This is a genomic window from Actinomadura sp. J1-007, from assembly GCF_009793335.1.
In the GTDB taxonomy this organism is placed as follows: Bacteria; Actinomycetota; Actinomycetes; order Streptosporangiales; family Streptosporangiaceae; genus Spirillospora; species Spirillospora yumaensis.
The window spans coordinates 1,080,276-1,195,618 of record NZ_WING01000001.1 but is presented as its reverse complement, the minus strand read 5'-3'; the positions used below and the strand labels follow the sequence as shown (position 1 = coordinate 1,195,618).

At 73.9% G+C, this 115,343-nt stretch carries 92 protein-coding genes, 4 pseudogenes and 1 riboswitch (2 of these 97 cut by a window edge); of the genes and pseudogenes, 52 read left to right on the top strand and 44 right to left on the bottom strand.

Going from position 1 to position 115,343, the window contains the following annotated elements; all coding sequences use genetic code 11:
* Positions 1-117, top strand: partial view of an ABC transporter permease gene (locus tag GEV43_RS05410; protein WP_160819733.1) — the 3' portion only. It extends 573 nt beyond the left edge of the window; only the last 117 of its 690 coding nucleotides appear in the window; its start codon lies off the left edge, out of view; its stop codon occupies positions 115-117.
* 66 nt (positions 118-183) lie between these two features.
* Positions 184-1,110: an ABC transporter substrate-binding protein gene (locus GEV43_RS05405; protein ID WP_175249981.1), complete on the top strand. Its 927-nt coding sequence runs from the start codon at positions 184-186 to the stop codon at positions 1,108-1,110.
* Between the two features lie 113 nt (positions 1,111-1,223).
* Here the strand turns inward: GEV43_RS05405 and GEV43_RS05400 are convergent, their stop codons facing one another.
* On the bottom strand, positions 1,224-2,027 hold the full coding sequence (locus GEV43_RS05400; RefSeq protein WP_309239464.1) for an IclR family transcriptional regulator: 804 nt from the start codon (positions 2,025-2,027) through the stop codon (positions 1,224-1,226).
* A 192-nt stretch (positions 2,028-2,219) separates the two neighbouring features.
* Here GEV43_RS05400 and hutH point away from each other — a divergent pair.
* The 5 genes and pseudogenes from hutH to hutI all read left to right on the top strand — a co-directional run bounded on the left by hutH (position 2,220) and on the right by hutI (position 9,280).
* Positions 2,220-3,763, top strand: a pseudogene (hutH, locus tag GEV43_RS05395) (histidine ammonia-lyase).
* A gap of 50 nt (positions 3,764-3,813) precedes the next feature.
* Positions 3,814-5,472: a urocanate hydratase gene (gene hutU / locus GEV43_RS05390; RefSeq protein WP_160819731.1), complete on the top strand. Its 1,659-nt coding sequence runs from the start codon at positions 3,814-3,816 to the stop codon at positions 5,470-5,472.
* Between the two features lie 29 nt (positions 5,473-5,501).
* Positions 5,502-6,686 (top strand): allantoate amidohydrolase, encoded by a 1,185-nt coding sequence (locus GEV43_RS05385; protein WP_175250337.1) that lies wholly within the window; start codon positions 5,502-5,504, stop codon positions 6,684-6,686.
* 10 nt (positions 6,687-6,696) lie between these two features.
* The gene (locus GEV43_RS05380; protein WP_160819729.1) at positions 6,697-8,046 is read left to right on the top strand and encodes a formimidoylglutamate deiminase; all 1,350 of its coding nucleotides are present in this window, start codon (positions 6,697-6,699) and stop codon (positions 8,044-8,046) included.
* A 91-nt stretch (positions 8,047-8,137) separates the two neighbouring features.
* Entirely contained in the window at positions 8,138-9,280 is a 1,143-nt protein-coding gene (gene hutI, locus GEV43_RS05375) for an imidazolonepropionase (protein ID WP_160819728.1), read from the top strand.
* A 2-nt stretch (positions 9,281-9,282) separates the two neighbouring features.
* Here hutI and GEV43_RS05370 read toward each other — a convergent pair whose 3' ends face one another.
* The 5 genes from GEV43_RS05370 to GEV43_RS05350 form a co-directional block, all read right to left on the bottom strand.
* On the bottom strand, positions 9,283-9,903 hold the full coding sequence (locus GEV43_RS05370) for a Uma2 family endonuclease (protein ID WP_160819727.1): 621 nt from the start codon (positions 9,901-9,903) through the stop codon (positions 9,283-9,285).
* A 24-nt stretch (positions 9,904-9,927) separates the two neighbouring features.
* Positions 9,928-10,428 carry a flavin reductase family protein gene (locus GEV43_RS05365; protein WP_241682793.1) on the bottom strand — a complete coding sequence of 167 codons (501 nt, stop codon included), beginning with the start codon at positions 10,426-10,428 and terminating at the stop codon, positions 9,928-9,930.
* Positions 10,425-12,128 (bottom strand): signal peptide peptidase SppA, encoded by a 1,704-nt coding sequence (gene sppA, locus GEV43_RS05360; RefSeq protein ID WP_160819726.1) that lies wholly within the window; start codon positions 12,126-12,128, stop codon positions 10,425-10,427. Before sppA ends, GEV43_RS05365 begins: the two co-directional genes overlap by 4 nt.
* Before the next feature lie 102 nt (positions 12,129-12,230).
* Positions 12,231-12,698, bottom strand: a complete 468-nt coding sequence (locus tag GEV43_RS05355; protein ID WP_241682792.1) for a PaaI family thioesterase — start codon at positions 12,696-12,698, stop codon at positions 12,231-12,233.
* Between the two features lie 87 nt (positions 12,699-12,785).
* The gene (locus GEV43_RS05350) at positions 12,786-14,297 is read right to left on the bottom strand and encodes a serine/threonine-protein kinase (protein ID WP_160819725.1); all 1,512 of its coding nucleotides are present in this window, start codon (positions 14,295-14,297) and stop codon (positions 12,786-12,788) included.
* An 89-nt stretch (positions 14,298-14,386) separates the two neighbouring features.
* Between GEV43_RS05350 and GEV43_RS05345 the strand changes: the two genes are divergently transcribed.
* A complete protein-coding gene (locus tag GEV43_RS05345; RefSeq protein ID WP_160819724.1) occupies positions 14,387-15,268 on the top strand; it encodes an NUDIX domain-containing protein in 882 nt (293 codons plus the stop codon).
* Here GEV43_RS05345 and GEV43_RS05340 read toward each other — a convergent pair.
* The 5 genes from GEV43_RS05340 to GEV43_RS05320 all read right to left on the bottom strand — a co-directional run bounded on the left by GEV43_RS05340 (position 15,240) and on the right by GEV43_RS05320 (position 21,326).
* Positions 15,240-15,608, bottom strand: a complete 369-nt coding sequence (locus GEV43_RS05340) for an ACT domain-containing protein (protein WP_160819723.1) — start codon at positions 15,606-15,608, stop codon at positions 15,240-15,242. The genes GEV43_RS05345 and GEV43_RS05340 overlap by 29 nt on opposite strands.
* A gap of 10 nt (positions 15,609-15,618) precedes the next feature.
* Positions 15,619-17,847 (bottom strand): 1,4-alpha-glucan branching protein GlgB, encoded by a 2,229-nt coding sequence (gene glgB / locus GEV43_RS05335; RefSeq protein WP_160819722.1) that lies wholly within the window; start codon positions 17,845-17,847, stop codon positions 15,619-15,621.
* Positions 17,848-18,015: 168 nt separating this feature from the next.
* Positions 18,016-19,314: a cytochrome P450 gene (locus GEV43_RS05330; RefSeq protein ID WP_160819721.1), complete on the bottom strand. Its 1,299-nt coding sequence runs from the start codon at positions 19,312-19,314 to the stop codon at positions 18,016-18,018.
* A 63-nt stretch (positions 19,315-19,377) separates the two neighbouring features.
* Positions 19,378-20,790 (bottom strand): xylan 1,4-beta-xylosidase, encoded by a 1,413-nt coding sequence (locus GEV43_RS05325; protein WP_241682791.1) that lies wholly within the window; start codon positions 20,788-20,790, stop codon positions 19,378-19,380.
* A 317-nt stretch (positions 20,791-21,107) separates the two neighbouring features.
* Entirely contained in the window at positions 21,108-21,326 is a 219-nt protein-coding gene (locus tag GEV43_RS05320; RefSeq protein ID WP_160819719.1) for a hypothetical protein, read from the bottom strand.
* A 161-nt stretch (positions 21,327-21,487) separates the two neighbouring features.
* Here GEV43_RS05320 and GEV43_RS05315 point away from each other — a divergent pair, with 161 nt between their 5' ends.
* Both GEV43_RS05315 and GEV43_RS05310 read left to right on the top strand, forming a co-directional pair.
* Positions 21,488-22,246, top strand: a complete 759-nt coding sequence (locus GEV43_RS05315) for a GntR family transcriptional regulator (protein ID WP_160819718.1) — start codon at positions 21,488-21,490, stop codon at positions 22,244-22,246.
* A gap of 59 nt (positions 22,247-22,305) precedes the next feature.
* Positions 22,306-23,046, top strand: coding sequence for a hypothetical protein (locus GEV43_RS05310; protein WP_160819717.1), 741 nt, complete (start codon positions 22,306-22,308; stop codon positions 23,044-23,046).
* 2 nt (positions 23,047-23,048) lie between these two features.
* Here GEV43_RS05310 and GEV43_RS05305 read toward each other — a convergent pair whose 3' ends face one another.
* From GEV43_RS05305 to GEV43_RS05255, 11 genes are all read right to left on the bottom strand, one after another.
* Positions 23,049-23,618, bottom strand: coding sequence for a Uma2 family endonuclease (locus tag GEV43_RS05305; protein WP_160819716.1), 570 nt, complete (start codon positions 23,616-23,618; stop codon positions 23,049-23,051).
* 80 nt (positions 23,619-23,698) lie between these two features.
* On the bottom strand, positions 23,699-24,013 hold the full coding sequence (locus GEV43_RS05300) for a hypothetical protein (RefSeq protein ID WP_160819715.1): 315 nt from the start codon (positions 24,011-24,013) through the stop codon (positions 23,699-23,701).
* The gene (locus tag GEV43_RS05295; RefSeq protein WP_160819714.1) at positions 24,010-26,205 is read right to left on the bottom strand and encodes a hypothetical protein; all 2,196 of its coding nucleotides are present in this window, start codon (positions 26,203-26,205) and stop codon (positions 24,010-24,012) included. Before GEV43_RS05295 ends, GEV43_RS05300 begins: the two co-directional genes overlap by 4 nt.
* Positions 26,206-26,207: 2 nt before the next feature.
* Positions 26,208-27,608 (bottom strand): lipopolysaccharide biosynthesis protein, encoded by a 1,401-nt coding sequence (locus GEV43_RS05290; RefSeq protein ID WP_160819713.1) that lies wholly within the window; start codon positions 27,606-27,608, stop codon positions 26,208-26,210.
* The gene (locus GEV43_RS05285; RefSeq protein ID WP_160819712.1) at positions 27,601-28,410 is read right to left on the bottom strand and encodes a polysaccharide deacetylase family protein; all 810 of its coding nucleotides are present in this window, start codon (positions 28,408-28,410) and stop codon (positions 27,601-27,603) included. Before GEV43_RS05285 ends, GEV43_RS05290 begins: the two co-directional genes overlap by 8 nt.
* Positions 28,410-29,462 (bottom strand): glycosyltransferase family 2 protein, encoded by a 1,053-nt coding sequence (locus tag GEV43_RS05280; protein ID WP_160819711.1) that lies wholly within the window; start codon positions 29,460-29,462, stop codon positions 28,410-28,412. Before GEV43_RS05280 ends, GEV43_RS05285 begins: the two co-directional genes overlap by 1 nt.
* On the bottom strand, positions 29,459-30,562 hold the full coding sequence (locus GEV43_RS54605) for a GNAT family N-acetyltransferase (protein ID WP_160819710.1): 1,104 nt from the start codon (positions 30,560-30,562) through the stop codon (positions 29,459-29,461). Before GEV43_RS54605 ends, GEV43_RS05280 begins: the two co-directional genes overlap by 4 nt.
* A gap of 15 nt (positions 30,563-30,577) precedes the next feature.
* Positions 30,578-31,456 (bottom strand): glycosyltransferase family 2 protein, encoded by an 879-nt coding sequence (locus GEV43_RS05270; RefSeq protein WP_241682790.1) that lies wholly within the window; start codon positions 31,454-31,456, stop codon positions 30,578-30,580.
* A 253-nt stretch (positions 31,457-31,709) separates the two neighbouring features.
* The gene (locus GEV43_RS05265; RefSeq protein ID WP_160819709.1) at positions 31,710-33,206 is read right to left on the bottom strand and encodes an aminoglycoside phosphotransferase; all 1,497 of its coding nucleotides are present in this window, start codon (positions 33,204-33,206) and stop codon (positions 31,710-31,712) included.
* A 7-nt stretch (positions 33,207-33,213) separates the two neighbouring features.
* Positions 33,214-34,977: a maltose alpha-D-glucosyltransferase gene (gene treS / locus GEV43_RS05260; RefSeq protein ID WP_375539082.1), complete on the bottom strand. Its 1,764-nt coding sequence runs from the start codon at positions 34,975-34,977 to the stop codon at positions 33,214-33,216.
* Between the two features lie 68 nt (positions 34,978-35,045).
* Complete coding sequence (locus GEV43_RS05255) at positions 35,046-37,160, bottom strand: alpha-1,4-glucan--maltose-1-phosphate maltosyltransferase (protein WP_160819708.1); 2,115 nt, start codon at positions 37,158-37,160, stop codon at positions 35,046-35,048.
* 224 nt (positions 37,161-37,384) lie between these two features.
* Between GEV43_RS05255 and GEV43_RS54600 the strand changes: the two genes are divergently transcribed.
* Together GEV43_RS54600 and glgP are read left to right on the top strand one after the other, a co-directional pair.
* Entirely contained in the window at positions 37,385-37,924 is a 540-nt protein-coding gene (locus tag GEV43_RS54600; protein WP_160819707.1) for a VanZ family protein, read from the top strand.
* Positions 37,925-37,980: 56 nt separating this feature from the next.
* Complete coding sequence (glgP, locus tag GEV43_RS05245; RefSeq protein WP_160819706.1) at positions 37,981-40,572, top strand: alpha-glucan family phosphorylase; 2,592 nt, start codon at positions 37,981-37,983, stop codon at positions 40,570-40,572.
* Positions 40,573-40,760: 188 nt separating this feature from the next.
* Here the strand turns inward: glgP and GEV43_RS05240 are convergent, their stop codons facing one another.
* Genes GEV43_RS05240 through GEV43_RS05225 form a run of 4 tightly spaced genes read right to left on the bottom strand, consistent with a single transcriptional unit; the run spans position 40,761 to position 43,425 of the window.
* A complete protein-coding gene (locus GEV43_RS05240) occupies positions 40,761-41,378 on the bottom strand; it encodes a hypothetical protein (RefSeq protein WP_160819705.1) in 618 nt (205 codons plus the stop codon).
* Between the two features lie 19 nt (positions 41,379-41,397).
* Complete coding sequence (locus GEV43_RS05235; RefSeq protein WP_160819704.1) at positions 41,398-41,637, bottom strand: helix-turn-helix transcriptional regulator; 240 nt, start codon at positions 41,635-41,637, stop codon at positions 41,398-41,400.
* Between the two features lie 25 nt (positions 41,638-41,662).
* Positions 41,663-42,517, bottom strand: a complete 855-nt coding sequence (locus GEV43_RS05230) for an ABC transporter permease (protein WP_160819703.1) — start codon at positions 42,515-42,517, stop codon at positions 41,663-41,665.
* Positions 42,514-43,425: an ABC transporter ATP-binding protein gene (locus GEV43_RS05225; RefSeq protein WP_160819702.1), complete on the bottom strand. Its 912-nt coding sequence runs from the start codon at positions 43,423-43,425 to the stop codon at positions 42,514-42,516. The genes GEV43_RS05230 and GEV43_RS05225 overlap by 4 nt, the downstream gene beginning before the upstream one ends.
* 117 nt (positions 43,426-43,542) lie before the next feature.
* Between GEV43_RS05225 and GEV43_RS05220 the strand changes: the two genes are divergently transcribed.
* The gene (locus GEV43_RS05220) at positions 43,543-44,463 is read left to right on the top strand and encodes a histidine kinase (protein ID WP_309239463.1); all 921 of its coding nucleotides are present in this window, start codon (positions 43,543-43,545) and stop codon (positions 44,461-44,463) included.
* 249 nt (positions 44,464-44,712) lie between these two features.
* Here the strand turns inward: GEV43_RS05220 and GEV43_RS05215 are convergent, their stop codons facing one another.
* A complete protein-coding gene (locus GEV43_RS05215; protein ID WP_160819701.1) occupies positions 44,713-44,928 on the bottom strand; it encodes a hypothetical protein in 216 nt (71 codons plus the stop codon).
* A gap of 155 nt (positions 44,929-45,083) precedes the next feature.
* Positions 45,084-45,773 carry a haloacid dehalogenase type II gene (locus GEV43_RS05210; protein ID WP_160819700.1) on the bottom strand — a complete coding sequence of 230 codons (690 nt, stop codon included), beginning with the start codon at positions 45,771-45,773 and terminating at the stop codon, positions 45,084-45,086.
* A gap of 113 nt (positions 45,774-45,886) precedes the next feature.
* Between GEV43_RS05210 and GEV43_RS05205 the strand changes: the two genes are divergently transcribed.
* Positions 45,887-46,462, top strand: a complete 576-nt coding sequence (locus GEV43_RS05205; protein ID WP_160819699.1) for a CGNR zinc finger domain-containing protein — start codon at positions 45,887-45,889, stop codon at positions 46,460-46,462.
* Positions 46,463-46,729: 267 nt separating this feature from the next.
* Positions 46,730-47,686: a M55 family metallopeptidase gene (locus GEV43_RS05200; protein WP_241682788.1), complete on the top strand. Its 957-nt coding sequence runs from the start codon at positions 46,730-46,732 to the stop codon at positions 47,684-47,686.
* Here the strand turns inward: GEV43_RS05200 and GEV43_RS05195 are convergent.
* Both GEV43_RS05195 and GEV43_RS49460 read right to left on the bottom strand, forming a co-directional pair.
* On the bottom strand, positions 47,605-48,534 hold the full coding sequence (locus GEV43_RS05195; protein ID WP_241682787.1) for an SWIM zinc finger family protein: 930 nt from the start codon (positions 48,532-48,534) through the stop codon (positions 47,605-47,607). The two genes, GEV43_RS05200 and GEV43_RS05195, sit on opposite strands and share 82 nt — an antisense overlap.
* Positions 48,534-52,013 carry a DEAD/DEAH box helicase gene (locus GEV43_RS49460; RefSeq protein WP_241682786.1) on the bottom strand — a complete coding sequence of 1,160 codons (3,480 nt, stop codon included), beginning with the start codon at positions 52,011-52,013 and terminating at the stop codon, positions 48,534-48,536. The genes GEV43_RS05195 and GEV43_RS49460 overlap by 1 nt, the downstream gene beginning before the upstream one ends.
* A gap of 278 nt (positions 52,014-52,291) precedes the next feature.
* Here GEV43_RS49460 and GEV43_RS05180 point away from each other — a divergent pair, with 278 nt between their 5' ends.
* A complete protein-coding gene (locus GEV43_RS05180; protein ID WP_160824318.1) occupies positions 52,292-53,074 on the top strand; it encodes an enoyl-CoA hydratase/isomerase family protein in 783 nt (260 codons plus the stop codon).
* A 6-nt stretch (positions 53,075-53,080) separates the two neighbouring features.
* On the opposite strand, the gene GEV43_RS05175 is transcribed toward GEV43_RS05180, so the two are convergent.
* Together GEV43_RS05175 and GEV43_RS05170 are read right to left on the bottom strand one after the other, a co-directional pair.
* Entirely contained in the window at positions 53,081-54,562 is a 1,482-nt protein-coding gene (locus GEV43_RS05175) for a serine/threonine-protein kinase (protein WP_160819698.1), read from the bottom strand.
* Between the two features lie 209 nt (positions 54,563-54,771).
* Positions 54,772-55,137, bottom strand: a complete 366-nt coding sequence (locus GEV43_RS05170; RefSeq protein ID WP_160819697.1) for a helix-turn-helix domain-containing protein — start codon at positions 55,135-55,137, stop codon at positions 54,772-54,774.
* 146 nt (positions 55,138-55,283) lie between these two features.
* On the opposite strand from GEV43_RS05170, the gene GEV43_RS05165 reads away from it, so the two are divergent.
* The 9 genes from GEV43_RS05165 (at position 55,284) to GEV43_RS05120 (ending at position 67,234) form a co-directional block, all read left to right on the top strand.
* Positions 55,284-55,991, top strand: a complete 708-nt coding sequence (locus GEV43_RS05165) for an NADPH-dependent F420 reductase (protein ID WP_160819696.1) — start codon at positions 55,284-55,286, stop codon at positions 55,989-55,991.
* A gap of 25 nt (positions 55,992-56,016) precedes the next feature.
* Positions 56,017-56,784, top strand: coding sequence for an SDR family oxidoreductase (locus GEV43_RS05160; protein WP_160819695.1), 768 nt, complete (start codon positions 56,017-56,019; stop codon positions 56,782-56,784).
* Between the two features lie 247 nt (positions 56,785-57,031).
* Positions 57,032-57,982, top strand: coding sequence for an acyl-ACP desaturase (locus tag GEV43_RS05155; RefSeq protein ID WP_160819694.1), 951 nt, complete (start codon positions 57,032-57,034; stop codon positions 57,980-57,982).
* A gap of 134 nt (positions 57,983-58,116) precedes the next feature.
* On the top strand, positions 58,117-58,908 hold the full coding sequence (locus tag GEV43_RS05150) for a serine/threonine-protein kinase (RefSeq protein WP_206681069.1): 792 nt from the start codon (positions 58,117-58,119) through the stop codon (positions 58,906-58,908).
* A 53-nt stretch (positions 58,909-58,961) separates the two neighbouring features.
* Positions 58,962-60,581 carry a serine/threonine-protein kinase gene (locus tag GEV43_RS53610; protein WP_160819692.1) on the top strand — a complete coding sequence of 540 codons (1,620 nt, stop codon included), beginning with the start codon at positions 58,962-58,964 and terminating at the stop codon, positions 60,579-60,581.
* Positions 60,582-61,049: 468 nt separating this feature from the next.
* Positions 61,050-63,371, top strand: coding sequence for a protein kinase (locus GEV43_RS05135; protein WP_160819690.1), 2,322 nt, complete (start codon positions 61,050-61,052; stop codon positions 63,369-63,371).
* A gap of 45 nt (positions 63,372-63,416) precedes the next feature.
* Entirely contained in the window at positions 63,417-64,937 is a 1,521-nt protein-coding gene (locus tag GEV43_RS05130; RefSeq protein WP_160819689.1) for a hypothetical protein, read from the top strand.
* A 543-nt stretch (positions 64,938-65,480) separates the two neighbouring features.
* Positions 65,481-66,260: an electron transfer flavoprotein subunit beta/FixA family protein gene (locus GEV43_RS05125; RefSeq protein WP_160819688.1), complete on the top strand. Its 780-nt coding sequence runs from the start codon at positions 65,481-65,483 to the stop codon at positions 66,258-66,260.
* A 23-nt stretch (positions 66,261-66,283) separates the two neighbouring features.
* The gene (locus GEV43_RS05120; protein WP_160819687.1) at positions 66,284-67,234 is read left to right on the top strand and encodes an electron transfer flavoprotein subunit alpha/FixB family protein; all 951 of its coding nucleotides are present in this window, start codon (positions 66,284-66,286) and stop codon (positions 67,232-67,234) included.
* 684 nt (positions 67,235-67,918) lie between these two features.
* Here GEV43_RS05120 and GEV43_RS05115 read toward each other — a convergent pair.
* Positions 67,919-69,169, bottom strand: a complete 1,251-nt coding sequence (locus GEV43_RS05115) for an MFS transporter (RefSeq protein ID WP_160819686.1) — start codon at positions 69,167-69,169, stop codon at positions 67,919-67,921.
* 343 nt (positions 69,170-69,512) lie between these two features.
* The gene (locus GEV43_RS05110; RefSeq protein ID WP_160819685.1) at positions 69,513-70,037 is read right to left on the bottom strand and encodes a TetR/AcrR family transcriptional regulator; all 525 of its coding nucleotides are present in this window, start codon (positions 70,035-70,037) and stop codon (positions 69,513-69,515) included.
* A gap of 242 nt (positions 70,038-70,279) precedes the next feature.
* On the opposite strand from GEV43_RS05110, the gene GEV43_RS05105 reads away from it, so the two are divergent.
* Positions 70,280-71,458, top strand: a complete 1,179-nt coding sequence (locus GEV43_RS05105) for a cysteine desulfurase family protein (protein WP_160824317.1) — start codon at positions 70,280-70,282, stop codon at positions 71,456-71,458.
* Between the two features lie 161 nt (positions 71,459-71,619).
* The gene (locus GEV43_RS05100) at positions 71,620-72,456 is read left to right on the top strand and encodes a DUF1206 domain-containing protein (protein WP_160819684.1); all 837 of its coding nucleotides are present in this window, start codon (positions 71,620-71,622) and stop codon (positions 72,454-72,456) included.
* An 18-nt stretch (positions 72,457-72,474) separates the two neighbouring features.
* Here GEV43_RS05100 and GEV43_RS05095 read toward each other — a convergent pair whose 3' ends face one another.
* The gene (locus tag GEV43_RS05095) at positions 72,475-73,614 is read right to left on the bottom strand and encodes a DUF695 domain-containing protein (protein ID WP_160819683.1); all 1,140 of its coding nucleotides are present in this window, start codon (positions 73,612-73,614) and stop codon (positions 72,475-72,477) included.
* A gap of 208 nt (positions 73,615-73,822) precedes the next feature.
* Between GEV43_RS05095 and mnmA the strand changes: the two genes are divergently transcribed.
* From mnmA to gatB, 8 genes are all read left to right on the top strand, one after another.
* Positions 73,823-74,902, top strand: a complete 1,080-nt coding sequence (gene mnmA / locus GEV43_RS05090; protein ID WP_175249980.1) for a tRNA 2-thiouridine(34) synthase MnmA — start codon at positions 73,823-73,825, stop codon at positions 74,900-74,902.
* Positions 74,903-75,032: 130 nt separating this feature from the next.
* On the top strand, positions 75,033-75,851 hold the full coding sequence (locus GEV43_RS05085) for an LLM class F420-dependent oxidoreductase (RefSeq protein WP_160819682.1): 819 nt from the start codon (positions 75,033-75,035) through the stop codon (positions 75,849-75,851).
* Between the two features lie 26 nt (positions 75,852-75,877).
* Entirely contained in the window at positions 75,878-76,882 is a 1,005-nt protein-coding gene (locus tag GEV43_RS05080) for a methionine synthase (protein WP_164717173.1), read from the top strand.
* A gap of 72 nt (positions 76,883-76,954) precedes the next feature.
* Complete coding sequence (gene ligA, locus GEV43_RS05075) at positions 76,955-79,123, top strand: NAD-dependent DNA ligase LigA (RefSeq protein WP_160819681.1); 2,169 nt, start codon at positions 76,955-76,957, stop codon at positions 79,121-79,123.
* Positions 79,124-79,373: 250 nt separating this feature from the next.
* Positions 79,374-81,479, top strand: a complete 2,106-nt coding sequence (locus GEV43_RS05070) for a bifunctional diguanylate cyclase/phosphodiesterase (protein WP_160819680.1) — start codon at positions 79,374-79,376, stop codon at positions 81,477-81,479.
* A gap of 94 nt (positions 81,480-81,573) precedes the next feature.
* A complete protein-coding gene (gene gatC, locus GEV43_RS05065) occupies positions 81,574-81,924 on the top strand; it encodes an Asp-tRNA(Asn)/Glu-tRNA(Gln) amidotransferase subunit GatC (protein ID WP_160819679.1) in 351 nt (116 codons plus the stop codon).
* A 33-nt stretch (positions 81,925-81,957) separates the two neighbouring features.
* Positions 81,958-83,460: an Asp-tRNA(Asn)/Glu-tRNA(Gln) amidotransferase subunit GatA gene (gene gatA, locus GEV43_RS05060; protein WP_160819678.1), complete on the top strand. Its 1,503-nt coding sequence runs from the start codon at positions 81,958-81,960 to the stop codon at positions 83,458-83,460.
* Between the two features lie 14 nt (positions 83,461-83,474).
* Entirely contained in the window at positions 83,475-84,959 is a 1,485-nt protein-coding gene (gene gatB / locus GEV43_RS05055; RefSeq protein ID WP_160824314.1) for an Asp-tRNA(Asn)/Glu-tRNA(Gln) amidotransferase subunit GatB, read from the top strand.
* A 152-nt stretch (positions 84,960-85,111) separates the two neighbouring features.
* On the opposite strand, the gene GEV43_RS05050 is transcribed toward gatB, so the two are convergent.
* Positions 85,112-86,077, bottom strand: a complete 966-nt coding sequence (locus GEV43_RS05050; RefSeq protein ID WP_309239462.1) for a PQQ-dependent sugar dehydrogenase — start codon at positions 86,075-86,077, stop codon at positions 85,112-85,114.
* Positions 86,078-86,659: 582 nt separating this feature from the next.
* Between GEV43_RS05050 and GEV43_RS05045 the strand changes: the two genes are divergently transcribed.
* The 4 genes and pseudogenes from GEV43_RS05045 (at position 86,660) to ilvC (ending at position 93,345) form a co-directional block, all read left to right on the top strand.
* Entirely contained in the window at positions 86,660-89,662 is a 3,003-nt protein-coding gene (locus GEV43_RS05045) for a bifunctional diguanylate cyclase/phosphodiesterase (protein WP_160819677.1), read from the top strand.
* Positions 89,663-89,973: 311 nt separating this feature from the next.
* Positions 89,974-91,718 (top strand): annotated as a pseudogene (locus GEV43_RS05040) (acetolactate synthase large subunit).
* A 5-nt stretch (positions 91,719-91,723) separates the two neighbouring features.
* Positions 91,724-92,248 carry an acetolactate synthase small subunit gene (gene ilvN, locus GEV43_RS05035; protein ID WP_160819676.1) on the top strand — a complete coding sequence of 175 codons (525 nt, stop codon included), beginning with the start codon at positions 91,724-91,726 and terminating at the stop codon, positions 92,246-92,248.
* Positions 92,249-92,361: 113 nt separating this feature from the next.
* Positions 92,362-93,345 (top strand): ketol-acid reductoisomerase, encoded by a 984-nt coding sequence (gene ilvC / locus GEV43_RS05030; RefSeq protein ID WP_160819675.1) that lies wholly within the window; start codon positions 92,362-92,364, stop codon positions 93,343-93,345.
* 76 nt (positions 93,346-93,421) lie between these two features.
* Here the strand turns inward: ilvC and GEV43_RS05025 are convergent, their stop codons facing one another.
* Positions 93,422-94,234, bottom strand: coding sequence for a hypothetical protein (locus tag GEV43_RS05025; protein WP_160819674.1), 813 nt, complete (start codon positions 94,232-94,234; stop codon positions 93,422-93,424).
* 136 nt (positions 94,235-94,370) lie between these two features.
* Between GEV43_RS05025 and GEV43_RS05020 the strand changes: the two genes are divergently transcribed.
* The 8 genes and pseudogenes from GEV43_RS05020 to GEV43_RS53605 all read left to right on the top strand — a co-directional run bounded on the left by GEV43_RS05020 (position 94,371) and on the right by GEV43_RS53605 (position 103,364).
* On the top strand, positions 94,371-94,994 hold the full coding sequence (locus GEV43_RS05020) for a PadR family transcriptional regulator (RefSeq protein WP_160819673.1): 624 nt from the start codon (positions 94,371-94,373) through the stop codon (positions 94,992-94,994).
* Positions 94,991-95,704, top strand: a complete 714-nt coding sequence (locus GEV43_RS05015; protein ID WP_160819672.1) for an ABC transporter ATP-binding protein — start codon at positions 94,991-94,993, stop codon at positions 95,702-95,704. The genes GEV43_RS05020 and GEV43_RS05015 overlap by 4 nt, the downstream gene beginning before the upstream one ends.
* Positions 95,705-98,302, top strand: a complete 2,598-nt coding sequence (locus GEV43_RS05010) for an FtsX-like permease family protein (protein WP_160819671.1) — start codon at positions 95,705-95,707, stop codon at positions 98,300-98,302.
* 196 nt (positions 98,303-98,498) lie between these two features.
* A pseudogene (locus GEV43_RS53190) lies at positions 98,499-99,230 on the top strand (DUF2079 domain-containing protein); the annotation flags it as partial.
* Positions 99,231-99,274: 44 nt separating this feature from the next.
* The gene (locus GEV43_RS53185) at positions 99,275-100,009 is read left to right on the top strand and encodes a DUF2079 domain-containing protein (protein ID WP_160819669.1); all 735 of its coding nucleotides are present in this window, start codon (positions 99,275-99,277) and stop codon (positions 100,007-100,009) included.
* A 400-nt stretch (positions 100,010-100,409) separates the two neighbouring features.
* Positions 100,410-101,048 carry a hypothetical protein gene (locus GEV43_RS04995; RefSeq protein ID WP_309239461.1) on the top strand — a complete coding sequence of 213 codons (639 nt, stop codon included), beginning with the start codon at positions 100,410-100,412 and terminating at the stop codon, positions 101,046-101,048.
* A gap of 251 nt (positions 101,049-101,299) precedes the next feature.
* A pseudogene (gene serA / locus GEV43_RS04990) lies at positions 101,300-102,885 on the top strand (phosphoglycerate dehydrogenase).
* Between the two features lie 356 nt (positions 102,886-103,241).
* Positions 103,242-103,364, top strand: a complete 123-nt coding sequence (locus GEV43_RS53605) for a hypothetical protein (RefSeq protein WP_302930651.1) — start codon at positions 103,242-103,244, stop codon at positions 103,362-103,364.
* A gap of 37 nt (positions 103,365-103,401) precedes the next feature.
* Here GEV43_RS53605 and GEV43_RS04985 read toward each other — a convergent pair whose 3' ends face one another.
* The 5 genes from GEV43_RS04985 to GEV43_RS04970 all read right to left on the bottom strand — a co-directional run bounded on the left by GEV43_RS04985 (position 103,402) and on the right by GEV43_RS04970 (position 107,522).
* Positions 103,402-104,343, bottom strand: coding sequence for an ROK family protein (locus GEV43_RS04985; protein ID WP_160819668.1), 942 nt, complete (start codon positions 104,341-104,343; stop codon positions 103,402-103,404).
* The gene (locus tag GEV43_RS47895; protein ID WP_206681068.1) at positions 104,340-104,570 is read right to left on the bottom strand and encodes a hypothetical protein; all 231 of its coding nucleotides are present in this window, start codon (positions 104,568-104,570) and stop codon (positions 104,340-104,342) included. Before GEV43_RS47895 ends, GEV43_RS04985 begins: the two co-directional genes overlap by 4 nt.
* On the bottom strand, positions 104,570-105,586 hold the full coding sequence (locus tag GEV43_RS04980; RefSeq protein WP_206681067.1) for a sugar ABC transporter permease: 1,017 nt from the start codon (positions 105,584-105,586) through the stop codon (positions 104,570-104,572). Before GEV43_RS04980 ends, GEV43_RS47895 begins: the two co-directional genes overlap by 1 nt.
* Positions 105,583-106,299: an ATP-binding cassette domain-containing protein gene (locus GEV43_RS04975; RefSeq protein ID WP_309239460.1), complete on the bottom strand. Its 717-nt coding sequence runs from the start codon at positions 106,297-106,299 to the stop codon at positions 105,583-105,585. Before GEV43_RS04975 ends, GEV43_RS04980 begins: the two co-directional genes overlap by 4 nt.
* 113 nt (positions 106,300-106,412) lie before the next feature.
* Entirely contained in the window at positions 106,413-107,522 is a 1,110-nt protein-coding gene (locus tag GEV43_RS04970; protein WP_160819666.1) for a sugar ABC transporter substrate-binding protein, read from the bottom strand.
* A gap of 142 nt (positions 107,523-107,664) precedes the next feature.
* Here GEV43_RS04970 and GEV43_RS04965 point away from each other — a divergent pair, with 142 nt between their 5' ends.
* Both GEV43_RS04965 and GEV43_RS04960 read left to right on the top strand, forming a co-directional pair.
* Complete coding sequence (locus tag GEV43_RS04965; RefSeq protein ID WP_206681066.1) at positions 107,665-108,930, top strand: ROK family transcriptional regulator; 1,266 nt, start codon at positions 107,665-107,667, stop codon at positions 108,928-108,930.
* Positions 108,930-109,640 (top strand): (2Fe-2S)-binding protein, encoded by a 711-nt coding sequence (locus GEV43_RS04960; protein WP_160819665.1) that lies wholly within the window; start codon positions 108,930-108,932, stop codon positions 109,638-109,640. The genes GEV43_RS04965 and GEV43_RS04960 overlap by 1 nt, the downstream gene beginning before the upstream one ends.
* A 43-nt stretch (positions 109,641-109,683) precedes the next feature.
* Here the strand turns inward: GEV43_RS04960 and GEV43_RS04955 are convergent, their stop codons facing one another.
* Both GEV43_RS04955 and GEV43_RS04950 read right to left on the bottom strand, forming a co-directional pair.
* Positions 109,684-110,415, bottom strand: coding sequence for a CbtA family protein (locus GEV43_RS04955; RefSeq protein WP_160819664.1), 732 nt, complete (start codon positions 110,413-110,415; stop codon positions 109,684-109,686).
* Positions 110,416-110,425: 10 nt separating this feature from the next.
* A complete protein-coding gene (locus GEV43_RS04950) occupies positions 110,426-110,668 on the bottom strand; it encodes a CbtB domain-containing protein (protein ID WP_160819663.1) in 243 nt (80 codons plus the stop codon).
* A 33-nt stretch (positions 110,669-110,701) separates the two neighbouring features.
* A riboswitch (cobalamin riboswitch) is annotated at positions 110,702-110,943 on the bottom strand.
* A gap of 123 nt (positions 110,944-111,066) precedes the next feature.
* On the opposite strand from GEV43_RS04950, the gene GEV43_RS04945 reads away from it, so the two are divergent.
* From GEV43_RS04945 to cimA, 3 genes are all read left to right on the top strand, one after another.
* Entirely contained in the window at positions 111,067-112,122 is a 1,056-nt protein-coding gene (locus GEV43_RS04945; RefSeq protein ID WP_160819662.1) for a 3-isopropylmalate dehydrogenase, read from the top strand.
* 177 nt (positions 112,123-112,299) lie between these two features.
* Positions 112,300-113,403, top strand: a complete 1,104-nt coding sequence (locus GEV43_RS04940; RefSeq protein ID WP_175249979.1) for a branched-chain amino acid aminotransferase — start codon at positions 112,300-112,302, stop codon at positions 113,401-113,403.
* A 492-nt stretch (positions 113,404-113,895) separates the two neighbouring features.
* Positions 113,896-115,343, top strand: the 5' portion of a protein-coding gene (gene cimA, locus GEV43_RS04935) for a citramalate synthase (RefSeq protein ID WP_160819661.1). The gene runs 130 nt beyond the window's last position; the window shows 1,448 of its 1,578 coding nt (coding positions 1-1,448); it begins with the start codon at positions 113,896-113,898; its stop codon lies beyond the right edge, outside the window.

Here is a 115,343-nt window from a genome sequence, read left to right as displayed (position 1 = left end):
GTCATCGGGGGGACGGTGGTGGTGGTCGTGCTCGCCGTCGTGGTGCAGCTGGTGTTCGCGCTGCTGCGGCGGCTGGTCGTCTCGCGCGGCCTGCTCGGCTCGTCCCGCCCGTCCTGACCGGCCCGCCCGTACCGACACGCCCGTACCGACCCGGACTCCGTCCCCAGAAGAAGGAAGAAACCCATGAAGCGCATCATCCGCGGCGCGGCGGTCGGCCTGGTGGCCGCGCTGGCCCTGTCCGCCTGTGGCGGCGGGGGCGACGACGACAAGGACAACCCGCTGTCCGGCGGTGGCGGCGGCAAGGGCACGATCACGGTGGGCGGGGCGAACTTCCCCGAGAGCGGCCTCATCGGCGAGATCTACGCCCAGGCGCTGGAGGCCAAGGACATCAAGGTCAGCCGCAAGTTCAACATCGGCGCCCGCGAGGTCTACTACGACCAGGTCGTCAAGGGCGGCATCAGCGTGATGCCCGAGTACAACGGCGCGCTGCTGACCACGTCGGTCGACAAGAGCAGCACCGCCGCGACCACCGAGGAGATCAACGCCGCGCTGAAGGCCAAGCTGCCGGCGGGCGTGGAGATCCTCGACTCGGCCAAGGCTGAGGACAAGGACTCGGTCACGGTCAACGAGCAGACCGCGACCAAGTACAAGCTGAAGTCCCTGAACGACCTCAAGCCGATCGCCGGGCAGCTCACGATCGCCGGGCCGTCGGAGTTCAAGACCCGCCAGCAGGGCCTGGTCGGGCTGAAGACCAAGTACGGGCTGAACTTCAAGAAGTTCCAGCCGTTCGACGCCGGCGCCCAGCCGACGCTGGTCAAGCTGCTGAAGAAGGACCAGATCCAGGCCGCGGACCTGTTCACCACGGACCCGACGATCCTGGAGAACAAGTTCGTCGTGCTGGACGACCCGCTGCACGTGTTCAGCGCGCAGAACGTCACCCCGCTCGTCCACAAGTCCGCGGTCAACGACCAGGCCCGCGCGGCGCTGAACGCCGTGTCGGCCAAGCTGACCACGCAGGACCTGCTCGACATGATGAAGCGCCTCGTCGGTGACAAGGACGACCAGGAGAAGGTCGCCGAGGACTGGCTCAAGAAGGCCGGCCTGGCCTGACGACCCGTCCGGCCCGTGCCGTTCGGCCGTTCGGAAGGCCCTCGCCGCGCGTCGCGTGGCGGGGGCCTTCCGCGTCCGGGCGGGCCGTCCGGCGGGCGGCCGCGGGGCGGGCTTCAGGCGGGCGGGCGGCCGGCCAGGCGCGTGGTGAGGTCGGCGGCGGCGGCCCGGACGGGCTCGGCCAGCCGGGGCCAGGTCTCCGGCGGGCGGTCCCGCCGCCGGAACGTGACGGTGATCGCGGCGGCCGGGTGGCCGGTGTGGTCGAACGCGCAGGCCGCGATGCTGGCGAAGCCCTCGGTCACGTAGCCGTCCTCGGACGACCAGCCGCGGCGGGCGTCCGCGGCCAGCTCGCGGCGCAGCTCGCGCAGCGACGCCGGGCTGCCCGCGCCCGTACGGTCGACGAACCTGGCCCGTTCGGGGGCGCCGTCCGCGCGCTCGGCGGATCGGCCCGGGAACAGCGCCCGGACCTGCGCGGCGGGCAGGTGCGCGAGCATCGACCGGCCGCTCGCGGTGAGCTGCGCGGGCATCCGCACGCCGACGTCGGTGACGAGCGTCGCGTGCCGCCGGGGCTGCTCCTTGAGCAGGTAGAGGGTCTCGGCGCCGTGCAGGACGCCGAGCTGGGCGATCTCCCCGAGCCGGTCGACCAGGCGGCGCAGCACCGGCCGGGCGAGCCGTTCGAGCGGCTCGTGCCGCAGGTAGGCGGACCCGATCTCGAACGCCGCGACGCCGAGCCCCCAGCGGCGCTCCTCCGGGACGTACGCCACGAAGCCGTCGCCCGCCATCGCGGTCAGCAGGTGGTAGGTGCTGGAGCGGGGCAGCTCCAGCGCGCGGGCGATCGCCGAGGCGGGCAGCGGCCCCGCCGAGCCCGCGAGGAGCCGCAGCACCGCGAGCGCCCGCCGCGCCGCCGGAACCTGCGCCACGCCGTCCCCCTTCCCGCCGCCCGAGGCCCGCGGTCGCGCCGCGGGCCGTCCATGACCAGGGCTACGACGCGCGGCCGATGATCTCCGTTCCGTCCCGCCCCAGCCCATTGTCTCGTATGTGAGACATAACGGCCCGCGGGGCCCTCCCGGGGGCCGCGCTCGGGCGGTGCAATGGTGGGTATGAGTTTCGGCATGGGGGACACGACGGTCCGGGTCGGACCGGAACCGCTGACGTTCGACCAGGTCGCCGCGGTGGCGCGGGACGGCGCGCCGGTCGCGCTGACCGACGAGGCGCTCAAGGGCATCGCGGCGGCGCGCGCGCACATCGAGGAGCTGTCCGCGCGGCCGACTCCGGTGTACGGGGTGTCCACGGGGTTCGGGGCGCTCGCCACGCGGCACATCGCGCCGGAGATGCGGGCCAGGCTCCAGCTCAACATCGTCCGGTCGCACGCGGCCGGGTCGGGGCCCGAGGTCGAACGGGAGGTCGTGCGGGCGCTGATGCTGCTGCGGCTCCGCACGCTCGCCTCCGGGCGGACGGGCGTGCAGCCCGTCACGGCGCGCACGCTCGCCGACCTGCTGAACGCCGGCATCACGCCGATCGTCCACGAGCACGGCAGCCTCGGCTGCTCGGGCGACCTCGCGCCCCTGGCCCACGCGGCGCTCGCGCTGATCGGGGAGGGCGAGGTGCGGGACGCCGCCGGCGTGCTCAAGCCCGCCGCGCAGGCGCTCGCGGAGGCCGGGATCGAACCCGTCACGCTCGGCGCCAAGGAGGGCCTGGCCCTGCTGAACGGCACCGACGGCATGCTCGGCATGCTCGTCCTCGCGATGCGCGACCTGCGGCTGCTGCTCAAGGCGGCCGACGTCGCGGCGGCCATGACCGTCGAGGCCCTGCTCGGCACCGACCGGGTCTTCGCCGCCGACCTCCAGGAGCTGCGCCCGCACCCCGGGCAGGCGGCGTCCGCCGCCAACCTGCGGGCCCTGCTCGCCGACTCCGGGATCATGGACTCGCACCGCGGCCCCGACTGCACCCGCGTCCAGGACGCGTACTCGCTGCGCTGCGCGCCCCAGGTGAACGGCGCGGCGCGCGACACGCTCGCCCACGCCGAGCTGGTCGCCGGCCGGGAGCTGGCCTCGGCGGTGGACAACCCGGTCGTCCTGCCCGACGGGCGGGTCGAGTCGAACGGCAACTTCCACGGCGCCCCGATCGCGTACGTGCTGGACTTCCTCGCGATCCCCGCCGCGGACGTCGCCTCGATGTCCGAGCGGCGGACGGACCGGATGCTCGACAAGGCCCGCTCGTTCGGGCTGCCGCCGTTCCTCGCCGACGACCCCGGCGTGGACTCCGGCCACATGATCGCCCAGTACACGCAGGCCGCGATCGTGTCCGAGCTGAAGCGCGTGGCCGCGCCCGCGAGCGCCGACTCGATCCCGAGCTCGGCGATGCAGGAGGACCACGTCTCGATGGGCTGGAACTCCGCGCGCAAGCTGCGCCGCGCCGTGGACGGCCTCGCGCAGGTCGTCGCCATCGAGATCCTCACCGCCGCGCGGGCCCTGGACCTGCGCACCCCGCTGCGCCCCGGGCCCGCCACCGGCGCCGTCGTCGCGGCGCTGCGCGAGCGGGTCCCGCCGCCCGGCCCGGACCGCTACCTCGCCCCGAGATCGCCGCCGCGACCGAGCTGGTCCGCGACGGCTCCCTGGTGGCCGCCGCGGAGGCGGTCACCGGCCCGCTCGCCTGACCCGCCCCGCCCGACCCTTTCCGTACGTCCCGTCCCACGAGGAGCCCACGATGTCCGGTCCCCGGCCCGTCCGCGCGCCGCGCGGCACGACGCTGACCGCCGCCAAGAACTGGGGCGCCGAGGCCGCCCTGCGGATGATCCAGAACAACCTCGACCCCGAGGTGGCCGAGCACCCCGACGAGCTGGTCGTCTACGGCGGCTCAGGGAAGGCGGCCCGCGACTGGGACGCCTTCGACGGGATCGTCCGGTCGCTGTCGCGGCTGGAGGGGGACGAGACGCTGCTCGTCCAGTCCGGCAAGCCCGTCGGGGTGTTCCGGACGCACGAGTGGGCGCCGCGCGTGCTCATCGCCAACTCCAACCTCGTCCCGCAGTGGGCGACGTGGGAGGAGTTCCGGCGGCTGGAGGCGCTCGGGCTGACGATGTTCGGGCAGATGACCGCCGGGTCGTGGATCTACATCGGCACGCAGGGCATCCTCCAGGGCACCTACGAGACGTTCGCCGCGGTCGCCGAGAAGCGCTTCGGGGGCTCGCTCGCCGGGACGATCACGCTGACCGCCGGGCTCGGCGGGATGGGCGGCGCGCAGCCCCTCGCCGTCACCATGAACGGCGGCGTCGCGATCTGCGTCGAGTGCGACGCCTCCCGCATCGACCGCCGCGTCGCGCACCGCTACTGCGACGTGCGGGCCGACTCGCTGGACGAGGCGCTCCGGCTCGCCGAGGAGGCCAAGGCCGAACGCCGCCCGCTGTCGATCGGCGTGCTCGGCAACGCCGCCGACGTCGTCCCCGAACTGCTGCGCCGCGGCGCGCCCATCGACATCGTCACCGACCAGACCAGCGCCCACGACCCGCTGCGCTACCTGCCCGCGGGCGTCGCGTTCGAGGACTGGGCCGCCGAGGCCGACAAGGACCCGGCCGCGTTCATCACCCGGGCGCGCGAGTCGATGGCCGCGCACGTCGAGGCGATGGTCGGCTTCCAGGACGCGGGCGCCGAGGTCTTCGACTACGGCAACTCGATCCGCGGCGAGGCGCAGCTCGCCGGGTACGCGCGGGCGTTCGACTTCCCCGGCTTCGTGCCCGCCTACATCCGGCCGCTGTTCTGCGAGGGCAAGGGCCCGTTCCGCTGGGCGGCGCTGTCGGGCGACCCGAAGGACATCGCGCGCACCGACCAGGCGATCCTCGACCTGTTCCCCGACAACGAGCCGCTGACCCGCTGGATCCGGATGGCGCGGGAGAAGGTCCACTTCCAGGGCCTGCCGTCCCGGATCTGCTGGCTCGGCTACGGCGAGCGCGACCGGGCGGGCGAGCTGTTCAACGACCTCGTCGCGCGCGGCGAGATCAGCGCGCCGCTCGCGCTCGGCCGCGACCACCTCGACACCGGCTCGGTCGCGTCCCCGTACCGCGAGACCGAGGGCATGGCGGACGGCTCCGACGCGATCGCCGACTGGCCGCTGCTGAACGCGATGCTCAACACCTCCTCCGGCGCGACGTGGGTGTCCATCCACCACGGCGGCGGCGTCGGTATCGGCCGCTCCATCCACGCCGGGCAGGTCTGCGTCGCCGACGGCACCGCGCTCGCGGGCGAGAAGCTCCGCCGCGTCCTCACCAACGACCCGGGCAGCGGCGTGATGCGGCACGTGGACGCGGGCTACGACCGCGCCGCCGAGGTCGCCGCCGAACGGGGCGTCCGCATCCCGATGGCGGAGTCCTGACGGTGCCGTCCGACGAGTCGTTCGAGGAGATGTGGGCGGCGCTGCTGCCGGTCGGCCGCGACCCGGGGGACGGCGGCTACCACCGCTTCTCCTGGACGCCGGCCGAGCTGGACTGCCGCGCCTGGTTCCTGGACGAGGCGCGCCGCCGGGACATGCCCGTCGAACGCGACGCCAACGGCAACCTGTTCGCCTGGTGGCACCCCGAGGACGGCGCCCGCGACGGCGCCGTCCTCACCGGGAGCCACCTGGACTCGGTGCCCGGCGGCGGCGCGTTCGACGGGCCGCTCGGCGTCGTGTCGGCGTTCGCCGCGATCGACGTCCTGCGCGGACGGGGCGCACGGCCCGCGCGGCCGATCGCCGTCGGCGCGTTCGCCGAGGAGGAGGGCGCCCGGTTCGGCGTCGCGTGCCTGGGGTCCCGGCTGCTGAGCGGCGCGATCGACCCCGCGCGGGCCCGCGCGCTCACCGACGCGGACGGCCGCACGTTCGGCGACGTCCTCGCCGCGAACGGCCTGGACCCGGACGCCATCGGCCCCGACCCGGGGCTGCTGTCGCGCTTCGCCTGCCTGGTCGAGCTGCACGTCGAGCAGGGCCGCGCGCTGGAGGAGCCGGTCGGCGTGGCGAGCGCGATCGTCCCCCACGGGCGGTGGCGGTTCGACTTCGCCGGGGAGGGCAACCACGCCGGGACGACCCGCCTGGAGGACCGGCGCGACCCGATGCCGCCGTTCGCGAGCATGGTCCTCGGCGCGCGGCGGGCCGCCGAGCGCAACGGCACCGTCGCGACCGTCGGCAAGGTCCGGGTGACGCCCGGCGGGGTGAACGCGATCGCTTCGTCCGTCACCGCCTGGCTGGACGCGCGCGGACCGTCCGACGAGGACGTGCGCCGCACCGTCGCCGAGGTCGAACGGGCCGCGCGCACCGCCGCGTCCGAGCACGACGTCGCCGTCGCCCTCGCCGAGGAGTCCTACAGCGAGGTCGTCGGCTTCGACCACGCGCTCCGCGACCGCGTCGTCAAGGCCCTCGGCGGCGTCCCCGTCCTGCCCACGGGCGCGGGCCACGACGCGGGCGTGCTGTCGGCCCGGCTCCCCGCCGCGATGCTGTTCGTCCGCAACCCGACCGGCGTGTCCCACGCGCCCGCCGAGCACGCGGACACGGAGGACTGCCTCGCCGGTGTGGAGGCCCTCGCCGCTGTACTGGACGACCTGGCGCACGGGTAGGAATCCGTATATGCGATGGCATGCCGAGTTCGCCTGGCTCGGTCACGAGGTGGCCGCAGATGTGCTCATCGAGGCCGACGGCGAACGTTTCACCACCGTGACGCGCGGCGTCCCCGCCCCGGGCGACGCCCAGCACCTGCCGGGCCTGACGCTTCCCGGGCTCGCGAACGCCCACTCCCACGCCTTCCACAGGGCGCTCCGCGGCCGGGCCCAGGAGGGCCGCGGGACGTTCTGGACCTGGCGCGAACGCATGTACCGGATCGCCGACCGCCTGGACCCGGACGCCTACCGCGCCCTCGCCACCGCCGTGTACGCGGAGATGGCCCTCGCCGGGATCAGCTGCGTCGGCGAGTTCCACTACCTGCACCACCGGCCCGGCGGCGACCCGTACGGCGAGCCCAACGAGATGGGCGAGGCCCTCGTCCAGGCCGCCGCCGACGCGGGCGTCCGCGTCACGCTCCTCGACACCTGCTACCTCGCGGGAGGCATCGGCGAACCCCTCAAGGGCCCGCAGCTCCGCTTCGGCGACGGCACCGCGGGCAACTGGGCCCGCCGCGTCGACAGCCTCTACGAGCACACCGGCAAGGGCCGCCTGCACGCCCGCGTCGGCGCCGCGGTCCACTCCGTCCGCGCCGTCCCGCGCGAGCAGATCGGCGCGGTCGCGGCCTGGGCCCGCGAGCACCGCGCGCCCCTGCACGTCCACCTGTCCGAGCAGCCCGCCGAGAACGAGGCGTGCCGCGACGCGTACGGCCTCACCCCCACCCGCCTGCTCGCCGAGGCCGGGGCCCTCGGCGCGCTCACCACCGCCGTGCACGCCACCCACCTCGACCCCGAGGACATCGCCCTGCTCGGCGCCACCATGACCGGCGTGTGCATGTGCCCCACCACCGAACGCGACCTCGCCGACGGCATCGGGCCCGCCCGCGACCTGTCCACCGCCGGGTCGCCGCTCTGCCTCGGCTCCGACCAGCACGCCGTGATCGACCTGTTCGAGGAGGCCCGCGCCGTGGAGCTGGACGAGCGGCTCCGCACCCGCCGCCGCGGCCACTGGACGTCCGGGGAGCTGCTCGCCGCCGCCACGTCCAACGGCCACTCCGCCCTCGGCTGGCCCGAGGCCGGGCGCCTCGAACCCGGCGCGTACGCCGACCTGGTCACCGTCGACCTGGCGTCCCCCCGCACCGCCGGGGCCGGAGGGCGCTACGCCGCCGAGGCCGCCGTGTTCGCCGCCACCGCCGCCGACGTCCGCCACGTCGTCGTCTCCGGCCGCCAGATCGTCCACGACGGCCGCCACCTGCTCCTCGACGACGTCCCCGCCCTCCTCGACGACGCCGTCCGGGCCGTCGCCGAAGACCCCGCCTGACCCGCCTCCGACGCCGCGTACGTCTCGTATTTGAGACGGTTATGAACGATCACCGCCCTGGACGGGCCGCCGCCGGTGCGATGCTGGGCGGGTGAGCACCCTCATCAGGAACATCGGGGAACTGGTCACCAACGACCCGGAGCTCGGCACCCTCACCGGCGCCGCGCTGGTGATCGACGGCGACGCCGTCGCGTGGGCCGGGCCGTCCGCGCGGGCCCCCGCCGCCGACGACGCGTTCGACGCCGCCGGGCGCGCCGTCCTGCCGGGCTTCGTCGACTCGCACGCGCACCTGGTGTTCGCGGGCGAGCGCGCCGAGGAGTTCGCCGCGCGGATGTCGGGCCTGCGCTACGACGGCGGCGGGATCCGCAACACCGTCGCGACCACGCGCGCCGCGTCCGACGACGAGCTGCGCGCCAACCTGCGCCGCCTCATCGGCGAGATGGCCCGCCAGGGCACCACGACGGTCGAGTGCAAGTCCGGCTACGGCCTCACCGTCGAGCAGGAGGAACGGCACGTCCGGATCGCCGCCGAACAGGCCGACGAGGTCACGTTCCTCGGCGCCCACGTCGTCCCGGCCGGGGCGGACGCGGGGGACTACACGCGCCTGGTGGCCACCGACATGCTCGCCGCCTGCGCGCCCCACGCCCGGTGGATCGACGCGTTCTGCGAGAAGGGCGCGTTCGACGCCGACCAGGCCCGCGAGGTGCTGGAGGCCGGCGTCCGCGCGGGCCTCACGCCGCGCCTGCACGCCAACCAGCTCAGCGCGGGCCCCGGCGTCCGCCTCGCGGTCGAGCTGGACGCCGCGTCCGCCGACCACTGCACGTTCCTCACCGGCGCCGACGTGGACGCACTCGCGAACTCGTCCACCGTCGCGACGCTGCTCCCGGGCGTCGAGTTCTCCACCCGCCAGCCGTACCCCGACGCCCGCCGCCTCCTCGACGCGGGCGCCACCGTGGCCCTGGCGACGGACTGCAACCCCGGCTCCTGCTACAGCTCCAGCATGGCGTTCTGCGTCGCCGTCGCCGTCCGCGACATGGGCATGACCCCGGCCGAGGCCGTCTGGAGCGCCACCGCGGGCGGCGCGAGGGCCCTGCGCCGCACCGACGTCGGCCACCTCGGCGCGGGCGCGCGCGCCGACGTCCTCATGCTGGACGCCCCGTCCCACATCCACCTGGCCTACCGCCCCGGCGTCCCCCAGGTCGCCGCCGTCTGGAAGCGCGGCCACCGCGTCTGACCTCACCCCCGCGGCGCGACCTCCAACTCCCGCCACTCGACCCGCAGGGTGAACGGATCGCTGAGGTTGAGCGCGCAGGGGTCCCGGTCCCGGTGGGTGATGGCGAGCCTGGAGTAGGTCCGCTCGCCGCCCAGCAGGGCGTAGTGCTCCACCGCGACGGCGCCGATCTCGTCGAAGTCGACGATCAGGTAGTGCGGGATGCCGGCCTTGGCGTACTCGCCCTTCTTGTGGATGCGGTCGCGAGAGTCGGACCAGCGGGAGACGATCTCGGCCACGATCAGGACGTCGGCCGCGGTCAGCCCCTCGTACGGTCCGAGGCAGCGGTGCGCCACCGCGTCGGGCTTGCGGACCGTGAGCGGGACCTCCCACAGCACCAGTTCGACCTCGGTGTTGACCTCCACGCACGGCGGTTCGCCTCCGCCGTGGTCGCGCCGGAACTTCGCCGCCGCCGCCTCGACCGCCTCGGCCAGGCGGAACGCCGTCTTCTGGTGCGCCCGGTCGCGCCGTTCCCTGAGCGTGACGATGCCGTCGACCACCTCGATCTCGGCACGGGCGTCCTCGGCGAGGGCCAGGTACTCGTCCAGCGACAGCGGGTTCGGCCGCTCCAACCAGTTCGTCGTCACGTGCCCATCATGGCGGTCCGGCATTCAGGGCGTCCCGAGGTAGCGGTGGTTGACGCGGATGAGGGGGGAGCCGCGGCGGGAGATGTAGTCGGCCGTGAGGACCTCGGCCACGAACAGGACGTGGTCGCCGGCCTCGATGCGGTCGCGGGTCTCGCATTCGAGGGCCGCGACGCCGGCCTCGGGGATCAGGGCGTCGGACGCGGGGCCGCGGTGGTGCGGCTCGCTCGCCAGCAGGAGGCGGGCGGACGGGCGGCCCTCGGCGGCGAACCGGCCCGCCAGGGCGCGCTGGCCCGTGCTGAGGACCGTGGCGGCCCAGCGGGGGCGGCGGGTCAGCACCTCCGCCAGGTAGCCGTCCGCGCCGACCCCCGCGAGGACCATCGGCGGCTCCAGGGACACCGACATGAACGAGGTGACCGTCGTGCCGAGGTCGTCGCGGCCGTCGCGGACCGTCAGCACGACGACGCCCGTCGCGAAGCCCGACAGGGCGTCGGTGAAGTCGGCGGGGTCCACTGCCCCAGCGTTCAACGGATCTCCCAGGAACCGGGGAGGGTGAGCGGGCCCGCGGCCGGGAGGCCGAGGCGCGCGGCGACCGAGGCGAGCGAGCCCCAGCCGTTGAAGCGGGCCGCCGCGGCGGTGCGGTCCTCGGACGAGTCGGCGGGGCGCAGCCGCTCGAACGGCGAGGTGTGCGGGTAGGCGCGGATCGGCGCGTCGGCCGCGAGGCCGCCCTTCTTGCGGGCGAGCTCCAGGGCGAACTCCAGGCCGCCGAGCTCGTCGACCAGGCCGCTCTCGCGGGCGTCGGCGCCGGTCCAGACCCGGCCCCTGGCCAGCTCGTGGACGCGCTCGCGGGACAGGTCGCGGCCCTGCGCGACCTTCGCGGTGAAGTCGTCGTAGATCTTGTCGAGGGAGGCGTTGATCCGCTCCCACTCCGAGTCGCTGAAGTCCTTGGTCGCGCTGAACATGCGCGCGTGCTCGCCGTCGCTGACGCTGCCGAGCCCGACGCCCGCGCGGTCGAGCAGGCCGGTCACGATGGCCTTGCCGACGACGACGCCGATCGAGCCGGTGATCGTGCCCGGCTGCGCGACGATCGTGTCGGCGGCCATCGCGACGTAGTAGCCGCCCGAGGCCGCCACGTCGCCCATGGAGACGACCACCGGCTTGCCGGCCTTGCGGGCGAGCGTGACCTCGCGCCAGATCGCGTCGGACGCGACGGCGGAGCCGCCGGGGCTGTTGACCCGGAACACGATCGCCTTGACCCGGTCGTCGCGGACGGCGGCGCGGAACGCGGCGCCGATCGTGTCCGAGCCCATGGCCGCGCCCGAGCCGGGCAGCGGGCCGCTCCGCCCGCTGCGGCCCAGCTTGATCGGCCCGTGCCCGTTGACGAGGGCGACGACGTCCTGCCGGCCCGGCTGGGGCAGGCGGCGGGCGAGGCCCTGCGTGCGGTTGTAGCGGGCGACGTAGCGGAGCTGGGCCTCCTCGCCGAACTCCTCGCGCAGGTCGGCGTAGACCTCGTCGCGGTAGCCGAGCCGGTCGACCAGGCCCTCGTCGAGCGCCTCGCCGGACAGCAGCGGCCCCCGGTCGGTGAGGTCGCGGACCTTGTCGGCGGGCAGCCCGCGCGCCGCCGCGATGCCCTCGGTGATCTGCTCGCCGAGGGAGGTGACCAGCCGCTTGGACGACTCCTCGTGCTCGGGCGTGTAGGACTTCTCCATGAACGTGTTGGCCATGGTCTTGTACTCGTACCGCTTGGCGAACCGCGGCTGGACGCCCGCCTTCTCCAGCGCGCCCGCGAAGAACGGCTCCTCCAGCGCGACGCCGGTCAGCCCGACCTCGCCGGTCGGCTGGAGGTGGACGCGGTCGAACGCGGTGGCCAGGTAGTACGGCACGGTCCCGCGCCCGCTCTCGCCGAACGTCTCGGCCCAGGCGACGGTGAGCTTGCCCGCGTCGCGCAGGCCGCGCACGGCCTCGCGCAGCTCCTGGGCGAGGGCGAGGCCGATCCCGTCGCTGATCTTGACGACCAGCGCGCGGACCCGGTGGTCGGAACGGGCGCGGCGCAGGCCGTCCAGCACGTCCCGCAGGTGCGTCCGGCGCATCGACAGGATCGCCGTGAGCGGGTCGGACGGCGCCGTCTCCACGATGCCGTCGGTGAGGTCGAGCTCCAGGACCAGCGGGCCCGTCCGCCGGTCGCGAGCCTGCTTGATGACGTTGACGACTGTGCCGGGATCCACCATGCGCCCAGCCTATGCGCTCGTCCCCGTGCCGCCTCTACGACGCGGGTCCAGGGTGTCTCCGCCGGAAGTACGAGGTCAGGGTCCCGTCCGGGAGCCCCGGGTTCAGCGGGCGAACGCCTGGTTCGGCACGACGCTGCCGGACGCCTGCGCGACCGGCCGGCCGCGCTCGTCGGCGATCACCGCGTTGGCCACCATGCGGGTGCGGCCGGGGTGCAGGCAGGTGCCGACCACGGTGTACCGGCCGTCCGCCACGACGCCGCGCAGGTAGTCGATGTTGAGGTTGAGCGTCAGCATCGGCATGAAGTGCTCGCAGGTGCTGGACGCGGCGAGGCAGACGGCGTTGTCGAGGATCATCGCGATGTAGCCGCCGTGCACCGTCCCGCCCGGGTTGCACAGCCGCTCGGCGGGACGCCAGTCGATCTCGACCCGGCCGGGCTCGGCCGCGGTGATGATCTGGCCGATGTGGTCGTTGATGTCGGAGATCTGGGGGAAGCGGCTCTCGGCCATGGCCTGGATCAGCTCCGCCCCCGACAGTGTGTTCCACAGCTCGGCGTCGGTCTGCGTGCTCAACTGGCTCTCCCCGTGCTCAGGCGTCGGACGACCCGAATCGTATTCGGTCGGCTCCCGGGGCGGCACTGTGCCGTTCGTCACCCGAGGTCAGCCGGACCTGCTGAGCGTCCCCCTGCTGTCGCCGCCCATCTGGCCCGGGGACCGGTACTCCAGCTTCCCGCCCGCCAGCGTCAGCGTGATCCGCCCGCCCACGCACGTGCCCGTCGGGTTGTCGCTGCGCAGCACCGTCTCGTCGAGCTCCAGCCTGTCGCCGGTCGCGCTCGTGACGGTCACCTTGTTGTGGCAGCCCCACACGTCGTAGTCGGCCGTCCCCTCGCTCCTGCCCGCCGTCAGCGTGACGGTCGCGCCGGTACGGCTCGTGTCGGACAGGATGACCCCGCCCTTCTGGACGACCGTCCCCTTCCACGTCCCGCCGAACGCGGCGGGCACGGCCGTGCCGCCCTTCCCGCCGGACGACCCGGACGACCCGGACGACCCGGACGTTCCGCCGGACGATCCGCCCGTCGAAGGCGTCGTGCCGCCGGTGGCGTCCGTGCCGGTGCTGGGCGAGGAGCCCCCGCGCGCCGTTCTCCCGGACGGGTCGTCGTCGTCCTTGCCGAGGAGGCTGGACGCGATCCACGTCACGGCGGCGATCAGCGCGACGGCCACGACCGCGGCGGCGACGATCAGCGGCGTGCGGCTCCCGGACGCGCCCCCGCCGACCGTGGACTCCGGCGGCGGCGCGGGCCCGGTCAGGTCCCGCGCCGGAGGAACGGACCCGTCCGGCACCGGCACCGGCGGCGCCGGGACGGACCGCGGGTCAGGCCCCGACGGATCGACCAGCCGGACCATCAGGTCGCGGGCCGTCGGCCGCCGCGCCGGGTCCTTCGACAGGCACTCCGCCAGCAGCCCGTGCAGGGACGGCGGGACGCCGGTCAGGTCGGGCTCCCCGTTCGCGATCCGGTGCATGATCGCCGGCACGGAGGTCGCCGGGCCGAACGGCGGCCGCCCCGTCGCCGCGTAGACGATCGTCCCCGCCCACGCGAACACGTCGGACGCGTACGTCGGCGGGTGCCCCTCCAGCCATTCGGGCGCGAAGTACGACGGCGTCCCGACGAGCTGGGTGTGGGTCTCGGCGTCGATGGCCCGCGCGATCCCGAAGTCGACGACCCGCGGGCCGTCCGGCCCGAGCAGCACGTTGGCGGGCTTGAGGTCGCGGTGGACGATCCCGGCGCCGTGGATCGCGGCGAGCGCGCTCGCGGTGTTGACCGCGAGCCGTTCCAGCTCGCCGCCGCGCAGCGGCCCGGACCCGGCGACCCGCTGCTGGAGCGAGGGCCCGTCGATGAACTCGCTCACCACGTACGGGTGGGCGCCCTCGGCGGACGAGTCGAGGACCGCCGCCGTGCAGAACGGCGCGACCTGCCGCGCGGCCCGCATCTCCCGCGCGAACCGGCCCCGCGCCGCCGCGTCGGTGGTCTTCAGCATCTTGACCGCGACGCGCTCGCCGTCCGGGGTCTCGCCGAGGTAGACGACGCCCTGGCCGCCCTCGCCGAGCCGTCCCGTCAGCCGGTAGCGGCCGACCTCCCGGGGGTCGTCGCGGTCCAGCGGAAGCGCGGTCATGGGCCTTTACCCTCCAGCGTGGAACGTCAGGCAACCCCCCGACTGCCGCCACCACCGTACTTGGATCACCGAGCGGATATCGTCGCTCCATGGGAGACGGGGACGGCTGGGCGCGCTGCGGGCACGGGCACACGCACTGGGGGCGGTTCGGCGCGGCCGGGCTGCTGCTCTTCCACCGCGACCCGGGCGACGGCGTGAAGCGGATCCTGCTCCAGCAGCGGGCCTGGTGGGGGCACGGCGGCGGGACGTGGGGCATGTTCGGCGGCGGGCGGCACAGCGGCGAGGACCCGGTCGAGGCGGCGCTGCGCGAGACGTCCGAGGAGTGCACGCTCGACGTCGGCTCGATCCGGGTGCACGGCCTCATGGTCGAGGACCACGACGGCTGGGACTACGCCTCGGCCGTCGCGTCCGCCGACCCCGGCGCGCCGCGCCCGCGCGTCAAGCCCGCGTCGTTCGAGACGCGCAGGGCCGAGTGGGTGCCGGTGGAGGACGTGACGGAGCGTCGGCTGTTCGCGCCGTTCGCGCGGTCGTGGCCGAAGCTGCGGGAGGCGATGACGCGGGTCGTGCTCGTCGTGGACGCGGCCAACGTGGTCGGCTCGCGCGCCGACGGCTGGTGGAAGGACCGGGCGGGGGCCAACGCGCGGCTGCGCGACGACCTCGCCTCCCTCGCCGCGGGCGTGCGCTCGCTGCCCGGCGGCCTCGTCCCGTTCGAGAAGACGTTCGTCGACCCGGTGCTGGTCGTGGAGGGCGCGGCGCGGCGGGTCGCGGACGAGCCGTCGGAGTGCGTACGGGTCGTCGCGGCGCCCGGCAGCGGCGACGACCGGATCGTGGAGCTCGTCGCCCACGGCGAGCCCGACACCGCCTACCTGGTCGTGACGGCCGACCGGGAGCTGCGGAGCCGGTGCGAGGCGGCGGGCGCGGCGGTGACCGGCCCGCGCTGGCTCATCGACCGGCTTCCGGCACGCCGCTGACGCGGTGCCCCGCCTTCTCCAGGATCTCCGCGGCGTCGCGGAGCTTGTGGTCGGGGACCAGCACGAGGTCGGCGTGGTAGGTGGACGCCACGAAGACGGGGACCGCGGTCTCGGCCAGCGGCCCGACGATCGAGGCGAGCATTCCCGGATCGCCGCGCCCCATGGACGTCTCGCCGTAGAGGCCGTTCCACCGCTCCGCCTCCACGTAGGGCGGCGCCTCGCGGATGACGGTGAGGCCCTCCGGCGCGCGGACCAGCGCGATCCACTCGTCGTCCTCGGGGAACGTGGCGTTCGGCAGGTGTTCCACCAGGAACTGGGACGGGACCACGTGCAGGCGCATGCCCGCCACCCTATTCAGGGACGAGCCACACCGCGCCCAGGGGCGGCACCCGCATCACGGCCGACGCGGGCATCGCGTGCCAGGGCGTCTCGGTCGCCTCGACGGCGCCGAGGTTGCCGACCCCGCTGCCGCCGTACTCGTACGCGTCGGTGTTGACGACCTCGCGCCACCGCCCGGCCTGGGGGAGTCCGAGCCGGTAGTCCTCGTGCGGCGCGCCGGAGAAGTTGACGACGCAGGCCATGACCGTCGCCTCGCCCTCGGCGTCCACCCCTCGCCGCAGGAACGAGAGGGTGTTGCCCGCCGCGTCGTTGGCGTCGATCCAGCGGAAGCCGTCCGGGTCGTTGTCCCACGACCAGAGGGCGGGGGACGCGGCGTACGCGGCGTTCAGGTCGCGGACGAGCCGTTGCAGCCCGAGGTGGTCGGCGCCCTCGGCGGCGTTGTCGAGCAGCCACCAGTCGAGCGGGCGCTCCTCCGCCCACTCCGCGCCCTGGCCGAACTCGCCGCCCATGAACAGCAGCTGCTTGCCGGGGTGGCACCACATGTAGGCGAGCAGCGTCCGCAGGCCCGCGAACCGCTGCCACGCGTCGCCCGGCATCTTGCCCAGCAGCGACCCCTTCAGGTGGACGACCTCGTCGTGCGACAGCGGCAGGACGTAGTTCTCCGAGAACGCGTACACCAGCGAGAACGTGACCTCGCCGTGGTGGTAGTGCCGGAAGACGGGCTCGTGCTCCAGGTACTGGAGGGTGTCGTGCATCCAGCCCATGTTCCACTTGAAGCCGAACCCGAGGCCGCCGAGGTGGGTCGGGCGGGACACGCCCGGCCACGCGGTCGACTCCTCCGCGATCGTCATGACGCCCGGGTTGCGCTTGTAGACCGTCGCGTTCATCTCCTGGAGGAACGAGATCGCCTCCAGGTTCTCCCGGCCCCCGTAGACGTTGGGCGTCCACTCGCCCTCCTCGCGCGAGTAGTCGAGGTAGAGCATCGAGGCGACCGCGTCCACGCGCAGCCCGTCGACGTGGAACTCCTCCAGCCAGTACGAGGCGTTCGCCACGAGGAAGTTGCGCACCTCGGCGCGGCCGAAGTTGAACACCAGGGTGCCCCAGTCGGGGTGCTCGCCGCGCGCCGGGTCCTCGTGCTCGTAGAGCGCCGTGCCGTCGAAGCGCGCGAGCGCCCACTCGTCCTTGGGGAAGTGCGCGGGCACCCAGTCGACGATCACGCCGATGCCCGCCTGGTGCAGCCGGTCCACCAGCAGCCGGAACCCGTCCGGGTCGCCGAACCTGGAGGTCGGCGCGTAGTAGGAGGTGACCTGGTAGCCCCAGGACGGCCCGTACGGGTGCTCGGCCACCGGGAGGAACTCCACGTGCGTGAAGCCCATGTCCGCGACGTACGCGGTGAGCTCCTCGGCCAGCTCGCGGTAGCCGAGGCCGGGCCGCCACGACCCGAGGTGCACCTCGTACACGCTCATCGGCTCGTTCACCCACGAGCGCTCCTTGCGGCGGTCCATCCACGCGCCGTCCGCCCACTCGTGCGAGGAGGTGAACACGCGCGACGCCGTCGCCGGCGGCACCTCGGTCGCCTGCGCCATCGGGTCGGCCTTGGCCCGCCACCGGCCGTCCGCGCCGAGGATCTCGTACTTGTAGCGGGCGCCGTCGCCGACGCCCGGGACGTACAGCTCCCAGACGCCCGTCGAGCCGAGCGACCGCATCGGGTGCGCGCGGCCGTCCCAGTGGTTGAAGTCGCCGACGACGCGGACGCCGCGCGCGGTCGGCGCCCACACCGCGAAGCCCGTCCCGGTGACCGGCCCGAACGACGAGGCGTACGTGCGGACCCGGGCGCCGAGCGCGCGCCACAGCTCCTCGTGCCGGCCCTCGCTGATCAGGTGCTGGTCCAGCTCGCCGAGCGTCGGCAGGTGCCGGTACGGGTCGTCCTGCACGGTCTCGCCCGCGCCCGGGTAGGTGACCGCGAGCCGGTAGTCGGGGACGGCGAGCGGCGCCTCGTCCGGGCCGTCCCCGGCGAGCGACGCGCCCTCGGGCAGCGTCGCCGCGAACACGCCCTCGTGCACGTGCCGCAGCGGGTGCCGGTCGCCGTTCGGCAGCACGGCCTCGACGCGTTCGGCGAGGGGGCGCAGCGCGCGCACCGTGACGCCGGACCGCCCCGGATGGGCGCCGAGGACGGCGTGCGGATCGTGGTGGTCCCCGCCGACGAGCCGGTCGATCTCCGCCCGCGTCACCCGTGCCATGGCGTCCTGGCCTCCTCGCCGCGAGGTCGTGTCCGGAAGCGTCCGGTTGCCCGCCCGCCGGGGCCGGCCCGGTCTTCTGGACGCCGCCCGGAGAACGTTCAGAGTAGGAGTGCCCGGAGATCCGCGTCTCTCACGTAGCGGATCGGTCCGGTTTCGGTGGATTCGGGATCACGGCCGGGAGCCGCCCCGGCCCGTGTACGTGAAGGGGAGCCGGGTGATCCCGTTGTCGAAGCTGGACAGCAGGTACTCGGGCTCGCCCGTCGCGCGCAGGCCGGGCAGGCGGTCGAACAGCTCGCGGAACATGATCCGCAGCTCCATCCGCGCCAGGTTCGCGCCGAGGCACAGGTGCGGGCCCGGCCCGCCGAACCCGACGTGCGGGTTGGGCTTGCGGGTGATGTCGAACGCGTCCGGATCGGCGAACGCCTCGGGGTCGCGGTTGGCGGCCGGGTAGAACAGCACGACCTTGTCGCCCGCGCGGAGCCGCCGGCCGCCCAGCTCGTGGTCGCGGGTCAGCGTCCGCCGGAACTGGACGATCGGCGAGACGTACCGGACGATCTCCTCGATCGCGCCGCCGATCCGCGCGTCGTAGTCGGCGAGCAGCAGGTCGCGCTGGTCGGGGTGCTCGGTGAACAGGTGCAGCCCGTGCGCGAGCGCGTTGCGCGTCGTCTCGTTGCCCGCGACCAGCAGCAGGTCGAAGAACGAGCCCAGCTCGCGCACCGACAGCGCCTCCCCGCTCTCGCCCGCGTTGACCAGCGCCGAGACCAGGTCGCCCGTCGGGGCCTCGCGGCGGGCCCGGCCGAGCCGCGCGACGAGCCGGTGCAGATCGACGATCGCCCTGAGGTTGCCGTAGAGCAGGCGCAGCGCGCGGGGACTGGCGAGCGATCCGCGCACCCCGGAGTAGGCGGTCATCGCGTCGATCCGCGACAGCACGTACGGGCGGGCCCGCTCGGGGATGCCCATCATCGCGCAGATGACGTTGATCGGGAGCCGGGCCGCGACCTGCTCCACGAAGTCGTGCGGCTCGTCCGCGATCACCTCGTCCACGATCCGCGCGGCGGTCGCCCGGATCTCGGCCTCGATCCCGGCGAGCATCCGCGGGGTGAACGCGCGGAACACGATCCGCCGCAGCCTCGCGTGCCGGGGATCGTCCATGTTGACCATCGGCGTGCCGAACACCTTCGCCAGCCACGGCGGCGGCTCCGGCGACGTCGCGGCCGGCTCGCTGGAGAACACGGCGGCGTTCCGGCTCGCCTCCACCACGTCCGCGTGCCGCACCAGCGCGTAGAAGCCTTTGCCCGACCGTACGAACGGGACGCGCGGCTCGGGGAACCAGACCGGCGGGCCGAGCTCCCGCAGCCGCGCGAAGTCGGCGAGCCGTTCGGACGGGAGGCGGGCCCAGAACGCCATGTCGACCAGGTCGATGCCGTGCGCGCCCGGCCGCGCGGCCGGAGCGGGGTCCGCGCCCATCTGCCCTCCCCTCACCGGCCGAGCCACTTCACGGGCCGGGCCGCTTCACAGGCCGTGCCGCCTTCACCGGCCGAGCCACTTGACCTCGTACGGGCCGAGGTCGAGCGCCTTGCCCTCGACCTCCGTGCGCGCGGGCCGCGCCGTGGTGTTGACGGCGACCATCTGCTCGGCCTGCGCCAGCACGCGCACGTCGGCGTTGGACGACGCGACGTCCGCCAGCGGCGTGCCCGGCGGGAACCAGCGGTCGAAGTTCTGGAGGTTGGCCAGCGTGGGGGTGCCGCCTCCGCCCGCCGCCCGGCCCGACCACAGGCATCCCGGGCAGTCGCCGGTCGTCGCGGTCTGCGGGCTCCAGTAGAACGCGCTCGCCGCGCCCGCCCGCACGAACTCCATCATCGCCGCCGCCTGGACGGCCCCGCGCCGCTCGTTCGTCCACGTGGACGGGACGGGCTCGACGTACCACTCCGCCCACCAGACCGGCAGCCTCGGGTCGAGGCCGCGCAGCCACCGGGTCACGGCCGAGAACTTCGACAGCGCCATGAACTCGTTCAGCTCGACCTCGCGCTGGTTGGGCATCGCGTGCCCGTCCACGGCGATGAAGTCGGCGCCCTTCTTGTGCTCGTACCAGTACTTCACCGCGTCGAGGTTGCGCTGGTCCATGACGCCCCAGGGGCCGCTCAGCTCCGACGGCGGGCCGTACCGCCCGCCCGGCGCGTTGCTGTTCATGACCATGTACGGGCCGCCGACCTTGATGTCCTCGTCGACCTTCTTCAGCGCCGTGTAGACCTTGTTGTAAAGCCGGGTGTAGCCCTCGTGGTCCCACCGGTTGCCCGGCGGATACCAGAAGCCCTTGAACTCGTTCCAGACGGTGTAGTGCCTCACGTCCGGATAGCGCCTGGCCACGGCCGCGGCGAGGTCGGCGTAGTCGTCGAAGTGCTCCGGCTCGATCGCCGTCTCCAGCCGCCGCCAGTCGGTCGTCCCGGCCGCGCCGCCCTTCATCCAGTCGGGCCCGCAGCACAGCGTCACGACGGGCGTGCCGCGGGTCTCGCGGATCACGTCCATCCGCCGGTCGAGCGACGACCAGTCGAACTCGCCCGGCCGCGGCTCCGGATTGTCGACCCCCCACCCCATGATGGGCGTGACCTGCGGCATGGGGTGCGACGCCAGGTCGGCGAGCGCCTTCGGCGGGCCGTGTTCACGATCGACGGTGTTCTGCGTGTGGGTGAAACCCCACGACGGCCAGTCGCGCGGGGCGCCCGGCGCGACCCGGGACGCGGCCTGGGCCGGGGCGGGACCGTCGCCGCCGTTCCCGCCGGGGCGCCGGCCGGTGGCCGCGAGGACCAGCGTCGAGACCAGCACGCCCGCGGTGGCCGCGGCGAGGGCGACCAGGACCAGGCGCCTGCGCGGGCGGCCGTGGCGTCCCCGCCGGTTGCGGAACAGGGACGCGCGGCCGGGACCGGTCCGCTGCTGGACGTCCAAGACGGGCCTCCTGGATGGGAACGGCGTCCCGGAAATCCTCACCCGGCGCGGCCGGAGGGGCATCCCGCGAATGTACGAGACGGCCGGTGCCCGGAGAGGAGTCGCGACCGCACGGACGGCACGACTTTTTGTGGGGGTCGCGCCGATGTGCCGCCCGTGCGGTCACGTCTTCCGGCCCTTGCGGTGACAACCACCGCACCGACCGCGTCTCCAGTCCTCTGTCACCTCCGCGACACAGGTAACTGCCGTAACGGACCGCCCGGACCCGGTCCGCCCCCGCCGGGGGACCGGGGACCCCGGGCGTCCCCGCCGTCGCCTCACCGCTCCCCGCCGTCCCTGCGCGTCTGGTCGCGCAGCAGCTCCCGCAGCCCCGCCGCGTCGTCCGCCGCGACCGTCATCGCATATCCCGCCTGGAGTTGGGCGTCGGTGAGATCGCCGCTGCGGGTCGCGTACCACCGGCCGGCGTCGCTGCGCCACACCAGCCAGCCCGGGAACTCCGCCTCGATGGCCGTCTTCAGATCCTCGAAGTCGCCCATCCAGGTCGTCCCTTCCCCGAGGCGGCTCTTCTGTATACAAAAGTCTTACTCGGTCCAAGTGGTGTCAAGCTGTCCGTAAGCGGACCGTCTCCCCGCGGATAGCGCCAGAAAGGGGTTTCGCGGAACAGGGGAGGCGGGCTGGACGAAGGGAGGTGGCGCCGGTGCCGGAGCGTCCCGCCTATCTGCGCATCGCCGACACGCTGCGCAAGGGGATCCGGGACGGCAGCCTTCCGCCCGGGACGCGACTGCCGACCATGGCCGAGCTACAGGCGGCCCACAAGGTGTCGGAGATCGTCATACGCCAGGCCATCGCACTGCTCCGCCAGGAGGGACTGATCGAGACCCGCCGCGGCGGCGGCACCGTGGTCAAGGTGGCGCCGCCCGCCAGGCGGGTCGCGATGGACCGCTACCGGGCGTTCACCCGCCCGGTGGCGGTGCCCGAGACGACCTTCACGCGCGACCAGCGGATCACCTGGCACGAGTACCGTCTGGACAAGGAGTTCGACCGCACCCACGCCGGACCGGACCTCGCCGGGCTGTTCGAGCTGCCCGTCGGCACCGAGCTGCTGCGCCGCCGGTTCGTCTTCTACGCCCGCGGCGAGCCGCAGCAGATCGCCGTCAACTTCCTGCCCTGGTCGCTCGTCGGCCACACGCCCGTCGCCGACCCCGCCCGCGAGCCCTGGCCGGGCGGCACCATGGCGCAGCTCGACTACCTCGGCCACCCCCCGACCCGCGTCGAGGAGTCGGTCAGGTCCCGCATGCCCACCCCCGAGGAGGCCGAGACCCTCCGCATGTCCGCGGGGGTGCCCGTCCTCGCCATCACCCGCCGCCTGATCTCCGGGGAGGACGTCATGGAGGTGTGCCGCGACATCGTCCTCCCCGCCGACCGCGTGATCCTCGACTACTCCATCGACCTCTGAGGCGTCCGGGCGGAGCGGGTGCGCTACTGTGCCCGCTCCCCCCTACCTGTGGAGTCCGCATGTCCGTGAGAGCCTTTCCGCGCGCCAGAGCCGTCCTGCCCGCCGCCGTCGCGACCGCCCTGGCGATGACGCTCGCCGGCTGCGGCGAGGAGAAGAAGAACGACCCGCCCGCCAAGGCCGAGGCCGCCGCCAACGGCTTCGCGGGCAAGTCGCCGGACCAGATCCTGGCCGACTCCGTCGCCGCCCTCCGCGGCGCGACCTCGTTCCGCGTCGCCGGGATCATGGTCGACGAGAAGGAGACCATCGAGATCGACATGGTCACCGACGGCACCGACGCCCAGGGCAAGCTGACGCTGCCCATCGAGGGGACGACCGTGTCGATGGAGGTCATCAAGGTGGGCGAGCGGGCGTACTTCCGCGGGCGCGACCTGTGGAAGAAGGCCGGCGGCGCCGCCCTCGCCGACCGCGTCGGCGACCGCTGGGTGGCGGGCTCCCGCGAGATGCGGCAGAACTTCACGTCGTTCTTCACCCCCGCGGGCTGGGCCGACATCCTCAAGCCCGACAACACCACCATCACCCGCGAGGCCGACTCCAAGATCGGGGACAGGCCGGTCGTCACCCTCAAGGACGACTCCAGCGGCATCCTGTTCATCGCCGCGACCGGCAAGCCGTACCCGCTGCGCCTCGCCGGCGGTGACAAGAAGGGCGGCGGCGAGATGAACTTCACCTACGACGTCCCCGTCAAGGTCTCCCCGCCCCCGAACCCCCTCGACCTCACCAAGAACCCCACCGGCGTCTGACCTCAGACCTCCAGCAGCGCGGCGGGGACGAGCGTGACGGCGAAGGGCTCGGCGGCCTTGAGCTCCTCGGTGTCCAGCGCGGTGCGGACGGTCCCGTAGCGGCCCCGGTCGTTCAGCTCCAGGACCTCCACGCGCGCGACGGGACGGAAGTCGACGATCCAGTAGTGCGGGATGCCCGCCTCGGCGTACTCGCGCCGCTTGGCGACCCGGTCGGACTGCTCGCTCCCGCTCCGGCGGGACACGACCTCGGCCACCAGGACGAGGTCGCCGCCGTGGTAGGTGCTCCTGTCCTCCAGGAGGGTCTCCCGCCGGGCGGCGGCGTCGATCACGAACACGTCGGGCTTGCGTATTCCGGCGGGGACGCTGAACTCCTCGTCGCCGCCCCGCCCGACGTACACGGGGGCCGCCGCGGCCTCGGCGGCGGCGCGGAGCGCCGAGTGGAGCCGGTCGGACACGGCGCCGTGCAGGGGGGAGGGGGACATCTCTACGAGCCATCCCTCCGAGAGCTCCCAGCCCTTGCCGTCCTCGGGCAGGGCGTGGAGGTCCTCGATGGTGTAAGGCCCCCAGCTCACTGCCGGTCGTCCTCGGCTGCGACACCCACGTCCGCCTCCTTCACGCGGTCACGGGCACGAGTCTACGGAGGGCGGGGGTGTCAGTCCTGGTAGAGCCAGGCGTCTTCGTCGTTGTCCTCGGCCTCGTTGCGGGGTGGGGGTGGGGCTGGGGGGTGGGGGTGGCGGCGGGCTCGGCCGGCGGTGGCCAGGGCAGCACTGAGGGTGAGGACGGCGATCAGGCCCGCGCCGGGGGACCAGGCGCCCAGCATCAGCATGATCTGGGCCGTCCCGGCCACGATGACGATCGCGGCGGACGTGGAGACGACGAGGCGGCCGACGGGGTCCAGGCCCGGGAGCAGGGACGCGCACGCCAGGGCCGGGACGGCGAACAGGAGCAGCGCGAGCAGGGCCGTCACGAGATCACCACGAACCTCTCCACGATCACCGCGACCACGCTGACCAGCAGCGGGGCCGCGAGCACGGTGAGCGGGCGCAGGCGGCGGGTCTCGCCGGGCGGGAGGCGGAGCCGGCGCAGCTCGCGGGCCAGCAGGACGCCGAGCAGGACGGGCAGGTAGACCAGGCCCGCGGGCGTCCAGGGGGAGCCGCGCATGCCGAGCCCGGCCGGGCGCGGCACCTCGGCGACGGGCGCGGGCGGCGGGTTCCTGAGGCGGTAGACGGCCGCGTCGCGGGTGCTGAGAACGGTCTGGATCTCCGGGGACGAGGCGAGCGCCCGGCGCATCCGGTCCCCGTAGTCGGCCGGCAGGCCCGCGGTGAGCACCTGGAAGTCCTCGTGGCTGCGCGTGGTGACGAAGTAGCCGCTCGGCCCCTGGTCCTTGAGGCCCTGCACGATCGGGGAGATATCGGCCGGGTCGCCGCGGTTGGCGATGACGGGCGCGTACGACAGCCGTTCCCAGTCGCGGTACGACCACGGCATCACGGGCGTCCCGCCGACGAGGTCGGGGTTCTCGGCGCTCAGCCAGACGACGCCGACCGGGCCCTCGCGCGCGTCGAGCATGACGTCGAACGCGCGCACGTCGTCCTTGCGCACCTGCTCGTACCTCTCGTTGCCGTACCGGACGGCGAGGAAGCCGCCGGTGAGGGCGAGCGCGAAGACCGACGCGGCGGCGACGGCGGGCCAGTGCCGGCGGGAGCCCGCGCGGAGCCGCCCGAGCCGGAGCCGGACCCTCGGGTCGCGGACGCGCGGCGCGTCGAACGGGGCGGGGAAGAACAGGTAGGCGATCAGCAGGCACGCCGCGGGCAGCATGAAGAAGTAGATGCGCAGCGCGATCTCGCCGCCGTAGTTCTGGAGGCCGAACGAGGAGAACGGCACCAGCATCAGCACCAGCGCCACCCGGTCGTCGATGCCGCGCGCGCGGCGCCGCAGGAGGCCGGCCGCGGCGAGGCCCACCACCACCGCCGCGATCATGATGCGGAGCTGCTGGACGTCGGCGGTCTGCGCGCTGGTCTGGCTGATCCGCCCGCCGGTGCTCTGCCGGACGTTGGTGAACACCTTGCCGAGCCCGCCGAAGATCTCGCCCTTGCGGCTCGACCAGTACCCGACCGTCATGAAGCTGACCCACGCCGCGTACACGATCCCGGCGATGAACGGCATCCCGCGCAGGCCGCACCGCCGGACCAGCACCAGGCCCGCGCACGCGGCCGTCATCAGGAACGGCGTGAGCTGGTGCGCGGCCGTCCCGACGAGCAGCAGGACGAACAGCAGGACCAGCAGGACCGACCGTTCGCGCACCGGCGCCTGCGGCGGGGGCAGCTCGCCGGGGTCCTTGGGCCCGAAGGCGAGGTCGTAGACGCGCCGGACGCGGCCGCGCCGTTCGGCGGTCCCGCCCGCGCGGCGGCGGCCCGCGCGCCGCGCCGTCTCGTGGTGGTGGCGGAACCAGTTGACCAGGATCGCCACGAAGAACAGGTAGAGCAGGTACGCGAACGCCTGCGGCGACAGGTAGTCCTGCCCGACCCAGTTCGCCGCGACGAACAGCCACGCCGCGAACCACTTCGCCCGCCACGTCGCCCGCAGCGTCCGCAGGATCAGCGCGTACGGGACGAGGTACAGCAGGTTCGTGACGGGCGGGGCCCAGCGCAGCAGCGGCTCGATGTCGTGCTGCCCGACCGCGTTCATCACGAACGCGATGAACGCGAAGAAGCCGGGCGTGCTGAACCGCGCGTCGAGGTCCCAGCTCACGGTGTGGGTGCGGCTGATGTACTCGATGAACCCGGCGGTCTGCCACACGGTCGGGAACCGCGCGTTCGGCTCCAGCGCCTGCGCGACGCCGTGCAGCGAGACGGTCAGGACGAGGAGCTGCGCGGCGAGCAGCGGCCGGTGCGGGCGCGGCAGCGCGAGCGTCGCCATGAACGCCGCGACGAGGAGGGCGGCGCCGGCGAGGGTGGCGGCGGGCAGGACGCTGATCAGCCCGTAGCCGTCCATCGCCTCCAGATCGACGCCGCGCAGCGGGATCCAGAACAGGCCGGCGCCGAGCGCGGCGAGCGCCGCGACGGCGATCAGGGCGGTACGGCCCGCGCCCGGGGCCGGCGGGACGGCCGTCCCGTCCCGCGGCGCGCCCTCCGCGGGGTCGCGCGCCTCGCGAACCGTCACGTTCAACTGTTATCCCGTCCCGGGTCGGTCGTGGAAGGCCCGCCCGCGTGCCCTTCCGCTGCTGCGGGGTCCGGGCGCGCGGCGCGCAGCAGGCCGGGGAGGATCGCGGCGGCGACGGTGACGTTGACCGCGACGACGGCGACGCCGATCGTGGCGAGGCGGTCGGGGTCGATCAGCAGGGTCACCAGGCCGAGCACCCCGGCGAGCCGTACGCCCTGGAGGGCGGCGATGAGCCGTGTCCGCTTCTGGACGCGCAGCACGCCGACGTAGAGCTCGATGACCGCCTTCGGTAGGACGGCGAGCGCGAGCACCTGGAGCAGCGGCGCGCCGGTCGCGTACCCGTGGCCGTAGATCTCCAGCCCGACCGGCGCGAGCGCGACCACCAGCACGGTGACCGGCGCCATCAGCGTGACGGTGCGGCGCAGCGCCGCGCGGGTCGAGCGCGCGAGGCCCGCCCGGTCGAACGCGCCCTCGACGGTCAGCGAGAACGACAGGGTGAGCGCGAGCAGGTCGAGCATCATGCCCGGCACCCACGCCATCTGGAAGTACGCGTTCGTCGCCGGGGACAGGTGCGCGGCGACGACGATCGGCACGAGGCTCACCGACGCGAACTGGAACGCCCCGCCGAGGTAGCCGCCGCCGAGGTAGCGCGCGATCTCCCGGTGCGTCGAGCGCGGCCCGCGCCCGAGGTTGGCGCGCCGGTGCGCGGGGATCAGCCGGCCGAGGATCAGCGCGTTCACCGGGACGAGCACCGCCATCGCCGGGAGGTACCAGGCGAGCACGATGCCGTTGTGCGGGAACGCCCCGGCGAGCGCGACGACCAGGCCGAGCCGCAGCAGGCACCAGACCGTGTTGACGGCCGGGACCCAGCCCGCGCGGCGCAGGCCGGTGAACACGCCCTCCATCGCGTTCCACAGGTTCCAGGCGACCGCCATGGCGACGAACGCGAGGCCGGGCCCGAGGCCGCGCAGGTGGTCGAAGTTGGTCCAGCCGCCGCCCCACACCCGCAGCGTCACCAGGAACGCGGCGCCGACGGCGGCGGCCGTCCCGGCGCCGATCCCGTAGCAGGCCAGCACGAGCGCGCGGGTGTGCCGGGCGGTCTCCGGGATGAACCTGATGAGCAGGAAGTTCAGCATCGTGATGCCGCCGACGAACATGATCGCCTGGTTCATCGCGGTGTTGCGGCCGAAGTCGGCGGGCGCGTAGTAGAGGGGGCCGATCGCCCAGAACGCGGCGCCGAGCAGCGTCGTCACGCCGCCGTTCAGCATCAGCGCGTACGCGTTGCGGAACAGCGGGTTGGACAGCTCGCGCCGCAGCCAGCCCGGGGGCGGCCCGCCCTCCCCGCCGCCGGACCGGGGGCCGGGGCCGGGCTCGGGGCCGGTCGTCAGCGCCGGCTCAGGCACCGCCGCCTGCCCGCCCCGGCGCGCGCCGTACGGCGTGGCGAGTGCGCCGTACGGCGGCGTACCCCTTGGTCAGCGCGCGGTCCTTGAGGTAGGCCGCGGCGATCCCCCTCCCGTCCGCGACGCGTGCGAACGCGGCGAGCGACGTGGACGCGCGGACGGTCAGCCGGGGGATCGCGAGCGCGTCGTACCGGCGCGCGTCGCCGGAGGCGGGGGAGAGGCGGTTGGCGACCGCGCACGCCGTGCCGTACCCCGCCGCGCGGACCGCGCGCCGCACGCGCGCGCTGGAGTACCCGTACGGGTACGCCATCGTCTCGACGGGAGCGCCGAGCCGGTCTTCGAGCAGGCCCTTGCTGCGCGCGAGCTCGTCCCGCAGCGCGCCGTCCGGGAGCTGGTCGAGCTGCGGATGGCTGTGGCTGTGCGCGCCGATCTCGATCCCGTGCGCGGCGGCCTCGCGGACCTGGCCCCACGCCAGCGTCCGGTCCAGGGGGCGGCCCGCCGCGTCCGCGCCCGCGTCGGCGACCCAGCCGGTCGTGACGAACACCGTCGCGGCGAACCCGTGCCGTTCCAGAACGGGCAGCGCGTGCTCGTGGAAGTCGGCGTAGCCGTCGTCGAACGTGAGGACGACGGGCTTGCCGGGCCGTTCCGGCGCGTACAGGGCCGAGAACGGGACGGGCATGAACCCGGCGTCCGCGAGCAGCGCCATCTGCTCGGCGAACGCGCCCGTCCGCACGGCGAGGCCCGCCGTCCCGCGCGTCGGCCGGTCGCTGATCGAGTGGTACATCAGCACGGGGACTCCCGGCATCACGCGGCCCCCTCGCCGCCCCGGCGGCCGTTCGCGGACGGACCCGGGGCCTTGATCCCGCTCGGCGCGCCGACCGCGCGCAGCGTCCGGCGGCGCGTCGTCCAGGAGCCGACGGCGTACCCCCACGCCGTCCAGGCGAGGCCGGCCGCGATGGCCCCCGCGCGGCCGAAACCGCCCGGGTCGCCGCGGAACCCGTCGGCGCTGCCGTGCAGCACGCCGCGCGGCAGGGTCTTCAACGCGTGCGCGCGTTCGCTCGCGAGCCCGTCCCCGCTGCCCACGCTCGCCGTCACGAGCGCCTTGGACAGTCCCTCGGCGTAGCAGCGCCGGCGGAAGTAGGCGAAGCGGGCCCGTTCGGCGGGGACGCGGTGCCAGATCACGGCCGCGTCGTCGTACACGAGCTCCGAGCCGGGGCTGCGCTGCCGCAGCCTGATGCAGAACTCGGTTTCCTCGCATCCGAGCGGCCGGTCGTGGAACGAGCGGCCGATGCCCGAGTCGAAGCCGCCCGCGATCGGGAACGCCTCCCGCCGGAACGAGGCGTTGCCGCCCATGAGGTTGCGCACGGGGCCGGGACGCAGGCCGCGGTAGGTGCATCCGACCGTCCAGTCGAACTCCTCCGGGAACCAGCGGGGACGGGTGCCGGCCGAGCCCGGCACCGGATCGTCCGCCAGGTCCGCGGACGGCGTCGAGCCGGGCCACAGGGGCAGCGTCAGCCCGCCGACCCCGGCCACCCGCGGGTCGCCGTAGCGCGCGGCGAACGCGGCGAGCCAGCCGGGGGCCGCCACCGCGTCGTCGTCGAGGAACGCGACGGCGTCGCCGCGCGCGATCGCGACGCCGGTGTTCTTGCCGCCCGACAGGCCGCGCGCCTCGCGGTTCTCCACGACGGCGACCCCGGGCAGCGACCGCCGGAGCCGCGCGTGCAGCGCCGGGTTGTGGTCCACGACGAGGATGATCTCCTCGGCCGGGTGGCGCTGCGCGCGGACGGACGCGACGGCGGCGTGCACGTCGTCCCACCGCTCCTCGGTGTAGGCGCAGATCACGACGGAGAACCTCATGACGCCCGCCCTCCGCCGCCGTCCCGCCGGCCGCCCGCGCCGGGCCGCAGCCGCGCGTACGTCCTGAGCACCTGGTCGGCGCAGCGGTAGAGCGCGGGATGGTCAAGGACGGCCCCGCGCGCGCGGTTGAGCGGCGCGGTGCGCGCCCAGTGCAGCCCGGCGGCGGCCGTCACCCGTGCGACGCGTCCCTCCGCGATCGGGATCTCGCGGCCCTTGAACCCCTCCTTGAACTCCTTGCCGCCGCGTCCCATCGCGATCTCGGTGACGCCGTGCGCGGCGCAGCCCTCCGCGAGCCGCAGGTGGCCGATCATGCCGGGCGAGTACCTGCCGAAGCGGGTGTCGTACGCGGGGAACCAGCCCGCCATGACGTGCCCGTCGCGCAGCCCGAAGTGCATCGACACCGGCTCGCCGCCCGCCGACAGGACGCTCAGCACCCCGAACCCGGTCTCGTGGAAGTGCCTGACGAGCGCGACGATCCAGGGCCGCGCGAACCGGTCGGTGCGTCCCGTCCGGTGGTACTGGCCGGACTTCCAGCCCATCAGCCGGTCGAGGTCGGCGGCGGAGGCGGAGGAGAACGCGTAGGTCACGTCCCCGACGTCGCGTCCGAGCTTGCGCTCCTTGTAGCGGATGGTCTTGTGGGTCTTCGGCGCCCCGCGCCGGAGCCCGTCCTCGAACGCGGCGAACCCGCCGGACAGGTCCATCACCGGCTCCGACCGCCGCGCCCTGTGGAACGGCGCGAACGCGGGCTGGTGCGCGAGCAGGTGGTCGAAGTCCCAGACCCCGAGCCCGCACGCGCGCAGCAGGGCGCGCGCGTTCAGGTGCAGGCCGGGCGGGGCGACGAGGCCCTGGAGGTCGGTGAGGCCGGCCCCGACCGGGCGGCCGGTGCCGAGCGGGCCGCGCTCGTAGGGGAAGAACGCGGCGACGCCGGAGCCGTTTTCGACCACGGCGACGCGCACGGTGTCGCGGAACCGGCCGACGCCGAGCGTGAACTCCGGCGCGAGGAACGGGTTGGCCAGGTCGCGGTGGGAGGTCCGGATGTCGCGCCATCGCTTGAGCTCGGCGTCGCCGAGGTCGGAGGGGCGCACCACGGTGATCTTCACGGGCGGGCCGGCGCGCTACTCGGTGCCGGTGCGGCTGAAGGCCGCCGGCCGCCACGGCAGGTGGACGGGCTCGGCCGCGGCCGGGCCCGGTCCGGGGGCCGCGCGGTCGAGCGGGCCCCGCAAGCGCAGCCGGACCATCGTCCTCAGCACCCGCCAGCCGTCGCGGAAGGTGTTGAGGTTGGACTCGCCGTGGCGGCGCTCGGTCTCGTGGCTCGCGACCTCGGCGATGCGCAGCCCGGCGCGGACGGCGTTCACGCACATCTCGGTCTCGATCTCGAAGCCGGTCGACTCCAGCCGGAGCCGCCCGACGGCGTCGCGGCGCAGTGCGACGTAGCCGTAGCACAGGTCCGACCAGCGCTGCCGGTAGAGCCGGTTGGCGAGGCCGGTGAGCGCCGAGTTGCCGAGCCGGCGCAGCCCGGTGAGGTCGTCCGAGCCGCCGCCGCACCCGTACCGGGTGCCCTTGACCAGGTCGAAGCCGCGGCACAGCAGCGCGAGGTAGGAGTCGAACTCGGCCGGGTCCATGCTGCCGTCGGCGTCCAGCATGATGATCATCTCGGAGGTCGCCGCGGCCATTCCCGTCCGCATGGCGCTGCCCTTGCCGGTGGGCGGCTCGACGATGACCCTGGCGTCCGGCCGCACCGACAGGGCGTACTCGACGGTCCCGTCGGTGGACTCGCCGTCGACGATCACGATCTCGTCCACCGCGGTGAGCCGCGGCATGAGCCATCGGAGGTTGTCGGCCTCGTTCAGGGTGGGGATCACGGCGGTGACCGTCGGCCACCGGCGCGCATGCGGGGAGGCGTTCATCAGCGTGCCCGGGCGCGCGAGGGGGGCCGCCCTCGTGGCGCCGTTCACGCCCAGCGAGGCGCGCACGGACGAATCAGGAGAATGCATGGGAGTCCCCGTAAAGGTTGACGTCTTGGCCCGTTAGATGGCGGGTGCGCCCATCATGTTGGGAGGATCGGGCCCGTCACTCCCGTAAGTTGCGCAGGAGCGCCTACGCACGTCGTACGGCTCCGACGGGTAAGGGCCTCGTCACGGTCCGCGTGACCGGTCATAACGGAGAAAACCGGTAGAACGCCACCGGATGGCATGACCGTTAGTGGTCATGCCATCCGGGCGGTCCGGGCCTGCGCCCCCCGGGCCCTCAGCGCACCAGGTCGGCGAGGGAGCGCAGCGGGACCGGCAGCCAGGACGGCCGGTTGCGGGCCTCGTACCGGATCTCGTAGACGGCCTTGTCGAGCTCGAACGCTCGCAGCAGCGCCGCGTGCCCGGCCGGGTCGGGGCCGCCCGCCGCCGCGTACCCGCCGCGGAACGCCGCGCGGTTGCGCGCCGTCCACGCGCGGGCCCGCGCCTCCAGGTCCCGTTCCGCGTCCGGGGGCAGGTCGCCGTTCCCGGCGAGCATGAAGCGCGCCGCGTACTCGAAGGACCGCAGCATCCCGGCCACGTCGCGCAGCGGATGCGACGGCGCGCGGCGCTCGGCCGGGGTCCGCGCGGGCTCGCCCTCGAAGTCGAGCAGCACCCAGCCCGTCCCGGTGCGCAGCACCTGGCCGAGGTGGTAGTCGCCGTGCACCCGCTGGAACAGCAGGTCCTCCGCGCCGGCCTCGACCTCCTCGAACGCCGCCCCGATCGCCGGGACGTACGGCCGCAGCTCGGGCACCGCCCCGCCGACCTCGTCGAGCTGCCGGCGCATCCCGCGCGCCATCGCCCGCACGTCGGCCGCCGGGACCCGCGTCACGCCGAACGCCTTGGCGAGGTCGTGGTGCACGGTCGCGGTGGCGGCCCCGAGCCGTCCGGCCTCGGCGGCGAAGTCCCCGCCCGCGGCCCCGGCGTCCGCCCCGGTGAACGCCTCGCCGCCCGTCCCGGAGTACGGGCCGCCGGAGTGCGGGCCGCCGCGGTGCCCGTCCCCGGTGTGCGCGGGGCTCGCGAACCAGTCGCGGACGCTGGTGAGCGCGAGCTGCCAGCCGTCCGTCGCCGTCCGCAGGTACTCCGACAGCAGCGCGAGCGTGACCGGGCCGCCGGCCTCGCCCGTCTCCATCTCGATCCAGCCGTGCACGGCGGGCACGTGCGCGCAGTGCGCCTCCGACAGCGCAAAGCTGACCTCCAGGTCCGGGCTGACGCCGGGGGTCAGGCGGCGGAACAGCTTGCAGATGTACGCATCGCCGAACACCAGCGAGGTGTTGCTCTGCTCCGCCGACATCGGGACGGCGGACAGGCCCGTCTCGATCGTCCGGTTCGGCGCCCTCCGGAACCGCAGCGGCCCCACCTCCGCCCCGGCGGCCATGTGCGCCAGCAGCGGCCTGGTGAGCTCCGGGTCGTACGCCGCGTCGTAGGCGTGCAGGGCCGGGCCGGCCGGGCCGCGGCAGTCGGGGCCGGCCGGGGCGACCGGGCCGATCTCCCCGGGGCGCAGGTGCGCGGGCAGGTCCGCGCGGACGCCGAGCAGGAGCTGGTAGCGGCTCGCGACGGCGCCCTGCCGGACGTCCACCACGAGGTGGTGCAGGGACGGGTCGGGGCCCGGCAGCAGCTCGGTCGCCGCCGCGATCGACAACGCGCCGATCGGGCGGTCCTTGCCGCCGAACCACCGCTGCCGGGGCAGCCATCCGGACAGCAGCCGTACGAGCGCGGTGGGGTCGGGCGGCGCCACGGCTACATCACCTCGTCTCCTCGTGGGGCGGGCGTTGCGGGGGCGGCGGCAGCAGGAACCAGTAGAAGCCGTGCCCCGGCAGCGTCAGCAGGTACGGCAGCTCGCCGATCGCCGGGAACTGCACGCCGCCCATGCACTCGATCGGGGTCGAGCCGCGGAAGCGGCGCAGGTCGAGCTCCACCGGCTGCGGGAAGCGCGACAGGTTGTTGACGCAGAGCACGTTGTCGGTGCCGCCCCAGCGGTTGGCCTCGCCCTCGGCCATCTCGCGGACGAACGCCAGCACGCTCGGGTTGGACGCCGACAGCTCCACGTACTCGCCGACGCCGAACACCGGGTGCCGCCGCCGGATCTCGATCATCTTGCGCGTCCAGTGCAGCAGCGAGCCGGGGTTGTTCTCCTGCGCCTCGACGTTGACGGCCTGGTAGCCGTAGATCGGGTCCATGATCGTCGGCAGGTAGAGCCGGGCCGGGTCGCAGCGCGAGAACCCGGCGTTGCGGTCCGGGCTCCACTGCATCGGGGTGCGGACGGCGTCGCGGTCGCCGAGCCAGATGTTGTCGCCCATCCCGATCTCGTCGCCGTAGTACAGCACCGGCGAGCCGGGCAGCGACAGCAGCAGCGCGGTGAACAGCTCCAGCTGGTTGCGGTCGTTGTCCAGGAGCGGGGCGAGCCGCCGGCGGATCCCGATGTTGGCCTTCATCCGGGGGTCCTTGGCGTACTCGGCGTACATGTAGTCGCGCTCCTCGTCGGTGACCATCTCCAGGGTCAGCTCGTCGTGGTTGCGCAGGAAGATGCCCCACTGGCAGCTCTCGGGGATCTTCGGCGTCTGCGCCATGATCTCCGAGATGGGGTAGCGCTGCTCGCGCCGCACGGCCATGAAGATGCGCGGCATCACCGGGAAGTGGAACGCCATGTGGCACTCGTCGCCGCCCGCGCCGGGGTCGCCGAAGTACTCCACGACGTCGGCGGGCCACTGGTTGGCCTCGGCGAGCAGCACCCGGTCGGGGTAGAGCCGGTCGACCTCGGCCCGGACGCGCTTGAGGTAGGCGTGCGTCTCGGGCAGGTTCTCGCAGTTGGTGCCCTCGCGCGCGTACAGGTAGGGGACGGCGTCGAGCCGGAACCCGTCGATGCCGAGGTCGAGCCAGAAGCGCAGGACCTCCAGCATCGCCTCCTGCACGTTCGGGTTGTCGTAGTTCAGGTCCGGCTGGTGCGAGAAGAACCGGTGCCAGTAGTACTGCCCGCGCACCGGGTCGTACGTCCAGTTCGACTGCTCGGTGTCGACGAAGATGATCCGCGCGTCGGGGTACCCGTCGTCGGTGTCGCTCCACATGTAGAAGTCGCCGTACGGCCCGTCCGGGTCGGTCCGCGACGCCTGGAACCACGCGTGCTGGTCGCTGGTGTGGTTCATCACCAGGTCGGCGACCACCCGGATGCCGCGCGCGTGCGCCTCGTCGATCAGCTCGACGAAGTCGCCCAGCTCGCCGAAGTCCGGCAGGATCTTGGTGTACTCGCTGATGTCGTAGCCGCCGTCCTTGAGCGGCGACTGGTAGATCGGCAGCAGCCACAGGCAGTCGGCGCCGAGCCACTGGAGGTGGTCGAGCTTGCCGATCAGCCCGCGCAGGTCGCCGTAGCCGTCGCCGTTGGAGTCGGCGAAGCCGCGGACCGACACCTCGTAGAACACCGCCGTCTTGAACCAGTGCGGGTCGCGCGGGGTGTCGGGGTCGAACGCGTCCGGGAGGGGCTCGGAGGGGGTCGGGACGATCTCGGGCGGGATCTCGGGGAGGGGGTCGTCGCGGGGAACGATTCCGGGGGGCGCGGCCGGTGGCGGCCGGTGGGGTGTGTTCAACTCTCGTTTCTCCGGAGCGTGAGGATGTGGGCCGGCTGGACGTGGGGATCGAGGCGCACGTAGTTCGACCGCCGCCACGTGTAGGTCTCGCCGGACAGCTCGTCGGCGACCTCGAAGCCGTGCGCGTCGAGCTCGCCGTCCGCGTCCAGACCCAGCGCGGGCAGGTCGAGGTGGACGGTCGCCTCACGGACCTGGTGGGGGTTGAGGTTCACGACCGCGAGCACCACGTCGTCGCCGCCGGGCCCTTCCGCGCCGGAGGGGGCCTCCGCGCCGGCGGGGGCCTGCGCGCCGCGCGCGGGCAGGCGCTTGGAGAAGCAGATCAGCTCCGGCTGGTCGACGTCGTGGAACCTCAGGTTGCGCAGCCCGCGCAGGGCCGGGTGCGCGCGCCGGAAGGCGTTGAGGCGGCCGATGAGGGGGGCGATGCCGGCGCCCTCGCGTTCGGCGCGCTCCCAGTCCCGCGGTTTCAGCTGGTACTTCTCCGAGTCGCGGTACTCCTCGCTGCCGGGGCGGACGGGCGTGTTCTCGATCAGCTCGTACCCGGAGTAGACGCCCCACGTCGGGGACAGCAGCGCGGCGAGCACGGCCCGGATCTCGAACGCCGGCCGGCCGCCGTGCACCAGGTACTCGTTGAGGATGTCGGGGGTGTTGACGAAGACGTTCGGCCGCATGTGCCGGGCCGCGGGCCCGGCCAGCTCCCGGAAGTACTGCTCCAGCTCCTCGCGCGAGTTCTTCCAGGTGAAGTAGGTGTAGGACTGGTGGAAACCGATCTTGGCGAGGGCGTTCATCATCGCGGGCCTGGTGAACGCCTCGGCGAGGAACAGCACGTCGGGGTCGGTGCGGGCGACCTCGGCGAGCAGCCGCTCCCAGAACGGCACGGGCTTGGTGTGCGGGTTGTCCACGCGGAAGATCCGCACGCCGTGGTCCATCCAGTGCCGGACGATCCGCAGCACCTCGCGGTGGATGCCCTCGGGGTCGTTGTCGAAGTTGAGCGGGTAGATGTCCTGGTACTTCTTCGGCGGGTTCTCGGCGTAGGCGATCGTCCCGTCCGCGCGCGTGGTGAACCACTCGGGGTGCTCGGCGACCCACGGGTGGTCGGGGGAGCACTGGAGCGCGAGGTCGAGCGCGACCTCCAGCCCGAGGTCCGCCGCGTACGCGACGAACGCGTCGAAGTCCTCGATCGTGCCGAGCTCCGGGTGGATCGCGTCGTGGCCGCCGTCCGGCGAGCCGATCGCCCACGGCGAGCCGGGGTCGTACGGTCCGGCGCCGAGCGTGTTGTTGGGGCCCTTGCGGAAGGTCGTCCCGATCGGGTGAACGGGCGGCAGGTAGACGACGTCGAAGCCCATCGCCGCGACGGCGGGTAGCCGTTTCATCGCGGTGCGGAACGTTCCCGACATCGGCCCGCGCCGCCCCATCGGGTCGAACGAGGCGCCCTCCGAGCGGGGGAAGAACTCGTACCACGCGCCGAACAGGGCCCGCTCGCGGTGCACGACGAGCGGGAACCACGCGGTCGCCGTGAGGTGCTCGCGCAGCGGATGCCGGTCGAGGAGTTCGGTGACGGCGGGGTCGAGGGCCGCGCCGAGGCGTTCGGCGGCCGGGACCGTCCGGTCGGCCAGGCGCTCCGCGAGCCGGGCCAGGACGGCGCGTCCGGCGGGCGGCGCGCCCTCGGCGGCGCGCGCGTGCAGCAGCGAGCCCTCGGTCAGCGTCAGCTCGACGTCCTGCCCGCGCGGGATCTTGATCTCGGCGTCGTGCCGCCAGCCCGCGATCGGGTCGCCCCACGCCTCGACGCGGAAGTGCCAGTCGCCGGGCCCGTCCGGGGCCACCTCGGCGGTGTACCGGTCGAGGCCCTGCCCGACCTCCGCCATCCGCGCCGGGGGGCGCGCCGTGCCGTCGGGCGCGCGCAGCACGGCGGCGGCGCCGAGCCTCTCGTGGCCCTCGCGGAACACCGTCGCGCCGACCTCGAACGCCTCGCCGACGACGGCCTTGGCGGGCCAGGCGCCGCACTCGACGAGCGGCTCGACGTCGAGGATGGGAATGCGGCCGATCTTCGCGGTGTCGCGTCTCCCGGAATCGATCGTTCGTGATGATTGAGGCGAAACCGGCTCGACTCGCATGCGCCATCCCCTACCCGCTCGCGATTTCCAAAACCGTCCATGCCCGTGAAGTGCGCTTCGCTACCGCCATGTCCGACCAACCGCCGCGTAAGCCCACAAAGCACCCGGAGATCGGGTGCGTGCGGGAACGCACCGGGACCGGCCCGCGCGGGCAGGTCCGACATCGGCCACCCGCGGCGCCGCCGGACCGCGAACCCCGGACGCCGGCGGCTCGTCTTCCAGATGTGCCGGATCATGTGCCGTTCGAGGCCGTACGCGCCCTGGCGCTGTGGGCGGTGCTCGCCGCCGGCGCGGCGCTGCTGGTCTGGCGGCCCCTCGTCCGCCGCACGGGCTGGGCGGCGCCGCCGACGCTGGCGCTGCTCGCCTGGACGGGCCTCGTCCTCGCGATGACGCTGCCGATGACGGTCGCGCCCGGCTCGGGCGGACGGCTCGGGCGGTGCGTGGCGCACCCGGTCGCCGACATCGCGTGGTCCGTGCGGATCTTCGGGACGCGCGGCCTGGAGGACGTGATGAACGTCGCGCTGTGGGTCCCCTGCGGGTTCCTCGCCGTCCTCGCGACGCGCCGTCCGATCGCCGCGCCCGCCGTGACGGCGGCGGTCTTCGTGGCCGTCGAGTTCCTCCAGACGCTGGATCCGGGGCGCGAATGCGATCCGGGCGACTGGGCGTACAACTCGGCCGGCGTCGCGGCGGGGGCCCTGGTCGGGGCCGTTCTGATCCGGCGCCGTAGATTTCGCCCGGTTGCGGCGGACCGGTCCGTTAGGTAACGGTCCCGTGGCACGGGGTCGCGTGCTGCGGGTGGGGCCGCTTAGCGTGGCGTGGCGTGAAGGCAATCCGACGATTCACCGTGCGCACCGTCCTCCCGGAGCCGCTCCGGCCGCTGGAGGAGCTCGTCCTCAACCTCCGCTGGTCCTGGCACCACGAGACCCGCGACCTGTTCCGGACGATCGACCCCGCGCTGTGGGAGGCCGTCCGGCACGACCCCGTACGGCTGCTCGGCGAGGTCGCGCCCGGCCGCCTGGACCGGCTCGCCGAGGACCGGCGCTTCCTGCGCAGGCTGGACGGCGCGGTCGAGGACCTGCGCGACTACCTGACCGCGCCGCGCTGGTACCAGGAGCGCGGCCCGGACGTCGCGGTCGCCTACTTCTCGCCGGAGTACGGGCTGACCGCCGCGCTCCCGCAGTACTCCGGGGGGCTCGGCATCCTCGCGGGCGACCACCTGAAGACCGCGAGCGACCTCGGCGTCCCCCTCGTCGGCGTCGGGCTGCTCTACCGCCACGGCTACTTCTCCCAGTCGCTGTCGCCGGACGGCTGGCAGCTCGAACGCTACCCGTCGCTCGACCCGAACGGCCTGCCCCTCACCCTGCTCCGCGAGGACGGCGGGACGCCCGTGCGCGTCGTCATCGGGCTGCCGCAGGGCCGCGACCTGCACGCGCAGGTGTGGCTCGCGCGCGTCGGCCGCGTCCCGCAGCTCCTGCTGGACTCCGACGTCGAGGACAACGACCAGGCCGCCCGCGACATCACCGACCGGCTGTACGGGGGCGGCGGCGACCACCGGCTCCTCCAGGAGATGCTGCTCGGCATCGGCGGCGTCCGCGCGATCCGGGCGTACTGCCGCATCACCGGGCACCCCGCGCCGGAGGTGTTCCACACCAACGAGGGGCACGCCGGGTTCCTCGGCCTGGAACGGATCCGCGAGCTCGTCTCCGGCCAGGGGCTGACGTTCGACGAGGCCCTGGAGGCGACGCGCGCGGGCACGGTGTTCACGACGCACACGCCCGTCCCGGCGGGGATCGACCGGTTCCCCCGCGAGCTGATCCAGCGGTACTTCGGCGGCGTCAACGAGGAGGCCGACGTGCCCGTCGAGCGCGTCCTCGCGCTCGGCGCCGAGGACTACCCCGGCGGCGACGGGACCGTGTTCAACATGGCCGTCATGGGGATGCGCCTCGCGCAGCGCGTGAACGGCGTGTCCCGGCTGCACGGCGAGGTCAGCCGGGAGATGTTCGGCGGGCTGTGGGGCGGGTTCGACACCTCCGAGGTCCCGATCGGGTCGATCACCAACGGCGTGCACGCCGGCACGTGGGTCGCGCGCGAGGTCCTCGACCTCGCCGCCCGCGAGGTCCCCGAGGTGGTCGAGTCCGGGCGCGGCTGGCGCGGCGTCCGCGACGTGCCCGAGAGCGAGATCTGGCGGATCCGCCGCGTCCTGCGCGAACGGCTCGTCCTCGACGCGCGCCGCAGGCTCCGCGAGTCGTGGCGGCAGCGCGGCGCGAGCGAGGCGGAGGTCTCCTGGATCGACGACGTCCTCGACCCGGACGTGCTGACCATCGGCTTCGCGCGGCGCGTCCCGTCGTACAAGCGGCTCACGCTGATGACGCACGACCCGGGCCGGCTCCGCGCGCTGCTGCTCGACCCGGAGCGCCCCGTCCAGATCGTCATCGCGGGCAAGGCGCACCCGGCGGACGAGGGCGGCAAGCGGCTGATCCAGGACATCGTGCGGTTCGCCGACGCCGAGGACGTCCGGCACCGGATCGTGTTCCTGCCCGACTACGACATGGCGCTCGGGCGCCTGCTCGTGCAGGGCTGCGACGTGTGGATGAACAACCCGCTGCGCCCGCTGGAGGCGTGCGGCACGTCCGGCATGAAGGCGGCGCTGAACGGCGGCCTCAACCTGTCGATCCGCGACGGCTGGTGGGACGAGTGGCACGACGGGCAGAACGGCTGGGCGATCCCGTCCGCCGACGGCCTGGCCGACCCCGCCCGCCGCGACGCGCTGGAGGCCGCCGCGCTGTACGAGCTGGTCGAGGACCACGTCGCCGTGACGTTCTACGACCGCGACGGCGCCGGGCTGCCGCGCCGCTGGCTGGAGATGGTCAAGCACACGATCGCGACGCTCGGCCCGAAGGTGCTCGCGAGCCGGATGGTGCGCGACTACGTCGAGGGCTACTACGCCCCGGCCGCGGCGTCCGCCCGCGCGATGGCCGCCGACGGGTACGCGGGCGCCCGCGCGCTCGCCTCCTGGAAGCGGCGGGTCGCCAAGGCGTGGCCGGGCGTCGGGGTCGAGCACGTCGAGTCCGGCGGCGAGCAGAGCATGCGCGCCGGGGCGCGGCTGCCGCTGCGCGTCGTCGCCGACCTCGGCGGCCTGGACCCGTCCGACGTCGCGGTCGAGGCCGTGTACGGGCGGGTGGACGACGCCGACGACCTGGTGGACCCGTCCCACCTGGAGCTCGCCGAGGCCGGGCCCGCCGAGGACGGGCGCCTGCGGTACGCGGGCGAGGTGCCGCTGTCGCGCAGCGGCGCGTTCGGCTACAGCGTCCGCGTCGTGCCGCGCCACCCGATGCTCGCCGGCCGCGCCGAGATGGGCCTGATCGCCCTGCCGCCCGCCCCGCACGGCATGACGAACGGCGACCTACGCTGAGCCGACCCGCCGGGGCCGCCGCGCCGCCGCTGAGCCGGTCTGCCGGGGCCCCGCCGCACATCAGGACGGCGCGGCGCCGCCGCAATCAGGACGGCGCGGCGCCGGTGCGCGTCTGGGCGGGGGCGGCCTGTGCGCGTCAAGACGGCGCGCGGCCGGTGAGCGTCAGGGTGGCGGGCGGCCGGCGCGCGTCAGGTCGGCGCGCCGCCGCCTCCGGTGTTGCCGTCTTCGGCGCCGTTCCGGGTGGCGCCGTTCTCGCGTTGCTCGTCGTCGTCCTCGTCGGGCGGCGGGTCGGGGAGGCGCCAGCCGGCGACGAGCAGCGGCAGCAGCATGTGCGTCATGAACAGGGAGATGGCCGCGAGCACGATCGCCGCGTACGGGACGTGCGCGTCCCGGCCGCTGCCGGTGTTCAGCACGACGACCGTGGCGGCGACGAGCAGCCACAGCGTCAGCCGGTGCGCGATCGTGTAGGCGCGGAGCCGTTCGCCGATCTGGCGCTCGTCGAGCTGCCGCTCCCGCAGCGAGGTCGTCCCGCGGGTCGCGGTGTTGAGCAGCACGATCGCCGGGAACAGGATCGCCAGCACGACGGCCAGGATCACGAAGTTGGTGATCATCGCGGTGTCGCTCGGGGCGAGCCGCCACGAGACGCCGGTGTCGACCCACAGCAGGCCGAGGGCGGTGCACATGGCGCCGACCAGGGTCCGCCGCCTGCGGCGCGTGGCGTACCAGCCCGGCAGGCGGTCGGTCTGGAGCGCCGCCAGCCGCTGCTCGTCCCAGCGCTCGCGCACGCCGGGGCGCCGGTCCTTCATGTCGCTGCCTCCATGGTCGTCACGGCGCGCTGCCCAGCCGGGGGAAGGGCCTCAGCGAGAACACGACCTCGACGGGCACCTCGAAGAACTCCGCGATGCGCAGCGCGAGGTGCAGGCTCGGGCTGTACTCGCCCCGTTCCAGGTAGCCGACCGTCTGGTAGTGCACGCCCAGCGCGGTGGCCAGGTCGCGGCGGGAGACGCCGCGTTCGGCCCTCAGCACCGCGATCCTGTTGTGGACGTTCTCCTTGTCGGCGGACACCGCCACAGTCTCCCGCAGCCGCCGGTCAGAACGCGCCCTGGGCGGCGCGGCGCTCCTGCCGTTCGGCGAGCCGCGTCCCGGACTCGCGGCGGGCGGCGCGGCGCAGCAGCCACGGCGCGACCAGCAGCCCCGCGACCGCCCACGCGCCGAGCACCGCCGCGGTCTCCAGCGGCCTCCAGCTCCCGCCGATCTCGGCCGCCAGCATCGAGTCGGGCAGGAACACCGACCGCAGCCCGAGCCCCTGCCAGTACAGCGGGAACGCCTGCGCGACCCAGCGCACCGGCTCCGGCAGCTCCGTCACCGGGAACATCACCCCGGAGACCACCATCAGGCCCATCAGCGGCAGCGACAGGATGCTCGCGGCGTTCCGCGGTCCGGGCAGCAGCGTGCCGAGCGCCGCGCCCAGCGGTACGACCGACAGCGTGCCGAGCGCGAGCACCCACAGCAGCGTCAGCCAGTCCCCGGCCGCCGCGGGCAGCGTGAGCGGGGTGAACGCCAGCCCCGCCGCCAGCATCAGCGCCACGTACGTCGCGATCTGCGCCAGCACGGTCACCGCGCGCCCGACCAGGTAGGCGGGCATCCCGCCCGGCACCGTCCGCAACCGCAGCAGCGCGCCCTCCTCCCGGTCGGCCGTGACCGCCATCGGCAGGCCCATCAGCGCCACCGACGACACGCTGAACGCGATGAACCCGGCCGCCATCAGCACCGACCTCGACGCGTCCGTGCCCGGCACGTCCGTCCCGCCCTGCCAGCGCGCCAGCACGACGAACATCCCGACCGTCGCGAGGAGCCCGCCCGCCATCTCCCGCCGGTCGCGCAGGAACTGCACGTGCTCGGTCCACCCGCGCCGCAGCCCGATCCCCAGCGCCTTCCGGTTCATGCCGCCTCCCGTTCCGCACGCGGGCCGTCCGCCGCGAACGCCGCTGCGCCGGGGCCGTCCGGCCCGGCACGCCGTACGAGGTCGAGGTAGCTCTCCTCCAGCGAGGGGCGGCGGATCTCCAGCCCCGGCACCGGGCCCGCGAACCGCCGGTGCAGCTCGTAGGCCAGCCGCGACGCGTCGTCCGGCCGTTCGGAACGGACCGCGCCGCCCTCGACCCAGCGCACCTCCGAACGGGCCCGCACCACCGATGCCAGCCCGGACGGCGTGCCGCACACCGCCACCGACCCCGCGACGAGGATCGCGATGCGGTCGGCGAGGCGCTCGGCCTCGGCCAGGTCGTGCGTCGTCAGCATGATCGTCATGCCCTCCTCGCGGGCGAGCCGTTCCACCAGGGCGTGGAACCCGTCGCGCGCCTCCGGGTCGAACCCGGCGGTCGGCTCGTCCAGGAACAGCAGCTCGGGACGGCCGACGATGCCGAGCGCGACGTCCAGCCGGCGGCGCTGGCCGCCCGACAGCCGTCCCACCGCCTGGCCCGCCTGCGCCGTGAGGCCGAGCGCGTCGAGCAGCTCGTCCGGGTCGCGCGGGCGGTCGTAGAACTCGGCGACGTGCGCGAGGAGCCGCCGGACGCCCCAGCGCGGATGGTCCCGCCAGTTCTGGAGGACGACGCCGATCCGCGCCCGCCACGCGTCCCCGCCCTTGCCGGGGTCGGTGCCGAGCACCCGCGCCTCGCCCGCCGACCGCCGCCGGAACCCCTCCAAGATCTCGATCGTCGTCGTCTTCCCCGCGCCGTTCGGCCCGAGCAGCGCGAAGACCTCGCCCGCCCGGACCTCCAGGTCGACCCCGCGCAGCACCTCCGCCCGGCCGTAGCGCATCCGCAGGCCCCGGGCCGTGATCACCGTCGCGCCCATGCCCCTCCTCCCGTAGTCGTCCTTCGATCGATCTCAATACCTCTATGACTGTTGATAGTAGAAGTACTACAACTCGTCGCATGGTCGCAAGAACGACGGGCTGGCAGGATGGGGTCCGTGCCGTCACGCATGGGGCCCGCCGCCCGCTTTCTCCCCTGGTCACGGGGCCGGACCGCAGACGCCGCGCTCGCCGGGGGCCTGCTCGCCGGCGTGGTCGCCGTCACCCTCGCGGCGGAGGGGGAGCCGAGCTCCCGCTTCGTCCCCGGCGCCGGCTGGGCGCTCGCCACCGTCGCCTGCCTCGCCCTGTACTGGCGCCGCACCCGCCCGCTCGCCGTCGGCGCCGTCACCGGCGCGGCCTGCGCCGCGTACTACCCGCTCACCGAACCCGACGGCCCGCTCCTCGTCACGTTCTGCATCGCGCTCTACAGCGCCGCCTCCGCCGGACGCCTCGTCGGGGCCGGCGCCCTCGTCGCCGCCGCGGTCGGCGTCGTCTCGTACGGCGAGATCAGCAGCGGCGTCAACCACCTTCAGGGCGCCGCCGTCTACCTGCTCGCGGGCTGGTTCGTCGCGATCGTCGCCCTCGGCGGCCTCGCCCACAACCGCCGCGCCTACCTCCGCGAGGCCGAGCGCCGCGCCCTCGCCGCCGAGCACGGCCGCGAGGAGGAGGCCCGCCGCCGCGCTACCGAGGAGCGCCTGCGCATCGCCCGCGAGGTCCACGACGCCGTCGGCCACAACATCTCGCTGATCAACGTGCAGGCCGCCGCCGCCCTGCACGCCTCCCGCACCGCGGACGGCCCCGCCGAACGCGCCCTGGCCGAGATCAAGCAGGCCAGCAAGGACACGCTCCGCGAACTCCGGACGACCCTCGGCGTCCTGCGCCAGGTCGACGCGTCTGCCCCCGGCCTCGCCCGCCTGGACGACCTCGCCGCCCGCACCACCGCCGCCGGCGTGACCGTCCGCACCGACGTCCGCGGCGACCCCCGCCCCTCGCGTCCGACATCGACCTCGCCGCGTACCGCATCGTCCAGGAGGCCCTGACGAACGTCACCCGCCACTCCGCCGCCGCCACGGCCCGCGTCAGCGTCGACTACCGCCCGGCGGCCGTCCACCTGGAGATCCGCAACCCGCCCGCCCCGGCCGGTCACCTTCCCCCGACGCCCCGCAACCCGTCGGAAGCGGGATCCGAGGCATGCGCGAACGGGCCGAAGCCCTAGGCGGCGAACTCACCGCAGGCCCCAGCCCCGAAGGCGGCTTCCGCGTCCAGGCCCGCCTCCCCACCGAAGGCCCTTAACGAACGACAGTGTCGAAGAGGCCCATGACGAACTCCGTCGTGCCGGCCCTCGTCCCGCTGCGGCCCGCGTACGCCTTGAGGCCGGCTCCAGCGTGAGCGGGATCGGCGCGGTCATGGCCCCACCCGATGAAGAACGACCGGTCGTACCCGTTCAGCGGAACCTCCATCACACCTCTGAGCTGCACGAAGAACGACGCATCGAACAGCGCCACGTGCTCACCCCGCGCCTGCCCACCCGCCAAGAGCGACGGCGCGCCGCCTGTTGGATCACGCCCATCGGGTCGGTGAACGGCTCGCCCGTCTGGAACGCCACCTCGATCGTCCCCTGCTCGGGGTCTACGGCGACGAGTTCCCAGCCGAGGACCGGTCACGCGCCCGGAAGGCGGTCGGCAAGCTCGGCGAGGCCGTCGGCGTACAGGTCGAACCGGTCCGACGGGCCGGGCGGGTCGCCGACGGGGCGGGCGACGTAGGCGGTGCGCAGGCCGAGCGCCTGTGCTCCGCGCAGGTCCCAGGCGTGGGCGGCGACCATCAGCAGCCGCTCCGGCGGTCGTCCCGCGACGGTCACGGCGAGCCGGTAGGCCGCCGGTTCCGGCTTGTAGGTCCGGGCGTCCTCGGTGGACAGGGCCTGGTGCCAGCGCAGCCCGGCGCTCGCGTTGATCTCCAGCAGCGCCGTCCGGCTCGCGCTGGAGAGCCCGATCAGCGGGAAGCGTTCGGCGAGCCGGGCGAGCCCCGCCACGCTGTCGGGCCACGGCGGAGGCCGGCGCCCCGCCAGGGCCAGCGCCGCGACGGCCGCCGGGTCACCGACCCCCACCGCCTCGGCGACGAGCTGTGCGGCCTCCCGATCGAGCTCGTTCCCAGCGGGATAGGGCCGACCGCCGTCGAGGACACGGCGCTGCTCCCGTTCCAGGTGCTGCTGCCACAACGCCGCGAGCCGTTCGACCTCGGGCTCGCCGAGCGAGGGGCCGAACTCCCGGATGCCGGCACGGATGCCGGCGGCCTCGTCGACGAGCGTGCCGAGCACGTCGAACACGAGCGCATCGATCTCCAGCTCTGACATGGACGAGACCTCCCGGAGCAGACGTCGGACACCACCCACCCGAGCCGTACCCGGCTCCGGCATGTAAGGGCTAAAATGGCGGTTAGCCGAACGTAGCGAGAGGTGCACGACCGATGCAAGTTCCGCTGGACGACTACGTCTGGGCGGCGGGAGTCGCGACCGAACTGGTCAACACCGCCGCGGAGGTCTGGCGCGGCGACGACCACCTGCCCGACCGGGCCGCCCTCGTCGCGTTCGCGGACCTGCACGTTCCCGGCGCGCCGTCCGCACTCGCCCGCCGCGCACGCGCGGCCGACCTCCGGGCGGTCCACGCACTGCGGACGACCGTGCGCGACCTGATCGACCACCCCGACCGCGACCGCCTGATCTCGGGCGCCACCAAGCTCACCCGTCCCGCCCAGGGCGCCACCCTGCTCCCCGACCCCCCGCGCTGGGCCGTCCCCCTCCGCGACGGAGCGACCGTCGCCGACGCCCTCTCGCTGATCTGCGGCATCGGCATCCTCGGGACCGTCCACACCCTCGGCGAGCAGCGCTTCCGCCCGTGCGCCGCGGCCACCTGCCGCGGAGCGTTCATCGACACCACCCGCCCCGGCCGCCGCCGCTACTGCATGCCCGGCCTGTGCGGCAACCGCGTCAACGTCGCCAACCACCGAGCCCGCAAATCCGCGCCCCCCGACAACCCCGGATAACCCCAACGAACCCCCGCCCCCGCCCCCACAACGCCACTCTCACACCCCGCCCCCAAGCGCTTCGAGCGGCACGCCGTTCCCCAACTCCGACCGCTAAAGGACTTTCGCGTCGCCGGACGGCAGGCACGGGGACGGCCGCGACCGGATACCGCCCGTCCCCCCGATCGGTTGTGATGAGGCCGCCCAGTGCTCAGGACGGCCGATCACCATCAGCCGACTAAGCCCTGGGGAACGGCTCCTGCCCGGCGCCTCGGCCATCGGGTTCGCATGGCGGCGGAGTGCGCGTATGGGCGACAAAACGGTGTCCTTGGCGCTTTTGGGACGTCACGCACGGTCGGTCGGGTCGCCCGCAAGCGCCCGCGGAGGGCACCATGGGTTGCCATGAAAGTCTTCCTTTCGGTTGATATGGAGGGGATCTCCGGCCTCACGGATCCCGAGGAGATGCGCGCCGGAGGCCGGGGCTATGAGCGCGGCTGCGAGCTGATGACCGGCGACGCCAACGCCGCCATCCGCGCCGCGTTCGACGCGGGTGCCGAACGCGTCGTGGTGACCGACTCCCACGGCAGCGGCAAGAACCTGCGCGCCGACCTCATCGACGAGCGATGCACGCTGGTCCGCGGCCCCTACAAACCGATGCGCATGGGCGAGGGCCTGGACCCCTCGTTCGACGTGGCTCTCTACGTCGGCTACCACGCTCGCGCCGGGGCGCCGCGCGGCGTTCTCAACCACACGTGGATGGGCCGTGAGATCCAGAACGTCCACCTGAACGGCGACGTCGCCGGCGAGATCCGGCTCATGGCCGCCTACGCGGGCTCCCTGGGTGTGCCGGTCGGCCTCGTCGCCGGTGACGAGGCGGCCTGCGAGGAGGCCCGCGACGTTCTGGGCGGCGTCGAGACCGTCGCGGTCAAGACCGGCCGAGACCGCTACGCCGCCGAACTGATCCCGCCCGCCCGCGCCCAAGCGTTGATCTACGAACGAACCCTCCGCGCCCTCCACAATCCCGAAGGCTGGCATCGGCTCACCATTCCCGCCCCCTACACGCTCCGCGTCGAATGGAATTCGACGTCCATCGCGCAGTCCTGCTCGCTGATTCCGGGTGTGAAGCTGGCCGATCCGCGCACCACCGAGTTCACGACCAGCGACTATTCCGACGTCGTCGGCCTCCTCGGCGTCTGCGCCACCCTCGCCGGTGACATCGGCTGCACAGGCCGCCAGTACGGCTGACCCCAGAGACGCCCGCGACCGTCCACCCGCGGGGTCAGGGGGTGGGTCCGAGGCGGTGGACAGGGCCTCGTAGACGGGGGTGAGGGCCTCGGCGAGCGGGCGGCGGCGGATGCGGATGGGGGTGGGGCGGCGACTTCCAGGATGAAGCCGGGTGGGGCCGGGGGAGCGGGGGGTCGTTCGCGCAGGGCGGCCAGTCCGGACGGCGGGGTCCAGAAGCCGGTGGCGGTGAGCGGGGTCTCGTCGTCCTCCGGGACGGGCGCCGCGGCGGGTCTGCGGCGCAGCGAGGCCAGGAGGTCGTCCTTGGCGCGGCCGTTCCAGGCGAGGATGAGGAACGGGTCGTCGTCGAACGCCTCGGCGAGCAGGTAAAGGACGGCGGCGGTGTGCTTGCACGGGTCGCCGTAGTCGGGGCAGTCGCACATGAGGTGCAGGTCGTCGGGCGACTCGGGGAAGAGGGACAGGCCGAGCGCGGCGAAGACCTCCTCGATCTCGGGCGGCATCTCGCCGGCGAGGAGGCGGGCGCGGAAGACGGCGCGGGACGCCAGCTCGGCCTCGGCGGCGCGCCAGCCGGCCTCGCTGATCGCGTCGATGCCGACCGCCACCTCGTACGGCTCCGGCACCGAACCCTGCACGCGGGCCGTCACCTCGAACGGCTCGACCTTGAGGTCGATGACCTGCCCCTTGCGGGCGTACGCCCGGCCGCGCTGGAGGCGGCCCGAGTCGGCGAACGACTCGACCAGGTCGATGAAGCGCCGGGACCACCAGCGGGAGCCGATCGAGCCCCGGCGGGTGCGGGCACGGAGGCCGTCCTCGACCTCGATCGGGTCGCGGTACTCGAAGAAATCGACCATCAGTCGCTCACCGCCTCCGGGGACAGGCGCAGGACGTCGCGCAGTTCGGCGACGGAGAGTTCGGTCAGCCAGTCCTCGCCGGTGCCGACGATGGAGTCGGCGAGGGCCTTCTTGCGTTCGATCATCTCGTCGACGCGCTCCTCCATGGTCCCGACGCAGATGAACTTGCGGACCTGCACGTTGCGGGTCTGCCCGATGCGGAACGCCCGGTCGGTCGCCTGGTCCTCGACGGCGGGGTTCCACCAGCGGTCGACGTGGACGACGTGGTTGGCGGCCGTGAGGGTGAGGCCCGTCCCGGCGGCCTTGAGGGAGAGCAGGAAGACCGCCGGTTCGCCGTCGGACTGGAAGTGCTGGACGAGGTCGTCGCGCTGCTGCTTGGACGTCCCGCCGTGCAGCCACAGGACGGGGCGTTCGAGCCGGGCCGCCAGGTAGGGCTGGAGCATCGAGCCGAACTCGGCGTACTGCGTGAAGACCAGCGCCTTCTCGCCCTGCTCCAGGATCTCCGAGCAGATCTCCTCCAGGCGTTCCAGCTTTCCGGAACGGCCCGGCAGGCGCGAGCCGTCCTTGAGGAGCTGCGCCGGATGGTTGCAGACCTGCTTGAGCTTGGCCATCGTCGCGAGGACGAGGCCGCGCCGCTGCTTGTCGTCGGCCTCGGCGATCTGGGCGAGCATGTCGTCCACCGTGGCCTGGTAGAGCGACGCCTGCTCGGTCGTCAGGTTGCAGTAGACCTTGATCTCCTGCTTGTCCGGCAGGTCGGAGATGATCGACCCGTCGGTCTTCAGCCGCCGGAGGATGAACGGCTGCGTGGCCCGTTTGAGCGCGTGCGCGGCGCGTTCGTCGCCGTCGCGCTCGATCGGGATCGCGAACCTCTGGCGGAACGCGGAGCGCGGGCCGAGCAGCCCCGGGTTCGCGAACTCCATGATCGACCACAGCTCGGTGAGGTGGTTCTCGACGGGAGTGCCCGTCAGCGCGATCCGGCTGCGCGCCGGGATGCTCCGCACCGCGCGCGCCTGCCGGGTGCCGCTGTTCTTGAGGGCCTGCGCCTCGTCGCAGACGACCCGTCCCCATCCGATCGTCGCGAGCATCTCCGCGTCGCGCGCGGCCGTGCCGTACGTGGTCAGGACCAGGTCGGCGCGCTCGACCTCGCCGCGCAGGTCGTCGCCGCGCTGCCGCCCCTGCCCGTGGTGGACGTACACCTCCAGCTTGGGCGCGAACCGGGCCGCCTCGCGCTGCCAGTTGCCGACGAGCGACATCGGCAGGATCGCCAGCGTCGGATCCGGGCGGGCGCCGTTCTCCCGCTCGTGCACGAGCAGCGACAGGATCGAGATCGTCTTGCCGAGCCCCATGTCGTCGGCCAGCAGCGCGCCGAGGCCGAGCCCGTTCATGAACGCCAGCCAGGACAGGCCGCGCTGCTGGTAAGGGCGCAGCTCCGCTTCCAGCTCGTCGGGAGTGGACATCGGGGTGAGGCGCCGGTCGGCCTCCCCGGACAGCAGGTCGCCGAACGCGCCGTCGGCGTCGACCTCCAGCAGCGGCAGCGCTTCGTCGCCCGCGTGGATCGCGGCGCGCATCGCCTCGGCCGCGGTCATCGTCCCCTTGCGCGGGTGGCGGAGGAAGTCGAGCGCCGCCTGGAGCTGCTCCTCGTCGAGCTCGACCCACTGGCCCCGCAGCCGTACGAGGGGGGTCTTGAGCCTGGCCAGCTCCTCCAGTTCGTCCTCGTCGATGCTCTCGTCGCCGATGGCGAGGTCCCACCGGAAGTCGACCATGCCCTGGAGGTCGAATCCCGAGGAGGCCGCCGCGCCCGAGCCCTCGCTGTCCTGCGTGCGCGTCGTGAGCTTCATGCCGAGCCTGCCCTTGCCCGCCCACTGCGGGAGCAGCACCCCGAACCCGGCGGCGGCCAGCATCGGCGCCGCCCGTCTGAGGAACCGGAACGCCCCGGCCGTGTCGAGCACCAGCTCATGGGGGGTCGCGGAGTCGAGGGCGGGAGCCATGTCGGGGAACAGCCGCAGCGCCCGACCGAGCCCCGCGAGCAACGTCTCCTCGGCGTCCGCGATGGACGGCGCCTCGCCCGCCCACACCGTCGCGGCGGGCACGTACAGACTCGGATCGTCCGTGCCCTGAAGGGCGAACTCGACCCGCCACCGCCCCTCACCCCAGCGAACCCGCTCGCCGTCGTCCCTCTCGCCAGCGTCATCGAAGCCTTCAGCGGCGTCGACGACGCCAGCGGCATCGGTCACATCGGCTGCGGGGGCGTCGGGCTCCGGCGGAGGGACAGTGCCGTCCGCCCGGACGGGATGGAGTCTTCGCGCCTCGTCCATCGCGGTCGCCGGGCTGGAGTCGAGGTCTCGTGGCGTCGATGCCGGTTCTGTCGATGCCGGTTCTGTCGAGGTGGTGCCGAGCGCCTCTGGCCGGTGCGGCCCGGTCGGTGGAGCGGCGGTCGGCTCGGCTTCCCCGGAGAGTGTCGCGCCGGTGCGTAGGTGGGGTGAGAGCGCTGCCAGGCGTGCGACCACTGCCTGGGTGTCTGGAGTGGTCGCAGGGTGCGGACGTGCGTGGGAGGCCGTGTGCGCGAGGGAATCCTCGTGCTGCTGTTGGGGCGTGCCGGGCCGTTCACCGTCGTCGGCGGGATGTTGGGAGGTCTGCGGGGACGGGACGGCGGGGTCTTCGGGAGTCGGCTCGGCGAGGCGGAAGCAGACGCGCAGGGGCCCGGAGGGGCGCCGGGTCTCGGCGGCCCAGGCGTCCAGCTCGGCGATGAGGTCGTCGGGGTCGTCGTGGGGTTCGCGGGGGACGGTGGCGGACGGGCCGGTGAGGGCCTCGAACCAGCGTTCGGCGAGGGGGATGCGGTCGGGGGCCTTGCCGCGGCGGGGCGGGAGGAGCGGATGGGGGACGGTGCCCCGGACGGCGGTGTCGACGAGGCCGGACAGGGCCTCGCGCAGCACGTCGGCGGCGGGGCGCCCGCCGTCGGCGGCGCGGCAGGCCGGGGGCATCGCGGCGGCCAGGTCGCGGAAGCGCGTCCGGTCGTCGATCACCGGACGCCAGCGGGCCACGAGGTCGCCGTCCTCGCGGAGCATGGACGGCAGCACCTGGCCGCGCGCGGTGAGGTGGGCGGCCTCCTCGGCGAGCAGGCACAGGAAGCGCAGGTCGGTGCCGGGGACGACGTCGCCCGCGTGCTCGGCCGACTGGAGCAGCGCCATCGCGGGCAACGGCTCCAGGACCAGCGCGGGCACCCGCCACGGACGCAGCTCGGGCTCGCCGGTCACCGGCTCGGGCCCCAGCTCGGCGGACGGGAGCGGATGGTCGCCGCGGGTGGGCAGTGTCATCGTCAGGTCCACGCGGAACGCCCCCTTGACCATCGGCTCGTAGGAGGTGCCGGTGAAGTCGCGGGTGGCGAAGGGGTGCGTGCCGGGATCGGGCTCGTAGCGGCCGGTGCGCTCGGCCCACAGGCAGAGCGCGCCCCCATGCCAGGTGGCATGTGCGACGAGCATGGATCCCCCCTGACGTGCTGGTGAGGCCGACCTGGCACGAAGCTACCAGCGCGCTCGGACGGTGAGGTCCCGCGCTCGCGGGCCGGGCTGGCGGGGACGGCGGCGGCCGGCCGGCCATCGACGATCTTCATGGAGAGTGGTCCTTCCGTCACGGAACGGCGTCACGTCTGATCGTCGGGCAGCGCCCGAACGCCTCGCAAGCCGCGCCGCGGCCTGTGGATAACTCGCGCTGGCTAGGCTCTGGGCGTTGGATCACCGGTGTGAGTCTGGAGGCGTTCGTGGGCGAGTTCGTACGGGTCGAGGTCGAGGACGGGATCGCGACGATCAGGCTGGACCGGCCGAAGATGAACGCGCTAGACGCGGCCATGCAGCGCGAGCTGATCGAGGCGGCCCGGGAGGTCACGCAGGACGACGCGGTGTCGGCGGTGATCATCTACGGCGGGGAGCGGGTGTTCGCGGCGGGCGCCGACATCAAGGAGATGGCGCCGATGTCGTACGCGCAGATGTCCGGCAGGCCGTCGCGGCTGCTCCAGGACTTCACCAAGGCGCTGGCGGGGATCCCGAAGCCGGTCATCGCCGCCATCACCGGGTACGCGCTGGGCGGCGGCCTGGAGGTGGCCCTCACCGCCGACTTCCGGGTGGCGGGCGAGGGCGCCAAGGTGGGGCAGCCCGAGATCCAGCTCGGCATCATCCCGGGCGCGGGCGGGACGCAGCGGCTCGCGCGGCTGGTCGGCCCGGCGAAGGCCAAGGACCTGGTGTTCACCGGACGGCACGTGAAGGCGGACGAGGCGCTGGCGATGGGCCTGGTCGACCGGGTCGTGCCGGACGCGGACGTCTACGCGGCCGCGCGGGAGTGGGCGGCGTCCTTCGTGGGCGGGCCCGCGATCGCGTTGCGCGCCGCGAAGCAGGCCATCGACGAGGGCCTGGAGGTCGGCCTGGACGCGGGGCTGGAGATCGAGCGGTCCCAGTTCGCCGCCCTGTTCGCCACCGAGGACCAGAAGAACGGGATGAAGAGCTTCATGGAGGAAGGGCCCGGCAAGGCCGTGTTCGAGGGACGCTGACGGCGTTCAGGGAATGTGGGGGCCGCCAGGGAACGGCCACCAGGTCGGGCCGTGTCCCGTGGTCGCGGCCACGACCAGCAGCGTCACCGCCACCGCGGGCACCGCGATCCGGCGCAGCCGGTGCGCGCCCGCGGTGTAGCGGCTGCGCAGGGTGAGGGCGAACGCGGCGAGCACACCGATCGCCAGCACGGCGGCGCGTTCCGTCGAGAGTGCCGTACGCGCCAGGGCGAAGACCGCCAGGTGCCCGGCGGCGACGGCGGCGGCGAGGAAACCGAGGCGTACGGTCACTTCCAGTGGCATGGCCACCAGCGCGGCGAAGCCCGCCAGGAGGCGTGCGGCGCGTCTGCCCTTGGCTCCCGCCATGCGCGCGCGCATGCGGTTCCAGGCGTCCCGGGCGTACGTCGCCAGGAAGTAGCACAGGCACGCTGCCAGGGCCGGCACTGGGACGAGCAGGAACAGTGCGGGCAGGACGGCGAGCAGCAGCCTCAGCCCGGATCGGACGACCGAGGGGCCGAGCGTCTCTGGGGAAGGCGGCGTTTCCTGCGGGTGTTCCGGAGGATCGGGCGCGGGGCGTTCGGGCTGGGGCTCCGGTTCCGCCTCGACGGCGGGCGCGGCAGGCGGCGGTTCCTGCGCGGGCGCGCGAGGCGGCACGGGCGGACGCGGTGATGCCGGCGGACGGGGCGGGGCGGGCGAACGAGACGGAAGCGTCCGGAGGATCTCCAGGAGTTCCAAGGACGTCGGCCGCTTGTCCGTGTCCCTGGCGAGGGCGGCCCGTACGGCGGGGAGCAGTTCGCGGGGGACGCCGTTCAGGTTGTGGCGTCCGCGAAAGATCCGGGAGAAGACGGCTTCGGGCGGGCCCGAGCCGTAGGGGGAACGCCCCGTCGCGGTGAAGACGACCGTCGCGGCCCAGGAGAAGATGTCGGCAGCCGGTGTCGCGCGTCCGCCGTCCAGGATCTCGGGGGCGATGTAGCCGGGGGTGCCGATCGCGGTGCCCGTCAACGTCAGCCGCGTCGCGTCGACCGCGTGCGCGAGCCCGAAGTCGATGACGACGGGCGACCGGTCGTCGACCAGTATCACGTTGGCGGGCTTGAGATCGCGGTGCACGACGTCGGCGCTGTGGATCGCGGCCAGGGAACGGGCCAGTCCCCGCGCGACGCGCGCGAGGCCGGCGCCGCGCAACGCGCCCCTGTCCCGTACGACCTCGTCCAGCGAACGGCCCTGCACGTAGCGGGTCACGATGTACGGGCGGCGGGCGGTGAAGTCGGCGTCCAGGACCTCGGCGACGTTGGGTGAACGGACCCGGCGCATGGTCGAGACCTCGCGTTCGAGCCGTTTGCGGGCCACCTCGTCGCGCGCGACGGCCGGATGCAGGACCTTGACGGCCACGGTCCGCCCCTGGGTGTCGAGGGCCAGGCTCACCTCGCCCATGCCCCCGACGCCGAGCTCTTCGAGCACGCGGTAGGGACCGATCCGTTCTTCGACTCGCACGTGGGGACACCCGCCGACCTCGGGGACTGCCGCATGATCGTAGAGCCTGCGCGGCGGGTTGTCCGCGAGGCGCGGCGGAGAACGGGACATCGGCGGCAATCCTTGGCACCGACCGGCGCATCACCGAGCCTCCCTTGAACCACGCCCCGACGGCGCCGCGTTCTCCGGACACGTTCCCCCGGGACACGTTTCCCGGGGGCGCTCGACGGTCAGTGCGAGAGGGGGCGTTCTCGCTCTTGTGCCGCCAGAACGTCGTCCGCGTATCGCTCGCTCCAGCGCCCCAGCGCGAAGATGGGCTCCAGCAGTCCACGGCCTGGGGCGGTCAGCTCGTACTCCACGCGGGGCGGGGCCTCGGCGTAGCGGCGCCGGGTGACCAGGCCGTTGTGCTCTAGACGGCGGAGGGTCTCGTTCAGCACCTTCTGGCTGATGCCGCCGATCTGGTCGCGCAGCTCGCGCGGGCGCGCGGGGCCGTCCCGGAGCGCGAAGAGCACGACGCTGGTCCAGGTGCCCGTGAGCATGTCGAAACCGAGCCGGGCCTGGCAGTCGGCGATGAGTTTGTCGTCAGTGCGTCTCATGGTGTTCCCCACCAGCCTGCCCCTTCCGAAACGCACCGTCCGGTGTCCAACGGACCGCCTAGCGTCCCGGACGACGGTGATCGACCGTCATCGACGGTATTCGACGGAGCCGCCGGTGCGGCGGCCGGACGGAAGGGGACTTCGGGATGCGGATCGGTGTGCTCGGTGCCGGGAACATGGCGGACGCGCTCGCCACCCAGTGGGCGCGCGCGGGGCATGAGGTGATGATCGGGGCCCGTACGCCCGCCAAGGCGGTGGCCTTGGCGGAGGCGATCGGGGACGGCGCGCGCGGCGGAAGCCTCCGCGAGGCGGCGGTGTTCGGCGAGGTCGTGCTGCTGGCGGTCTGGTACGACGGAGCGCAGGACGCACTGAAGGCGGCGGGCGGGGCGGAGGGCACGCTCTCCGGCCGCGTCCTGGTCGACTGCACCAACCCCACCGGCCCGCCTGATTTCACGCTCTGGACGAGGAACGACGCCTCCGCCGCCCAGCAGGTCGCGGAGTCGGCCCCTGGCGCGCGCGTCGTCAAGGCGTTCAACCTCTGCCACGAGAGTGTCTGGCGGCTGACCCCTCCCGTGTTCGACGGCCGCCCCCTGGGCGTGCCCCTCTGCGGGGATGACGAGGGGGCGGTGGACGTGGTCCGGAGCCTGGTCCGCGACCTGGGCTGCGTCCCGATGACCGGAGGCGGGCTGGAACGGGCCGGACAACTGGAGGCGGTCGCCGCGTTCGCGATCGGGCTCTACGCGCGAGGGGCGGATCCGGCGTCGATGTTCCCTCCGATGGAGGCGGCCTTCGGTGGTCGGACGGGCTTGCCGAATGATTTTCGCGATATTCGGTCATGCCGCCCGGGTGAGTGAAGATCGGCCGCTAGCATCTCCCGCCATGCGACAGGCGTACCGAACGGCCCTCGTCACGGGCGCGTCCAGCGGGATCGGCGAGAGCTTCGCCAGGCTGCTCGCCGGGCGCGGCACCGACCTGGTGATCGTGGCCCGGCGGGCGGACCTGCTGGACGGGCTGGCGCGCGAGCTGGTGGAGCGGTACCGGGTCGCCGTGGAGGTCATCGCCGCCGACCTCACCGACCCCGGCGCGCGCGCGGAGGTCGAGCGGCGCCTGCGCGCGGAACCGGTGGAACTGCTCGTCAACAACGCCGGTTACGGCGCTTTCGGCGCGTTCGCTGAGATCCCCCTGGACGACCAGCTCACCGAGATCGAGCTGAACGTCACGGCGGTCGTACGGCTCACCCATGCCGTTCTCCCCGGGATGATCGAGCGGGGCCGGGGCGGTGTGTTGAACGTCGCGTCCATGTCCGGGTTCGCGCCGTCCCCGGGCAGCGCCACCTATGGGGCCACCAAGGCGTACGTCGCGTCGTTCTCCGAGAGCCTGCACGCGGAGGTCGCCGCGAAGGGCGTCCACGTGACGGCGCTCTGCCCGGGGTTCACCCGTACGGAGGACGAGGCGCAGAGCAACCTGCTCTGGCTGCGCCGCGAGAACGTCGCCAGGGCTGGCCTGGACGCCGTCTCGGCGGGACGGGCGCTGTGCGTACCCGGTGCTCAGTACAAGGCGGCGCTTCCCGCTCTGAAGCTCGTTCCGAGGCCCTTGCTGAGGGCGGCCGTCAACCGGATGTGGCAGCAGGCCGCCGAGTCTCAGTGACAACCGGCGCCGCCGAATTTCGCGGCCTTCTACAAGAAATCGGCCGGGTCGCTTGTGACCCTGGTGACTTGACGTGCGTCGGGCCGATCGCGAACATCGAACCTACGGTTCAGTAAGTTCGGTTCGGCGGGACGTGGGACGGCCCGCCGGCAAGCCCCCCTTCCCGTGCCGCGCGTACGGTGGCGCCGCCCGGCACGCTCGCCCCCGCCGCCGCTTCCGCACCCACCTCGTCCAGCGAAGGAAAAGCATGCCCGTGACGCCCGAAGAGAAGCTCCAGACCCATCTGATGCTCGAACTGGAGCCCGTGGTCGAGAAGGAGCTCAACCGGCACCTTTCCATGGCCAAGGAGTGGTTCCCCCACCAGTACGTGCCGTGGAGCCTGGGGCGCGACTACGACGGGCCCCTCGACGGCGAGGCGTGGTCGATCGAGCAGTCGAAGGTGAGCCACGAGGCGCGCGAGTCGCTGATCGTGAACCTGCTCACCGAGGACAACCTGCCCGGCTACCACCGCGCGATCGCCTCGGTGTTCGGCCGTGACGGGGCCTGGGGCACCTGGGTGAACCGGTGGACGGCCGAGGAGAACCGGCACGGAATCGTGATCCGCGACTACCTCACCGTGACGCGCGCCGTGGACCCCGTCGCCTTGGAACGTGCTCGCATGCACCACATGGAGGTCGGCTACGAGGCCACGCACGGCACCGAGTTCCTGCACGGCGCGGCGTACGTGTCGTTCCAGGAGCTGGCCACCCGCGTGGCGCACCGCAACACCGGCAAGGCGTCCGGCGACCCGGTGTGCGAGCAGATGCTCGCGCGCGTGGCCGCCGACGAGAACCTGCACATGATCTTCTACCGGAACCTGCTCGGCGCCGCGCTGGAGATCGCGCCGAACGAGACCATGCGGGCCATCACCGAGGTCGTCAAGCAGTTCCAGATGCCCGGCCACAGCATCGACGGCTTCCTGCGCAAGTCGGTGACCATCGCCAACGCCGGGATCTACGACCTGCGGCTGCACCACGACGACGTGCTCGTGCCCGTGCTGCGCAAGTGGGGCGTCTTCGACCGCACTGACCTGAACGGCGACGGCGACAAGGCCCGCGAGGAGCTTTCGGAGTTCCTGGAGCAGCTCGACGCGGCGGCCACCAAGTTCGAGACCCGCCGCGAGGAGCGCCGCGCGCGCAAGGCCGCCCGCGAGGGCTGACGCCTTCCGGGCGCGGCCCTCGCGTGCGCCGCGACGCGGGGAATGCGGGTAAAAGCTCAGGCCATCGGAACGAGTGCCCGTTTCGTGGCGTCAAAGGAAGTATGGGAACGCAACAGCGGCTGGATCACTATCGGTTGCTGGACGAGATCGGCCGGGGGAGCACCGCCGTGGTGCACCTGGCCGTGGACGCCGTCGGCCGCGAGGTCGCCGTCAAGGAGTTGTGCCCGGAACTCGCGGCCGACCCCGAGGCGCGGCGCCGCCTCGCCCGGGAGATGGCCGCGCAGGGACGGGTCGACAGCCCTTATGTGGCGAAGCTCGTGGACGGCCGGGTCGCCGGGGAGCGTCCGTACGTCGTGTCGCAGTACGTCCCCGGCTGCCCCCTGAGTGACCTCGTCCCCGCGTACGGCCCGCTGGGCGGAAGCGGCGTGATGCGGTTCGCGCGGGGGCTCGCCCTGGCCGTGGCGGCCGTGCACGACGCGGGAGTAGTCCACCGGGACGTCGCCCCTGGCAACGTCATGGTGCTCGGCGAAAGGCCGACACTCATCGACTTCGGCATCGCGCACGAGGCCGGGGCCGGCCAGGCGACGAGGCCGGGCATGGTCGTGGGCACGCCCGCGTACCTCGCACCGGAGATCATCGAGGGCGACCCCGCCACGCGCGCGTCGGACGTGTTCTCCTGGGGAGCCACGACCGCGTACGCGGCGACGGGACGCCCGCCCTTCGGACGCGGTTCCCTGCACGGGATCTGCTTTCGCATCCTGCGCGGGCAGGCGGACCTGGAAGGCGTGCCGGAACCTCTGGCCGCGCTCCTGAGGCACGCCATGCGACGGGATCCGGACGCCCGCCCTACGGCCCGGTGGTTCGCCGGGGCTCTCGCGGACTGGAGCCGCGACATCACCCAGCGCGACCGGGCGTTGGTGGCCTGACATGGGTGTTAGATCCTCTTGGCGGCTTGGGCGAAGGTAGGGTTTCCGAAACGATGAAGGGGGTTGTCACGTCCGGGGACCGTATCGGCCACTACCGCGTGCTCCAGACCCTTGGGGAAGGCGGGATGGGCGTCGTGTATCTCGGCGCCGACCCCGGGGGCCGCAAGGTGGCCATCAAGGTGCTGCGCCCCGCGGTGGCGGGAGACGCGACCGCGCGCAGGCGGCTGGCCCGCGAGGTCGACTCGATGCGGCGGGTGCACAGCCCCAACGTCGCCGAGATCCTCGACGCCGACGTCACCGCCGAGCGGCCCTACATCGTCACCCAGTACGTGCCGGGGCGCACGCTGGAGGAGGTCGTCGAGGAGTCCGGCCCGATCTACGGGCCCGGCCTCCAGCGGCTCGCGGTCGGCCTGGCCGCCGCGCTGTCGGCCATCCACGGCGCCGGGATCATCCACCGGGACATGAAGCCCGGCAACGTCATGCTGATGGACGGCGAGCCCGTCGTGATCGACTTCGGCATCGCGCAGGCCGCCGACGCGACGAGGCTGACCGCGACCGGCATGGTCATCGGCACCCCCGGCTACCTCGCGCCGGAGATCATCGAGGGCGAGGACGCGGGCCCGGCGTCCGACGTGCACGCGTGGGCCGGCACCGTCGCGTACGCGGCGACCGGGCGGCCCCCGTTCGGCTCGGGCACGTTCGAGTCGATCTTCTACAAGATCATGCAGGGCACGCCCGACCTGGACGGCGTGCCCGACGGCCTGCTGCCGCTGCTGCGGTCCGCGATGGCCCGCCACCCCGCCGAACGGCCGACCGCCGTCAGCCTCGTCCAGCTCGCCCGGCGGATCCACTTCGAGGCCACGATCACCGACACGACCCGTGTCGACGAGCACTACACGCGCCCGGACGGCACGTCGCAGCCGCTGGACCAGCCCCTGGAACAGCCCCTCGACAAGACCGAGGCCGACCATTCGCGGCAGTTCTCCATGCCCGCGCCCGGGCCGTCGCCCTCCGACACCCCCGCGCCCGCGCCTGCTCCCACCCCGGTTCCGGCGCCCACGCCCGCGCCGGCGCAGCCGAAGGACTTCAAGGGGATGCTGCCCCCGGCGGCGCCCCCGCCGGTGCCGCCGCCGGGCCCTCGCCCTACGAACCCTCGCCGTACGAGCAGCCGGGTTACGACCGCGCCACCGGATACAGCCAGGGCGGCCCGTACGGGCCTCCCAACCAAGGCGGCTACAACGCCTACGACCAGAGCGGCTACGCCCCGTACGGGCAGCAGCGCCCGCCCACGCAGCCCCACCCGGCCGCGCTCCAGCGGGGCCCCGAGCAGGGCGGCCCGTACGATCCCGCCGCGCAGGGCACCCAGCAGCGTCCCGACCAGCGCGCCGACCAGCGCGCCGACCGCCGCGGCCGTGACGAATCAGGGCGCGAGCCCTCGAAGCCGTACGGCTGGTACCGCGTTCTCAGCGTCCTCGTCCTCGTCGCCCTGCTCGGCTTCGCCAACATCGCGCCGCTCCTCGCCGTCGGCGTCACCGTCGTCGGCGTGCTCGTGCTGCGCATGGGCGACAAGGCCGCCAAGGGCATGGAGGGCAAGCGGACGCGGCGGGGCCCCCGCTCCGGGGACGCGGTGGCCGCGGCGTTCAAGACGCCGCTGCATCTGCCCGGGGCGCTGATGGTCACCGTGCTGCTGGCGCCGCTCAGCGCCATCGCCGGGCTGATCCTGCTCGCGGTGCTGATGTTCGCCTACCCGGACATGACCGCTTCGCGTGCCATCGCCTACTCCGCCATGGCCGTCATCGCGCTGCTGAGCCTCGCGCCCGGCAGCGGCGCGCCGCGGCGCCAGATGGCCCGCCTCTGGGGCGCCCTGCTCCCGCGCACCGAAGCAGCGCTCGCCGGCGTGCTGATCCTCGGAATCTTCGCGGCGGTCCTGGTGGCCCTGTCCCAGAAACAGCCCCCCGACACCACCCCGCTGAACGGGATGAGCCAGAACCTGGAGAGCCTGCGCAGCGATGTCCGCAACCTCGTCTCCGGGGTCCCGTTCGTCTGACGGAGCATGGATTCCCCCGGAATCCCAGCCCCCCGCCGACCCGCCGCCCCCAACGCCACCGCTCCCGCAAGCGCCCGAGGGAGCGGAGAGCGCGTTGCCCGCCTCGATCGGCCCGTACCGTCCGATCGAGCTGATCGGCTCGGGAGGCATGGGACAGGTCTTCCGCGCGGTCGATCCCAAGGGCCGCGTCGTCGCCGTCAAGACCCTCCACCCGCACCTGGTGGACGCGGGCGATTCACGGACGCGGTTGCAGCGCGAAGTCGAGACGATGGGGCGGGTCAGCACACCCCGGGTCGCCGAGATCCTGGAATTCGACGTTGACGCGCGCGTTCCCTACATCGTCACGCGGTACGTCCACGGACGCCCGCTCCTGGACGAGGTGCGCGCCAATGGGGCCATCACGGGCGCGCCTCTGTGGCGCATCGCGATGGGCACCTCAGAGGCGTTGGAGGCGATCCACCGCGCCGGGGTCGTTCATCGCGATATCAAGCCAGGCAACGTGCTGCTGGAGGGCGGCGAGCCCGTCGTCATCGACTTCGGCATCTCCCAGGGTGTGGACGACACGCGCCTCACGCACACGGGGGGCCGCTCCGGCACGTGGCGGTATCTCGCCCCGGAACTCCTGGAGGGAGACGACGCGGGCCCGTCCGCCGACGTCTTCGCCTGGGCGGCCATGGTCGCGTTCGCCGCGACCGGCGTTGACATCTACGACGCGCCGAACGACGCGGCCGTGTGCGTGCGCATCATCCGCGGCGACCACGACCTGAGCGGCGTCCCGGACGAGCTGCGGGGCCTGCTCGGCGACGCGCTCGCGGGCGATCCCGAGGCGCGTCCGGGGGCAGGGGTGCTCGTCCGGCGGCTGCGCGCGCTGCGCCCCGACTCAGCAGGGCTGCGGGTCGTCTCCGGCGGCGGCGGGCCCGCGGCGGGGCAGGGGCGCCCGCGCTCGCTCGCCCCGATCGGCCCCTACCGCCCCCTGCAACGCCTCGGCAGCGGCGGGATGGGCGATGTGTACCTCGCGCGCGCGGACGACGGCCGGATGGTCGCCATCAAGACCCTGCACCCGTTCCTGCCCGCCGAGTTCCAGGCGAAGGATCGGCTGAGGCGCGAGGTCGAGGCGATGCGGCGCATCCGCAGCCCCAACGTCGTCGAACTCGTCGACAGCGGAGTGGACGGCGACCCGCCGTACATCGTCACCCGCTACGTCGAGGGAGCCTCCCTCCTGGAGAGGGTCAAGGGCCACGGGCCGCTGCCCCGCGACGGCCTGCTCCGCCTGGCCGGGGGACTGGCGCGCGCGCTCGCGGCCGTCCACGCGGCCGAAAGCGTCCACCGCGACGTGAACCCGGGGAACGTGATGCTGGTCGGCGGGGAGCCGATCCTCATCGACTTCGGCATCGCCTACCTGGCCGGGGCGGCCCGCCTGACGCAGGGCCCGGTCGGGACGCCCGGCTACGTGTCCCCTGAGGTCCTGGAAGGGCGCCAGGCGGGACCGCCGACCGACGTGTTCGGCTGGGCCGCGACCGTCGCTTACGCCGCGACCGGCAGACGCGCGTACGAGGCGACGAGCCCCGCCGCGTTCGTCCGCCGCGTCCTCACCGGCACGCCCGACCTGAACGGCATCGACGCCGACCTGCGCGAGGTGCTGGAGGACGCGCTCACCCGCGATCCGGGCGAACGGCCCAGCGCCGCCGAACTGGAGGCGCGGTTCGCCAACCCGGGCGCCATCGCCCCCCGGCTCAACCTGCGTCCGAAGCCGAAACCCGCTCCGCCGCCACCGCAACCGAAACCGGCTCCCGCGCCCGCGCGCGCCGCCGACCGCCTCGTCGCGGGACGCGCCGCGTTCGAGCAGTCCGGATTCGCCCTCACCGTGTCGGTCATCGAGGTCTCCCTGGCCGAGGCCAAGCGCGAGCTGGTGGCGGCCGAACGCTGCCACGCGATCGGCGGCACCTGGGCCGAGCACACCGCCGGATACGCCCGCCGCGCCCTCTCCGCCGCCGGCCGCGCGATGCGCGACGCGCAGACCGGCACGGGCGTCCCCGCAAACGGCCCGCGCCTCGCCGAGATCGTGCGCGCGGCCCGCATGTACGGCGCGCACGCCCAGGGACTCCTCGCGGGACGTCCCGTCATGCCCGGCGCGCTGGTCGACGTACGGCGCGCGGTGGCGCTGCTGGGCGGCGTGACGTTCACCAAGGTCCGGTTCAAGGAGGGGTACGACCCCGCGGAGGTGGACGAGTTCGTGTCCCGCGCGCGCATATGGCTCGCGGGCGACCGCCGCGGACTCGCCCAGGTCGTCGGCGCCGACGACGTGCGCGCGCGGTCGTTCACCCTGCGCCGCCTCAGGGAGACCTACGACAAGGACGAGGTGGACACCTTCCTGGCCGCCTTGGAGACGGAACTCCGCCGTCTCGGCTACGCCTGATCAGACCCCGCCATGCGGTACCCGCTCGGTAGGGTGGCGAGCCTTATGAACGGGGAAACGGGCCACCAGGAGCACATCGGGCCGTACCGCCTGCTGGCGAGGCTCGGCAGCGCAGGAAGCGGCTCGGGCGGTCGCGCGCACGCGGGTCCGAGCGGCGCGGGCGTAGGGGACGCCCACCGCGCCGCCGGGCCTGATGGACGCGACGTGGCGATCCGCCTGCTGCCGCCCGGCGCGCGTCCCGACGTCCAGCGGATGCGCGGAGTGCTCAGCCCGTACGTCGTGGACGTCCTCGACGGCGACCCCGCCACCGACCCGCCCTACGTCGTCTCCCGCTTCGTCCCCGGAAAGCCCCTCGGTGACGTCGTCGCGGAGAGCGGCCCCATCCTCGGCGCCGGTCTGCGCCGCTTCGCCCTCGGCCTCGCCAAGGCGCTCGCCGCCATCCACCGGGAAGGGCTCGCACACGGCGATCTGCGTCCGGGCACGGTCCTCGTCGTGGACGGCGCTCCCGTTGTGGTCGATTTCGGCCTCTGCGGCGGCGCTCCCGCCGAAGACATCTACGCGTGGGCGGCCGTCGTCGCGTTCGCGGCCACCGCGGGCGACCTCCGCGACACTCCGCTTCCCGAGCCCCTCGTACCGCTGATCCAGGCGGCGTCCGCCGACCACCCCGCGGATCGTCCCAGCGCAGGCCAGCTCGCCGAGGCTTGCGCGGCCCTGGATCTGGGCCCCTCGCCCGTGTCCGCCGGGGCCGCCGTCCCCGCGCCGCGCCAGGCGCCGCAGGAACCCTCTCCGCAACCAGCCGCCCCAGACCGCGAGGCCGGGGCCGGAACGAACGCTGCGGAAGCCCCGGCCTGGGCCCCTGGGCAACGGACACCCGCGCCGTCCATCGCGGAAGCCGCAGCCCACGCCTCCGTACGATCGGCGCCCGCCCCCTCAGCGACCGAACCTTCCGAACCCGCGCCGCCCGCGCCCACCGCTGCTGCCGAAGCCGACGGCGTCCCGGCGTTCCGCCAAGCGGCGGCAAGGCATGAACTGGCGGTCACGCAGGGATGGGCGCGGCTGCTCGGGGCGTCCGTCGTGGTGATCGCGGTCGGCGTCGCGGTGATGATGCCGGTCGTCGGACTCGTACTGTCGGTGGCGGGTGTCATGCTGCTCCGAGCGGTGGCGGCCGGCACGGTTCAGGGGTGGGCCGGGGCGGTGGGGCGCACGGTGCTGACGTTCGTGCCCGCCGCGGCGGTCGCGGCCGCGGTGCCGCTCGGGCTGGTCGGGATCTCGGCGGTCGGGGGCGAGATCGACGCGCTCGGCGCCTGCGCGTTCGGCGCGGGGGCCGGCGCGGCGGTGCTGTGGACGGTGCCGGGGGCGAACGGTCCGCGGCGGCGGCTCGAAGCGCTGTTCCTCCCCGTGGCGCGGGTGCCGAGGCGCATCGCGCTCGCCGGGGTGCCGCTCGGCCTGCTGGCGCTGGTCGCGGTGGTCGGGGCCATGTCGCTGACCCCGAGCTTCGCGCCGATGTACGGGTTGCAGAGCTCGCTGGAGTCGAGCGTCGACCGGCTCCAGACCGCTCTGCGATGATGCCCACGGCAGGCGCACGGCAGGCGCACGGCAGGCGCACGGCAGGCGCACGGCAGGGCGGACGGCAGGGCGGACGGCAAGCGCACGGCAGGGCAGACGGCATGCGCACGGCAGGGCGGACGGCAGAGCGGATGGCAGGGGGCGCACGGCAAGGCGCATGGCAGGGCGCACGGCAGAGCGGACGACAAGGCGCACGGCAGGCGCACGGCAAGGCAGGCGGCAAGGCGCACGGCAGGGCAGGCGGCAAGGCAGGCGGCAAGGTGGACGGTGATGTACGTCACGGGGGGTGCGGGCGGCCGGGCCCGTGCCGTTCGAGCCGGTTTCGTGGGGAACGTCTCGCGAGCTGGGATTTGCCAGTAGGCTACCGATCGGTAACATTTAGAGTGCACGGCCGAACCCGGGACCCGGAGCCGAAGCGCGTTCGGGTCTTTGGCAGGCTGTGAGGTGCGAAAGCATCAGCACGCGTCGACCCGGCATGGGCGGCGCCCCTCTGTCCGCTTACCCCAGCGGCCAAACTGAGTGCAGGGAGGTCGGCCACCGGCCATGAACATCGTCGTCCTGGTGAAGCAGGTTCCCGATACGGAGAGCCCGCGCAAGCTGAAGTCCGATGACAGCACGCTCGACCGTGCGGCCGCGGACGGTGTCATCAACGAGCTGGATGAGTACGCCATCGAAGAGGGGCTGCGCATCAAGGAGGCCCAGGGCGGCGAGGTGACCGTCCTCAGCATGGGCCCCGACAAGGCGACCGAGTCGATCCGCAAGGCCCTCGCCATGGGCGCCGACAAGGCCGTGCACGTCATCGACGACGCCCTCGCGGGCTCCGACGCGTTGCAGACCTCGTACGCCATCGCCCAGGCCCTCGGCCGCACCGGCTTCGACCTGGTGGTCCTCGGGTCCGAGTCGACCGACGCGCGCACCGGCGTGCTCGCCGCGATGCTCGCCGAGCGGCTCGGCGTCCCGCAGCTCTCGCTGGCCAACAAGGTCGAGATCGACGGCTCGGCCATCAAGGTCCAGCGGCAGACCGACTACGGCTTCGACAAGGTCGAGGCGAGCCTGCCCGCGGTCGTCAGCGTCGTCGAGAAGATCAACGAGCCGCGCTACCCCTCGTTCAAGGGGATCATGGCGGCCAAGAAGAAGCCGGTCGAGACGCTCGGCGTCGCCGACGCGGGCATCGACGCGTCGCAGGTCGGCCTCGCCAACGCCGCCACCGAGGTGGTGGACTTCGCCGAGGCGCCCCCGCGCGCGCAGGGTCAGATCGTCACCGACGAGGGCGACGGCGGCGCGAAGATCGCCGAGTTCCTCGCGTCGAAGAAGTTCGTCTGACCGAGGAAGGGGATTAAGGAACAATGGCTGAGATTCTCGTCCTCGTCGACCACGTCGACGGTGAGGTCAAGAAGGTCGCCCTGGAGCTGCTCACCTTGGCCAACCGCCACGGTGAGGCCGCGGCCGTATGGGTCGGGCCGGGCTACGAGAACGCCAAGGACAGGCTCGCCGAGTACGGCGCGGGCAAGGTCTACGTGGCCGCCGACGAGGAGCTGACCTCCTACGTCGTCGCCCCGAAGGCCGCGCTGCTCGCCCAGCTCGTCGCCGAGAAGTCCCCGGCCGCGGTGCTGGTGTCCGCGACCGCCGAGGGCAAGGAGATCGCGGGCCGGCTCGCGGTCAAGACCGGCTCCGGCGTGCTCACCGACGTCGTGGACGTCGCCGACGGCCTCGTCGGAGAGCACTCGATCTTCGGCGGCGGCATCATCGCGCACGCCAAGGTCAAGACGGGTACGCCGATCATCGCGGTCCGCCCCAACTCCATCGCCCCCGAGGCGGCCCCGGCCACCCCGGCCGAGGAGCAGGTGTCGGTGTCCCTGTCGGACAACGACAAGGCCGCCAAGATCGTCGAGAAGGTCGTCCAGGAGAAGGGCGAGCGCCCCGACCTGACCGAGGCCGCGATCGTCGTGTCCGGCGGGCGCGGCGTCGGCGGCGCGGAGAACTTCTCGATCATCGAGGGGCTGGCCGACTCGCTCGGCGCGGCCGTCGGCGCCTCCCGCGCCGCGACCGACGCCGGCTGGTACCCGCACTCGTTCCAGGTCGGCCAGACCGGCAAGACGGTGTCGCCGCAGCTCTACATCGCGGTCGGCATCTCCGGCGCCATCCAGCACCGGGCCGGCATGCAGACCTCGAAGACCATCGTCGCCATCAACAAGGACCCCGAGGCGCCGATCTTCGAGCTCGTCGACTACGGGATCGTGGGCGACCTGTTCCAGGTCGCGCCGCAGCTCACCGAGGAGATCAACAAGCGCAAGTAGGACGCGCGCCGACCTCCCGCGAACGCCCCGCCCCGGCCCCCCGGCGCGGGGCGTTCGTCCGTCCGTCCTCCCGCCCGCGAACGCCCCGAAGACGAACCGGTGACCCGCCCGGCACGCCGCGAACGACCGAGGACAGCCGCACGGCGGCCTGGTGGCGGCAGAGAGACGGCCGGGAATGGCCGGGCGGCGGCCGCGCGGCGGCCCGCGGCGGCCGGGGACGGTCGAGGGTCGGCCGGGCGGCGGCCGGAGGACGGTCGCGAACGGCCGGGGGCGGGCGCCGAAAGGATCAGGCGCCCGTGAGGGCCGCATCCGCGAGGGCCGCATCCGCAGGGACCGCGCCCGCGAGGGCCGCATCCGCAAGGATCGCGCCCGCAAGGACCGCGCCCGCAAGGGCCGCGCCTGCGGGGGCCGCATCCGCGAGGGCCGCGCAAGGACCGCGCCCGCGAGGCCCGCGCGAGGCCCGCGCCCGCGAGGCCCGCGCCCGCGAGGCCCGCGCCCGCGAGGCCCGCGCCCGCGAGGCCCGCGCCCGCGAGGCCCGCGCCCGCGAGGCCCGCGCCCGCGAGGACAGCGCCCGCGAGGCCCGCGCCCGCGAGGACAGCGCCCGCGAGGACCGCGCCCGCAAGGACTTCGCCTGCGGCGGCCGTGCCCGCGAGGGCGTGCCCCACAGGGGCACGGCCGAGTGGATCAGGCGGCGGCCGGTTCGGGTTCTGCTGTCTCCGGGGTGGGCGGCTCGGCGGTCGTAGCCGCGGTCGTCGCTGAGGCCGGTTCCGGCCGCGACGCGACGGAGGCCACGTCGGCGCCGGTGCCCAGCGGGACGTACTTCGCCCCCGCGGCGATCAGCAGCGCCAGGACGACCACCACGCCGACGCCGACCCGCAGGGACGTGGCGTCCGACAGGAAGCCGACCACGACCGGGCCGAGCAGCAGGCCGCCGTACCCCATCGCGCCGACCTGCGCGACCGCGGCGGCGGGGCGGCCCGGGGCCGCGGTGCCCGCCAGCGAGATCGTCGTCGGGACGACGGTGCAGACGACCAGCCCGGTCACGAAGAACCCTCCGATGGCGACCGGGGCGGTCGGCGCGAGCACGACCAGGGTCATGCCGAGCGCGGTGCCGATCCCGGCGCCGGCCAGCAGCCGCCGGGTGCCGAGCCGCGTCCGGACGCGGTCGCCGACCAGTCGCCCGAACAGCATGGCCAGCTCGAACATCGGGTAGCCGAGCGCGGCCACGGCCTGGGTCGCGCCGAGCTCGTCGTGCAGCAGCAGGCCGCTCCAGTCGGCGATCGACCCCTCCGTCATGAACGCGATGAACGCGAGCACGCCGATCAGGTACACCGCGACGGGCATCCGGCGGGCGCGGCGGCCCGTTCCGGCCCCGGCGGGCGCGGCGGGGTCGGCCAGGTAGGTGCGGCCGAGCGCGAGCCCGGCGGGCAGCGCGAGGACCGCGGCGGTCAGGACGGTCGCGGTGAAGCCGAGCCCCGCGGCGGCGGTCACGACGCCGAACAGGCCGCCGCTCATCGCGCCGACGCACCAGCCCGCGTGCATCCCGCTCATGATCGGCCGGCGGTACGCCTGCTCGACCACGCTGCCCTGCGCGTTCATCGCGATGTCGGTGATCCCGAACGTCATGCCGAACAGCGCGACGGCGACGAGCAGCAGCCCGTACGTCGGCGCGAGCGCGACGCCGACGTACGACAGGGCGGTCAGCGGGAGCGCGACGCGCAGCACGGCCCGGCTCCCGGCGCGCGAGATCACGGCCCGCAGGCCCTGCATCGCCACGATCGCGCCGAGCCCCCAGATGAGGACGACGATGCCGATCTCGCTCTCGCTGGTCCCGAACTTGCCCGCCAGCGCGGGCATCCGGGCCACCCACACGCCGGTGAGCAGCCCCGCGAGGGCGAAGGTCAGGAAGGCTCCCAGACGGGCGCGGAACAGCATGGTTCACCTCTTTCTCGGCTCGCCGGGGACGCGGCCCCGTGACGTACGTCGTTCGTTCTTCGCGATCGCGCCCCGGCGGTCCCGGGCCGTGGCGGCCCAGGGCGTCGCCTGGCGCGGCGGGCCCTCGCGGGCGCGTTGTGGCGGGCGCGGTCGTGCGCGCCCGGAGTGCGGGGCGGCAGGGCCGCCTGGTCGTGCGGGCGGCGGGGGTGCCTGGTCGTGCGGGTGTGACGGGGGACGGGACGTCATGGACCGCTCCAAGCCCCTCAGGGGCGCGGATGCGGTCCGTACGGCTCGTCGTCGGGTCCGGGCGGCGGCCGCCGGTGGAGGCGGCGGCGCCGGGGGACTAGCGCTGGAGCAGGGCCAGGAGCCGCTGTTTCAGCGCGCCGAGCTGTTCCCCGTCGTACAGCTCGGGTGTGTGGCTCACCACTTCCCACAGGCCCTCGGCCGCCAGCCGGACGACCATGGCCGCGAGCGGGTCGCGGTCCTCGCCGGGATCGCGGCCGTGCCAGCGGCGCATCGCCTCGTTCAGCGGCTCGGCGAGCTCCGGGACGGTGGCGGCGGCCGTGATGGCCGACCACCGCCGGTAGGCCCGGTCCTCGCCGGTCAGCACGTCGAAGGTGGCCTCGACGTACGCGCGGCTGTAGGCGCCGGGGGAGTCGCCGTCGAGGTGCGAGTCGATCAGGTCGTCGAACTCCTCGATGACCCGGGCGACCATCGCCTTGACGAGCGCCTCCTTCGTGGCGAAGTGGTAGAGCAGCCCTCCCTTGCTGACGCCCGCGCGGTCGGCGACCGCGGCGAGCGTGAGCGCCTGGGTCCCCTGCTCGAAGAGCACGGACTCGGCGGCGTCGAGGAGAGCGTCCTTTTTCATGGCTTTTTTACTGTACCGACCGGACGGTACAGTCAGCAACTCCGTGATCCTCTCCGGTATTCCCCGGTTTCTTCCCTGGTCACGCGCCCGTTCCGGACGGTGCGCGCGGCGGCGTCCGTACGGCCCGGAGCCGTCCGGCCGGAGCGCCCGGCCGCCGCGCGCACGCGGAGCGTAGGCCGGGAGCCCGCAACGCCCTACCGGCCGGAGGGAACAGGGCGCACGCGGATAATGTTGACCGCGTGGTGACCTACCTCGACCATGCGGCGACGACCCCCATGCTGCCGGAGGCCGTCGCGGCGGTGACCGCCGAGATGAGCGCGCTCGGCAACGCGTCGTCCCTGCACACCGTCGGCCGCAGGGCGCGCCGCGTGGTGGAGGAGTCGCGCGAGATCATCGCCGAGGCGTTCGACGCCCGGCCGAGCGAGGTGGTCTTCACCTCCGGCGGCACCGAGGCCGACAACCTCGCCGTCAAGGGCGGCTTCTGGGCCCGCCGCGCCGCCGACCCCGCGCGCACGCGCGTGCTGGCCGGTTCGGTGGAGCACCACGCGGTGATGGACGCCGTGCAGTGGCTCGGCGACCACGAGGGCGCCCGGATCGAGTGGATCCCGAGCGACGGGCTGGGGCGGATCACGCCCGCCGCGCTGCGCGAGGCGATCGGCCCCGACGCCTCCGACATCGCGCTGATCACCGTCATGTGGGCCAACAACGAGGTCGGGACCGTCCAGCCCGTCGCCGAGCTCGCCGCGATCGCCCGCGAGCACGGCGTCCCGTTCCACACCGACGCGGTGCAGGCCGCCGGGCAGCTCCCGGTCCGGTTCGGCGCGAGCGGCGCGCAGGCCCTCACGATCAGCGGCCACAAGCTCGGCGGCCCCCTCGGCGCGGGCGCGCTGCTGCTGGCCAAGCCGAAGCCGCCGCTCAGCCTCGACCCCGTTCCGCTGCTGCACGGCGGCGGTCAGGAACGGGACGTGCGGTCCGGCACGCTCGACACGCCCTCCATCGCCGGGTTCGCCGCCGCCGTCCAGGCCACCGCGGGCCACCGCGAGGAGGAGGCGCGCCGCCTCGCCGCGCTGCGCGACGCGCTGATCGACGCCGTGCGCGCCGCCGTCCCCGACGCGATCCTGAACGGCGACCCCGGCGAACGGCTCCCGGGCAACGCGCACTTCTCGTTCCCCGGCTGCGAGGGCGACTCGCTGCTCATGCTGCTGGACGCGCGCGGCATCGCCTGCTCGACCGGCTCGGCGTGCTCCGCGGGCGTGTCCCAGCCGAGCCACGTCCTCCTCGCGATGGGCGCCGACCCCGAACGCGCCCGCGGGTCCCTGCGCTTCACGCTCGGGCACACCTCGACGGAGGCCGACGTGAAGGCCCTCGCCGACGCCATCGGCCCCGTGGTCGAACGGGCCCGCCGCGCCGGCCTGACCTGACGCCCCGCCCCGCGCCCGCCCCCGCGCCCGGCCCCCGGTCCCGCGCCCGGCCCCCGGTTCCGACGGGCCGCAAGGGTGACATGAGGGGCCTGCAACGTGCCGTTCTGTTTGGACGCCGCTCTGCCGGGGACAGCGTTGCCGTTCGCGAGGAGGACGGTGGAATGCAGAACGTGATGGGTCGTAAGGCCGCGGGGCACCCGTGGTTCCATCGGCTGTCAAGGGGCGGGCTCGTCGCGCGCGGCGTCCTGTACCTGCTGGTCGGGTGGCTGGCCGTACGGATCGGCCTCGGCGACGGCGGCGGCAAGGAGGCGGACCGGGGAGGCGCGCTCCAGACGGTCGCCGACAACCCCGGCGGATCGTTCGTGCTGTGGCTGCTCGCGGCCGGTTTCGTCGGCCTCGCCCTCTGGCAGTTCTCGGAGGCCAGGTACGGGCGGCCGCTCCCGGACGGCGACTCGGCGTTCAACCGGCTGACGTCGCTCGCGCGCGGGGTCGTCTACCTCGCCGGGTTCGCGGCCACGGTCGCGTTCCTGCTCGGGCACGGCGGGACGTCCAGCGACCAGCAGTCCAAGACCTACACCGCGCGGGCGATGGCCGAGCCCGGCGGCCGGTGGCTCGTGCTGGCCGTCGGCGCGGGCTTCGTGGTGTGGGGCGTGGTGTCGCTGGTGAACGCGGCGCGGCGGGCGTTCCTCGACGAGCTCAAGACCGGCCAGATGAACGACGAGGTGCGGCGCAGGATCGTGGTGCCGCTCGGCGTCGCGGGCAACGCCGCGCGCGGCCTGGTCGGGGGCGCGGTGGGCGTGTTCCTCGCCTACTCCGCGATCACGTTCGACGCCGGGCAGGCCAAGGGGCTGGACGGGACGCTGCGCGAGTTCGCCGGCACTCCGGCGGGCCGCTGGGGGCTCGTCGCGGTCGCCGTCGGGCTCCTGCTGTTCGGGCTCTACTCGTTCTGCGAGGCCCGGTGGCGGAAGGTGGAGGCCGTCCCGGACACGCGCGCCTGACGACGCGCGCGCAGCGTTCTAGGGCTGGTACGGGGCGAGGGCGCGCCAGCCGGGGTCGCTGGTCGAGGCGACCTTGGCCTTGCCCTCCGGCCAGCCCGCCGCGAGCTGGTCGAGGTCGGAGATCACGCCCGAGTCGGGGTCGGCGTACAGGTGGAACACCCGCAGCCCGTCGCCGGTCTCGCGGACCGCGAGCACGGCCCGGTCGCCGAGCTTGGCGAGCTTCTTCTCGAACGAGCGCAGCGCGCCCGCCGACGGCTCGACCGGCAGCCGGTCGGGGTTGCTGTGCGCGTAGGGGACGGTGATCGCCACGTGCAGGTCGCACAGCGGGTAGTCCTGCCGGTGCAGCGGGAACCGGGCGCCGAGCCGCGCGGGGTGGCCGCGCGGGGTGCGGCCCTCGCCGGTCAGCCAGGACGGCTCGCCGAACGGCTCGGCGATCTGCTCGACCACGGACGGCAGCAGCGCGGGCGGCAGCGAGTCGATCGGCGCCTCGGTCGCGATCGTGACGTCGCCGACCCAGCGCGCCACGTCGTCCTCGCCGAGCGCCCAGTCGAGCACGTGCATCGCGACCTGGAGCTGCTGCTCCTCGGCCACGAACAGGAAGTCGGGGTGGTAGGCGCTGATGTGCACCCGCGCGCGGTCGGCGTCGGCGCGCATCCCGAGCCGGACGTACTCCAGGTCGAACTCGTGGTCGCCGAGCACCAGGTCCTGCGCGAGCATCTCGGGGTCGGGCTGGCGCGCCGGGTGGAACCTCCAGCCGCCCGTCGCCGCGCCGCGCGGGGCGGCCCGGTACCAGCGCTCGGCGAGGCCGCGCAGCTCGGGGTCGCCCGCGCCGGTCAGCGTCAGGGACGGCGCGCGGTCGTCGGCGCCGCCGATCTCCCACTGGAGCTCCGGGTGGATCCTGTGGACGCGCCGCGACAGCTCCTCGACGGTGTCGGCGGACAGCCCCTCGCCGGGCATCGTGGGCTCGCCCGGCGCGCCCGGCTCGGCGCCCGCCCCGGAGGCGAACGGCACGTCGGCCGCGGCAGAGGGCTCGGCCCCGGGCGGCGCGGCCAGCGACGCCTCGATCGTCGGGCGGGCCTGCGCCCACCACTCCCAGAACTCGGTGATCGCCGGGAGCGTCGATGCGGACGTGTCACGAGGGCGTCGGAAGATTCCCATAGCGTCGAACATCGTACGCGGAATCGGCCTCCACCCGCCCCGCCCGCGGCGACCGGACCCCCGCACGTCCGCACCCGGACCCCCGCACGTCCGCACCCGGACCGCCGCCCGCGCGACCGGCCTCCGGGCGCCCGCCCGTGCGGGCGGTCGTCGCGGCGCGGCAACCGAATCGCCTCGCGGCGCCACCTCCGCGTACGCTCGAAGGACTATGACTCTGCGCGTACTCGCCGCCATGTCCGGCGGCGTCGACTCCGCCGTGGCAGCCGCGCGCGCCGCGGAGGCGGGGCACGACGTCACCGGCGTGCACATGGCCCTGTCCAGCAACCCCCAGTCGTACCGGACGGGCGCGCGGGGCTGCTGCACCCTTGAGGACTCCCGCGACGCCCGCCGCGCCGCCGACGTGATCGGCATCCCGTTCTACGTCTGGGACCTCGCCGAACGGTTCCACGAGGACGTCGTCGAGGACTTCGTCTCCGAGTACGCGGCGGGCCGCACGCCCAACCCGTGCCTGCGCTGCAACGAGAAGATCAAGTTCGCCGCGCTGCTGGACAAGGCGATGGCGCTCGGCTTCGACGCCGTCTGCACCGGCCACTACGCCCGGCTGGGCGGCGACGGCGTGCTGCGGCGCGGGGTGGACGGCGGCAAGGACCAGTCGTACGTCCTCGCCGTGTGCACGCCCGAGCAGCTCGCGCACGCGATGTTCCCACTCGGCGACACGACCAAGGCCGGGATCCGGGCCGAGGCGGCGCGGCGCGGCCTCCAGGTCGCCGACAAGCCCGACAGCCACGACATCTGCTTCATCGCGGACGGCGACACCCGCGCGTTCCTCGCCGAACGCCTCGGCGAGGCCCCGGGCCCGATCGTGGACGCCGACGGCAACCGCGTCGGAGACCACGACGGCGCGTACGCCTACACCGTCGGCCAGCGCAAGGGTCTGCGGCTCGGCCGCCCCGCGCCGGACGGCCGCGCCCGCTACGTCCTGGACATCTCCCCGGTGACCAACACGGTCACGGTCGGGCCGCGCGAGGCGCTCGACGTGCGTGTGATCACGGCCGAGCGCCCGGTGTGGCTCGGCCCGGAGCCGTCCGGGCCGATCGGCTGCGAGGTCCAGCTCCGCGCGCACGGCGAGGTGTACGGCTGCGTCGCCGAGCCGTCCGCGGACGGCCTGACCATCACGCTCGACGCGCCCGCGCGCGGCGTCGCGCCCGGCCAGGCCGCCGTCCTCTACGAGGGCGACCGCGTGCTCGGCTCCGCCACGATCGCCGAGACCGCCCGCGTTCCCGCCTGACCGGGCGCCGCCTCCTTTCGGGCATGCCGTACGCCCACGAGCGGGCGACCGATTCCGGCCATGCCGGAATAAGCGCGGCCTCGGGGACGCCGGTACCGTCCGTACGCGTTCCCGCTGAGGAGGTTGTGCTGTGGAGATCGGCATCTCGACGTTCGTGACCGACGAGGGCATCGGCCCGGCGGCGCTGGGCCGGGCGGTGGAGGAACGGGGCTTCGCCTCGCTGTTCGTGACCGAGCACACGCACATTCCCGTGAAGCGCGAGACGGAGTGGCCCGGCGGGGACGAGCTGCCGCGCCACTACTACCGGACGCTCGACCCGTTCGTGGTGCTGAGCGCCGCGGCGGCCGTGACCGAACGCATCCGGATCGGCACCGCCGTCGCGCTGATCGTCCAGCGCGATCCGTTCACGCTGGCGAAGGAGGTCGCGTCCCTCGACCTGGTCTCGGGCGGGCGCGCGGTGCTCGGCGTCGGCGCGGGCTGGAACCGGGAGGAGATGCGCAACCACGGCACCGACCCGCGCACGCGCATGCGCGTCGTCCGCGAACGGGTCCTGGCCCTCAAGGAGCTGTGGACGAAGGACGAGGCGGAGTTCCACGGCGACTTCGTCGACTTCGATCCCGTCTTCTCCTATCCCAAGCCCGTGCAGAGCCCGCATCCGCCCGTCTACATCGGGGGCGGGGGCCCGACCGTCCTCGACCGCGTCGTGGAGTTCGGCGACGGCTGGATGCCGGTCCTCGGCCGCGGCACCGACGACCTGCCCGGCCGGATCGCCGAGCTGCGCGAGCGCGCCGGGCGGCACGTCCCCGTCTCGCTGTTCGGGGTCCCGCCGAAGCCCGAGGTCATCGCGGAGCTGGAGCGGGCCGGGGTGGACGAGCTCCTGCTCAACCTGCCGACCGAGCCCGAGGACGCCTCGCTCGCCCGCCTCGACCGGCTCGCCGAACTGATCTGATCGTCCGCGCCGGTAGTGTTCCGGGCGTGACGACGAGCTACCCGTGGCGGGCAGGGACGGCGACAGGCATCGGGTCGTACCCGGGCGAGGACCCGGAGGAGACGCTGCGGACGGTGCTCGGGGAGCTGCCCGAGCTGCCGCACCTGCCCGAGCTGCCCGCCCGGGGCCCCGGCGCCGACCTCACCGGCCGGACGGCGGGGCTCCTGGTCGAGCTGCCCGTGCGGCTGGAGCCGTCCGGATGGCGGTTCTCCGACCGTCCGGGGCTCGACACCGCCCGGACCCGCGACCACCTCGCCCGCGACCTCGACGTGCTGGAGGAGGTCGCGGGCGGCCACGACGGGCCGTTCAAGATCCAGGTGTGCGGGCCGTGGACGCTGGCCGCGACGATCGAGCTGCGCGGCGGCGACCGGGCGCTGCGCGACCCGGGCGCCGTCCGCGACCTGACCGCGTCGCTCGCCGAGGGCGTCGCCCGCCACGTCGCCGAGGTGCGGCGGCGGCTGCCGCGCGCCGAGGTGCTGCTCCAGATCGACGAGCCGGGGCTGCCCGCCGCGCTCGCCGGGTCGGTGCCGACCGCGAGCGGCTTCTCCCGGCTGCGCGCGATCGAGGCGCCGGTCGCCGAGGACGGCCTGCGCCGCGTGATCGAGGCCGGCGACGCGTTCGCGATCGTGCACTGCTGCGCGCGGCGCGTGCCGTACGGGCTGCTGCGCGGCGCGGGCGCGCGGGCGATCTCGGTGGACGCCGCGCTCCTGCCCGAGCGGGACGACGACGCGGTGGGCGAGACGATCGACGCGGGCGTGGGGCTGCTCCTCGGGGTCGTCCCGGGGACGGACGCGGCGCTGCCCTCGCTGCGGGGGACCGCCGAGCCGGTGCGGGAGTTGTGGCGGCGGCTCGGGTTCCCGGCCGAACGGCTCGCGCGGCAGGCCGTCCTGACGCCCTCCTGCGGGCTCGCGGGCGCGTCGCCGCGGTATGTCCGGGAGGCCCTGAAACAGTGCCGCGAGACCGCGCGGATGCTGTACGAGGCGGACGGCTAGCCGCCCGCCGGCCTGCGGGGACCGGGGCGTCGCGCTGGTAATAATGTCGGTCCCACCGGCGAGAATAGGGCCATGACCTTGAGCGACGACGTGCCCACCGAGGACGCCCAGCGGCACCGCGAGCTGAGCGAGCGGATCGACGAGGCCAACTACCGCTACTACGTCCTGGACGACCCGACGCTGAGCGACGCCGACTACGACCGGCGGATGCGCGAGCTGAAGGAGCTGGAGGAGCGGCATCCCGGGCTCGTCACGCCCGACTCGCCGACGCAGAAGGTCGGCGCGCCGATCACGACCGACTTCGCGACGGTCGCGCACATCGAGCGGATGCAGAGCCTCGACAACGCGATGAGCGGCGACGACCTGCTCGCCTGGGACGACCGCGTCGTCAAGGAGGTCGGCGAGGTCGCGGGCTACCTGTGCGAGCCCAAGATCGACGGCCTGGCGATCGCGCTCACCTACCGCGACGGCCGGCTGGAGCGCGGCGTCACCCGCGGCGACGGGCGCACCGGCGAGGACGTGACCAACAACATCCGCACGATCGCGGCGATCCCGTCCCGGCTGGCGGGCGAGGGCTGGCCCGAGCTGCTGGAGGTGCGCGGCGAGGTCTTCCTGCCGATCGAGGGGTTCCGGCAGGTCAACGAGGCCGAGACCGAGGCGGGCCGCAAGCCGTTCGCCAACCCGCGCAACGCCGCGGCCGGCTCGCTGCGGCAGAAGGACCCGCGGGTCACGGCGCGGCGCCCGCTCGGGATGCTCGTGCACGGGTTCGGCGCGTGGCAGGGCGGCAGGCAGCCCGAAAGCCAGTCCGGAGCGTACGAGCTGATGCGCGGCTGGGGCCTGCCGGTCAGCGACCGCTACCGGGTCGTCGGCGGCCTCGACGCGGTCCGCGAGTACATCGACCACTACGGCGAGCACCGGCACGACACCGAGTACGAGATCGACGGCGTCGTGGTCAAGGTCGACCAGTTCGCGCTGCAACGGCGGCTCGGGTCCACGAGCCGCGCGCCGCGCTGGGCGATCGCGTGGAAGTACCCGCCGCAGGAGGTCAACACCAAGCTGCTCGACATCAAGGTCGGCGTCGGCCGCACCGGGCGCATCACGCCGTACGGGGTGATGGAGCCGGTTCAGGTCGCGGGGTCCACGGTCGAGCGGGCCACGCTCCACAACGCGAGCGAGGTCAGGCGCAAGGGCGTGCTGATCGGCGACACCGTCGTGCTGCGCAAGGCGGGCGACGTGATCCCCGAGATCGTCGCGCCGGTGACCGGGCTGCGCGACGGGTCCGAGCGCGAGTTCGCGATGCCCGAGCACTGCCCCGAGTGCGGCACCGAGCTGGCCTACGAGAAGGAGGGCGACGCCGACATCCGCTGCCCCAACGCGCGCACCTGCCCCGGCCAGCTCCGCGAGCGGCTCTACTTCGTCGCGGGCCGCAACGCCCTCGACATCGAGGCGCTCGGCTACGTGGGCGCGACCGCGCTGACGCAGCCGCTGGAGCCGAGCGACCCGCCCGTCAAGAACGAGGGCGACCTGTTCCACCTGACGGTCGACCGGCTGCTGCCGATCAAGAGCCTGGTCCTCGACCCCGACACCGGGACGCCCCGTACCGACCCGAAGACCGGCGAGCCCAAGGTCGTCACGTTCTTCGCCAACAAGGAGGGCGAGCCCAAGAAGACCGTCGAGACGCTCTTCGAGGAGCTGGAGAAGGCCAAGAGGCAGCCGCTGTGGCGGGTGCTGGTGGCGCTGTCGATCCGGCACGTCGGCCCCGCGGCGGCGCAGGATTTGGCGCGCGAGCTCGGCTCCATCGACGCGATCGCGAACGCGACCGAGGAGGAGCTGGTCGCGGTCGACGGCGTCGGGCCGACGATCGCGGCCACGGTCAAGGCGTGGTTCGAGGTCGACTGGCACCGCGAGATCGTCGAGAAGTGGCGGGCCGCGGGCGTCCGGATGCAGGACGAGGGCGTGGCGGGGCCGCGCCCGCTCAAGGACGTCAGCGTGGTGATCACCGGGTCGCTGGACGGGTTCAGCCGCGACTCGGCGACCGAGGCCGTGCAGCGGCTCGGCGGCAAGGTCAGCGGGTCGGTCTCCAAGAAAACGGGCTTCGTGGTCGCGGGCGACAATCCGGGGTCAAAGTACGACAAAGCCGTCAAGCTGGGAGTTCCGCTGCTCGACGAGGACGGATTCCGCGTGCTGCTCTCCGACGGGCCAGATGCGGCCAAAGACGTAACCCTGAGCGTGGACGGATAACACCCCGTGGTCGCCGGGCCGTTCACCAGGCTCTGGTTACCGAACGGTACTTCGCCACTACCCACGGGTAGTAGGGTGGTGCAGAATGGGCATAACGGAACGTACGCAACCGGTTTCGCGAAGTTGAGCAAAGGCCGTACTCTCCCAGTCATCACGACCCACTGAAGCTCCGGCCGCACCACCGGGAGGCAGCCCCCGCCTCCCGGAGCGGCCCGGACCCGGGGACGGCCCCCGAACCCCCGAGGATGTGATGAAGGACCCGAACAACACGCGGAACACGGCGCCGCGCCGGGGTTCCCCGTTGTGGATCTACTTCGTCGCCGTCGTCGTGCTCGGCGTGGCCGCCGCGGGCGCCGCCTTCACCGGGCTGGGCGGCGACGACCTCGACGCGCTCGCCCGCAACCCGGTCTTCTGGCTCCTCGGCTGCTTCATCGTGTTCGGCGAGCTGCGGCCGATCATCACGCCGGGCTCCACCGAGAACAACGGGGCGACGACCTCCACCACGTTCTCGTTCGCCGCGCTGCTGTACGCCGGGCTGCCCATCGCCGCCGCGCTCCAGGCCGCCGCCGTGATCACCTGCGGGATCTTCCGGGGCCGCACCCCGCACCGCATCGCGTTCAACACCGCGCAGTACACCCTCAGCCTCGCCGCCGCGCAGCTCGTCCTCGTGCTGGCCGGCGACCAGGGCACCCCGACCGCGCTGTGGGTCCCCGACGGCCGCGACCTGCCCGCCATCGCGCTCGCCGGCGCCGTCTACTTCGCCTGCAACGACACGCTCGTCGCCGCCGCGGTCGCCCTGCACGAACGCGTCTCGCTCCTCAAGGCCCTGCGCTGGGACCTCGCCTACCAGGTGCTCGTGCACCTCGCGCTGCTCGGCCTCGCGCCCATGATGGTCGTCGCGATGGACCGGTCCGCGCTGTTCATCCCGCTGATCGTCCTGCCGTTCATCGCGGTCTACCTGAACGCCTCGGTGTCCGTGCGGCGCGAGCACCAGGCGCTGCACGACGGGCTGACCGGGCTGCCCAACCGCAAGCTGCTGATCGTCCGCACCGAGGAGGCGATCGCCGAGACCCGCAGACCCGGCGGCGTCGCCGGTCTCGGCCCCGCCCGGCGCCGGGGCCGCAGGACCGCCGACGGACCGCATCCCCGCGCCGGGCTGTTCCTGCTCGACCTCGACCGGTTCAAGGAGGTCAACGACACCCTCGGGCACCCGACGGGCGACCGCCTCCTCCAGCTCGTCGCGCACCGGCTGACCCACAGCGTCCGCCCCGGCGACCTCGTCGCCCGGCTCGGCGGCGACGAGTTCGCCGTCCTGCTGCCCACCGTGCGCGACGAGGCCGCCGCCCGCGAGGTCGCCGCCCGCCTCCGCGCCGCGCTCAGCGAGCCCGTCCGGCTCGACGGCATGTCGTTCGACCTGGAGGCCAGCGTCGGCATCGCGCTGTTCCCCGACCACGCGCCCGACTTCGAGCTGCTGCTCCAGCGCGCCGACGTCGCGATGTACAACGCCAAGCAGGCCCGCACGGGCGTCGAGGTGTACGAGCCGGGCCGCGACCGCAACTCCCCGGCGCGGCTGAGCATGCTCGGCGACCTGCGCCGCGCCCTCGACCGCGGCGAGCTGGAGCTGTTCTACCAGCCCAAGATCTCCCTGCACGACGACCAGCTCGTCGGGATGGAGGCGCTGCTGCGCTGGCGCCATCCCGACCAGGGCCTCCTCGAACCGGGCGCGTTCCTGTCGGTCGCCGAGCAGACCTACCTGATGCGCTCGATCACGCACCACGTGGTCGACGCCGCGCTCACCCAGGCCGCCGCCTGGTGGCGCGACGACCTCACCGTCCAGGTGGCGGTGAACGCCTCGGGCCGCGACCTGCTCGACACTGGCCTCACCGAGACGATCGAGGAGGGCCTGCTCTCCCGCGGGCTGCCCGCCGCCGCGCTCCAACTGGAGATCACCGAGCGGATCCTGATGAACGAGCCCGCCTACGCCTCCGACACCGTCGGCGCGCTCGCCGAGCTCGGCATCCCGCTCAGCCTGGACGACTTCGGCACCGGCTACTCGTCGCTGGTGCGGCTCAAGCGCCTCCCGGTCGAGGAGATCAAGATCGACTCCTCGTTCGTGGGCCGCCTCACCGCCTCCGCCGACGACGCGGTGATCGTCCGCTCCATCGTCGACCTCGTGCGGACCCTCGGCCTGCGCTCGGTCGCCGAGGGCGTCGAGGACCCGCAGACCGCGCGGATGCTGCGCGAGATGGGCTGCGACGCCGCGCAGGGCTGGCACTTCGGCCGCCCGATGGACGCCGCCACCGCCACCGACTGGCTGCGCCGCCGGGTGGAACGCGCACCCGAGCCCGCCGCCTGACCCCCGATCATGGCCGGGTAAACCGGTCGGCCCGGGACGCCCCGGCCCATAGGATGGCCTGTGAATCCAACCGATCGCAGGAAACGGCTCTTACATGTTCGATGAGCACGCCGCCAGTGACGGCTCCGGCCGAGACGGAGAGCCGGGCGGAGCCATCACCCGCGACGAGGTGGCCCACCTCGCCCGGCTCTCCCGGCTGGCGCTCGGCGACGACGAGCTCGGCCATCTCGCCGCCCAGCTCGACCAGATCATCTCCGCGGTCGCGCGGGTGCAGGAGGTCGCGGCGGAGGACATCCCGCCGACCTCGCACGCCCTGCCGCTGACCAACGTCTACCGCGCCGACGAGGTCCGGCCGTCCCTCGCGCCGGAGCAGGCCCTCGCGGCCGCCCCGGCCGCCGAGGGGCAGCGCTTCCGCGTCCCCCGGATCCTGGACGAGGAAGCATGAGCGGGCCGAAGGCACCGGAAGGCGGGGCGTGAGATGACGGAACTGGTCAGGAAGACCGCGGCCGAGCTGGGCGCGCTGATCGCCTCGGGCGAGACGTCCGCCGCCGAGGTCGCGCAGGCGCACCTGGACCGGATCGCGGCCGTCGACGGGCAGGTCAACGCGTTCCTGCACGTCGACCGCGACAACGTCCTCGCGCAGGCCCGCGCGGTCGACGAGCGCCGCGCCTCGGGCGCCGCGCTCGGGCCGCTCGCGGGCGTCCCGGTCGCGCACAAGGACGTGTTCACCACCCGCGACCTGCCGACCACCGCCGGATCCAGGATCCTGGAGGGCTGGCGGCCCCCGTACGACGCGACGATCACCAGGCGGCTGCGCGACGCGGGCCTGGTCATCCTCGGCAAGACCAACATGGACGAGTTCGCGATGGGCTCCTCCACGGAGAACAGCGCGTTCGGCACCACCCACAACCCGTGGGACCTCACCCGCGTCCCGGGCGGCTCGTCCGGCGGGTCCTCGGCGGCCGTCGCCGCGTACGAGGCGCCGCTGTCGACCGGCACCGACACCGGCGGGTCGATCCGGCAGCCCGCCGCGGTCACCGGCATCGTCGGCGTCAAGCCCACCTACGGCGGCTCGTCCCGCTACGGGGTCATCGCGTTCGCCTCGTCGCTCGACACGCCCGGACCGTTCGCCCGCACCGTGCTCGACGCCGCGCTGCTGCACGAGGCGTTCAGCGGCCACGACGAGATGGACTCCACCTCGATCGACCGGCCCGTCCCGCCCGTCGTGGAGGCCGCCCGCCGCGCCGACGTCGCCGGGCTGCGCGTCGGCGTGGTCAAGGAGTTCGCCGGCGACGGCTACGAGCCCGGCGTGTCGGCCCGGTTCGCCGAGGCGGTCGAGCTGCTGGAGTCGCTCGGCGCCAAGGTCGTCGAGGTGTCGTGCCCGCACTTCTCGTACGCGCTGCCCGCGTACTACCTGATCGCGCCGTCCGAGGCGTCGTCCAACCTGGCCCGGTTCGACGCGATGCGCTACGGGCTGCGGGTCGGCGACGACGGCACGCGCAGCGCCGAGGAGGTCATGGCGCTGACCCGCGCCGAGGGCTTCGGCCCGGAGGTCAAGCGCCGCATCATGCTCGGCACCTACGCGCTGTCGTCGGGCTACTACGACGCCTACTACGGCAAGGCGCAGCAGGTCCGCACGCTGATCAACCGCGACTTCGAGTCGGCGTTCGAGCAGGTGGACGTGCTGGTCTCGCCGACCACGCCGACCACCGCGTTCCCGATCGGCGAGCGCGCCGACGACCCGATGGCGATGTACCTGGCCGACCTGTGCACGATCCCGTCCAACCTGACGGGCAACCCGGCGATCTCGGTGCCGTGCGGGCTCGCCGACGGCCTGCCCGTCGGGTTGCAGATCATGGCGCCCGTCCTCGGCGACGACCGCGTCTACCGCGTCGGCGCCGCCGTCGAACGGGCCCTGGAAGACCGCTGGGGCGGCCCGCTGCTGGCCGAGGCCCCCGAGCTGGCGGAGGCTGCCAAGTGACGACCCCGACCCTGATGCCGTACGACGAGGCGCTCGCGAGGTTCGAGCCGGTCCTCGGCATCGAGACGCACATCGAGCTCGGCACCGCGTCCAAGATGTTCTGCGGCTGCCCGACCGCGTTCGGCGCGGAGCCCAACACGCAGGTCTGCCCGGTGTGCCTCGGCCTGCCGGGCTCGCTGCCGGTGACCAACCACGCGGCGATCGAGGGCATCATCAAGATCGGCCTCGCGCTCGACTGCACGATCGTGGAGTGGTGCCGGTTCGCGCGCAAGAACTACTTCTACCCGGACATGCCGAAGGACTACCAGATCTCCCAGTACGACGAGCCGCTCTGCGTCGACGGGCACCTGGACGTCGAGGTCGACGGCGAGACGTACCGGGTCGAGATCGAGCGCGTCCACATGGAGGAGGACACCGGCAAGTCGCTGCACGTCGGCGGCGCCACCGGCCGCATCCAGGGCGCCGACCACTCGCTGGTCGACTACAACCGCGCCGGGATCCCGCTGGTCGAGATCGTCACCAAGCCGATCACCGCGACGGGCGACCGGGCGCCGCTGGTCGCCCGCGCCTACGCCACCGAGCTGCGCGAGCTGGTGCGCTCCCTGGGCGTCTCCGACGTCCGCATGGAGGAGGGCTCCATGCGCTGCGACGTCAACGTCTCGCTCATGCCGCGCGGCGCGTCCGAGTGGGGTACCCGCACCGAGACCAAGAACGTCAACTCCCTGCGCTCGGTCGAACGGGCGGTCCGCTCGGAGATCGAGCGCCAGGCGGGCGTCCTCGACGCGGGCGGGCGCATCGTCCAGGAGACCCGGCACTTCCACGAGGACACCGGCCGGACGACCAGCGGGCGCAGCAAGGAGGAGGCGCAGGACTACCGCTACTTCCCCGAGCCCGACCTGGTCCCGATGGCGCCGTCCCGCGAGTGGGTGGAGGAGCTCCGCGCGTCCCTGCCCGAGCTGCCGGCCGCCCGCCGCGCCCGGATCCAGCGCGAGTGGGGCCTGTCCGACATGGAGCTCCGCGACGTGGTCAACGCGGGCGCGGTCGGCCTCATCGAGGCGACGATCGCGGCGGGCGCCGACGCGCCGTCCGCCCGCAAGTGGTGGATGAACGAGCTGTCCCGCCACGCCACCGAGCGCTCGGTCGAGCTCGCCGACCTGCCCGTCACGCCCGAGCAGGTCGCGCGCGTCCAGGCGATGGTCACCGCCGGCGAGCTGAACGACAAGCTCGCCCGCCAGGTCTTCCAGGGCGTCCTCGCGGGCGAGGGCGCCCCCGACGACGTCGTGGCCGCCCGCGGCCTCAAGATCGTCAGCGACGAGGGCGAGCTCGCCTCGGTCGTCGACCAGGTGATCGCCGACAACGCCGACGCCGCCGACAAGGTCAGGGGCGGCAAGGTCGCCGCCGCCGGCGCCCTCGTCGGCGCGGTGATGAAGGCCACCCGGGGCCAGGCCGACGCGGGCCGCGCCCGCGAGCTCATCCTCGAAAAGCTCGGCGCCTCCTGACACCCGGGCCCGCCGTCCCGCCCCACCGCGGGACGGCGGTCGGCCCCATGAGCCGGGGAACGCCGACCACGCCCCAGCGCCAGAGGGCCGGCCGTCGGCCGGCGAACCTCATCGAGGCCCGCGCCCGCCGGGCGATGGAGCTCTGAGGGCGTTCACCGCAGGGGGACCACGACGATTCCATCGGCGGTGCCGTTGTCGGTGGTGAGCCATAGGGAGCGGCCGTCGGGGGACGGGACGACCGCGCGGATGCGGCCGAAGCGGTTGCGGAAGTGGGCGATGGGGCGGCCTGCCCTGCCGTTCTCCAGGGGAATCTGCCAGAGGCGTTCGCCGCGGAGGGCGGCGGCCCAGAGGTTGCCGGGGGTGTAGGCGAGGCCGGACGGGGACGCCTCCGCTGTGGGCCAGGTGACCAGGGGGTCGGTGTACTTCGGGTCGTCGCCGGCGCCCTCGACGACGGGCCAGCCGTAGTTGCGGCCCTTCTCGATGCGGTTGACCTCGTCGAAGCGGTTCTGGCCGAACTCGGTGGCGTACATGCGGCCCTTGCCGTCCCACGCGAGGCCCTGGACGTTGCGGTGGCCGTACGACCAGACGAGCGTGCCGAACGGGTTGCCCGGGGCGGGCCGCCCGTCGGGCGTCATGCGCAGGATCTTGCCGCCGAGGGACTCGCGGTCCTGCGAGTGCTCCTCCTGGCCGGCCTCACCGGTCGAGGCGTACAGCATCCGGTCGGGGCCGAACGCCAGCCGTCCGCCGTTGTGGTTGCCGCCCTTCGGGATGCCCGTCACGAGGGTCTCCAGCTTCCCGACGCCGCCGATGTGGCGGAAGCGGGCGATCCGGTTGTCGGACGCCGACGTGAGGTAGACGTAGACGTACTGGTCGTGCAGGAACGTGGGGGAGACGGCGACGCCCAGCAGCCCGCCCTCGCCCCGCGCGACGACGCCGGGGATCCTGCCCAGCTCGTCCACCTCGCCCCGGGGCGTGACGCGGAGGATCTCGGCGCTCTCCCGCTCGGTGAGCAGCGCGTCGCCGCCGGGCAGGAACGCCAGGCCCCAGGTGACGCGCCGGTCGCGCACCAGCACGCGCGGCTCGCCCGGCCGGGACGGCGCGCCCGGGCCGGACGACACGCCCGGGGGAACGACGCCGCGGCCGATGTCGGGACGGCGCCAGGGGCCGGGGTCCGTGCCGCGGGCGAGCCGTCCGCGCAGCCGGCGAGAGGCAGGACGGTGAGAAGGGCCACAACAGCGGGGGCGCGGCGCATTGGCCCATCAAGGCACACGCGAGCCCCCGGCTCAAGGGGCGGGCGGCGACCGCGCGGCGGCCACGTCCGGCCGTGTGCGCTGCCTGCGGCGCTTTCGCGGCCGGCTCAGGGGAGGGCCGGCCCGGGGGCGCGGGCGGTCGCCGGCGGACGTCCGACTAGGCCGTTCGTCGCCGGGAGGACGCCCAGCCTCAATCGCTCCGTGACCTACGGAACGTACATTGCGTATCACGGTGATCCCGCACTGCAGCAACGTCGCTGATCTCCGGCCGGCGCAGCCGACGCGCTCGCCGCCGGCCCCGCGCCGACCCTGCGCGGGGCACGATCCATCTCCCTCCGGGCGTTATCCGAGCGACCGGAGAGGCATCTGGACACACCTCCCCCCACCGGGCGTACGCGTGCGCCCGGGGGAGGGCGAGCGCTCCGACGGGGCAGGAAGGGAAGCGGCGCGATGAGCGGCGAGAACGCCAGGCGGCTGCCGCCGCCGCGAGCGGTGCCGGTGGGCGCGGTCGCGGTGGTGGGCGTGCTCTACGCCGTCGGCTCGCTGATGGGCTGGGGCGGGACGGCGTTCCTCGCCTGGGCCGAGGCGGGCGCCGCCGCAGCCGCCGCGGTCTCGCTGCTGCTGACGGCCCGCCGCACCAAGGACGCCGGGGAGGCGGCCCGGCTCGACGCGGCCTCCGACGCGGTCTCCGACGCGGACGACGCTCCTGAGGGCGGCGTGTCCGCCCGGTTCGGGGCGGTCTGGCGGGCGTCCTGGCGCTGGTACGGGCTCGCGGCGGCGTTCTGGTTCGCGGGCGCGGTCGGGAGCGCGGTGTCGTCCGAGCAGAGCCGCAGCGCGCTGTCGCTGTCGGTGACCGACCTGTTCTACCTGGCGGCCGAGGCCGCGCTCGTGACGGGCCTCGTCGTCCCGATCCGGCTGCCGCGCGACGCCCGGACCTGGGTGCGGTACGCCTCCGACACCTACGTGTGCGCCTGCGCGCTGTTCGTCCTGGGCTGGGTGGGGGTGTTCGGGTCCCTCTACCACCGGTCGGGGGAGTCGCCGTCGGAGTTCTCGCTGGAGCTGCTCTACCCGCTCATCGACGTGGTCCTGGTGTGGGGCGCGCTGCCGTTCGCGCTCGGCGCCGCGCACGGGCACCGCCGCGCGGCCTGGATGGGGTACGGGGCGCTCGCGGCGTTCGCGGTCGGCGACATCGTCACCGCGGTCGTCCGGCTGCGCGGCGGCGTCCCGGCCGACGACCCCGCCGACATCCTCCGCCTCGCCGGGCTGCTGCTCCTGCTGCTGGTGCCCTGGACGGGCCCGGTCGCGGCCGGGGCACGCGGCGCGCGGCGCGGCGGCGACGGGCGCGGGCGCGTGATCGGGCCGGGCCTCGCCCCGGCGGCGGTCGCGGCGGCCGCGGCGCTGTTCGTCGCGGGCCACTCGCTGACCGGCGCCGACGGCATCGAGCCGGTCGTGTCGTTCGTGGCGGGCACGGCGGCGCTGGTGCTGCTGGCGCGCCTCGCCGGGCTGCTGCGGGAGAACGACGCGCTGCGCAAGGCCGTCGACACGGGCGAGGAGCACTTCCGGGCGCTGTCGGAGAGCATCAACGACGCCGTTCTCATCTGCGACCTCGACGCGACCGTGCAGTACGCGAGCGCGGGCGCGCTGCGCACCTACCGGTACGAGCCCGAGGAGATCCTCGGGCGCCCGCTCGGAGAGATCATCCACCCTGAGGACCTGCCGCGCGTCCAGGAGGTGTTCCGCCGGTTCCTCGACGCGGGGGACGCCGGGGACGCGGGAGATGCCGCGGAGGCCGGGGCCGACCGGGCCGGGACGGGCGTCCACGCGGGCGAGGCGCCCGCCGACGCGCTCCGCGTCGCCTGCCGCGTCCGCGCGGCCGACGGGACATGGCTGCCCACCGAGTCGACCGTGTCCCGCTACAGCGGCACCGGCGGCGCGCCGGGACGGCTCCTGATCACCACCCGCGACCTCAGCGAGCAGGCGGCGCTCCAGCGCCAGGTCGCGCACCTGACGTTCCACGACGGGCTGACCGGCCTGCCCAACCGCGCCTACTTCGAGGAGCGCACCCGCGAGGTGCTGTCCCGCGCCCTGTCGGCGGCCGGGGCGGGCCGCGCCGGGAAGGTCGCGGTCGTGTTCGTCGACCTCGACGGCTTCACCGCGGTCAACGACTCTGCGGGCCACGCGGCGGGCGACCAGGTGCTGGCGCAGGCGGCGCGGCGGCTCCGCGCGACGGTCCGTTCCGACGGGACGGTCGCGCGCTGGGGCGGCGACGAGTTCGCGGTGCTCGTGCAGCTCCCCGAGGACGGCCGGGGCGAGACGCGGGCCGCGGTCGAGCTGGCCGAACGGCTCCTGCGCACCCTGTCGGTCGAGCCGTACCGGGTGGGCAGCAAGGGCATCGCGCTCACCGCCAGCGTGGGCATCGCGTTCGCGGAGGACGGCGCGCCCGCGCGCGGCGGTCGGCCCGAGCCGGGCACCGGCCCGGAGGCGGGCCGCCGGCTGCGCCGCGGCGCGGCCGACCTGATCCGCAACGGCGACCTCGCGATGGCCCGGGCCAAGGAGCTCGGCGGCGGCCGGGTCGAGGTGTTCGCGCCGCACATGCACACCGACGTCGTACGGCGGCTGGAACTCGGCAGCGACCTCCAGCGGGCGCTCGCCGAGGAGCAGTTCGCCGTGGAGTTCCAGCCGGTGGTGGAGCTGGAGACCTCGCGGGTGACGGGCGTGGAGGCGCTGCTGCGCTGGTGGCGGGGGAACGAGTCCGTACCGCCGGAGGAGTTCATCGGCCCGGCCGAGGAGTCGGGCCTGATGATCCCGCTCGGCGACTGGGTGCTGCGCGAGGCGTGCCGGGAGGTGGCGCGCTGGCGCCGCGACTCGTGGGAGGTCGGCCTGTCGGTCAACTTCACCGCCCGGCAGATCGCCGCGCCCCGGTTCGTGGAGTCGGTCGCGGCGGCGCTGGAGGAGACCGGCCTGCCGCCCCGGGCGCTCACCCTGGAGGTGCGGGAGGAGGTGCTGGTCGAGGACGCCGGGCACAACGTCGAGCGCCTCTCGGCGCTGCGCGACCTCGGCGTGCGGCTGGCGATCGACGACTTCGGCACCGGGTACGCCTCGCTCGCCTACCTCGGGCAGCTCCCGGTCGACATCATCAAGATCGACCCGTCGTTCGTGGCGGGGCTCGGCTCGGACGAGACGCTGACCCTGCTGACGCGCACGATCGTCCGGCTCGGCAGCGACCTCGGGCTCACCGTGGTGGCCGAGGGCATCGAACGGCCCGAGCAGCTGGAGCTGCTGCGCGAGATGCGGTGCCCGCGCGGGCAGGGCTTCCTGGTGGCCCGGCCGATGGCGGCGGGACGGGCCGAGTCGCTCGTGCGCACCAACCTCGCCGCCCGCGGACTGCCCGGCGGGGCCCGCCTCCCGCTCAGCGACGCCGAGCTGCCGCCCGTGGACGCCGACGTCAGATAGTGGACGCCGACGTCGGGCAATTGCTCGCCGGGTGCCAAGGAAGGGCCACGGGCGTCTCAAATAGCGAGACAAAGTGTCCAAGGATTTGACCGGCGGCCGGAAGTCGGCGAAAGTGGCTTGCGTGCAGAGCAGTTCCATCATCCTCGTAGTACTTGGTCGGCGCGCAGGCTGACCGAGTCCCTCGTCCTGCGCGCGCCCCTCGACCGCCACCCGGCGGCGGGGGTTTTTTGTTGGCCGTGTGACCTTGAGAACCGCGCCGAGGCGGGCGTTCCCAGCGGGCACAACAGACTTCTCCCCAAGGAAACAGGAACATGACGACCGAACAGATGACGGGAGCCCAGGCGCTGGTCCGCGCCCTGGAGAACGTCGGCGTCGACACCGTGTTCGGCATTCCGGGGGGCGCGATCCTCCCGGCGTACGACCCGCTGTTCGACTCCCGCAAGCTCCGCCACATCCTCGTCCGGCACGAGCAGGGCGCCGGGCACGCCGCGCAGGGGTACGCGATGGCCACCGGCAAGGTCGGCGTCTGCATGGCGACGAGCGGCCCCGGCGCGACGAACCTGGTCACGGCGATCTCCGACGCCTACATGGACTCGGTGCCGATGGTCGCGATCACCGGGCAGGTGGCGACCTCGCTGATCGGGACCGACGGGTTCCAGGAGGCCGACATCGCGGGCATCACGATGCCGATCACCAAGCACAACTTCCTGGTGACCAAGGCGTCGGACATCGCCCGCACGGTCGCCGAGGCGTTCCACATCGCCGGGACGGGCCGTCCTGGACCGGTCCTGGTCGACATCGCCAAGGACGCCCTCCAGGCGACCGTCGGCTTCGAGTGGCCCGTCCAGCTCCAGCTCCCCGGCTACCGCCCGGTCACCCGGCCGCACTCCAAGCAGGTCAGGGAGGCGGCACGGCTCATCGCCCAGGCGGAGCGGCCGGTGCTGTACGTCGGCGGCGGCGTGCTGAAGGCGGGCGCCGCGGCCGAGCTGAAGGTGCTGACCGAGCTGACCGGCGCGCCCGTCGTCACCACGCTGATGGCGAAGGGCGCGCTGCCCGACAGCCATCCGCAGCACATGGGGATGCCGGGCATGCACGGCAGCGTCGGCGCGGTCGGCGCGCTCCAGCGGGCCGACCTGCTGGTCGCGCTCGGCGCCCGGTTCGACGACCGGGTCACCGGCAAGCTCGACGGGTTCGCGCCGCACGCCAAGGTCGTGCACGCCGACATCGACCCGGCGGAGATCTCCAAGAACCGGCACGCGGACGTCCCGATCGTCGGCGACGCCCGCGAGGTGATCGCCGACCTGATCGTGGCGGTCCAGGCCGAGCACGACGCCGGCCGGACCAACGCCTACGAGGACTGGTGGCGGCAGCTCAACGCCTGGCGCGACACCTACCCCTCGGGTACGACACGCCGGACGACGGCTCGCTGTCCCCGCAGTACGTCATCGAGCGGATCGGGCAGCTCGTCGGCCCCGACGCGTACTACGTCGCGGGGGTCGGGCAGCACCAGATGTGGGCGGCGCAGTTCATCAAGTACGAGCGGCCCGGCGCGTTCCTCAACTCGGGCGGCGCGGGGACGATGGGCTACGCGGTCCCCGCGGCGATGGGCGCCAAGGCCGGCGCGCCCGACACGCAGGTGTGGGCGATCGACGGCGACGGCTGCTTCCAGATGACCAACCAGGAGCTCGCGACCTGCGCGATCGAGGGCATCCCCGTCAAGATCGCGGTCATCAACAACGGCAACCTCGGCATGGTCCGGCAGTGGCAGACGCTGTTCTACGAGGGCCGCTACTCGCACACCAACCTGCACTCGCGGCGGATCCCCGACTTCGTGAAGCTCGCGGAGGCGTACGGTTGCGTCGGCCTGCGGTGCGACCGCGCCGAGGACGTGGACGGGATCATCGCCAAGGCCATGGAGATCAACGACGCGCCCGTCGTGATCGACTTCGTGGTGCACCAGGACGCCATGGTGTGGCCGATGGTCGCGGCCGGCACCGCCAACGACGACATCAAGATCGCTCGGGACATGGCCCCCGACTGGGAAAACGGAGACTGACCGTCATGAGCCTGCACACCCTCTCGGTGCTGGTCGAGAACAAGCCCGGCATCCTCGCGCGGGTCGCGGCGCTGTTCTCCCGGCGCGGCTTCAACATCGAGTCCCTCGCGGTCGGCACCACCGAGCACCCGGAGATCTCCCGGATGACGATCGTGGTGAACGTCGAGGACCTGCCCCTGGAGCAGGTCACCAAGCAGCTCAACAAGCTGATCAACGTGCTGAAGATCGTCGAGCTGGACACCTCGGCGTCGGTGCAGCGCGAGCTGGTGCTGGTCAAGGTCCGCGCCGACGCCGAGACCCGGTCGCAGGTGCTGGAGACCGTGACCCTGTTCCGGGCCAAGGTCGTGGACGTCGCGCCGGACGCGGTCACCATCGAGGCGACCGGCAACCGCGACAAGCTCGACGCGTTCATCCGCGTCCTGGAGCCGTTCGGCATCAAGGAGCTGGTGCAGTCCGGCATGGTGGCCATCGGCCGCGGCGCCCGCTCCATCACAGACCGTTCGCTGCGCGCCATCGAGCGCAGTGCCTGAGCGAGGCGAAGGCAGCAGCGGGCAGAGCACGGTCCGTCGCGGCGCCGACGGAGTCCGGCTCGTGACGCGAACCCCACCCAAGACCAACGAAAGGCAGCAGCACTGTGGCTGAGATGTTCTATGACGACGCCGCCGACCTGAGCGTCATCCAGGGACGGCACGTGGCGATCATCGGGTACGGCAGCCAGGGGCACGCGCACGCGCTCTCGCTGCGCGACTCCGGCGTCGACGTCCGCATCGGCCTGCGCGAGGGCTCCCCGAGCCGGGAGAAGGCCGAGGCCGAGGGCCTGCGCGTCGTCACCCCGGCCGAGGCGGCCGAGGAGGCCGACCTGATCATGCTCCTGGCGCCGGACCACCACCACCGGGAGATCTTCGAGAAGGACATCAAGCCCGCGCTGGTCGAGGGCGACGCGCTGTTCTTCGGCCACGGCTTCAGCATCCGCTACGACCTCGTCCAGCCCCCGGAGGGCGTGGACGTGGCCATGGTCGCGCCGAAGGGCCCCGGGCACCTGGTCCGCCGCCAGTTCACCGCGGGCCGCGGCGTGCCGGTGCTGGTCGCGGTCGAGAAGGACGCCAGCGGCAACGCCTGGGAGCTCGCCCTGTCCTACGCCAAGGGCATCGGCGGCCTGCGCGCCGGCGGCATCAAGACCACCTTCCCCGAGGAGACCGAGACCGACCTGTTCGGCGAGCAGACCGTGCTGTGCGGCGGCGCGTCCGAGCTGGTCAAGACCGGGTTCGAGGTGCTGACCGAGGCCGGCTACCAGCCGGAGATCGCCTACTTCGAGGTGCTGCACGAGCTCAAGCTCATCGTGGACCTGATGTACGAGGGCGGCATCTCCAAGATGTACTGGTCGGTGTCCGACAACGCCGAGTACGGCGGCTACTCGCGCGGACCGCGCATCATCACCGCCGAGACCAAGGCGGAGATGAAGAAGATCCTCGGCGAGATCCAGTCCGGGCAGTACGCCAAGGAGCTGGTGAGCGAGTTCGAGGGCGGCCAGGTGGAGTTCGGCAAGTACCGCGAGGAGCTGGCCAAGCACCCGATCGAGAAGACGGGCGCCGAGCTGCGCCCGATGATGAGCTGGCTGAACGACTGAGCGGGCCCGTCCCGGCGACGCGCCGTCCCCGCCCGGGGCGGCGCGTCGCCGCGTTCGAGACGCGGCCCGCCGCGGGTCAGCGGGAGAGGCGGTGCCTGAGCCTGGTGCGCAGGGGCGGCCGGGGCGCCCTCTCGACCAGCACCGCCAGATGGCCGTCGCCGGTCAGGTAGACCGTGGCGTCCCGCGCGGCGTCGATGATCCGCCGCGCCGGGTCGGCGGCGTCGGGGTCGGCGGGGTCGGGCGCGGCGGTCTTGAGCTTGGGCGAACGGTTCGCGCCGAAGCGCGCCTCGCGGGTCACCCCGAGGGCCGTCGCGGCCACGTGGACGTCCCAGCGTCCCGGGCCCGGGACGGCGAGGTCGAGGCGGGCCTCGAAGCCGTCGTCGCGCGCCTCGGCCGCGAAGCGGTGCTCGGCGCCGGAGGCGCGCTCGCGCAGGACGAGCTCCACCGAGGTGCGGTGCGTGTCGACGCGCTGGAGCGCCGCCCGGCCCCGGATCCGCACCGAGCCGCCCTGCCGCGCCACCGCGTCGAGGCGTTGCTCCACACCGACCTCGGCGGTGATGTCGGCGTCCTGCCGCGGCACGCCGCGCAGATAGGGGTAGAGCGCGTAGACCCGGCCGCCCACCACGACCGCGCCCGCCGGGTTGCCCTCCACCTCGTCGCGGACGAGCCGTTCGAGCTCGTCGCGCAGCCCGTGCTGGATGCAGAATGCGCGCAGCCGGTACGAGGCGGGGAGCGCGGCGCGCGCGGCGTCGCTCAGGCCGTCCTCGCCGAGCACGCGGCGGGTGCCGTCGACGAGCCGTTCGCGCTGGTCGCGGTCCAGGTCGAGGAACCTGTGGTCGTACACGCGCAGGACGTCGCGCAGAACGCTGATCGTGCAGTCCGAGGTCACGGTCTCTCCTGACGGGCGGGGACAGGGGTTACGTTAAGGCCCCGCACGACCGCGCACGGTGAGAACCGACCGGCATGTCGCGGCACTGCATACTCGGTATTGCCCAAGGCATACTCCGTATGCATACTTGGTAGGCATGTCGATCCGTCACGGCCTGCTGGCGCTGCTGTCCCAGGGGCCCCGCTATGGCTACCAGCTCAGAGCCGAGTTCGAGTCGTCCACCGGCTCCACCTGGCCGCTCAACATCGGGCAGGTCTACTCGACGCTCTCCCGCCTCGAACGCGACGCGCTGGTCACCCGGGTCGGGGCCGACGAGGAGGGCCGGTTCGTCTACCGGATCACGGCGGAGGGGGAGCGGGAGGTGCGCGGCTGGTTCGGCACGCCGATCGCGCGCGGCGACCGTCCGAGGGACGAGCTGTCGATCAAGCTCGCGATGGCCGTGACCACGCCCGGCGTGGACGTCGCACAGGTCGTGCAGACCCAGCGCACCGCCTCGCTCCGCTCGCTCCAGGACCTCACCCGGCTCAAGGCGGCCGCCCCCGCGCTCCCCGCCGACCAGTCCGAGCGCGCGTGGCGGCTCGTCCTGGAGTCCATGATCTTCCAGGCCGAGGCCGAGGTGCGCTGGCTCGACCACTGCGAGGCGTTCGTCGCCCGCGGCGCGTCCGGCGCGGCCCCCCGGCCCGGCGACGCGCCGCCGGAGGCGCCCGCGCCCGCCGACGAGCCCGCGCCGCCCGCCGCGCCGAAGGAGGCGCGCCGATGAGCGTCCTCGCGATGACCGGCGTCTCCCGCGACCACGGCGCGGGCGCCACGCTCGTGCACGCCCTGTCCGGCATCGCCCTGACCGTCGAGGCGGGGGAGTTCGTCGCGGTCATGGGACCGTCCGGCTCGGGCAAGTCCACGCTGCTCACCGTCGCGGGCGGTCTCGACGCGCCGACCGCGGGCCGGGTCGAGGTGGAGGGCGCCGACGTGTGGGCGCTCGGCCGCGCCGCCCGCTCGGCGCTGCGCCGCCGCGGCGTCGGCTACGTCTTCCAGGACCTCAACCTGGTCCCGGGCCTCACCGCCGCCGAGAACGTGATGCTGCCCCGCGAGCTGGACGGCGTCCGCGCCCGCCGGGCGCGCCGCGAGGCGCTCGCCGCGCTCCGGGAGGTCGGCCTCGACGAGGCCGCCGACCGGTTCCCCGACGAGCTGTCCGGCGGCCAGCAGCAGCGCGTCGCGATCGCCCGCGCGCTGGTCGGCGACCGCCGGCTCGTCCTCGCCGACGAGCCGACCGGGGCCCTCGACTCGCACACCGGCGAGGAGATCATGCGCCTGCTGCGCGGCCGGTGCGACGCCGGCGCGGCGTGCCTGATGGTGACGCACGAGTCCCGGCACGCCGCCTGGGCCGATCGAGTGGTCTTCCTCCGCGACGGCCGCATGACCGACGCCACGGGCGACCGCCCAGGCCCCGAGTCCCTGCTGCGGGGGGCCTGAGTGAACCGGGCGGCATTGCGGATCGCCTGGCGCGACGCCGCGCGGTCCAAGGGCCGCACGGCGCTGGTGGTGGCGATGATCGGGCTGCCCGTCATGGCCGTCGTGGCGATGGCCGTGCTGATGCGGACGAGCGAGTGGTCGGCCAAGGAGTCCCTGCCGTACGAGATCGGCGCCGCCGACGCGCGGTTCAGCGGGACGGGGCGTGGCGAGCTCCAGCAGGGCCCGTACGACGACGGAGGCGTCCTCGGCGACGCGCCGGAGGGCGGGCGTCCGTGGACGACTGGGGAGTTCCAGCGGCTCGTCGCGGCGGAGTACGGGCCCGGAGCGCGCGTGGTGCCGTTCGGGACCGGCAAGGTCGCCGCCGTGCGGGCGGGGCACGCGGACGTCCCCGCCGACGTCACCGAACTGGACCTGCGCGATCCGCTCGCGGCCGGCGTCCTGCGGATCGAGCGGGGGAGGGCCCCGGCCCGTCCCGGCGAGATCGCGCTGTCCGCGTCGTTCGAGGGGCGGGGGATCGCCCTCGGGGCGCCCGTACGGGTGGACCGGAGCGGGACGGCGAAGCGCGTCGTCGGCTTCGTGCGCGACCCGCGCAGCCCCCGCGCGAACCTCGCGGTCGGCCTTCCCGGCGAGTTCGCCGGTGCGGGCGGCGCGCCGCAGTGGCTGGTCAAGGCCGGGCGCGCGGTCACGTGGTCGGACGTCCGGAGGTTCAACAAGCTGGGCCTCGGCGTGCTGTCCCGCGCCGTCGTCGACCACCCGCCGCCCGCGTCGCGGGTCCCGCCCGGAGTGTCCGGCGGCGGTCCGCAGGCCGGGGAGGCCGGCATCGTCGCGCTGGCCGTCGCGATGATCGTGCTGGAGGTCGTGCTGCTCACCGGGCCGGCGTTCGCCGTCGGCGTCCGGCGGCAGCGGCGGCGGCTCGCGCTGGTCGCGGCGGCGGGCGGGGACGAACGGCACCTGCGCGCGATCGTCCTCGCGGGCGGCGGGATCCTCGGCGCGATCGCGGCGGTCGGCGGCGCGGTGCTCGGGATCGCGGTGGCGGCGGCGGCCGTGCCGGTGCTGGACCGGGTCTCCGGAACGGGCCTCGGCCCGTTCGACGTGCCCTGGGTTGCGGTCCTGGCCACGCCCGCGACCGGCCTGCTCAGCGGGCTGGCCGCCGCGTACGTGCCCGCGCGGCGCGCCGCGCGGATGGACGTGGCCGCCGCGCTCGCCGGGCGCCGCGACGCCGGCCGGACCCCGCGCGGCCGGCCGATCGCCGGCGGCGTCCTGGTCGTCGCCGGCCTGGTGCTGAGCCTGGCCGGGGCGCGGAAGTGGCACGAGTACGGCGCGGTGGCCGGGGCGGTCGCGATCATCGTCGGTTGCGTGCTGCTCGCGCCGTGGACGGTCGGCGCCGCAGCCCGCGCGGCGCGGTACCTGCCGCTGCGGCTCGCCGTCCGGGACGGCGCGCGCAACCGGGGCCGGTCCGCGCCCGTGGTCGCGGCGATCATGGCGGCGGTCGCCGGGATCACCGTGCTCGCCATCGGCGGCGCGAGCGACTTCGAGCAGCGGCGCCGCGAGTACGAGCCCCGGCTGCCGTCCGGCGCCGCCGTCGTCCGTCCTCCGGAGGGACGCGCGGATGAGGTCGGCAGGGCGGTGCGGGCCGAGGTGCCCGGCGTGCCGCTGGTCGAGGTGCGGACCCTGCCGGAGGAGGGAGGGGCCTGCCCGGCCGTCCCGGCGAAGCCGTGCCCGTTCGTCGCCTTCTCCGCCGCGAACGCCGACGCGCGGGAGATCACCGCGCAGAACGTGGTGGGCGGCGCGCAGGAGGCGCGCATGCTGCTCGGCCGCGACGACCCCGCCGTCATCTCGGCGCTGAACGCCGGCAAGGTCGTGCTCTTCGGGGTCGAGCCGCCGGCGGACGGCACGGTCACCGCGAAGGTGGCCGTCTGGGAGCGGGACGAGGAGAAGCCGGTGCGGACGGTCGCCGGGCTGCCGGTGGCCGTGCTCGGCGGCGACTCGCACGTGCGCGCGATCGTGCCGCCGTCCGTCGCGCGGAGGATCGGCCTGCCCGCACGGACCGCCCTGTTCGGCGTGGACCGCGCGGACCACAAGGTCACCAAGCACGAGGAGGGCCGGATCAGGGACGTGGTGTCGCGCTACAGCGGCAGCGTCTACGTCGAGCGGGGCTTCACCGAGTCGTACGGCACGGTCCTGCTCGTCCTCGCCGTCACCGGGACGGTGCTGGCGCTCGGCGGATCGCTGATCGCCACCGGCCTGGCCGCCGCCGACGCCCGCCCCGACCTCGCCACCCTCGCGGCCATTGGGGCGCGGCCCCGCACGCGGCGGCTGCTGGCGATGGGACAGGCCGGGTTCGTCGCGGCGCTCGGGTGCTGGCTCGGCCTCGCGGCCGGGCTCGTCCCGGGGATGGCGGTGGCCCGCCCGCTCACCATGGTGGACGCCGGCCCGGACGGGGGCGGCGGCGCGGCGGCGGCCGGGCACGGGCCGATCATCGACGTGCCGTGGCCGCTGCTCGGGCTGATCGGGATCGCGGTCCCGCTGGCCGCGATGCTCGCGGCCGGGCTGTCCACCCGTGCGCGGCTGCCGATGGCGCGGCGCCTCACGGCCTGACCGGCGGGCGGGCTCCTCACGGTTCGGTCACGCGCCGGGGCTGCTGGTAGCGTCCTGGCGCGTGGCCGAGGCAGTGATCGTGGAGGGGCCCGCGGACGGGGCCCCGGCGGGTCGCGAGCGGCGGTCGCGCCGTCCGGACGCGGCGCTCGCCGCACTGGTCGCCGCGGCCGCGGTCCTCAACGCCGCGTACTCGCTCATGCGGCTGCGGGCGTTCCGGGCCAGCACGTACGACCTGGTGATCTTCGACCAGGCGGTCCGCTCGTACAGCCGGTTCGACGCGCCCGTCGCGATGGTCAAGGGCGTGCACAACGGGTTCGGGCCCGACTTCGCGATCCTCGGCGACCACTTCTCGCCGCTGCTCGCCGTGATCGCGCCGTTCTACCGGCTGCACGACGGGCCCGGCACGCTGCTGGTCGCGCAGGGCGTCCTGCTCGCGCTGGCGATCGTGCCGATCTGGCGCTACACGAGCCGCCGCCTGGGCGACCGCGCCGCGTTCTGCGCCTCGGCCGCGTACGCGCTGTCGTGGCCCGTCGCCGAGGCGCTCGCGTTCGACTTCCACGAGGTCGCGTTCGTCCCGCTGCTGTCGGCGCTGATGGTCGAACGGTACGACGCGGGCCGGCGGGGCCAGGCGGCCGTCGCGGCGTTCGTCCTGCTGCTGGCCAAGGAGGACATGGGCCTCCTGCTCGCGGGTTTCGGCCTCTACCTGCTCGTCCGCCGTCAGCAGGAGCCCGCGCCCGTCCCCGGCGACGGGGCGACGCGGGCGGACGCCGGGCGGACGTCCCGTTTGCGCGGTCTGCTCCAGTGGGTCCGGAGGCTGCCCGAGGACCGCCGGGCCGGCGCCGCCTACATCCTCGTCGGGCTCGTCGCGACGTGGGTGTGCTCGCGGCTGCTCATCGCGGCGTTCGGCGGCGACAACGACTACTACTGGGCGTACGGCTCGCTCGGCCCCGACCTGCCCGCGCGGCGGTGCACGTGCTCACCCACCCGTGGGACGCGGTCGCGGCGCTCGGCACACCGCCCCGCAAGCTCGGCACGCTGGCGCTGCTCGTCCTCCCCCTGCTGCTGCTCCCGCTCGCGTCGCCGCTCGCGCTGACCGCGGTGCCGCTGCTGGCCGAACGGATGCTGGCCAGCAGCTTCCCCAACTGGTGGGAGCCGAGCTACCACTACAACGCGTTCATCATCGCGGTCCTCGTGCTCGCGGCGGTGGACGGCGCGGTACGGCTGCGGGAGCGGCTCCTGCCCCGGCTGCGGCGCAGCGCCCGGTGGCGGTGGATCGCGCGCGCGGCCCGATGGCCGGGCGGGGCCGGAGCGCCGCGGGCGCTGCCGCTCGCCGCCGTGCTGGTGGCGACGGCCGTGTCCGTCCCGTTCTTCGCCTGGAAGCACATGGCCGACCCCGCGCTGTGGCGGCGGAACGAGCGGGCGCGGGCGGCCGACGCGGTCGCGGCCAGGATCCCGGACGGGGCGCTGGTCGAGTCGGCCAACGTGGTCGGGCCCGCGCTCACGAGCCGTACCCGCGTGCTGCTGTGGGACCAGGTGCCGCGCGGCGCCCCGTGGGTGGTCGCCGACGTCGAGCGGCGGGAGTTCCCGTTCGCCTCGGTGGACGAGCAGCGGCGGCGCGTCGCCGAGCTGCTCGCGGGCGGCTACGAGGAGGTCGTGCGGCGGGACGGCTACGTGGTGCTGCGCCGCGACGTCCCCGGGCCTTGGTGAACGTCCCCGGCCCCGGCGTCCGGTGACCGGGACCGATCGCACATTGCGGGATGATTTGGACGAAGCGTCCAGTAAGAACGCGTCAGGGCATGGGTCAGAAAGCGGCGATCTCGCATCGCGGATATTTCACGCTACCTTTTTCGTGCCGTCTGGCCGATACTGGAAGAAAGCCGCTTCGGCCGCGGCCCCGCTGAGCGCACGTGCGCGAACACCTCTTGGTGACGCTGCCGGAGCGGCGGTGGGGCGGAGTTCATGATTGGTGATCTTCCAGTAGGGCACCCGGTGCCGAACGACGACGGCCGGGCGGAGGAATGTTCTCTCCGCGGCGCAATGCGACCGGCAGGTAATTCCCCGCACCGCATTGTCGGCGGCGGGGCGAATTGTGGCGAGGAGACGTGACGTGGCGGCGCCGAACGATCGGGCCGTCCGCCGCTGGGAGACGTGCGGGCGCGCCTGGGTCGGGGTGCTGCGGCACGTCTGGCGTTCGGGCGAGGCCGGCATGGAGGAGCGCGGGCCGATCATCGAGGGCACCCCGATCCTCTTCGAGGTGGCGTCGCTGAGCTGGGAGGACCCGATCCTCCGCGAGTACGGCGACAGCGCGCGGCTCGTCCGCCGGGCCGAGGAGCGCACCCGCAGGACCGTGCGCGGCGCGTACGGCCCGCGCCTGCGCGACCTCCAGGGCGTCGACCAGATCTCCTGGGTGACCGGCCTGCTGCGGGCCCGGCCGTGGACGACCAGCGCGTGGATCTCGCTGACCGTGCCCGGCGAGAGCGGCGACGGCGTGCCGTGCCTGGCCGCCCTGTCGTTCCGGATCCGCGGCTACCGGCTGATCATGACGGCGATGTTCCGGTCGCAGAACGTCTACCGCGGCTACCTCTCCTACATCCCGCTGCGCGCGCTCCAGGTCGAGGTGGCCGAGGAGCTGGGCCTGCCGACCGGCCCGCTCCGCGTCTTCATCGACGTCCCGCACGTGGACGTCGCCGACGCCGAACGGGTCGCCACGGTCCTCGCGGCCGTTCCCGAGCCCAACGCGGCCTGACCCGGCGGGCCGCCGGCCCTCCCGGCCGGCGGCGCGCCGGGGGCCGGGGACGGGTGGGGCGCGCGGGGCGCGAGAGAGCTGGGGAAACAGGACATCGCGGACGTTACCGGCGGGTGTGCGTCCGGCCGCGAGGGGCGCGCCCGGCGAGGGATAGACTCGCCCTCTGGGGGCGAGGGCACGACGGGGTGACTCGCATCTTCCTGCACATCACCTTCACGACCTTCACGTACCGACTGTCAAAGGACTCTTCCTTGAGCAAGCCCGTCGTCCTCGTCGCAGAAGAACTCTCGCCCGCCGGCATCGCGGTGCTGGAATCCGACTTCGAGGTCCGCCACGTCGACGGCAGCGACAAGTCGCTGCTGCTGCCCGCGGTCGCGGACGTCGACGCGCTGATCGTCCGCAGCGCCACCAAGGTCACCGCCGAGGTGTTCCGGCACGCCAAGAAGCTCCGCGTCGTCGCCCGCGCGGGGGTGGGCCTCGACAACGTCGACGTCGAGTCGGCGACCAAGGCCGGGGTCATGGTCGTCAACGCCCCGACCTCCAACATCGTCACCGCCGCCGAGCACGCGATCGCGCTGCTCCTCGCCACCGCGCGCAACGTGCCGCAGGGCCACGCCGCCCTCAAGCAGGGCGAGTGGAAGCGCTCGAAGTACACCGGAGTCGAGCTCCAGGGCAAGACCGTCGGCGTCCTCGGCCTCGGCCGGATCGGCGTCCTGGTCGCGCAGCGGCTCGCCGCGTTCGACATGAACGTCGTCGCCTTCGACCCCTACGTGCAGGCGGCCCGCGCCGCGCAGCTCGGGGTGAGGCTCGTCACGCTCGACGAACTGCTCGCCGAGAGCGACTTCATCACCGTCCACCTCCCGAAGACCCCGAGACGCTCGGCCTCATCGGCGACCGCGAGCTGCACCTGGTCAAGCCCAACGTGCGCGTCGTCAACGCCGCGCGCGGCGGGATCGTCGACGAGGAGGCGCTGGAGATCGCGATCAAGGACGGCCGGGTCGCCGGGGCGGGCATCGACGTGTTCAGCACCGAGCCGTGCACCGACAGCCCGCTGTTCCACCACGACAACGTCGTGGTGACCCCGCACCTCGGGGCGAGCACGCACGAGGCGCAGGAGAAGGCGGGCACGCAGGTCGCCCGCTCGGTCAAGCTGGCGCTGTCGGGCGAGTTCGTCCCCGACGCCGTCAACGTCCAGGGCGGCGCGGTCGCCGAGGACGTCAAGCCGGGCCTGCCGCTCGCCGAGAAGCTCGGCCGCATCTTCACCGCCCTCGCCGGCGGCGTGCCGCTCCGCCTCGACGTGGTGGTGCGCGGCGAGATCACCGGCCACGACGTCAAGGTGCTGGAGCTCGCCGCGCTGAAGGGCGTGTTCCTCGACGTCACCGAGGAGGCCGTGACGTTCGTCAACGCGCCGCTGCTCGCCCGCGACCGCGGCGTCGAGGTGACCCTCACCACGAGCGAGGACAGCCCCGACTGGCGCAACGTGGTGCAGGTGCGCGGCACGATGGCCGACGGCTCGGTGGTGTCGGTGTCGGGCACCGTGACCGGGCCGAAGCACCACGAGCGGATCGTGGAGATCAACGGCTACGACATGGAGATCGTCCCGACCGCGCACATGGGCCTGTTCTCCTACACCGACCGGCCCGGCATCGTCGGCTCGGTCGGCAAGCTGCTCGGCGACGCGGGCGTCAACATCGCCAGCATGCAGGTCGGCCGGGACGCCAAGGGCGGCAAGGCGCTGATCGCGCTGACCGTCGACTCGGCCGTCCCGCCGCAGCTCGTCGACGCGATCAAGGCCGAGGTCGGCGCCGACATGGGCCGCCGGGTCGACCTGGACTGACCGGTCGCCGCCCCGCCCCGCGTTCGCCGCGGCGCGGGGCGGCGCACGTCCACGGAACGCCGTGGCCCGCGGGACGGGGCCGCGGCGTTCTCGCGTCTCCGCAGCTCAACGGGGTACATGTCTCAAAGTATGAGAACTTTCGCCACGGGTCGGGACACCTCGGGCGAGCGCGGGTACCGTGGATCGCAGTCATGCGGCGCTTCGTGGTAATCCTTCGCTGCCGCAGCGGGGCCTGAAGGGCGGGCCTGACCCGCTGCGGAGTGTGGTCCTGGCCGTAAGTCCCGGCGGCGCCGACCGTGCGAACCACGGCGGCCCGGGTCCCCACACCGGCGGCACAGGAACAACGGAGCTGAACCATGCGAGACGACGCGTACGACGAGAACTTCAACGCCCACGCCGACGACGACCGCGAGGAGGCGGCCCGCGCGCTCCAGACCGCGCTGGACCGCCGCGACAACGGCGGTGCTCCCGCCCGCTAGCGGCGGCGCCCCCGCCCGATGAGGGGCGGGGGCGGGGTCACGCCCGCAGGGCGTCCACGGCCAGGGCCAGGGCCCCGACGAGCGCGGCGTCGCTCGCGAAGCGTCCCGCCTCCACCACCGGCGGGAACGGTACGGCGGCGGCCAGCGTCGCGCTGATCCGGGAGGGCAGCGCGGGCTCCGCCGCCATGCCGCCGCCGAGCACGACCCGTTCGGGGTCGAGGGCGATCGCGAGGTTGGCGACGGCGGTGGCGAGGGCGTCCAGCGCGCCGTCGAGGAGCCGGTCCACGCGCGGGTCGCCGCGGATGCCGAACAGGTCCTCGGCGGGCGTGTCGCGGCCGAGCAGGGCCGAGCCCCGGCGGGCCAGCCCGCCGCCCGACGCGTACTCCTCCAGCGGCGCCCGGCCCGCCGCGTAGCCGGGCTCGGCGGGGGAGCGCAGCGCGTAGCCGATCTCGCCCGCCGCGCCGTTCGCGCCGCGCACGACGCGGCCGTCCGCGACGATGCCCGCCCCGAGCCCGGTGCCGACGTTGACGTACACGCCGGTGCCGACCCCGGCGAGCCGCCCCCAGCGCAGCTCGGCGGCCGTCGCGGCGTTGACGTCGTTGTCGAGGCTCAGCAGCGGCGTGCCGAGCCCCTCGCGCAGCAGCGCGGGCAGGGGCAGGTCCTCCCAGCCGGGGACGTTCGGCGCGAGCACGACCCGGTCGCCCCGGACGACGCCGAACGTCGAGACTCCCGCCGCCAGCAGCCCCGCGCCGTGCACGCCGTGCTCCGAACCGCCGCCGCCGTCCGCACCGGCGCTCGCGTCGGTCTCGGTGATCAGGCGGCGGGCGGCTCCGAGGGCGCGGCGCACGACCGCGGGCGCCCCCTCCCGGCCCCGGGTCTCCAGCCGGGCGCGGCGCAGCGTCCGCCCGTCCGGCGTGGCGGTGGCGAGCGCGATCTTCGTCCCGCCGAAGTCGATCCCGAGGACGAACCCGGGCCTCACCGCGCGCCCGCCGCCCCGGAGCGGCCCCGCCGGGCGGCCGAGTCGATCGCGACCGCGAGCGCGAGCACCCCGGCCGTCACCATGAACCGGACGGACGAGTTGACGTTGAGCAGCAGCATCCCGTTCGTCACCGACTGGATGACCAGGATGCCGAGCAGCGCCGCGTACGTGCGCCCCCGGCCGCCGAACAGGCTCGTCCCGCCGATCACCGCCGCCGCGATCGCCATCAGCAGGATGTCGCTGCCGCCCGAGCTCTGGTTGACGGCGGCGAGCCTGCTGGCGGCGAGGATGCCCCCGCGCCCGCGAGCAGCGAGGCCGCGGCGAACCCGAGGATCCGGATCCGCGTCACGCTGATCCCCGCGCGCCGCGCCGCCTCCGCGCTCCCGCCGACCGCGTAGATCCAGCGGCCCGCCGCGGTGCCGCGCAGCGCCAGGTCCAGCAGGACGACCAGCGACCCGAAGATCACCAGGGTGAGCGGGACGCCGCGGTCGCCGTTCAGCACCGCGACGACGGCCGCGAGGACGGCGGCGAGCGCCCCGGCCCGCGCGAGCGCCCAGCCGAGCGGCGGGACGGGCAGGTCCGCGCGGGCGCGCAGCCGCCGTGTGACCAGCGCGGCCGCGAGCGCGGCGGCGGCGAGCGCCGCGACGGCGAGCCAGCTCAGCCAGGCCGGCAGCCACGTGTCGCTGAGCCGCGCGATCGGCCCGTCGAACGGCAGGTTCACCGTCCCCTCGTGGCCGAGCAGGTACAGCAGCAGGCCCTGCCAGCCGATCAGGCCCGACAGCGTGACGACGAACGAGGGCATGGCGAGCATCGTGAACATCAGCCCGTGCAGCAGGCCGACCAGCACCGCCGCGCCGAGCGCGAGCAGCACCGCGAGGCCCGCCGGGACGCCGTGCCGGACGTTCAGCACGGTCATCACGACGGCGCACAGGCCGCTGACCGACCCGACCGACAGGTCGATCTCGCCGAGCAGCAGCACGATCACGACGCCGAGCGCGATCGTGCCGGTGGCGGCCATCTGGAGGGCGAGGTTGGTGAGGTTCTCGGCGGACAGGAACCGGCCGTTCAGGGTGCCGAACACGGCGGCGATGACGGCGAGCGCCGCGACGACCGGCAGCGCGCCGAGGTCGCCGCCGCGCAGCCGCCCGGCCGCGGCAGCGGCCAGCGGCCCCGCGGGGCGGGCGAGCCGGGCGAACCTGGCGAGCCGTCCGCGCGCCGGTCCCGGCGCGGTATCGGTGATCATGTGGTGACTCCCGCTCCCGTGATGGCCGCGACCACGGCCTCCCGGCTCGTCTCGGCCGTGCGGAACACGCCCGCGTCGCGGCCGAGGCGCAGCACCGCGATGCGGTCGCTGACGGCGCGCACGTCCGCCAGGTTGTGCGAGATGACGACGACGGCGAGGCCCCGGTCGCGCAGCCGCCGCACGAGGTCCAGCACCTGCGCGGTCTGCTCGACGCCGAGCGCGGCGGTCGGCTCGTCCAGCAGGACCAGGCGCGGGTCGCCGAGCAGCGCCCGGCTGATCGCGACCGACTGCCGCTGCCCGCCCGACAGCGCCGCGACGGGCGCGCGGATGTCGCGGATGCGCACGTCGAGGGACGCGAGCAGCTCCCGGGCGGCGCGCTCCATCCGCAGGTGGCCGAGCAGCCCCCAGCGGCGCTTCTCGCTGCCGAGGAACAGGTTGGCGACCACGTCGAGGTTCTCGCACAGGGCGAGGTCCTGGTGGACGGTCGAGATCCCGAGCGCCTGCGCGTCGTGCGGGCGCGCCACGCGGACGGGCCGCCCGCCGAACGCGATCTCGCCCGCGTCGGGGACGGTCACGCCGGAGACCACCTTCACCAGCGTCGATTTCCCGGCCCCGTTGTCGCCGACGAGCGCGACGACCTCGCCGGCCGACACCTCCAGGTTCACGCCGTCCAGGGCCTGGACGCCGCCGTACCGCTTCTTGATCCCGCGCACGGACAGTACGGGCGGTGCCCCTGCCTTACCGCCCGTACCGCTCGTGCCGCCGCCCGTACCGCTGGGACCGCTCGTACCGCTCGTACCGCCGGCGGGTCCGCCGCCCGGGGCCGTCATCGCAGCCCCGCGCCCGCGCAGGCCCTCGCGGCCTCGCCCGCGCAGATCTTCGCGACGGTCCAGAAGCCGTCCTTGACGATCGTGTCCTTGATCCGGTCCTTGGTGACGGCGGTCGGGTCGAGCAGGAACGCGGGGATGCCGGACGTCCCGTTGTCCACCTTCGCGGGCGCGGCCGGGCGGTCGCCGTTCGCGAGCGCGACCGCGAGCTCGGCCGCCTTGTACGCCTGGGCGCGGATGTTGAGGTAGACGGTCATGTTCTGCTCGCCCGTCACGATCCGCTGGACGGCGGTCAGCTCGGCGTCCTGCCCGGTGATCGGCGGCAGCGGGTCGTACCCCGCGCGCTTCATCGCCGCGATCGCCCCGCCCGCCATGCCGTCGTTCGCCGACAGGACGCCCACGACCCGCTCGCGGCCGAGCGCGGTGATCGCCTGCTCCATCTCCTGCTGCGCCTTGTCGGGGCTCCAGTCGGGGGTGTCGAACTCGCGCCCGATCCGGACCTTGCCGTCCAGGACGTTGTGCGCGCCCTTCTTGTAGTCGGCGGAGCTCGGGTCGGTGGGGGAGCCGTTCAGCATGACGATCTGCCCCTTGCCGAGCGTGCCGCGCGCCTTCAGCGCGTCCAGCAGCGCCTGTCCCTGCATCTCGCCCACGCGCACGTTGTTGAACGACACGAAGTAGGCGTAGTCGATCCCGGTGATCAGCCGGTCGTAGGCGATCACCGGGATGCGGCGCTGCCGCGCCTGGTTGACCTGCGGCGCGACGGCCTTGGCGTCCACCGCGTCGAGCGCGATCACGTCCGCGCCCTGAGCGATGGCCGACTCGACCTGCGCCTGCTGCTTGGCGGGGTCCTGGTCGGCGTTGCCGTAGATGACCTCGCAGCCGGGGCAGAGCTGCTTCACCCGGGCCTGGAACAGGGGCCGGTCGAACGCCTCGTACCTCGTCGTCTTCGTCTCGGGCAGGAACAGCGCGATCGTCGCCGACCCGCCGCCCTTCTTCGCGCCGCCGCTCGCGCCGTCGCCGCCGTCGTCTCCGCCACCTGATCCGCAGCCGGTGGCGAGCGTCAGTGCCGCCACCGCGATCGCGCACCACGCTCCACGTGTGGGCTTCATCGGGGTTCCGCCTTCCGGGGTCCGTCCTCCGAGGTGCCGCTCAGAGTGAAAGTAAGGGAGGCTCCCTAACTAAACAAGACCCAGTGCGCGGATCCGGTCCGAGCCGTGATATCCACTGGGGAGATCGACGGGGGTGGGGCGCGTGGCCATCGGGACGGGAACCGGGACCGCGGGCGGCGGCGGGGCCGCGCCCGGGCCGGGCTCCGGCAAGCCGGTCGCCAGCACGACCAGCGTGCTGCGCGTGATGAACGAGCGCGCCGTCTACGAGCGCATCCGCGCCGCCGGCCCGGTCTCGCGGCCCGAGGTCGCCAAGGCGACCGGCCTGTCCAAGCCGACCGTCTCCCTCGCCCTCGCCGACCTCGAGCGCACCGGCCTCGTCCGCACCGTCGGGCAGCGGACCGGTGGCGCGGGCCGGGCCGCGATGCTGTACGAGATCCGTCCCGAGGCCGGGTACGTCATCGGCGTCGACGTCGGCCGCGAATGGGTGCGCGCCGCGCTCTGCGACCTCTCCGGCGCCGTGCTCGTCCGCCGCGACGTCCGCTCCGAGGCGCGCGGCGCCGCCGCGCTCAGCGACCAGCTCGCGGCCCTCGTCGGGGAACTGGCCGCCGAAGGCGGGATCGCGCCCGCCGACGTCACCTACATCGTCCTCGGCACGCCGGGCGTGCACGACGCCGAGCGGCACCGCCTCCGCCTCGCGCCCAACCTGCCCGGCTGGGAGCGGCCCGGCGTGACCCGCGCCCTCGGCGAACGGCTGCCCGCCCCGTTCCTCATCGAGAACGACATCGCGCTCGCGGCCCTCGGCGAGCAGGCCCACGGCCTCGGCGCGGGCGTCTCCGACTTCGTGTTCCTGTCGATCGGGACGGGGATCGGCATGGGCATCGTCCTGGACGGCCGCCTCTACCGGGGCGCGCGCGGCGCCGCGGGCGAGATCGCGTTCCTGCCGGTCGGCGAGACCGACCCGCTCGCCCGCGCGCCCGGGGCGCGGCGGCACGGGATGCTGGAGAGCGTGCTGTCGGCGTCCGGGCTCGTCGCGACCGCCCGCCGGTACGGCATGACCGGGCGGCTGACCACCGAGCGGGTGTACGACGCGGCGCGCGCCGGAGACCCCGTCGCGCTGGAGGCCGTCCGGTACGAGGCGGGCAACGTGTGCCGCGCCCTCGCGAGCGTCATCGCCTTGCTCGACCCGCGGCTCGTCGTGATCGGCGGCGGGCTCGGCCGCGGCGGCGAGGACGTCCTGCTCGGCGCCGTCCGCGAACGGCTCGCCGACATGTGCCCGCTCGACCCCCCGCCCGTCCGCCCGTCCGCGCTGGAGGAGGAGGCGACCGTGCTCGGCGCCCTCGCGATCGGCCTGTCCACCGCCGTCGACCTGGTCTTCGACCGCGCCGTCGCCGAACCGGCGGTCGGCTGATGGCCGCCGCGGCGCGCCGCGCGGGCGCGGCGGAGGTGCGGGAGGCGCTCGCCGCCGTCGCGGACCTCGGCCCGTACTACGAGATCGGTACCGACCCGGCGGAGGAGGCCGACCCCACCTGGCGCCCGATGCCCGAACGCGACGCCGACCGCCTGCTCGGGCTCACCGAGGAGTACGCGCGGCGCCTCGGCACGGGCGAACGGCGCGTCGCCGCGTCGATCCTGTTCCAGGGTCTCGCGTCCCGCCTGTTCTGCCCGGTGGTGGCCGCCGCCGCGTCGTCCGGCGTCGTCCCCGACCTGTCGGGCCTGCACTGGCGCTGGGCTCCGGGCGCGCCGATCGCGCTCTGGCTGAAGGACCCGTCGGGCCGGCACGCCGGCGACGCCGCGGCGGCCGCCGGCCAGGTCCGCGCGGCGGTGGTCGAGGGCCAGCTCCGCCCGCTGCGCGAGACGATGCTGACCTTCGTGGGCCTGGCCGACGGCCTCCTGTGGGGCAACGCGGCGGCGAGCCTCGCGGGCTCGCTGCGCGCCGGGACGATGCGCCCGGCGCTGGCGCCCGCGCTGGGCGCCCTGGTGGACGAGCTGTTCACCAGGGCGCCGCTGGCCGGCACGGGCGCCTTCAACGGGTCCGGCTTCGTGCGCCGGAGCTGCTGCCTGTACTACCGCGTCCCGCCGGGCGGCGAGATGTGCGGCGACTGCGCCCTGCGCCGCTGAACGCCGCGCCCGATGCAGCCTCCGCCGCCCTCCGCCGCCGCGGTCAGGCCGGGGCCGTCGCGGTGCGGCGTTTCGCGAAGGCCCGTTCGGTCAGGTAGCCGAACGCCAGGCCGAGCGTGGCCCACAGGACGGCCTGGACGCCCAGCGAGGCGATCCGGAAGTCCCACAGCACCGTCGCGGGGAAGTGCTCGGGGATCGCGTCCGGCTTCGGGGTGATCCGGTAGACGGCCGCGACCACGACCGCGAAGCCCGCGCCCGTAGCGATCGACGCGTTCCACACGCCGAGCCGCGGAACGAGGCGGCGGCACACGATCACCGCCGCCGTCGTCGCGAGGATCCCGAGCAGCGTCATCCCGAAGTACAGCGTGGTCCGGCTGCCGATCGTGCCGGGGTTGCCGACCGCGGGCGGCGTCGCCGGGTACTTCAGGAACGGCACCAGCTCGACCGCCACGAACCCGGCCAGCGCGACCAGGCCCGCCGTGGCGCGGGCCCCGAGCGCTCCGAGCCGCCCGTACGCGAACGCGAAGGCGATCGAGAACAGCCCGCCGAGGGCCACCCCGTACACCGCCATCGCCGTGATCAGTCCGGCGGTCTTCTGCGTCGTCCGGCTGACGACCTCGGCCTCGTGCGCCTCGTGGGCGGCGTGCGCCTTGGCCTCCTCGAACGCGATCGCGTGGCCGACCTGCGGCTCGCCGTACAGCCAGGCGACCAGCAGCGCCAGGGCGCCCGCGGCGAGCCCGACGGCCATGCCGCGGACCAGCAGTGATCTCATCATCCGCGCGGCCTCAGTGACAGGGGAAGCCGAGCAGGTGCCGGCCGTCGTGGGTGAACTCGTGCACCCACGTGCCGCCGAACAGGGACGTCGCGCCCTGCTCGGCGCCGACGAAGTAGATCAGGACCGCCCCGAGGACCACGGCGAACACCGCCCAGGGCAGCACCTCGCGGACGGGGAGGCGCAGCGGCACGGGCCGCGGCTCGGCGGCGGACTCGCGCGGCTGCGCGGCGGACGGAACGGCGGACTGGGCCATGTCCAGGGTCTCCTCACGGGGTGCACTCGCCCCGGTAGCGGGAGGACGACGGGTCAGTGTCCTGACTCCCAGATCGGCGCCTCCCACCGACCTTCCAGCCCGAAGGCCGTGGTCAGCTTCACCCCCGGGGACGGGCCCCGGACCTCCGGACTCGCGCCCGGCGGACGGGTGAACGGGGGAGACTCCCTGGTCACAGTGGCGGGACCGTCCTGGAATCGCACCAGAGTTCCTGCGCACCGTCGCCTCATATGTGAACTTGTCGCCCAGAGCGTCCCCTTTGCGGCCGGGAGAGTCAAGCCCGGGGGCGTTCCGGGCCGCCGCGGACGCGCGATGGGACGCACGTATCGGATGGTGAGACCGTCGCCCAAGCACTGAGACGCATGCAGTAAGGTGCCTGCATGGCTTCCCGCAGCATTCGTCTGGCCGTCATCCCGGGGGACGGGATCGGCCCCGAGGTCGTCGACGAGGGCCTGAAGGTCCTCGACGCCGTCGCACCGTCCAGCGGCCTCGCCTTCGAGCGGACGTCGTACGACCTGGGCGCCGCCCGCTGGCACCGGACGGGGGAGACGCTGCCCGACTCGGTGCTGGAGGAGCTGCGCGGCCAGGACGCCATCCTGCTCGGCGCCGTCGGCGACCCGTCCGTCCCGAGCGGCACCCTGGAGCGCGGGCTGCTGCTGCGCGCCCGGTTCGAGCTCGACCACTACGTCAACCTCCGCCCGGTGAAGCTGTTCCCGGGCGTCTCCACCCCGCTCGCGGACGTGGACCCCGGCGACATCGACATGATCGTCGTCCGGGAGGGCACCGAGGGCCCCTACACCGGGGTCGGCGGGGTGCTGCGCAAGGGCACGCCCCACGAGGTCGCCACGCAGGAGAGCGTCAACACCGCGTTCGGCGTCGAACGGGTCGTCCGCTACGCGTTCGAGCAGGCCGCCGCCCGCCCGCGCAAGAAGCTGACGCTCGTCCACAAGGACAACGTGCTCACCTTCGCCGGCGACCTCTACCAGCGCGTCCTCAAGCGGGTCGGCGCGGAGTACCCGCAGGTCAGCACCGACTACGTGCACGTCGACGCGGCCACCATGTTCTTCGTCAGCCAGCCGCAGCGCTTCGACGTCGTGGTCACCGACAACCTGTTCGGCGACATCATCACCGACATCGGCGCCGCGATCGCCGGCGGCATCGGCCTCGCCGCGTCCGGCAACGTCAACCCGGACGGCACCGCCCCCTCGATGTTCGAGCCGGTGCACGGCAGCGCCCCCGACATCGCCGGGCAGGGCAAGGCCGACCCGACCGCCACGATCCTGTCGGTCGCGATGCTCCTCGACCACCTCGGCGCGGGCGACGCCGCCCGCCGGGTCGAGCAGGCCGTCTCCGACGACCTCGCCGAGCGCTCCGGCCTCGGCGCCCGCTCCACCGCCCAGATCGGCGAGGCGATCGCCAAGCGAGTATCCGGCTAGGGGCGCGCCTCTCTGGCCGGAACAGGGAACATCTCCGGGCGCGCCTCGCGGCGCGCCCGGTTTTCTGTGTGCGTGCCGTCGGCGAGGAGTAGAGGGCTGGACGAAGTACGACAATAAGGACTAAGGAATGCCGAGCGGCAACGGGGCCGCGCGGCGATCCGCGAGAGGACCACAGCGATGAGCACGACCCTGGACTTCGACATCAGGCTCAACGAGCGGCCGCTTCCGGCCGCGGATCGGGAGGCCGTCCTGGCCGATCCGGGCTGGGGCCTGCACTTCACCGACCACATGGTCACCATCCGGTACACCGAGGGCGAGGGCTGGCACGACGCCCGCCTCGAACCGTACGCGCCGATCCCGATGGACCCGGCCAGCCAGGTCTTCCACTACGCCCAGGAGCTCTTCGAGGGCCTCAAGGCCTACCGCCGCCCCGACGGCTCGATCGTGACGTTCCGCCCGTACATGAACGCCGCGCGCATGAACCGCTCCGCCCAGCGGATGGCGATGCCCGAGATCCCCGAGCAGCTCTTCGTGGACGCCCTGGAGGTCCTCGTCCGCCAGGACCGCGACTGGGTGCCGACCCGCGACGGCTACAGCCTCTACCTGCGGCCGTTCATGTTCGCGACGACCCGGGCCCTCGGCGTCAACCAGCCCGCCAAGGAGTACCTGTTCGTCGTCATCGCCTCCCCGTCCGGCAACTACTACTCCAAGGGCGTCAGGCCCGTCACGGTGTGGCTGTCGCAGGACTACACGCGGGCGGCGCCCGGCGGCACCGGCGAGGCCAAGTTCGGCGGCAACTACGCCGCGTCGTTCGCCGGCCAGGCCGAGGCGGTCGAGCAGGGCTGCGACCAGGTCGTCTGGCTGGACGCGATCGAGCACCGCTGGGTCGAGGAGGTCGGGTCGATGAACCTGATGTTCGTCTACGGCTCCGGCGCCGACGCCCGCCTGCTGACCCCCGCCCTCACCGGCACGCTGCTGCCCGGCATCACCCGCGACTCGATGCTCAAGCTGGCCCCCGACCTCGGCATCCCGGTCGAGGAGGGCAAGATCAGCATCGAGGAGTGGCAGGCGGGCTGCGAGTCCGGCGAGCTGACCGAGGTCTTCGGCTGCGGCACCGCCGCGATCATCAGCCCGGTCGGCGCGGTCAAGGGCGCCGACCGCGCCTGGACGATCGGGGACGGCGGCACCGGCGAGGTCTCGATGCGGCTCCGCGAGGAGCTGATCGGCATCCAGTACGGCCACCGCCCCGACCCGTACGGCTGGGTCCACGAGATCATCTGACCCGCCCGCGCCCCTCGCGTCCGCACCTGCCCGCGCCCGCGGCGTCCGCGCCGCCGACGGGACGTGGCTGCCCACTCGCGCCCGCGCCCGCGTGGGTCCGCGTGGGCCCGCGCCCGCGCCTGCCCGCGCCCGCGCCTGCCCGCGCCCGCCCGCGCGCGTGGGCCCGCTTCCGCGTACGCGTACGCCCGCGCGCGGTCGGTCCGCGCTGGTCTGCGGCGTGCCACCGCCCACGTCCTCCGCGACGGCGGCACGCCGCAGATCAGCGACTTTCCGTCTCGGCATGTGGGACGGTGGTCTTATCCGTGCGCGGGATGTGGCAGACTGGTTCGCATCATGCGCCACAGCCTCGTCATTATCGGCTGGCGCGCCGGCTGACAACGGGACAACGCCGGCGCGCAGACCTCTCACGTCCGTGAGGGGTCTTTTTTGTGTCCTGGCGCTGCCCTCTCCTTCCATCCAGATCTCCCCATCCATCCAGAGGGGTCCCACACCATGCAGGGCGACGGTTTCCACGTTTACGACACCACGCTGCGCGACGGGTCACAGCAGGAGGGCCTGAACCTCACCGTGGCCGACAAGCTCCTCGTCGCGCGGCACCTCGACGATCTCGGCGTCGGGTTCATCGAGGGCGGATGGCCCGGCGCCAACCCCAAGGACACCGAGTTCTTCAGGCGGGCTCGGACCGAGCTCGACCTGAGGCACGCGCAGCTCACCGCGTTCGGCGCGACCCGCCGGGCCGGTGTGAAGGCCGCCGACGACCCCCAGGTGGCCGCACTGCGCGAATCCGGCGCGCCCGTCGTGACGCTCGTCGCCAAGAGCCACGACAGGCACGTCGAACTGGCCCTCCGCACGACGCTGGAGGAGAACCTCGCGATGATCCGCGACACGGTCTCCCACCTGCGTGCGGAGGGCCAGCGGGTCTTCCTGGACGCCGAGCACTTCTTCGACGGCTACAAGGCCAACCGGGCGTACGCGCTGGAGGCCGTCCGGACCGCCGCCGAGGCGGGCGCCGACGTCGTCGCGCTCTGCGACACCAACGGCGGGATGCTGCCCGACGAGCTCGCCGAGGTCGTCCACGAGGTCGTCGGGCACGGCCTGCGCGTCGGCATCCACTGCCACGACGACTCCGGCTGCGCCGTCGCCAACTCCCTCGCCGCCGTGAAGGCGGGCGCCACCCACGTCCAGGGCTGCGCCAACGGCTACGGCGAGCGCAGCGGCAACGCCAACCTGTTCACCCTGGTCGGCAACCTCCAGCTCAAGCGGGGGATGCGGCTGGTCTCCGACGACCAGCTCGCCGAGATGACCCGGATCGCGCACGCCGTCTCCGAGGTCACCAACCTGGCGCCCTCGTCCCAGCAGCCGTACGTGGGGCTGTCGGCGTTCGCGCACAAGGCCGGGCTGCACGCCTCGGCGATCAAGGTGGACCCGGACCTCTACCAGCACATCGACCCGGCCCGCGTCGGCAACGACATGCGGATGCTCGTCTCCAGCATGGCCGGGCGCGCCTCGGTGGAGCTGAAGGGCCGCGAGCTCGGGTACGACCTGTCCGGCGAGAAGGCCAAGTCCGTCGTCGACCGGGTCAAGGCGCTGGAGTCGACCGGCTACACCTTCGAGGCCGCCGACGCCTCGTTCGAGCTGCTGCTGCGCGAGGAGCTGACCGGCGTCCGGCAGCGGCACTTCGAGGTCGAGTCGTGGCGGTCCATCGTCGAGCGCCGCCCGGACGGGTCGATGGTCAGCGAGGCCACCGTCAAGCTGCACGCCAAGGGCGAGCGGATCATCGCGACCGGCGAGGGCAACGGCCCCGTCAACGCCCTCGACAACGCGCTGCGCATCGCGCTCGGGAGGCTCTACCCCGAGCTGGCCAAGCTGGAGCTGATCGACTACAAGGTGCGCATCCTGGAGGGCAGCCACGGCACCGGCGCCCGCACCCGCGTGCTCAT

What these genes read in the sequence shown, in the direction of transcription:
- ilvN (WP_160819676.1), top strand. Translation starts at nt 91,724, where the DNA reads ATGAGCCTGCACACCCTCTCGGTGCTGGTCGAGAACAAGCCCGGCATC.
- GEV43_RS05200 (WP_241682788.1), top strand. Translation starts at nt 46,730, where the DNA reads ATGGCGGCGGAGTGCGCGTATGGGCGACAAAACGGTGTCCTTGGCGCT.
- GEV43_RS05120 (WP_160819687.1), top strand. Translation starts at nt 66,284, where the DNA reads ATGGCTGAGATTCTCGTCCTCGTCGACCACGTCGACGGTGAGGTCAAG.
- ligA (WP_160819681.1), top strand. Translation starts at nt 76,955, where the DNA reads ATGACCTTGAGCGACGACGTGCCCACCGAGGACGCCCAGCGGCACCGC.
- GEV43_RS05125 (WP_160819688.1), top strand. Translation starts at nt 65,481, where the DNA reads ATGAACATCGTCGTCCTGGTGAAGCAGGTTCCCGATACGGAGAGCCCG.
- GEV43_RS05330 (WP_160819721.1), bottom strand. Translation starts at nt 19,314, where the DNA reads ATGGGCGCGGACCCCGCTCCGGCCGCGCGGCCGGGCGCGCACGGCATC.
- glgB (WP_160819722.1), bottom strand. Translation starts at nt 17,847, where the DNA reads ATGGCACGGGTGACGCGGGCGGAGATCGACCGGCTCGTCGGCGGGGAC.
- GEV43_RS05155 (WP_160819694.1), top strand. Translation starts at nt 57,032, where the DNA reads ATGCCCGTGACGCCCGAAGAGAAGCTCCAGACCCATCTGATGCTCGAA.
- GEV43_RS05110 (WP_160819685.1), bottom strand. Translation starts at nt 70,037, where the DNA reads ATGAAAAAGGACGCTCTCCTCGACGCCGCCGAGTCCGTGCTCTTCGAG.
- hutU (WP_160819731.1), top strand. Translation starts at nt 3,814, where the DNA reads ATGTCCGGTCCCCGGCCCGTCCGCGCGCCGCGCGGCACGACGCTGACC.
- GEV43_RS05350 (WP_160819725.1), bottom strand. Translation starts at nt 14,297, where the DNA reads ATGACCGCGCTTCCGCTGGACCGCGACGACCCCCGGGAGGTCGGCCGC.
- GEV43_RS05170 (WP_160819697.1), bottom strand. Translation starts at nt 55,137, where the DNA reads ATGAGACGCACTGACGACAAACTCATCGCCGACTGCCAGGCCCGGCTC.
- GEV43_RS05015 (WP_160819672.1), top strand. Translation starts at nt 94,991, where the DNA reads ATGAGCGTCCTCGCGATGACCGGCGTCTCCCGCGACCACGGCGCGGGC.
- GEV43_RS05205 (WP_160819699.1), top strand. Translation starts at nt 45,887, where the DNA reads ATGCAAGTTCCGCTGGACGACTACGTCTGGGCGGCGGGAGTCGCGACC.
- GEV43_RS05130 (WP_160819689.1), top strand. Translation starts at nt 63,417, where the DNA reads ATGAACGGGGAAACGGGCCACCAGGAGCACATCGGGCCGTACCGCCTG.
- GEV43_RS05095 (WP_160819683.1), bottom strand. Translation starts at nt 73,614, where the DNA reads ATGGGAATCTTCCGACGCCCTCGTGACACGTCCGCATCGACGCTCCCG.
- GEV43_RS04940 (WP_175249979.1), top strand. Translation starts at nt 112,300, where the DNA reads ATGAGCACGACCCTGGACTTCGACATCAGGCTCAACGAGCGGCCGCTT.
- GEV43_RS05195 (WP_241682787.1), bottom strand. Translation starts at nt 48,534, where the DNA reads ATGGTCGATTTCTTCGAGTACCGCGACCCGATCGAGGTCGAGGACGGC.
- GEV43_RS05115 (WP_160819686.1), bottom strand. Translation starts at nt 69,169, where the DNA reads ATGCTGTTCCGCGCCCGTCTGGGAGCCTTCCTGACCTTCGCCCTCGCG.
- GEV43_RS05345 (WP_160819724.1), top strand. Translation starts at nt 14,387, where the DNA reads ATGGGAGACGGGGACGGCTGGGCGCGCTGCGGGCACGGGCACACGCAC.
- GEV43_RS04945 (WP_160819662.1), top strand. Translation starts at nt 111,067, where the DNA reads ATGGCTTCCCGCAGCATTCGTCTGGCCGTCATCCCGGGGGACGGGATC.
- GEV43_RS05285 (WP_160819712.1), bottom strand. Translation starts at nt 28,410, where the DNA reads ATGCCGGGAGTCCCCGTGCTGATGTACCACTCGATCAGCGACCGGCCG.
- GEV43_RS49460 (WP_241682786.1), bottom strand. Translation starts at nt 52,013, where the DNA reads ATGCTCGTCGCACATGCCACCTGGCATGGGGGCGCGCTCTGCCTGTGG.
- GEV43_RS05045 (WP_160819677.1), top strand. Translation starts at nt 86,660, where the DNA reads ATGAGCGGCGAGAACGCCAGGCGGCTGCCGCCGCCGCGAGCGGTGCCG.
- GEV43_RS04955 (WP_160819664.1), bottom strand. Translation starts at nt 110,415, where the DNA reads ATGATGAGATCACTGCTGGTCCGCGGCATGGCCGTCGGGCTCGCCGCG.
- GEV43_RS53610 (WP_160819692.1), top strand. Translation starts at nt 58,962, where the DNA reads ATGAAGGGGGTTGTCACGTCCGGGGACCGTATCGGCCACTACCGCGTG.
- mnmA (WP_175249980.1), top strand. Translation starts at nt 73,823, where the DNA reads ATGACTCTGCGCGTACTCGCCGCCATGTCCGGCGGCGTCGACTCCGCC.
- GEV43_RS05240 (WP_160819705.1), bottom strand. Translation starts at nt 41,378, where the DNA reads ATGAAGGACCGGCGCCCCGGCGTGCGCGAGCGCTGGGACGAGCAGCGG.
- GEV43_RS04980 (WP_206681067.1), bottom strand. Translation starts at nt 105,586, where the DNA reads ATGATCACCGATACCGCGCCGGGACCGGCGCGCGGACGGCTCGCCAGG.
- gatA (WP_160819678.1), top strand. Translation starts at nt 81,958, where the DNA reads ATGACGGAACTGGTCAGGAAGACCGCGGCCGAGCTGGGCGCGCTGATC.
- sppA (WP_160819726.1), bottom strand. Translation starts at nt 12,128, where the DNA reads ATGGTGGATCCCGGCACAGTCGTCAACGTCATCAAGCAGGCTCGCGAC.
- GEV43_RS05280 (WP_160819711.1), bottom strand. Translation starts at nt 29,462, where the DNA reads ATGAGGTTCTCCGTCGTGATCTGCGCCTACACCGAGGAGCGGTGGGAC.
- GEV43_RS05100 (WP_160819684.1), top strand. Translation starts at nt 71,620, where the DNA reads ATGCAGAACGTGATGGGTCGTAAGGCCGCGGGGCACCCGTGGTTCCAT.
- GEV43_RS04960 (WP_160819665.1), top strand. Translation starts at nt 108,930, where the DNA reads ATGGCCGCCGCGGCGCGCCGCGCGGGCGCGGCGGAGGTGCGGGAGGCG.
- GEV43_RS47895 (WP_206681068.1), bottom strand. Translation starts at nt 104,570, where the DNA reads ATGGCGATCGCGGCGGCGGTGATCGGCGGGACGAGCCTGTTCGGCGGC.
- GEV43_RS05070 (WP_160819680.1), top strand. Translation starts at nt 79,374, where the DNA reads ATGAAGGACCCGAACAACACGCGGAACACGGCGCCGCGCCGGGGTTCC.
- GEV43_RS05405 (WP_175249981.1), top strand. Translation starts at nt 184, where the DNA reads ATGAAGCGCATCATCCGCGGCGCGGCGGTCGGCCTGGTGGCCGCGCTG.
- GEV43_RS05270 (WP_241682790.1), bottom strand. Translation starts at nt 31,456, where the DNA reads ATGCATTCTCCTGATTCGTCCGTGCGCGCCTCGCTGGGCGTGAACGGC.
- GEV43_RS05310 (WP_160819717.1), top strand. Translation starts at nt 22,306, where the DNA reads ATGTCCGTGAGAGCCTTTCCGCGCGCCAGAGCCGTCCTGCCCGCCGCC.
- GEV43_RS05225 (WP_160819702.1), bottom strand. Translation starts at nt 43,425, where the DNA reads ATGGGCGCGACGGTGATCACGGCCCGGGGCCTGCGGATGCGCTACGGC.
- ilvC (WP_160819675.1), top strand. Translation starts at nt 92,362, where the DNA reads ATGTTCTATGACGACGCCGCCGACCTGAGCGTCATCCAGGGACGGCAC.
- GEV43_RS05320 (WP_160819719.1), bottom strand. Translation starts at nt 21,326, where the DNA reads ATGGGCGACTTCGAGGATCTGAAGACGGCCATCGAGGCGGAGTTCCCG.
- GEV43_RS05020 (WP_160819673.1), top strand. Translation starts at nt 94,371, where the DNA reads ATGTCGATCCGTCACGGCCTGCTGGCGCTGCTGTCCCAGGGGCCCCGC.
- GEV43_RS05165 (WP_160819696.1), top strand. Translation starts at nt 55,284, where the DNA reads ATGCGGATCGGTGTGCTCGGTGCCGGGAACATGGCGGACGCGCTCGCC.
- GEV43_RS05255 (WP_160819708.1), bottom strand. Translation starts at nt 37,160, where the DNA reads ATGCGAGTCGAGCCGGTTTCGCCTCAATCATCACGAACGATCGATTCC.
- GEV43_RS05380 (WP_160819729.1), top strand. Translation starts at nt 6,697, where the DNA reads ATGCGATGGCATGCCGAGTTCGCCTGGCTCGGTCACGAGGTGGCCGCA.
- GEV43_RS05210 (WP_160819700.1), bottom strand. Translation starts at nt 45,773, where the DNA reads ATGTCAGAGCTGGAGATCGATGCGCTCGTGTTCGACGTGCTCGGCACG.
- gatB (WP_160824314.1), top strand. Translation starts at nt 83,475, where the DNA reads ATGCCGTACGACGAGGCGCTCGCGAGGTTCGAGCCGGTCCTCGGCATC.
- GEV43_RS04970 (WP_160819666.1), bottom strand. Translation starts at nt 107,522, where the DNA reads ATGAAGCCCACACGTGGAGCGTGGTGCGCGATCGCGGTGGCGGCACTG.
- GEV43_RS53605 (WP_302930651.1), top strand. Translation starts at nt 103,242, where the DNA reads ATGCGAGACGACGCGTACGACGAGAACTTCAACGCCCACGCCGACGAC.
- GEV43_RS05340 (WP_160819723.1), bottom strand. Translation starts at nt 15,608, where the DNA reads ATGCGCCTGCACGTGGTCCCGTCCCAGTTCCTGGTGGAACACCTGCCG.
- GEV43_RS04950 (WP_160819663.1), bottom strand. Translation starts at nt 110,668, where the DNA reads ATGGCCCAGTCCGCCGTTCCGTCCGCCGCGCAGCCGCGCGAGTCCGCC.
- GEV43_RS05385 (WP_175250337.1), top strand. Translation starts at nt 5,502, where the DNA reads ATGTGGGCGGCGCTGCTGCCGGTCGGCCGCGACCCGGGGGACGGCGGC.
- GEV43_RS05160 (WP_160819695.1), top strand. Translation starts at nt 56,017, where the DNA reads ATGCGACAGGCGTACCGAACGGCCCTCGTCACGGGCGCGTCCAGCGGG.
- gatC (WP_160819679.1), top strand. Translation starts at nt 81,574, where the DNA reads ATGTTCGATGAGCACGCCGCCAGTGACGGCTCCGGCCGAGACGGAGAG.
- GEV43_RS05230 (WP_160819703.1), bottom strand. Translation starts at nt 42,517, where the DNA reads ATGAACCGGAAGGCGCTGGGGATCGGGCTGCGGCGCGGGTGGACCGAG.